The 113163-nt window shown below is 72.4% G+C and carries 102 protein-coding genes, 4 tRNA genes and 1 riboswitch (1 of these 107 only partly in view); of the genes, 67 read left to right on the forward strand and 39 right to left on the reverse strand.

The annotated features are described in order from the left end of the window. The first annotated feature begins 174 nt into the window (after window positions 1-174). The gene (locus ACIQ87_RS21485) at window positions 175-1497 is read left to right on the forward strand and encodes an MFS transporter (RefSeq protein WP_402409046.1); all 1323 of its coding nucleotides are present in this window, start codon (window positions 175-177) and stop codon (window positions 1495-1497) included. Window positions 1498-1606: 109 nt separating this feature from the next. Continuing rightward, on the forward strand, window positions 1607-2293 hold the full coding sequence (locus tag ACIQ87_RS21490; RefSeq protein ID WP_402409049.1) for a hypothetical protein: 687 nt from the start codon (window positions 1607-1609) through the stop codon (window positions 2291-2293). An 84-nt stretch (window positions 2294-2377) separates the two neighbouring features. On the opposite strand, the gene ACIQ87_RS21495 is transcribed toward ACIQ87_RS21490, so the two are convergent. Then, window positions 2378-3802: a CCA tRNA nucleotidyltransferase gene (locus ACIQ87_RS21495; protein WP_402409372.1), complete on the reverse strand. Its 1425-nt coding sequence runs from the start codon at window positions 3800-3802 to the stop codon at window positions 2378-2380. Window positions 3803-4191: 389 nt separating this feature from the next. On the opposite strand from ACIQ87_RS21495, the gene ACIQ87_RS21500 reads away from it, so the two are divergent. From ACIQ87_RS21500 to trxA, 7 genes are all read left to right on the forward strand, one after another. Next, window positions 4192-6738, forward strand: coding sequence for a DUF6049 family protein (locus ACIQ87_RS21500; protein ID WP_402409052.1), 2547 nt, complete (start codon window positions 4192-4194; stop codon window positions 6736-6738). Window positions 6739-6796: 58 nt separating this feature from the next. Next, on the forward strand, window positions 6797-9352 hold the full coding sequence (gene murJ / locus ACIQ87_RS21505) for a murein biosynthesis integral membrane protein MurJ (protein WP_402409054.1): 2556 nt from the start codon (window positions 6797-6799) through the stop codon (window positions 9350-9352). 305 nt (window positions 9353-9657) lie between these two features. Then, on the forward strand, window positions 9658-11634 hold the full coding sequence (locus ACIQ87_RS21510) for a protein kinase family protein (RefSeq protein ID WP_402409057.1): 1977 nt from the start codon (window positions 9658-9660) through the stop codon (window positions 11632-11634). A gap of 42 nt (window positions 11635-11676) precedes the next feature. After that, window positions 11677-12387, forward strand: coding sequence for an RNA polymerase sigma factor SigM (gene sigM / locus ACIQ87_RS21515; protein ID WP_402409060.1), 711 nt, complete (start codon window positions 11677-11679; stop codon window positions 12385-12387). Beyond that, window positions 12384-13373, forward strand: coding sequence for a hypothetical protein (locus ACIQ87_RS21520; RefSeq protein WP_402409063.1), 990 nt, complete (start codon window positions 12384-12386; stop codon window positions 13371-13373). The genes sigM and ACIQ87_RS21520 overlap by 4 nt, the downstream gene beginning before the upstream one ends. Window positions 13374-13546: 173 nt before the next feature. Continuing rightward, the gene (trxB, locus tag ACIQ87_RS21525; RefSeq protein WP_402409065.1) at window positions 13547-14512 is read left to right on the forward strand and encodes a thioredoxin-disulfide reductase; all 966 of its coding nucleotides are present in this window, start codon (window positions 13547-13549) and stop codon (window positions 14510-14512) included. 129 nt (window positions 14513-14641) lie between these two features. Then, window positions 14642-14968: a thioredoxin gene (gene trxA, locus ACIQ87_RS21530; RefSeq protein ID WP_392868671.1), complete on the forward strand. Its 327-nt coding sequence runs from the start codon at window positions 14642-14644 to the stop codon at window positions 14966-14968. Between the two features lie 88 nt (window positions 14969-15056). Here trxA and ACIQ87_RS21535 read toward each other — a convergent pair whose 3' ends face one another. The 9 genes from ACIQ87_RS21535 to rpmH all read right to left on the reverse strand — a co-directional run bounded on the left by ACIQ87_RS21535 (window position 15057) and on the right by rpmH (window position 21743). Then, the gene (locus ACIQ87_RS21535; protein ID WP_402409069.1) at window positions 15057-15674 is read right to left on the reverse strand and encodes a GNAT family N-acetyltransferase; all 618 of its coding nucleotides are present in this window, start codon (window positions 15672-15674) and stop codon (window positions 15057-15059) included. 132 nt (window positions 15675-15806) lie between these two features. After that, a complete protein-coding gene (locus ACIQ87_RS21540) occupies window positions 15807-16826 on the reverse strand; it encodes a ParB/RepB/Spo0J family partition protein (RefSeq protein WP_402409072.1) in 1020 nt (339 codons plus the stop codon). Continuing rightward, window positions 16823-17767, reverse strand: a complete 945-nt coding sequence (locus ACIQ87_RS21545; protein WP_402409375.1) for a ParA family protein — start codon at window positions 17765-17767, stop codon at window positions 16823-16825. The genes ACIQ87_RS21540 and ACIQ87_RS21545 overlap by 4 nt, the downstream gene beginning before the upstream one ends. Before the next feature lie 274 nt (window positions 17768-18041). Beyond that, window positions 18042-18860: a 16S rRNA (guanine(527)-N(7))-methyltransferase RsmG gene (rsmG, locus tag ACIQ87_RS21550; RefSeq protein ID WP_402409075.1), complete on the reverse strand. Its 819-nt coding sequence runs from the start codon at window positions 18858-18860 to the stop codon at window positions 18042-18044. Between the two features lie 160 nt (window positions 18861-19020). Then, a complete protein-coding gene (locus tag ACIQ87_RS21555; protein ID WP_402409076.1) occupies window positions 19021-19551 on the reverse strand; it encodes a protein jag in 531 nt (176 codons plus the stop codon). A gap of 82 nt (window positions 19552-19633) precedes the next feature. Beyond that, a complete protein-coding gene (gene yidC, locus ACIQ87_RS21560) occupies window positions 19634-20794 on the reverse strand; it encodes a membrane protein insertase YidC (RefSeq protein ID WP_402409079.1) in 1161 nt (386 codons plus the stop codon). Further along, window positions 20791-21162 (reverse strand): membrane protein insertion efficiency factor YidD, encoded by a 372-nt coding sequence (gene yidD / locus ACIQ87_RS21565; protein ID WP_402409082.1) that lies wholly within the window; start codon window positions 21160-21162, stop codon window positions 20791-20793. The genes yidC and yidD overlap by 4 nt, the downstream gene beginning before the upstream one ends. Continuing rightward, window positions 21159-21587, reverse strand: coding sequence for a ribonuclease P protein component (gene rnpA / locus ACIQ87_RS21570; protein ID WP_402409085.1), 429 nt, complete (start codon window positions 21585-21587; stop codon window positions 21159-21161). Before rnpA ends, yidD begins: the two co-directional genes overlap by 4 nt. A gap of 18 nt (window positions 21588-21605) precedes the next feature. Next, window positions 21606-21743, reverse strand: coding sequence for a 50S ribosomal protein L34 (gene rpmH / locus ACIQ87_RS21575; protein ID WP_030059672.1), 138 nt, complete (start codon window positions 21741-21743; stop codon window positions 21606-21608). A gap of 354 nt (window positions 21744-22097) precedes the next feature. On the opposite strand from rpmH, the gene dnaA reads away from it, so the two are divergent. From dnaA to ACIQ87_RS21640, 13 genes are all read left to right on the forward strand, one after another. Further along, window positions 22098-23936, forward strand: coding sequence for a chromosomal replication initiator protein DnaA (gene dnaA / locus ACIQ87_RS21580; protein ID WP_402409088.1), 1839 nt, complete (start codon window positions 22098-22100; stop codon window positions 23934-23936). A 944-nt stretch (window positions 23937-24880) separates the two neighbouring features. Then, entirely contained in the window at window positions 24881-26011 is a 1131-nt protein-coding gene (gene dnaN / locus ACIQ87_RS21585) for a DNA polymerase III subunit beta (protein WP_402409091.1), read from the forward strand. A 171-nt stretch (window positions 26012-26182) separates the two neighbouring features. Beyond that, window positions 26183-27058, forward strand: a complete 876-nt coding sequence (gnd, locus tag ACIQ87_RS21590; protein WP_392868689.1) for a phosphogluconate dehydrogenase (NAD(+)-dependent, decarboxylating) — start codon at window positions 26183-26185, stop codon at window positions 27056-27058. A gap of 41 nt (window positions 27059-27099) precedes the next feature. Further along, a complete protein-coding gene (gene recF, locus ACIQ87_RS21595; RefSeq protein ID WP_402409095.1) occupies window positions 27100-28233 on the forward strand; it encodes a DNA replication/repair protein RecF in 1134 nt (377 codons plus the stop codon). A 280-nt stretch (window positions 28234-28513) separates the two neighbouring features. Further along, window positions 28514-28978: a DUF721 domain-containing protein gene (locus tag ACIQ87_RS21600; RefSeq protein WP_402409377.1), complete on the forward strand. Its 465-nt coding sequence runs from the start codon at window positions 28514-28516 to the stop codon at window positions 28976-28978. Window positions 28979-29246: 268 nt separating this feature from the next. Then, entirely contained in the window at window positions 29247-31262 is a 2016-nt protein-coding gene (gene gyrB / locus ACIQ87_RS21605; RefSeq protein ID WP_402409097.1) for a DNA topoisomerase (ATP-hydrolyzing) subunit B, read from the forward strand. A gap of 131 nt (window positions 31263-31393) precedes the next feature. After that, on the forward strand, window positions 31394-33931 hold the full coding sequence (gene gyrA / locus ACIQ87_RS21610) for a DNA gyrase subunit A (protein ID WP_402409380.1): 2538 nt from the start codon (window positions 31394-31396) through the stop codon (window positions 33929-33931). A gap of 150 nt (window positions 33932-34081) precedes the next feature. Next, window positions 34082-34843 (forward strand): DUF3566 domain-containing protein, encoded by a 762-nt coding sequence (locus ACIQ87_RS21615; RefSeq protein ID WP_402409099.1) that lies wholly within the window; start codon window positions 34082-34084, stop codon window positions 34841-34843. Window positions 34844-35102: 259 nt separating this feature from the next. Further along, window positions 35103-36497, forward strand: coding sequence for a class I SAM-dependent methyltransferase (locus ACIQ87_RS21620; RefSeq protein ID WP_402409103.1), 1395 nt, complete (start codon window positions 35103-35105; stop codon window positions 36495-36497). Between the two features lie 16 nt (window positions 36498-36513). Continuing rightward, window positions 36514-36590, forward strand: a tRNA-Ile gene (locus tag ACIQ87_RS21625). Window positions 36591-36700: 110 nt separating this feature from the next. Continuing rightward, a tRNA-Ile gene (locus tag ACIQ87_RS21630) sits at window positions 36701-36774 on the forward strand. 396 nt (window positions 36775-37170) lie between these two features. After that, window positions 37171-37299, forward strand: a complete 129-nt coding sequence (locus tag ACIQ87_RS21635; RefSeq protein WP_014137031.1) for a DLW-39 family protein — start codon at window positions 37171-37173, stop codon at window positions 37297-37299. 184 nt (window positions 37300-37483) lie between these two features. Then, window positions 37484-37556 (forward strand) — tRNA-Ala (locus ACIQ87_RS21640). 95 nt (window positions 37557-37651) lie between these two features. Here ACIQ87_RS21640 and ACIQ87_RS21645 read toward each other — a convergent pair. Next, window positions 37652-38389: a DUF5324 family protein gene (locus tag ACIQ87_RS21645; RefSeq protein ID WP_402409105.1), complete on the reverse strand. Its 738-nt coding sequence runs from the start codon at window positions 38387-38389 to the stop codon at window positions 37652-37654. Window positions 38390-38652: 263 nt separating this feature from the next. Between ACIQ87_RS21645 and ACIQ87_RS21650 the strand changes: the two genes are divergently transcribed. Then, complete coding sequence (locus ACIQ87_RS21650; protein ID WP_402409108.1) at window positions 38653-39546, forward strand: rhomboid family intramembrane serine protease; 894 nt, start codon at window positions 38653-38655, stop codon at window positions 39544-39546. Between the two features lie 337 nt (window positions 39547-39883). Here ACIQ87_RS21650 and crgA read toward each other — a convergent pair whose 3' ends face one another. Then, complete coding sequence (gene crgA, locus ACIQ87_RS21655; RefSeq protein WP_049656797.1) at window positions 39884-40132, reverse strand: cell division protein CrgA; 249 nt, start codon at window positions 40130-40132, stop codon at window positions 39884-39886. Window positions 40133-40300: 168 nt separating this feature from the next. On the opposite strand from crgA, the gene ACIQ87_RS21660 reads away from it, so the two are divergent. The 5 genes from ACIQ87_RS21660 (at window position 40301) to ACIQ87_RS21680 (ending at window position 43972) form a co-directional block, all read left to right on the forward strand. After that, window positions 40301-41065: a DUF881 domain-containing protein gene (locus ACIQ87_RS21660; protein WP_392868700.1), complete on the forward strand. Its 765-nt coding sequence runs from the start codon at window positions 40301-40303 to the stop codon at window positions 41063-41065. A 69-nt stretch (window positions 41066-41134) separates the two neighbouring features. After that, entirely contained in the window at window positions 41135-41314 is a 180-nt protein-coding gene (locus ACIQ87_RS21665; RefSeq protein WP_402409113.1) for a hypothetical protein, read from the forward strand. A gap of 54 nt (window positions 41315-41368) precedes the next feature. Further along, window positions 41369-42034, forward strand: coding sequence for an aminodeoxychorismate/anthranilate synthase component II (locus ACIQ87_RS21670; protein WP_392868703.1), 666 nt, complete (start codon window positions 41369-41371; stop codon window positions 42032-42034). Between the two features lie 5 nt (window positions 42035-42039). Further along, window positions 42040-43077 carry a class E sortase gene (locus ACIQ87_RS21675; protein WP_402409116.1) on the forward strand — a complete coding sequence of 346 codons (1038 nt, stop codon included), beginning with the start codon at window positions 42040-42042 and terminating at the stop codon, window positions 43075-43077. A gap of 37 nt (window positions 43078-43114) precedes the next feature. After that, a complete protein-coding gene (locus tag ACIQ87_RS21680; protein ID WP_402409117.1) occupies window positions 43115-43972 on the forward strand; it encodes a class E sortase in 858 nt (285 codons plus the stop codon). A 143-nt stretch (window positions 43973-44115) separates the two neighbouring features. Here ACIQ87_RS21680 and pknB read toward each other — a convergent pair whose 3' ends face one another. The 6 genes from pknB to ACIQ87_RS21710 all read right to left on the reverse strand — a co-directional run bounded on the left by pknB (window position 44116) and on the right by ACIQ87_RS21710 (window position 52610). Beyond that, window positions 44116-46233 (reverse strand): Stk1 family PASTA domain-containing Ser/Thr kinase, encoded by a 2118-nt coding sequence (gene pknB / locus ACIQ87_RS21685; RefSeq protein ID WP_402409120.1) that lies wholly within the window; start codon window positions 46231-46233, stop codon window positions 44116-44118. 260 nt (window positions 46234-46493) lie between these two features. Beyond that, window positions 46494-47951, reverse strand: coding sequence for a peptidoglycan D,D-transpeptidase FtsI family protein (locus ACIQ87_RS21690; protein WP_402409123.1), 1458 nt, complete (start codon window positions 47949-47951; stop codon window positions 46494-46496). Continuing rightward, window positions 47948-49324: an FtsW/RodA/SpoVE family cell cycle protein gene (locus tag ACIQ87_RS21695; RefSeq protein WP_402409383.1), complete on the reverse strand. Its 1377-nt coding sequence runs from the start codon at window positions 49322-49324 to the stop codon at window positions 47948-47950. Before ACIQ87_RS21695 ends, ACIQ87_RS21690 begins: the two co-directional genes overlap by 4 nt. A 160-nt stretch (window positions 49325-49484) precedes the next feature. Next, window positions 49485-51104, reverse strand: coding sequence for a PP2C family protein-serine/threonine phosphatase (locus ACIQ87_RS21700; RefSeq protein ID WP_402409126.1), 1620 nt, complete (start codon window positions 51102-51104; stop codon window positions 49485-49487). A gap of 53 nt (window positions 51105-51157) precedes the next feature. After that, on the reverse strand, window positions 51158-51703 hold the full coding sequence (locus tag ACIQ87_RS21705) for an FHA domain-containing protein (protein ID WP_402409129.1): 546 nt from the start codon (window positions 51701-51703) through the stop codon (window positions 51158-51160). 46 nt (window positions 51704-51749) lie between these two features. Then, a complete protein-coding gene (locus ACIQ87_RS21710) occupies window positions 51750-52610 on the reverse strand; it encodes an FhaA domain-containing protein (protein ID WP_402409132.1) in 861 nt (286 codons plus the stop codon). Window positions 52611-53032: 422 nt separating this feature from the next. Here ACIQ87_RS21710 and ACIQ87_RS21715 point away from each other — a divergent pair. Next, window positions 53033-53116, forward strand: a tRNA-Leu gene (locus ACIQ87_RS21715). A gap of 95 nt (window positions 53117-53211) precedes the next feature. On the opposite strand, the gene ACIQ87_RS21720 is transcribed toward ACIQ87_RS21715, so the two are convergent. Together ACIQ87_RS21720 and ACIQ87_RS21725 are read right to left on the reverse strand one after the other, a co-directional pair. Then, window positions 53212-54357 carry a sensor histidine kinase gene (locus tag ACIQ87_RS21720; RefSeq protein ID WP_402409135.1) on the reverse strand — a complete coding sequence of 382 codons (1146 nt, stop codon included), beginning with the start codon at window positions 54355-54357 and terminating at the stop codon, window positions 53212-53214. Further along, entirely contained in the window at window positions 54354-55007 is a 654-nt protein-coding gene (locus ACIQ87_RS21725) for a response regulator (RefSeq protein WP_402409384.1), read from the reverse strand. The genes ACIQ87_RS21720 and ACIQ87_RS21725 overlap by 4 nt, the downstream gene beginning before the upstream one ends. Before the next feature lie 338 nt (window positions 55008-55345). Here ACIQ87_RS21725 and ACIQ87_RS21730 point away from each other — a divergent pair, with 338 nt between their 5' ends. Together ACIQ87_RS21730 and ACIQ87_RS21735 are read left to right on the forward strand one after the other, a co-directional pair. After that, on the forward strand, window positions 55346-57175 hold the full coding sequence (locus tag ACIQ87_RS21730; RefSeq protein WP_402409137.1) for a phosphatidylglycerol lysyltransferase domain-containing protein: 1830 nt from the start codon (window positions 55346-55348) through the stop codon (window positions 57173-57175). Window positions 57176-57431: 256 nt separating this feature from the next. Next, window positions 57432-58145: a hypothetical protein gene (locus tag ACIQ87_RS21735; protein WP_402409140.1), complete on the forward strand. Its 714-nt coding sequence runs from the start codon at window positions 57432-57434 to the stop codon at window positions 58143-58145. Between the two features lie 57 nt (window positions 58146-58202). Here ACIQ87_RS21735 and ACIQ87_RS21740 read toward each other — a convergent pair whose 3' ends face one another. After that, window positions 58203-61013, reverse strand: coding sequence for a SpoIIE family protein phosphatase (locus ACIQ87_RS21740; protein ID WP_402409142.1), 2811 nt, complete (start codon window positions 61011-61013; stop codon window positions 58203-58205). 214 nt (window positions 61014-61227) lie between these two features. Between ACIQ87_RS21740 and ACIQ87_RS21745 the strand changes: the two genes are divergently transcribed. The 6 genes from ACIQ87_RS21745 to ACIQ87_RS21770 all read left to right on the forward strand — a co-directional run bounded on the left by ACIQ87_RS21745 (window position 61228) and on the right by ACIQ87_RS21770 (window position 68308). Continuing rightward, window positions 61228-62448, forward strand: a complete 1221-nt coding sequence (locus ACIQ87_RS21745; protein ID WP_402409145.1) for a rhodanese-like domain-containing protein — start codon at window positions 61228-61230, stop codon at window positions 62446-62448. Between the two features lie 106 nt (window positions 62449-62554). Then, window positions 62555-63217 carry a DUF5819 family protein gene (locus ACIQ87_RS21750; protein WP_402409148.1) on the forward strand — a complete coding sequence of 221 codons (663 nt, stop codon included), beginning with the start codon at window positions 62555-62557 and terminating at the stop codon, window positions 63215-63217. Continuing rightward, window positions 63214-64449: an HTTM domain-containing protein gene (locus ACIQ87_RS21755; protein WP_402409151.1), complete on the forward strand. Its 1236-nt coding sequence runs from the start codon at window positions 63214-63216 to the stop codon at window positions 64447-64449. Before ACIQ87_RS21750 ends, ACIQ87_RS21755 begins: the two co-directional genes overlap by 4 nt. Window positions 64450-64458: 9 nt before the next feature. Then, window positions 64459-66630 (forward strand): FUSC family protein, encoded by a 2172-nt coding sequence (locus tag ACIQ87_RS21760; RefSeq protein ID WP_402409154.1) that lies wholly within the window; start codon window positions 64459-64461, stop codon window positions 66628-66630. A 290-nt stretch (window positions 66631-66920) separates the two neighbouring features. Continuing rightward, the gene (locus ACIQ87_RS21765) at window positions 66921-67556 is read left to right on the forward strand and encodes a TetR family transcriptional regulator (RefSeq protein WP_402409157.1); all 636 of its coding nucleotides are present in this window, start codon (window positions 66921-66923) and stop codon (window positions 67554-67556) included. 5 nt (window positions 67557-67561) lie between these two features. Beyond that, complete coding sequence (locus tag ACIQ87_RS21770; RefSeq protein WP_402409159.1) at window positions 67562-68308, forward strand: TrmH family RNA methyltransferase; 747 nt, start codon at window positions 67562-67564, stop codon at window positions 68306-68308. Window positions 68309-68348: 40 nt separating this feature from the next. Here the strand turns inward: ACIQ87_RS21770 and ACIQ87_RS21775 are convergent, their stop codons facing one another. From ACIQ87_RS21775 to ACIQ87_RS21800, 6 genes are all read right to left on the reverse strand, one after another. Then, complete coding sequence (locus ACIQ87_RS21775; RefSeq protein ID WP_402409162.1) at window positions 68349-69665, reverse strand: peptidoglycan-binding protein; 1317 nt, start codon at window positions 69663-69665, stop codon at window positions 68349-68351. A 286-nt stretch (window positions 69666-69951) separates the two neighbouring features. Further along, complete coding sequence (locus tag ACIQ87_RS21780; RefSeq protein ID WP_392922768.1) at window positions 69952-70959, reverse strand: XRE family transcriptional regulator; 1008 nt, start codon at window positions 70957-70959, stop codon at window positions 69952-69954. Window positions 70960-71258: 299 nt separating this feature from the next. Next, a complete protein-coding gene (locus ACIQ87_RS21785; protein WP_402409166.1) occupies window positions 71259-73415 on the reverse strand; it encodes a protease pro-enzyme activation domain-containing protein in 2157 nt (718 codons plus the stop codon). Window positions 73416-73668: 253 nt separating this feature from the next. Continuing rightward, the gene (locus ACIQ87_RS21790) at window positions 73669-75159 is read right to left on the reverse strand and encodes an FAD-dependent monooxygenase (protein WP_402409168.1); all 1491 of its coding nucleotides are present in this window, start codon (window positions 75157-75159) and stop codon (window positions 73669-73671) included. Window positions 75160-75303: 144 nt separating this feature from the next. Further along, the gene (gene paaN, locus ACIQ87_RS21795) at window positions 75304-77004 is read right to left on the reverse strand and encodes a phenylacetic acid degradation protein PaaN (RefSeq protein ID WP_402409170.1); all 1701 of its coding nucleotides are present in this window, start codon (window positions 77002-77004) and stop codon (window positions 75304-75306) included. 161 nt (window positions 77005-77165) lie between these two features. Further along, the gene (locus tag ACIQ87_RS21800) at window positions 77166-78434 is read right to left on the reverse strand and encodes a hypothetical protein (protein WP_402409172.1); all 1269 of its coding nucleotides are present in this window, start codon (window positions 78432-78434) and stop codon (window positions 77166-77168) included. A 139-nt stretch (window positions 78435-78573) separates the two neighbouring features. On the opposite strand from ACIQ87_RS21800, the gene ACIQ87_RS21805 reads away from it, so the two are divergent. Then, window positions 78574-79158 (forward strand): TetR/AcrR family transcriptional regulator, encoded by a 585-nt coding sequence (locus ACIQ87_RS21805; protein WP_392881414.1) that lies wholly within the window; start codon window positions 78574-78576, stop codon window positions 79156-79158. Between the two features lie 28 nt (window positions 79159-79186). Here the strand turns inward: ACIQ87_RS21805 and ACIQ87_RS21810 are convergent, their stop codons facing one another. Next, window positions 79187-79648, reverse strand: a complete 462-nt coding sequence (locus ACIQ87_RS21810; RefSeq protein ID WP_402409175.1) for an Lrp/AsnC family transcriptional regulator — start codon at window positions 79646-79648, stop codon at window positions 79187-79189. Window positions 79649-79797: 149 nt separating this feature from the next. On the opposite strand from ACIQ87_RS21810, the gene pdhA reads away from it, so the two are divergent. The 4 genes from pdhA (at window position 79798) to ACIQ87_RS21830 (ending at window position 85157) form a co-directional block, all read left to right on the forward strand. Further along, complete coding sequence (gene pdhA, locus ACIQ87_RS21815; protein WP_402409178.1) at window positions 79798-80940, forward strand: pyruvate dehydrogenase (acetyl-transferring) E1 component subunit alpha; 1143 nt, start codon at window positions 79798-79800, stop codon at window positions 80938-80940. A 77-nt stretch (window positions 80941-81017) separates the two neighbouring features. After that, on the forward strand, window positions 81018-81986 hold the full coding sequence (locus ACIQ87_RS21820; RefSeq protein ID WP_392881923.1) for an alpha-ketoacid dehydrogenase subunit beta: 969 nt from the start codon (window positions 81018-81020) through the stop codon (window positions 81984-81986). After that, entirely contained in the window at window positions 81986-83320 is a 1335-nt protein-coding gene (locus ACIQ87_RS21825; RefSeq protein ID WP_402409386.1) for a dihydrolipoamide acetyltransferase family protein, read from the forward strand. Before ACIQ87_RS21820 ends, ACIQ87_RS21825 begins: the two co-directional genes overlap by 1 nt. A gap of 232 nt (window positions 83321-83552) precedes the next feature. Beyond that, on the forward strand, window positions 83553-85157 hold the full coding sequence (locus ACIQ87_RS21830; RefSeq protein WP_402409181.1) for a globin domain-containing protein: 1605 nt from the start codon (window positions 83553-83555) through the stop codon (window positions 85155-85157). Here ACIQ87_RS21830 and ACIQ87_RS21835 read toward each other — a convergent pair whose 3' ends face one another. Beyond that, the gene (locus tag ACIQ87_RS21835; protein WP_402409183.1) at window positions 85158-85700 is read right to left on the reverse strand and encodes an NUDIX domain-containing protein; all 543 of its coding nucleotides are present in this window, start codon (window positions 85698-85700) and stop codon (window positions 85158-85160) included. It lies immediately after the preceding gene. A 241-nt stretch (window positions 85701-85941) separates the two neighbouring features. On the opposite strand from ACIQ87_RS21835, the gene ACIQ87_RS21840 reads away from it, so the two are divergent. Together ACIQ87_RS21840 and ACIQ87_RS21845 are read left to right on the forward strand one after the other, a co-directional pair. After that, a complete protein-coding gene (locus tag ACIQ87_RS21840) occupies window positions 85942-86751 on the forward strand; it encodes an IclR family transcriptional regulator (RefSeq protein WP_402409186.1) in 810 nt (269 codons plus the stop codon). A gap of 197 nt (window positions 86752-86948) precedes the next feature. After that, window positions 86949-87374 (forward strand): SsgA family sporulation/cell division regulator, encoded by a 426-nt coding sequence (locus tag ACIQ87_RS21845; RefSeq protein ID WP_392881428.1) that lies wholly within the window; start codon window positions 86949-86951, stop codon window positions 87372-87374. 129 nt (window positions 87375-87503) lie between these two features. Here ACIQ87_RS21845 and ACIQ87_RS21850 read toward each other — a convergent pair whose 3' ends face one another. Further along, complete coding sequence (locus ACIQ87_RS21850) at window positions 87504-87884, reverse strand: phage holin family protein (RefSeq protein WP_402409189.1); 381 nt, start codon at window positions 87882-87884, stop codon at window positions 87504-87506. Window positions 87885-88004: 120 nt separating this feature from the next. Between ACIQ87_RS21850 and ACIQ87_RS21855 the strand changes: the two genes are divergently transcribed. The 6 genes from ACIQ87_RS21855 to ACIQ87_RS21880 all read left to right on the forward strand — a co-directional run bounded on the left by ACIQ87_RS21855 (window position 88005) and on the right by ACIQ87_RS21880 (window position 92799). Further along, window positions 88005-88322 carry a cupin domain-containing protein gene (locus ACIQ87_RS21855; protein ID WP_224279738.1) on the forward strand — a complete coding sequence of 106 codons (318 nt, stop codon included), beginning with the start codon at window positions 88005-88007 and terminating at the stop codon, window positions 88320-88322. A gap of 44 nt (window positions 88323-88366) precedes the next feature. Further along, entirely contained in the window at window positions 88367-89038 is a 672-nt protein-coding gene (tenA, locus tag ACIQ87_RS21860; protein ID WP_402409191.1) for a thiaminase II, read from the forward strand. A 224-nt stretch (window positions 89039-89262) separates the two neighbouring features. Continuing rightward, window positions 89263-89463, forward strand: a complete 201-nt coding sequence (locus tag ACIQ87_RS21865) for a DUF5326 family protein (protein WP_049653234.1) — start codon at window positions 89263-89265, stop codon at window positions 89461-89463. Window positions 89464-89649: 186 nt separating this feature from the next. Beyond that, window positions 89650-89784, forward strand: a riboswitch (TPP riboswitch). Then, window positions 89779-91593 carry a phosphomethylpyrimidine synthase ThiC gene (thiC, locus tag ACIQ87_RS21870; protein WP_402409194.1) on the forward strand — a complete coding sequence of 605 codons (1815 nt, stop codon included), beginning with the start codon at window positions 89779-89781 and terminating at the stop codon, window positions 91591-91593. It overlaps the preceding riboswitch by 6 nt. Before the next feature lie 200 nt (window positions 91594-91793). After that, window positions 91794-92222 carry a hypothetical protein gene (locus tag ACIQ87_RS21875; protein WP_402409195.1) on the forward strand — a complete coding sequence of 143 codons (429 nt, stop codon included), beginning with the start codon at window positions 91794-91796 and terminating at the stop codon, window positions 92220-92222. A 139-nt stretch (window positions 92223-92361) separates the two neighbouring features. Next, window positions 92362-92799, forward strand: a complete 438-nt coding sequence (locus ACIQ87_RS21880) for an SRPBCC domain-containing protein (protein ID WP_402409198.1) — start codon at window positions 92362-92364, stop codon at window positions 92797-92799. Window positions 92800-92896: 97 nt separating this feature from the next. On the opposite strand, the gene ACIQ87_RS21885 is transcribed toward ACIQ87_RS21880, so the two are convergent. Then, window positions 92897-93283: a VOC family protein gene (locus tag ACIQ87_RS21885; protein ID WP_402409201.1), complete on the reverse strand. Its 387-nt coding sequence runs from the start codon at window positions 93281-93283 to the stop codon at window positions 92897-92899. 130 nt (window positions 93284-93413) lie between these two features. Between ACIQ87_RS21885 and ACIQ87_RS21890 the strand changes: the two genes are divergently transcribed. Next, window positions 93414-94343, forward strand: a complete 930-nt coding sequence (locus ACIQ87_RS21890) for a LysR family transcriptional regulator (RefSeq protein ID WP_402409204.1) — start codon at window positions 93414-93416, stop codon at window positions 94341-94343. Window positions 94344-94365: 22 nt separating this feature from the next. Here ACIQ87_RS21890 and ACIQ87_RS21895 read toward each other — a convergent pair whose 3' ends face one another. The 4 genes from ACIQ87_RS21895 to ACIQ87_RS21910 form a co-directional block, all read right to left on the reverse strand. Continuing rightward, entirely contained in the window at window positions 94366-94944 is a 579-nt protein-coding gene (locus ACIQ87_RS21895) for a hypothetical protein (RefSeq protein ID WP_402409206.1), read from the reverse strand. Between the two features lie 169 nt (window positions 94945-95113). Continuing rightward, window positions 95114-96004, reverse strand: coding sequence for a hypothetical protein (locus ACIQ87_RS21900; RefSeq protein ID WP_402409208.1), 891 nt, complete (start codon window positions 96002-96004; stop codon window positions 95114-95116). A 319-nt stretch (window positions 96005-96323) separates the two neighbouring features. Beyond that, window positions 96324-97706 carry a metallophosphoesterase gene (locus ACIQ87_RS21905; protein WP_402409211.1) on the reverse strand — a complete coding sequence of 461 codons (1383 nt, stop codon included), beginning with the start codon at window positions 97704-97706 and terminating at the stop codon, window positions 96324-96326. A 172-nt stretch (window positions 97707-97878) separates the two neighbouring features. Then, window positions 97879-99036, reverse strand: coding sequence for a LacI family DNA-binding transcriptional regulator (locus tag ACIQ87_RS21910; protein ID WP_188296553.1), 1158 nt, complete (start codon window positions 99034-99036; stop codon window positions 97879-97881). 342 nt (window positions 99037-99378) lie between these two features. Between ACIQ87_RS21910 and hisC the strand changes: the two genes are divergently transcribed. From hisC to ACIQ87_RS21935, 5 genes are all read left to right on the forward strand, one after another. Then, window positions 99379-100458 carry a histidinol-phosphate transaminase gene (hisC, locus tag ACIQ87_RS21915; protein WP_402409214.1) on the forward strand — a complete coding sequence of 360 codons (1080 nt, stop codon included), beginning with the start codon at window positions 99379-99381 and terminating at the stop codon, window positions 100456-100458. Window positions 100459-100763: 305 nt separating this feature from the next. After that, the gene (locus tag ACIQ87_RS21920) at window positions 100764-102158 is read left to right on the forward strand and encodes an efflux RND transporter periplasmic adaptor subunit (protein ID WP_402409217.1); all 1395 of its coding nucleotides are present in this window, start codon (window positions 100764-100766) and stop codon (window positions 102156-102158) included. Window positions 102159-102167: 9 nt separating this feature from the next. Beyond that, window positions 102168-102989 carry an ABC transporter ATP-binding protein gene (locus ACIQ87_RS21925; RefSeq protein WP_402409220.1) on the forward strand — a complete coding sequence of 274 codons (822 nt, stop codon included), beginning with the start codon at window positions 102168-102170 and terminating at the stop codon, window positions 102987-102989. Further along, window positions 102986-104197 (forward strand): ABC transporter permease, encoded by a 1212-nt coding sequence (locus tag ACIQ87_RS21930; RefSeq protein ID WP_402409222.1) that lies wholly within the window; start codon window positions 102986-102988, stop codon window positions 104195-104197. The genes ACIQ87_RS21925 and ACIQ87_RS21930 overlap by 4 nt, the downstream gene beginning before the upstream one ends. 10 nt (window positions 104198-104207) lie before the next feature. Continuing rightward, entirely contained in the window at window positions 104208-104876 is a 669-nt protein-coding gene (locus ACIQ87_RS21935; RefSeq protein ID WP_402409225.1) for a DUF5666 domain-containing protein, read from the forward strand. A gap of 84 nt (window positions 104877-104960) precedes the next feature. On the opposite strand, the gene ACIQ87_RS21940 is transcribed toward ACIQ87_RS21935, so the two are convergent. Both ACIQ87_RS21940 and ACIQ87_RS21945 read right to left on the reverse strand, forming a co-directional pair. Beyond that, window positions 104961-105212: a hypothetical protein gene (locus ACIQ87_RS21940; RefSeq protein WP_402409227.1), complete on the reverse strand. Its 252-nt coding sequence runs from the start codon at window positions 105210-105212 to the stop codon at window positions 104961-104963. Further along, on the reverse strand, window positions 105209-105571 hold the full coding sequence (locus tag ACIQ87_RS21945) for an ATP-binding protein (protein WP_402409229.1): 363 nt from the start codon (window positions 105569-105571) through the stop codon (window positions 105209-105211). Before ACIQ87_RS21945 ends, ACIQ87_RS21940 begins: the two co-directional genes overlap by 4 nt. Before the next feature lie 271 nt (window positions 105572-105842). Between ACIQ87_RS21945 and ACIQ87_RS21950 the strand changes: the two genes are divergently transcribed. Both ACIQ87_RS21950 and ACIQ87_RS21955 read left to right on the forward strand, forming a co-directional pair. Next, the gene (locus ACIQ87_RS21950; RefSeq protein WP_402409231.1) at window positions 105843-106670 is read left to right on the forward strand and encodes a helix-turn-helix domain-containing protein; all 828 of its coding nucleotides are present in this window, start codon (window positions 105843-105845) and stop codon (window positions 106668-106670) included. Continuing rightward, a complete protein-coding gene (locus tag ACIQ87_RS21955; protein WP_402409233.1) occupies window positions 106663-106866 on the forward strand; it encodes a DUF397 domain-containing protein in 204 nt (67 codons plus the stop codon). Before ACIQ87_RS21950 ends, ACIQ87_RS21955 begins: the two co-directional genes overlap by 8 nt. Window positions 106867-106970: 104 nt before the next feature. On the opposite strand, the gene ACIQ87_RS21960 is transcribed toward ACIQ87_RS21955, so the two are convergent. After that, window positions 106971-107609: a nucleotidyltransferase domain-containing protein gene (locus ACIQ87_RS21960; protein ID WP_402409236.1), complete on the reverse strand. Its 639-nt coding sequence runs from the start codon at window positions 107607-107609 to the stop codon at window positions 106971-106973. A gap of 261 nt (window positions 107610-107870) precedes the next feature. On the opposite strand from ACIQ87_RS21960, the gene ACIQ87_RS21965 reads away from it, so the two are divergent. Together ACIQ87_RS21965 and ACIQ87_RS21970 are read left to right on the forward strand one after the other, a co-directional pair. Beyond that, entirely contained in the window at window positions 107871-108350 is a 480-nt protein-coding gene (locus ACIQ87_RS21965; RefSeq protein WP_402409239.1) for a ricin-type beta-trefoil lectin domain protein, read from the forward strand. Window positions 108351-108430: 80 nt separating this feature from the next. Next, a complete protein-coding gene (locus tag ACIQ87_RS21970; RefSeq protein ID WP_402409242.1) occupies window positions 108431-108634 on the forward strand; it encodes an EF-hand domain-containing protein in 204 nt (67 codons plus the stop codon). A 69-nt stretch (window positions 108635-108703) separates the two neighbouring features. Here the strand turns inward: ACIQ87_RS21970 and ACIQ87_RS21975 are convergent, their stop codons facing one another. Beyond that, window positions 108704-109276: a YceI family protein gene (locus ACIQ87_RS21975; protein ID WP_402409245.1), complete on the reverse strand. Its 573-nt coding sequence runs from the start codon at window positions 109274-109276 to the stop codon at window positions 108704-108706. A gap of 140 nt (window positions 109277-109416) precedes the next feature. Here ACIQ87_RS21975 and ACIQ87_RS21980 point away from each other — a divergent pair, with 140 nt between their 5' ends. The 7 genes from ACIQ87_RS21980 to ACIQ87_RS22010 form a co-directional block, all read left to right on the forward strand. Next, on the forward strand, window positions 109417-109770 hold the full coding sequence (locus ACIQ87_RS21980; protein WP_402409248.1) for a UBP-type zinc finger domain-containing protein: 354 nt from the start codon (window positions 109417-109419) through the stop codon (window positions 109768-109770). A 250-nt stretch (window positions 109771-110020) separates the two neighbouring features. Continuing rightward, the gene (locus ACIQ87_RS21985; RefSeq protein ID WP_402409250.1) at window positions 110021-110212 is read left to right on the forward strand and encodes a hypothetical protein; all 192 of its coding nucleotides are present in this window, start codon (window positions 110021-110023) and stop codon (window positions 110210-110212) included. Then, window positions 110196-110708, forward strand: a complete 513-nt coding sequence (locus ACIQ87_RS21990; protein WP_402409253.1) for a DUF6879 family protein — start codon at window positions 110196-110198, stop codon at window positions 110706-110708. Before ACIQ87_RS21985 ends, ACIQ87_RS21990 begins: the two co-directional genes overlap by 17 nt. Next, a complete protein-coding gene (locus tag ACIQ87_RS21995) occupies window positions 110705-111592 on the forward strand; it encodes a helix-turn-helix domain-containing protein (protein ID WP_402409256.1) in 888 nt (295 codons plus the stop codon). Before ACIQ87_RS21990 ends, ACIQ87_RS21995 begins: the two co-directional genes overlap by 4 nt. 101 nt (window positions 111593-111693) lie before the next feature. Further along, window positions 111694-112032 (forward strand): hypothetical protein, encoded by a 339-nt coding sequence (locus ACIQ87_RS22000; RefSeq protein WP_402409258.1) that lies wholly within the window; start codon window positions 111694-111696, stop codon window positions 112030-112032. Window position 112033: 1 nt separating this feature from the next. Further along, window positions 112034-113011, forward strand: coding sequence for an ATP-grasp ribosomal peptide maturase (gene tgmB / locus ACIQ87_RS22005; RefSeq protein ID WP_402409261.1), 978 nt, complete (start codon window positions 112034-112036; stop codon window positions 113009-113011). Then, on the forward strand, window positions 113008-113163 hold the 5' end (the start) of the coding sequence (locus ACIQ87_RS22010; protein WP_402409263.1) for a methyltransferase domain-containing protein. Its footprint extends 948 nt past the window's final position; only the first 156 of its 1104 coding nucleotides appear in the window; the start codon lies at window positions 113008-113010; the stop codon falls past the right edge of the window. The genes tgmB and ACIQ87_RS22010 overlap by 4 nt, the downstream gene beginning before the upstream one ends.

The following is a 113163-nucleotide window of genomic DNA, read 5'->3' on the forward strand; positions in this document are numbered from 1 at the left end:
GACGCTCGGCTGGGAAACCCCAGCCGAGCGTCTGGCTAAACTCATCGCGGCCTGATCAAACCGACCACGTGTTGCGACGACCGGTAGAAACCGCCTCCGGACCGTGGGCCCTTCACGTTCCCGCAGCCAATGTTTCACGTGAAACGGCGACCGGTTCCGTGGCACCCTGGGCGGGTGGCGATCACCGAGAACGGCAGCACCCACCGGTCCGCGCACCGGGCCACGCTCCTCGACCTGTTGAAGGGCCGCGACTTCCGGCGGCTGCTGACCGCCCGGGTGCTCTCGCAGCTCTCGGACGGCGTCTTCCAGGTCTCGCTCGCCGCGTACGTGGTCTTCTCCCCCGAGAAGCAGTCCTCCCCCGCCGACATCGCCTCGGTGCTGGCCGTGATGCTGCTGCCGTTCTCGGTGATCGGCCCGTTCGCCGGTGTGCTGCTGGACCGCTGGCGCCGCCGCCAGGTGCTCTACTTCGGCAACCTGGCCCGCTTCGGGCTGGGCCTGGGCACCGGCGCGCTGCTGCTGGCCGAGGCGCCGACCTGGCTGTTCTTCGCCTCGGCCCTGCTGGTCACCGCGCTCAACCGGTTCATCCTGGCCGGGCTGTCGGCCGCCCTGCCCCGGGTGGTGGAGCAGGACCAGCTGGTCACCGCCAACGCCCTCTCCCCCACCCTCGGGACGGTCGCGGCCGCCTCGGGCGGGGGCATCGGCTTCCTGCTGCACCAGTTGATGGCCCCCGGGCCGAAGGCCGACGCCGCACTGGTCTCGGTGGCCGCGCTGCTCTACCTGTCGGCCGCGCTGGCCGCCCGGCGGATGGACCGCGACCTGCTCGGACCGGACCGGCACGAGGACCGCCCCGGGCTCGGCCAGGCACTGGTCCGGGCCGCCGTCGAACTCGGCGCCGCGGTGCGCCACCTGGTCCGGGACTGCCGGCCCGCCGTGCACGCGCTGGCCGCCGTCACCGCGGCCCGGTTCTGCTACGGCGTGCTGATCGTGGTCGTGGTGATGCTCGCCCGCTACACCTTCAACGACCCGACCGACAGCGCGGCCGGGTTGGTCACCCTCGGCCAGGCGGTCGGCCTGTCCGCCGCCGGGTTCTTCGTCGCCGCGCTGGTCAGCCCCTGGTGCACCCGCCGGCTGGGCCTGGCCGGGTGGATGACGGCCTGTCTGGTCGCCCCGGTGGTCTTCGTCCCGGCGCTGGGCCTGAGCTTCACGCTGGTGCCCTGTCTGATCGCGGCCCTGCTGCTCGGGGTGGTCACCCAGGGCACCAAGATCTGCGCCGACACGATGGTGCAGGAGTCGGTCGAGGACGAGTACCGCGGCCGGGTCTTCGCCATCTACGACGTGCTGTTCAACGTCGCCTTCGTGGCCGCCGCCCTGGTCACGGCGCTGGTGCTGCCGCTGTCCGGCCGATCGGTCGGGGTGGTGATCGGGGTCGCCGGGGTATACGCACTGACGGCGGTCCTCTACCTGCGCTCCGCCCGCCGGCGCCCGCTCCCCCGCTGACCAGGCTTTCCTGGGAACCCTCGGGGGTTCGCGGCCGACGGCGTCCCACCGACTCGCTAAGGTATCGGACCTGTCGGATCGACAGAACTCTGTCTCGGGGGACGAACTGATGAGCACACCACCCAATCCGTACGGACCGGCCCCGGTGGGACCGCCCGCGGCACCGCCGTACGGGGCACCCGTTCCCCCGCCGGCCGCGCCGTACGGACCGCCGCCGGCCTACGGGCAGCCCACGCCGCCGGCCCCGCCCGGCTACGGCCCGCCGCCGGCCTACGGACAGCCGCCGCACGGCCAACAGCCCTACGGACAGCCGCCGTACGGACAGCCGCCGTACGGACAGCCGGGCACCAACCCGTACGGGCAGCAGCCGGGCCCCAACCCGTACGGCCACCCGCAGCCCGCCCCCGCGATGCCGCCCGCGGCGCCCGCACCGGCCGCCAAGCGTGGCATCCGCTCCAAGCTGCGGGTCGTCGGGGTGGTCGGCGGCTGTATCGCGCTGGCGGTGGGCTACTTCGTGGCCGGACCGAGCGTCAGCAGCGCCAAGCCCGGCGACTGCGTGCGGGCGAGCGGCTCGCGCGACGTCGAGATCGTCAAGTGCACTGACAGCAAAGCGAATTACCGTGTCCTGGCGAAGTTCGAAGGCACCACGGACGTGACCCGCTGCAAGCAGACGCCGCAGACCACGAGCGCGGTCTCGGGCAAGAGCGGCCGCCGCTGGAACAAGAAGCGGTACGTGCTCTGCCTCGGCCCGCTGGCGCCCGCCACCACCGGCGTCCCGCCGGTGAAGAAGTCCTGAAGCGACGCAAGCGGCCCCGCACGGACACAGGGGTGGTCCCGGCGCTCGGCCGGGGCCACCCCTGTGTCGTGTCGGGCTCCTGACTCAGCCCTGCTGCTCGGCCCACCAGGCCCGCAGCGCCGAGACCGCCTCCTCGTGCTCCATCGGGCCGTGCTCCAGCCGGAGTTCGAGCATGTGCTTGTACGCCTTGCCGACCTGCGGGCCGGGCGCCAGTCCGAGCAGCTCCATGATCTGGTTGCCGTCCAGCGCCGGGCGGATGGCGTCCAGCTCCTCCCGCGCCTTCAGCTCGCCGATCCGGGTCTCCAGACCGTCGTAGGTGCGGGAGAGCGCGGCCGCCTTCTTCCTGTTGCGGGTGGTGCAGTCGGAGCGGGTCAGCTTGTGCAGGCGCTCCAGCAGCGGCCCGGCGTCGGTGACGTAGCGGCGCACCGCGGAGTCGGTCCACTCGCCGCCGCCGTAGCCGTGGAAGCGCAGGTGCAGCTCGACCAGGCGCGAGACGTCCTCGGTGAGCTCCTTGGAGTACTTGAGATCGCGCATCCGCTTGCGGGTCATCTTGGCGCCGACCACCTCGTGGTGGTGGAAGGAGACCCGGCCGTCCAGCTCGAAGCGGCGGGTGCGCGGCTTGCCGATGTCGTGCAGCAGCGCGGCCAGCCGCAGGGTGAGGTCCGGACCGTCCTGCTCCAGGTCGATGGCCTGCTCCAGGACGGTCAGCGAGTGCTCGTAGACGTCCTTGTGCCGGTGGTGCTCGTCGCGCTCCAGCCGCAGCGCGGGCAGCTCGGGCAGCACGTACTCGGCCAGGCCGGTGTCGACCAGCAGCCGCAGGCCCTTCACCGGGTGCTTGGCCAGCAGCAGCTTGTTCAGCTCGGCCTGGATCCGCTCGGCGGAGACGATGGTGAGCCGCTCGGCCATCGCGGTCATCGCGGCGACCACCTCGGGCGCCGGGTCGAAGTCCAGCTGGGCCGCGAAGCGGGCGGCCCGCATCATCCGCAGCGGGTCGTCGGAGAAGGACTCCTCGGGGGTGGCGGGGGTGCGCAGCACCCGGGCCTCAAGGTCCTCCAGGCCGTGGTGCGGGTCGACGAAGCCGCGGCCGGGCAGGTCGACGGCCATCGCGTTGACCGTGAAGTCCCGGCGGACCAGGTCCTCCTCGATGGTGTCGCCGTAGCTGACCTCGGGCTTGCGCGAGGTGCGGTCGTACGCCTCGGAGCGGTAGGTGGTGATCTCGATCAGGAAGGAACCCTCGGGGGTGTCCTTGCGGGCGCCGACCGTGCCGAAGGCGATGCCGACGTCCCAGACCGCGTCCGCCCAGCCCTTGACCAGCTTGAGCACCTGCTGCGGGCGGGCGTCGGTGGTGAAGTCCAGGTCGTTGCCGAGCCGGCCGAGCAGCGCGTCCCGGACGGAGCCGCCGACCAGCGCCAGCCGGTGACCGGCCGCCTCGAACCGGCGGGCGATCTCGTCGGCGACCGGCGACACCCGCAGCAGCTCTTGGAGGCCGAGGGTCTGGGCCTCGCTCAGGCCTGGTACGACCTGGACGGCGGTGCTGGAACGGTCGGTGCGCGCGGTGGGCTCATTGGCAGTGGACACGGCTCACAAGGGTACGTGGCCGGACAGGTCAACCGCCCGCGCGTTCTGGGCGTCTCACCCCACAGCCCGCAACACTGCACCACGGGCTGCATCGTTACCATGCCGGTGGACGAGTCTCGGGCACCGGACAGGGGATGCGGTGTCGCGCGCCGCGACCACCGCGGAACCTACCCGCGGCAACGGTGCGGCGACGGCGTCGGGCGAAGGGTTCCAGGCGTCGGGCGAAGAGTTCCAAGAGGGTCAGGCGAAGACCGTCGGGCGGACCGCGCCGGACGGACAGCATCAGCAGCGAACGATCGAGAACGGCGAGGGCGAAGCGAGTGAGTGAGCCGGCACGGCACTCGGGCCTGGGGGCGCACCGACAGCCTGGACGGGCAGAACGCCCGGCCGAGGGGCGTCATCCGGCCTGGCGGGCACGCCGTGCGGGCCTGCGCCTGGCCGCGGCCTGCGCGGCCGTCCTGACCCTCTTCACGGCCGCCCCGGCCGGTGCGCTGCCGACCGGCGGCAACGTCCGGCCGGCCGGCGACTCCACCGCCACGGCCGAGTACCCGGTGGTGGTGACCATCGACACGCTGAACCCGCAGGTGGCCGTCCCGAACGGCACCGTGACGATCAGCGGCCACGTCACCAACGCCGGCAAGTCGGCGGTCAAGGGCGCCCACGCGGCCGTCCGCAAGCCGAACACCGGCAGGCCGCTGGACCGGCGCAGCGACCTGGCCAACGTGGCCGACCGCTCCACGCCGGACAGCAGGGACGGCGTCGAGCTGGACAGCCCGCAGTACGCCCTGCCGGAGCTGGGCCCGGGGCAGAGCCAGCCGTACACCCTGAGCGTCGCGGTGGGCGACCTCGGGCTCTCCGCGAGCGGCGCGTACGAGCTCGCGGTGGACGCGTGGGGCGGCACGGCCGACAACCCGCGCGACCGCGCCCTGGGCATCGCCCGGACGTTCCTGCCGTACAACGCGGGCGCCGAGGCGCAGCCGACGAAGGTCGCCACGATCTGGCCGCTGGTGCACGCGCCGGTGGTGGCCGCCCAGACCAGCACCGACGGCAACGACCAGACCATCGCGGTGCTGCGCGACGACAGCCTGTCCGCCGAGTTCGCCCCGGGCGGCCGGCTGTACGAGCTGGTCGACACCGGTGCCAAGCTGAACGGCCTGACCTGGGTGATCGACCCGGACCTGCTGGACGCCGCGCTCGCGATGACCAGGCCCTACCGGGTGCAGAAGCCGGGCACCGAGGCGTCGGGCAAGTCGGCCAAGGACGACAACACCGTCCAGCTGCAGCCCTCGGCCGCCGCCGTCGCCTGGCTGGACAAGCTGCGGGCCGCCGCGGCCAAGCCGGGCAGCCAGGTGGTCTCGCTGCCGTACGCCGACCCGGACCTCGCCTCGATCGCCCACAACGGCTCCGACCTGGCCGGGATGACCACCGCGCTGAGCAAGGCGGCCACGGCCGGCCGGCTGACCGTCGAGGGCCGGCTCTCGGTGGACACCCGCTCGGACGTCGCCTGGCCGTACCAGGGCTACCTCGACCAGCAGATCGCCGCCCTCGCCCAGCAGGCGGGCAGCGGGACGGTGCTGGTCAACGGCGGGAGCATGCCGGAGGCTGACTCGCTCAACTACACCCCGAGCGCGGCCCGCCCGATCGGCAACGGGCAGAACGCCGTGGTCGCCGACGAGACCGTCTCCGCGCTCTTCGACCGGGACCTGAGCAGCCCGCAGGCGCAGACCGAGTCCACCCAGCGCTTCCTCGCCGAGACCTTCGCGATCACCCACGAGCAGCCGCAGAACCAGCGCGGGCTGCTGGTCATGCCCCCGCGCGAGCTGAGCGCCACCGGCGCCAAGGCGCTGGCGAGCGCCCTCCAGACGGCGGACGGCAAGTGGATCTCCTCGGTCAAGCTGGACGCGGTGGCCCAGGCCGCGGCCGACCCGAAGGCCAACACCGCCGTCCCCGCGCCCACCGACTACCCGACCCAGGCCCGTGCCTCGGAGCTGCCGGCCGACGACCTGAGCAGCACCGACGGGATCCAGCACGACCTGGACACCCTGATGCGGGTGCTCACCCTGCCGCAGCGGGTGCGCGGCCCGTTCAGCGCCGCGATGGTCCGCTCGCTGTCCACCGAGTGGCGCAGCCAGCCGGCGGCCGGGAGCACCTACCGCACCGGCGTCACGAAGTACCTGAAGGAGCTGACCGGCGCCGTCCAGGTGCCGAAGAAGAACGTGGTCACCCTGTCCGGTGACACCGGTCTGCTCCAGGTCAGCGTCCGCAACGACCTGACCCAGACGGTCACCAACCTGAAGCTGGTGCTCACCTCGGCCCAGCCGAACAGGCTGCGGGTGAGCAAGGAGGAGGAGCTGGTCCTCCCGGCCTCGCAGAGCGTGACCCTCCGCTTCAACGCCGAGGCGCACAACAACGGGTCGGTCGCGATGACCGCCCAGCTGTGGACCACCGGCCCCGACTCCCGGCCGTACGGCGAGCCGCAGCAGTTCCGGGTGGAGGTCACCTCGGTGACCAACGGGGTGCTGTACATCTTCGCGGGTGCCGGCGTCCTGCTGCTGCTGGCCGCCCTGCGCTTCATGCGCCAGCGCAAGCGGCGCGGCGGGCAGCCGCACGAGGACGGCGACCAGCCGGTCGGGGACGGCCCGGCGACGGACGGCGGCGACGCGGAGCAGGACGAGCCGCGGGACGCGGAGCAGGACCCGACGGAGGCCTCCTCGAAGGACGGGCCGACGGATCCCGCCGGGCCCCCGGCACCGGACGGGACCGACGGCCCGGACGACGCCCGTGGTGACGGTCCAGCGCAGACACCGCGCGGCAGCAGCCCGGATGGCCGGGATCGGGCCGCCAGTGATGAGAAGGTTGGTCCTTGATACCGCCGAACCCCCGCACCGCCGGGCCGGCCTCCCCCCACGACAGCGAAGAGGTGACATGACCGGGCGCAGCGAGGAGCGGCCGCCGGGCCGCGGTGAGAGCCGGCCGGGCGCCGAGTCGCCGTCCGGCGACTGGTACGTGGCCGACACCTACGCCCAGGACCCGTACGCGGCGGACGCGTACGGGCACCCGCAGGACGGCCAGGACCCGTACGGTCTGCGGGCCGGTCGGCCCGCCGCGCCCCAGCCGCCGGCCGCCGCGTACGACGTGCCGCCGCAGCTGCCGCCGCAGGGCGGCGGCTACCCGACGCCGGTGCCGCCGCCCCCTTACCAGGCCCAGGACCAGTTCTCGGCCCCGGTGCCGCCGGTGCAGCCCGGCTGGGACACCCCGGTCCAGGCCGCCTGGCCGCAGGAGCCCGCCCCGGCGCAGGCCGCCGGCGGCCACTGGGGCGGCACCGAGCAGCCCCGGCCGCAGTGGGAGCCGGGCCCGGCGCACTCCGCCTGGGACACCGAGACCACCGAGTACGTCGGGGTGGACGCGCTGTTCGGCGGCCGCCCGGCGCAGGCCGCGGCCCAGCCGCCGGTCCCCCAGCCCGCTCCGGCCCCCCAGCCGGTCCAGCCGACCGCGCCCGCGGCCGGCCCCGCGCCGTACCCCCCGGCGGCCGGCTCCGCGCCCTACCCCCCGGCGGCCGGCTCCGCGCCCTACCCCCCGGCGACGGGCTCCGCGCCCTACCCCCCGGCGACTGGCTACCAGGGACCGCCGCCGCACGGCGGCGCCCCGGGCGGACAGCAGCACTTCGTGCCGCCGATCGAGTTCGACCCGCCGCTCTCCGAGGAGGAGGCCACCATGCAGGTGGCCGCCGTCGCGGTGCCCCCGGCGGTCGAGCCGCTCGCGGACGTCGTCGCCGAGGAGCAGGCCGCCCGGCAGGCGCCCGCGCCCGCCGCCGAGCCCGCCAAGGCGGCCGGCGGCGGCAAGGTCTCCAGCCTGCTGAACTCCAGCGCGATCATGGCGGCCGGAACGCTGGTCTCCCGCGGCACCGGCTTCGTCCGGACCATGGTGATCACCGCGGCCATCGGCGTCGGCGTGATGGGTGACTCGTACAACGCCGCGAACACCCTGCCGACCCTGCTGTACATCCTGATCGGCGGCGGCGCGCTGAACGCGGTCTTCGTGCCGCAGCTGGTGCGCAGCATGAAGAACGACGAGGACGGCGGCACGGCGTACGCCAGCCGGCTGCTCACCCTGGTGATGGTCGGGCTCGGCGGCGTGGTCTTCCTGGCCGTACTCGGGGCACCCGTGCTGGTGCAGATGATCGCCCACTCCACGATGGCGACCCCGGAGAGCGCCGAGACCACGGTGGCGATGGCCCGGTACTGCCTGCCGACCATCTTCTTCATGGGCATCCACGTGGTGATGGGGCAGATCCTCAACGCCCGCGGCCGCTTCGGCGCGATGATGTGGACCCCGGTCCTGAACAACATCGTGGTGATCTTCACCTTCTCCGCCTACATCTGGGTCTACGGCGGGTTCGGCACCACCCACGTCACCCCGGAGGGCATCTCCCCCGAGGGCGTGCGGCTGCTCGGCCTCGGCACCCTGATCGGTCTGGCCGTCCAGTCGCTGGCGATGATCCCGTACCTGCGGGCCGCCGAGTTCCGCTTCCGGCCACGCTTCGACTGGCGCGGCCACGGCCTGGGCAAGGCCGCCCGGCTGGCCAAGTGGACGTTCTTCTTCGTGCTCGCCAACCAGGCCGGCTACCTGGTGATCACCCAGCTGTCCACCAAGGCGGGCGCCGCAGCGGCGGCGGCCGGCCACAACGGTGTCGGTCTGGCGGCGTTCTCCAACGCGCTGCTGATCTGGCAGCTCCCGCAGGCCGTGATCACCGTGTCGATCATGAGCGCGGTGCTCCCCCGGCTCTCCCGGGCGGCGGCCGACGAGGACGCCGGAGCCGTGCGAGACGACATCTCCTACGGTCTGCGCACCACCGCGGTGGCGGTCGTCCCCGCTGCCTTCCTGTTCCTGTCCCTCGGCCCGGTGATCGGGCGGGCGATCTACGCGGTCGGCGGCAACGACACCGTCCTGAACGACGCCACCAACGTCGGCCTGATGCTCTCCGCGTTCGCGCTGGGCCTGATCCCCTACTCCGCCCAGTACGTGATGCTGCGCGGCTTCTACGCCTACGAGGACACCCGCACCCCGTTCTCCAACACCGTCTGGGTGGCGGCCTGCCAGGCCGGCTTCGCGCTGCTGTGCTGGCTGGTGCTGCCCGCCGAGTGGACGGTGACCGGCCTCGCCTTCGGCTACGGCCTGGCGTACGCCATCGGAGTGGCGGTCGCGATGCCGAAGCTGAAGAAGCGGATCGGCGGGCTGGACACCAAGCGGATCGGCCGCACGTACAGCCGGCTGGCCGCAGCCGGCGTCCCGGCCGCCCTGGTCGGCCTCGGCGCCAGCCTGGGCGTCCAGCAGGTGCTCGGCGGCTGGGCGGGCAGCGTCGCGGCCCTGGTCGTGGCCGGCGGCCTCCAGCTGGCGGTCTTCGTGCTCATCGCGAAGCGCCTGCGGATCGAGGAACTGAACTCCATGCTGGGCATGGTCCGCGGCCGGATGGGCCGCTAACCGTCCGACCACCGGCCGGACGAGCGGGCGCCCTGACCGGGCGTCAACGGGAGCGGCAAACGCTCCTCCGCTCGTCCGGCCGAGTGCTGCGGCACCCGTTGGTCAGGGTCCGTACGACCGCCGGATGGCGACCCGGTGTCGGATCTGCACCACATCTCTCCACCCGCGTGCAACCGCGCGGACGTCTCAGCGGTCGTACCCGGTGGAGAAGAGTGGGCACAATTGTCCTGGAGCACAGGGCCGCCGACCCTCGGGCTCCAGCGACTCTCTCAGGCAGGGGCGACACAAGGGGAGGCAGGACCACGGTGGCTGATGGCACCAAGGCCGTCGTCGACACGTCAGCAGCTGACGCGGCGACGGACGAGGCCGCGCTCGCCGCGGCGATCGACGAGCTCGCGGGCTCGGAGGACGCCGGCGAGGGCGCCTCCGCGGACGCCCGCCGCAAGGGCGCCACCACCGCTGCCGCCGCCGCGCGCACCGAGCCGGACGAGGCCGTGGACGGGGCCGCGGACGACGCACCGGAGGCCGGACCGGAGGCCGCCTCGGGCGAGGAGACCTCGGAGATCACCGCTCCGCTCTCGGTCCAGGAGCTGCGCGCCGAACTGGCCGCCGGCTCCCCCCGGAAGAAGCCCGCACCCGAACCCGCCCGCCCCGCGCGCCGCCCCACCGACCCGCAGCCCACGGTCGACCCGCGCGACACCGCCACCCTCCCGCGCACCCTCCCCGCCCCGCAGCGCCGCAGCGGCGACATGATCGGCCACCGGTACCGGCTGGAGGAGTGCATCTCCCAGACCGAGACCTTCAGCAGCTGGCGCGCCGTCGACGAGAAGCTGCGCCGGGCCGTCGGCGTCCACCTGATGGCCTCCGGCCACCAGCGGGCCCGCAAGGTGCTCGCCGCGGCCAAGTCCGCCGCACTGCTCGGCGACCCGCGCTTCGTCCAGGTGCTGGACGCCGTCCACGAGGGCGAGCTGGTCTACGTCGTGCGGGAGTGGCTGCCGCACTCCTCCGACCTGGCCAAGCTGCTCGCGGACGGACCGATGGAGCCGCACGAGGCGTACCAGATGGTCCGCCAGGTCGCCGACGCCGTCGCGGCCGCCCACCGGCGCGGGCAGGCCCACCTGCGGCTCACCCCGCGCTGCGTGCTGCGCACCGACAGCGGCCAGTACCGGATCAACGGCATCGCGGTGGACGCCGCGCTGCGCGGGCTGCCCGAGGAGGGGGCCGAGGACGCCCAGCGGGCCGACACCCGTGCGATCGGCGCGCTGCTGTTCGCCGCGCTCACCCACCGCTGGCCGTACCCGGAGGACCGCTACGACCTCCAGGGCCTGCCCAAGGGCCTCCAGAACGCCGCGCCGGACCAGGTCCGCGCCGGGGTCCACAAGGGCCTGTCCGAGCTCGCCGCGCGGGCGCTGTTCGACCAGCCGCCGCACCACGCCCGGCCGATCACCACGCCGGAGGAGCTGGTCCGGGCGATCGCCCAGATGCCCCGGATCCGCCAGCCCGAGCCGGAGCTGCCCGCCTTCCCCACCCCGCCCCGGCACAACACCCACGCGCTGCCCACCGCGCCCAACCCGACCCGGGTCGCCGACACCACCGTCGCCCCGCTGCCGGCCTCCTCCCGCCCGGTCTCCTCCCGGCGCACCCGGCGGCGGCTGCGCCGGGTGATCAAGGCCACCGCCTGGACGGTCGCGCTGGGCGCGATCGGCGTCGCCTCCTGGCAGTTCGTCGACAACCTGCGCCACACCGGGGGGCCCTCCGCGTCCCCGGCCCCTTCGGTCAGCAGCACCGCGCCGAGCCCGCAGGCCAGCACCCACAACCCGGTGCAGCTCACCGTCAAGGGCGCGCAGTCGTACACCCAGCCGGGCGACGGGACCGAGGGGAGCGACAACCCCGCGAAGGCCGTGGACGGCGACCCGAACACCGCCTGGAAGACCCAGTGGTACAACGACCAGTTCGGCCCCAAGGCCCCCGCCCTCAAGTCGGGCACCGGCCTGTTGATCGACCTCGGCTCGCCGCAGGCGGTCTCCTCGGTGAGCGTCCAGTTCGACGGCGAGCACACGGCGGAACTGCGGGTGCCCACGGCGGCGGCCGCCGCCAACCCGATGTCGGCCAGGCTCGACGGCTTCACGGTCATCGGCAACAAGAAGAGCGGGGCCAACGCCCAGTACACCCTCGACGCCCCGGTCACCACGCGCTACCTCTTGCTCTGGCTGACCGCTCTGCCGAAGGATGGCGCCGGAACGTTCACCGGCCAGGTCGCCGAGGTCAAGGTCTTCGGCTGACCGCGGTTCGGTGGATCCGGCACGAGGGCAGGGGGTCGAGGGGTGACGGTGGCGGACGACGACGCGGCACTGCTCGCCCGGCACGTCGCCGGCGACCCGGCGGCCTTCGGCCTCCTGGTGGACCGTCACCGGGACCGGCTCTGGGCGGTCGCCCTGCGCACCCTGGGTGACCGCGAGGAGGCCGCCGACGCCCTCCAGGACGCCCTGGTCTCCGCCTTCCGCGCCGCCGCCGGCTTCCAAGGCCGCTCGGCGGTCACCACCTGGCTGCACCGGATCGTGGTCAACGCCTGCCTGGACCGCGCCCGGCGCAGCGCCACCCGCCGCACCACCCCGCTCGACGAGGACCCGCAGCGGCTGGACACCCTGGTCGGTGCCGCCGAGCCGGCCGACTCCCCGGTCGTCCGGGCCGAGCTGCACCGCGAGCTGACCGCGGCGCTCGCCGAGCTGCCCGCCGAACAGCGGGCCGCGCTGGTACTGGTCGACATGCAGGGCTACCCGGTGGCCGAGGCCGCCGAGCTGCTGGGCGTCCCGGTGGGCACCGTGAAGAGCCGCTGCGCGCGCGGCCGGGCCCGGCTCCTCCCCCTCGTCCGGCACCTGCGCGAGCCGGATGTTTCACGTGAAACAGCGCCCGCCCCCGGCTCGGCCCCGCCGCGCCGGGACACCTCGGGGAACCCGAAGCGCACCGGAGCCGTCACAGGGACGGGCCCGGGCACCGGCCGGACGGTCCTGGAAGGAGACGCGAGCACCCGATGAACGCCCACCCCTCCTTCCCCGACCCCGCCGACGGCCACCCCCCGGTCGAGCAGCTGGCCGACCACGCCGAGGGGCTGATCGACTCCCCGGACACCGCCGCGGCGCTGCGGCGGCACCTGGACGGCTGCGCCGAGTGCCGGGAGACCGTCGACGCGCTCGCCGAGGTCCAGGCCCTGCTGGGCGACGTCGAAACCCCGCCGATGCCGGCCGACGTCGCCGCCCGGCTGGACGCGGCGCTGGCCGGGGCCGCCGCGGAAGCGGCCGCCGGGAGCGGACCCGAAGCCGGTGAGCGGCCACAGGAGGCCCCAGCGGTCGACCGCCGGACCGTCACCCCGGCCCGGCCCCCGCACGCCGCCACGGCGCCCGTCACGCCCTCCTCCGCCGCTTCCCGGCCCACGGCGAGGCCCGGGGAGCGCCCCTCCGGACGGCCCGGACCGGCCACCGGCCCCGGTCGCGCCCGCCCCCGTCGGCGGCGCTTCGCCCTGCTGCTCGGCACGGCCGCCGCCCTGGCCGCCCTCGGGCTCGGCGGGGCTCTGCTGCTGCACCCCGGCGACCGGTCAGAACCGGTGACTGCCACCGCGGGCGGCGCCCCGAGCGCCACCGTCGACGGCCACGGCACCCCGCACCTGACGGGCGCCGGCACCGACTACCGCGAGGAAGAACTCGCCGCCCAGGTCCAGCAGCTGCTCGCCCGTTCGGAGAGCCTCCCGGGGCTACGGGCCACCGGGCCCGCCAAGTCCGAGGCCCCCCTGCCCGCCGAAGGCGCCCGCCCGGAGCCCGACTCGCCCACCGCCTCCCCCACCGCCCCGGGCTGCCCGGCCCCCACCGGCGGCACCCCGCTGGCCACCGACCGGGGCAGCCACCACGGCGCCCCGGTCGACGTCCTGGTCTACCCGCTGCCCGGCCGGCCCGGCTTCGTCGACGTCTACCTGCGCTCCCCCGACTGCGGTCCGGTCGTCCTCCACCAGGCCGTTCCCAGCCGCTGACCGGCGGTTCCCATGCGATCCACGCCGACGGCACCACGCCGCTTCCGGACCCCGGGCGCCTGGTACTGATCCGCCTGGGAATGCGAGACACTGGTCAGTCGTTGTCCCGGGCGGCGGAGCAGGACCGCCCTCCCCGCAGCAAACGCGGGTCGCGATGCGAACCAGGAGAAGCAGTGAGCGACGTCCGTAACGTGATCATCATCGGTTCCGGCCCGGCCGGGTACACGGCTGCGCTCTACACGGCCCGTGCCTCCCTCAAGCCGCTGGTCTTCGAGGGAGCCGTCACCGCCGGTGGCGCGCTCATGAACACCACCGAGGTCGAGAACTTCCCGGGCTTCCGGGACGGCATCATGGGCCCCGAGCTGATGGACAACATGCGGGCCCAGGCCGAGCGCTTCGGCGCCGAGCTGATCCCCGACGACATCGTCGCGGTCGACCTCACCGGTGACATCAAGACCGTCACCGACTCCGAGGGCAACGTCCACAAGGCGCGCGCCGTGATCGTCACCACCGGCTCCCAGCACCGCAAGCTCGGCCTGCCGAACGAGGACAAGCTCTCCGGCCGCGGCGTCTCCTGGTGCGCCACCTGCGACGGCTTCTTCTTCCGCGACCAGGACATCGCGGTGGTCGGCGGCGGCGACACCGCCCTGGAGGAGGCGACCTTCCTCTCCCGCTTCGCCAAGAGCGTCACGATCATCCACCGCCGGGACACCCTGCGCGCCTCCAAGGCGATGCAGGAGCGCGCCTTCGCCGACCCGAAGATCCGCTTCGAGTGGGACAGCGCGGTCGAGGCCATCCACGGCGACCCGAAGCTGAGCGGCGTCACCCTGCGCGACACCACCACCGGCGAGACCCGCGAGCTGGCCGTCACCGGTCTGTTCATCGCGATCGGCCACGACCCGCGCACCGAGCTCTTCAAGGGCCAGCTGGACCTGGACGCCGAGGGCTACCTCAAGGTCGAGGCCCCCTCCACCCGGACCAACATCCCGGGCGTGTTCGGCGCCGGCGACGTCGTGGACCACACCTACCGCCAGGCCATCACGGCCGCCGGCACCGGCTGCTCCTCCGCCCTGGACGCCGAGCGCTACCTGGCCGCGCTGGACGACCTGGAGTCCAAGGCCGCCGCCGTCGCGGTCTGAGCCCTCCCCGATCCACCCCGCGGGGGTGTTCCACGTGAAACACCCCCGCCCCGGCCGGGCAGAAACAGAACGGGCCCATCCGTTGTTCTCCCGGCAGCAGCCCCCTCCGTCCTAACCCGAGGAGTTCCCGTGGCCGGCGCCACCACCACCGTCACCGATGCGACGTTCGAGAACGACGTCCTGAAGAGCGAGAAGCCCGTACTGGTCGACTTCTGGGCCACCTGGTGCGGCCCGTGCCGCCAGGTCGCCCCGGTCCTGGACGACATCGCGGCCGAGCACGGCGACAAGCTGACCATCGCCAAGCTCGACGTGGACGCCAACCAGGCGACCGCCGCCAAGTACGGCGTCATCTCGATCCCGACCCTGATCGTCTACAAGGACGGCGAGCCGGTGAAGTCCATCACCGGTGCCCGTCCGAAGGCCGCGCTGCTGCGCGAGCTGGCCGAGTTCATCTAGGACTTCCGGTCGACGACCGCACGGCGGCGGGGCTCCCCTCGGTGGGGAGCCCCGCCGCCGTCGTTCTGTCGGGACCCGCCGGACGGGTTCAGAACGGCCGCAGCGCCGGTTCCTTGCGCCCGCCGCCGAGCAGCCGCTCCAGCGCCCCCTCCACGTCCCCCCGCCAGGAGAGCGTCGTCCGCGCCTCCAGCCGCAGCCGCGGGTAGCGCGGGTGCGGGCGGACGGTCTTGAAGCCGACCGCGAGCAGGTGGTCGGCCGGCAGCACGCAGCTGGTCGGCACCCGCCCGGACGCGCCGAAGGCCTCGATCGCCCGCGCCCCACGCCCGATGAGGTCCTTGGCCACGGTCTGCACCAGCACCCGGCCGAGCCCCTGGCGCTGGTAGCCCGGCAGCACCCGGCTGACCATCAGCTGAACGGCGTCCGGCGAGACCGGACTGGTCGGGAAGGACTGCGAGCGGGGGACGTAGGCGGGAGGTGCGTACAGCACGAACCCGGCCGGCTGGTCGTCCACGTAGACGATCCGGCCGCAGGAGCCCCACTCCAGCAGCACCGTGGAGATCCACCCCTCCTTCTCCAGCTCCGGCTTGCCCGCCTCCACCGCCTCCCTCGCGCTGACCGGGTCCAGCTCCCAGAACACGCAGGAGCGGCAGCCGGTCGGCAGGTCCCCGAGGTTGTCCAGCGTCAGCGGAGCGATCCGCCGTCCCATGGCCCCACCTCCTCCTCCCTCTCACGGTCGAGCATTCCCCCACGAACGCCGATGGGTGCATGTTTCACGTGAAACAGCGCTCACGTGGAACACGCACCCATCGGGTCGTTGCCCTCGGCCGGCCGGTCCGGCTCAGCCCTGCGACAGCCGCAGACCGTCCTCACCGGGGGCCATGCTGTCCAGGATCCGGTTCAGGTCCTCCACCGAGCCGAACTCCAGCACCACCTTGCCCTTGCCCAGCTTGCCGCCGCGCTGCGACACCTCGACCTTGACCCGGGTGTCGAAGCGGTCCGACAGCCGGCTCGCCAGGTCGTTGAACGCCGGGGAGTTCAGCTTGCCCGCCTTCGGCGCCTGGCGCTTCGGCTTCTGCTCCAGCTTCATCACCTTGACGATCTCCTCGATGTTGCGCACCGTGAGACCCTCCGCGATGATCCGCTTGGCCAGCCGCTCCTGCTCGTCGGCGTCCGGCACACCGAGCAGCGCCCGGGCGTGTCCGGCCATCAGCGTTCCGGCCACCAGCCGGCGCTGGACGGACGGCGTGAGCTTCATCAGCCGCAGGGTGTTGGTGACGTGCTCGCGCGAGCGGCCGATCCGGTCGGCCAGCTCCTCGTGGGTGCAGGAGAAGTCCCGCAGCAGCTGGTCGTAGGCGGCCGCCTCCTCCAGCGGGTTCAGCTCGGCCCGGTGCAGGTTCTCCAGGAGGGCGTCCAGCAGCAGCTTGTCGTCCTCGGTGGCCCGGACGATCGCCGGGATCCGCTCCAGCCCGGCCTCCCGGGAGGCGCGCCAGCGGCGCTCGCCCATGATCAGCTCGAAGCCGTCGGCACCGACCTGGCGCACCACGATCGGCTGGAGCAGCCCGACCTCCTTGATGGAGGTGACCAGCTCGGCCAGCTTGTCCTCGTCGAAGACCTCACGCGGCTGGCGGGGGTTGGGGGTGATCGCGTCCAGCGGCAGCTCGGCGAAGTAGGCACCGGCCGGCTGCACCTGCTCGGCCTGCTTCTCCGCGGCCACCCGGGCCGCCACCGTGCCGCGGACGCCCGGCAGCGGCCGCACCGGGGCCGGTGCGGGTGCGGCCGCCGCCCCGCCGTCCACCGGCGCGGCGGGGCGGATCAACGCCTCCAGCCCTCGACCCAGACCAACCTTGCGAGCACTCACTGATGACCCTCCGTCGTGCCGTGCTGTGCCACCGGGGCTCCGTGCCTCGGCTGGCCGTCCCGCTGCTGACCCACCAGCGAACCGCCCCGGCCCACCGCACGCAGCGCGAGCTCGCGGGCGGCCTCCAGGTAGGAGAGCGCCCCGGTCGAGCCCGGATCGTAGGTGAGCACCGTCTGCCCGTAGCTGGGCGCCTCCGAGATGCGCACCGAGCGCGGGATCGCCGTGCTCAGCACCTCTTGCGGGAAGTGGGTCCGGACCTCCTCGGCGACCTGGGCGGCCAGCCTGGTCCGGGCGTCGTACATGGTGAGCAGGATGGTCGACACGTGCAGTGCGGGGTTGAGGTGTGCGCGCACCAGCTCGACGTTGCGCAGCAGCTGGCCGAGGCCCTCCAACGCGTAGTACTCGCACTGGATCGGGATCATCACCTCCAAGCCGGCGACCAGGGCGTTGACCGTCAGCAGGCCCAGCGAGGGCGGACAGTCGATCAGGATGTAGTCGAGCGGCTGCTCGTAGGCGGCGATGGCGCGCTGGAGCCGGCTCTCCCGGGCCACCAGGGAGACCAGCTCGATCTCGGCGCCGGCCAGGTCGATGGTGGCGGGGACGCAGAACAGCCCCTCGACGTCGCGCACCGGCTGCACCACGTCGGCCAGCGGCTTGCCCTCCACCAGCACGTCGTAGACGGACGGCACCTCGGCGTGGTGGTCGATGCCGAGCGCCGTGGAGGCGTTGCCCTGCGGGTCGAGGTCGACGACCAGGACGCGCAGGCCGTGCATGGCGAGCGAGGCGGCCATGTTCACGGTAGTGGTGGTCTTGCCCACCCCACCCTTCTGGTTGGCGACCACGATCACCCGGGTGGCGGCGGGCCGGGGCAGTCCCGCACCCGCTCGGCCGATCGCCTGAACCGCAGCCTGGGCAGCCCGTGCGATGGGCGTGTCATCGATCTGGTCGACGGTCTCCGAGTCCTGCATGGGGGTCAGTGTTTCACGTGAAACCGGAGCGGCAACAGTCGCCGCCCGGTCACGGCGGAGGATGCCCGAGAGCAAGGAGCGACGTTTCACGTGAAACACCATGCCCGCTATGCCGGAATTCTGACGTTGCGACACTCCGGTGTTCCGGCGTCGTCCGGACCGTCACCTGAACGACGACGGGCGGACGCTCCTCCCGTCCAGGAGGCCCGTCCGCCCGTCGTCGTCACGTGTCCGGAGTCACCCCGGATCAGCGGCTGCGGCGCCGCCCGCCCCGGCCGCGCTCGCCGTTGCGGACGCTCGCGTTGCGACCCGCCCGGGCCGCCTTGGCGCGCCGGGTGGCCGCCTTGACCCCGCCGGGGCTCTCCCCCGCCTTCACCTGGATCACCCGGGTGGAGGTCTCCAGGGTGCCCTCGCCGACCGCGATGACGCTCGACTCCACCGCGCCCAGCTTGGCCAGCCCGGCCCGCGAGTCGGCCAGCTCCTGCTCGGCACTGTCACCCTTGAGCGCCAGCATCTGCCCGTGCGGACGCAGCAGCGGCATGCCCCAGCCGGCCAGCCGGTCCAGCGGCGCCACCGCCCGGGCGGTCACCACGTCCACCGCGAGCTTGCCGACCATCTCCTCGGCGCGGCCGCGCAGCACCGTGACGTTGTCCAGCCCCAGCTCCCGGACGACCTCCTCCAGGAAGGTGGTCCGGCGCAGCAGTGGCTCCAGCAGCGTCACCGAGACGTCCGGACGGGCCAGCGCCACCGGGATGCCCGGCAGACCGGCCCCCGAGCCGACGTCGCACAGCGTGATGCCGGAGGGCAGCAGCTCGGCCAGCACCGCGCAGTTCAGCACGTGGCGGTCCCAGAGCCGGGGCACCTCACGGGGCCCGATCAGCCCGCGCTGCACACCCGCCGTGGCCAGCAGCTCGGTGTAGCGGACTGCGGCGTCGTAGCGCTCCCCGAAGACCTCCCGAGCGACGGCCGGCGCCTCGGACAGTTGCTCCACCTCGGTGGCCCGCCCCTCAGCGGCCGGGTCCACGTCCGCCCCCGGCCGGCCGGCGGCCGCGTTCTCCGTGTCCATCTCGACCTCTCCGATCCCCGGATCCACCGACCCGCTCAACGCACTGTTTCACGTGAAACATCCCAGAAGGGACAACGACCCCGCCCGCACGAGGCGGACGGGGTCGCGTCCGGTGAAGCTCTCCGGCCGCCGTGGCGGTCGGGTCGTCGACCTGTCGGCCTCAGACCGGCAGCACGACCACGCACCGCTGCGGCTCTTCGCCCTCGGACTCGCTGCGCAGACCCGCCGCGGCGACCGCGTCGTGGACGACCTTGCGCTCGAAGGGCGTCATCGGCCGCAGCTTGACCTGCTCGCCGGTGCTCTTGGCCTGCTCGGCGGCCTTGGCACCGAGCGCCGCCAGCTCCTCGCGCTTGCGGGCCCGGAAGCCGGCAATGTCCAGCATGAGGCGGCTGCGCTCGCCGGTCTCCCGGTGGACAGCCAACCGGGTCAGCTCCTGGAGCGCCTCCAGCACCTCGCCGTCCTGGCCGACCAGGCGCTGCAGCGCGCGGTCGTTGCCGTCACTGACGATCGAGACCAGGGCACGGTCGCCCTCGACGTCCATGTCGATGTCACCGTCGAGGTCCGCGATGTCGAGCAGACCCTCCAGGTAGTCCGCCGCGATGTCGCCCTCCTGCTCCAGGCGGGAGATGAGGCTCTCGTCGGCGCTGGCGGCGGCCTCGGTCTCGACGGCGGAGGTGGTGCCTTCCGTCACTGATGGACTCCTTCGGAGATGGGCCCGTCTGTCGGGCCGGGGACGAAGCTCTTCGCGGCTGTCACAACGGGCTCGGGACCGGTCAGGACTTCTTCTTCGGCCGCTGGCCGCCACCGCGCTTCGGCTGCTGCCGGGTTCCCTGCTTGGTGCCGGCGGGCTTGGCCGCGGCCTGCTTGGCGGCCGCTGTCTTGCCCTCGGACTCGGCGGGGGCGGAGTCGGCCGGCTCCTCGGCCGGGGTGTCCTTGTCCGGCTCGACGGCCGGCTGTCCGGCACCGCCCTGCTGGCGCTGGGACTTGCTCTGCCGACGGGGCTGCTGGCGGCGCACCTGAGCCGCCTCCTCGACCACCGCGGCGGCGGCGCTGGCCGCCTCGCTGACGGCCGCCTTGGACGGGGGCAGCATGCCCCAGAGCGCGCCCTTGATCTCCGTACCGTCCGGACGCAGTCGGCCGGCCTTCTTCAGGCGCTCCTGGCGCTCCTGGAAGGCCTGGCTGCCCGGGGTCGGGTTGTTGTGGATGACGATCAGCTGCTGGCCCATCGACCAGACGTTGGTGGTCAGCCAGTAGACCAGGACACCGACGGGGAAGTTGATGCCCATCACGGCGAACATGATCGGGAAGACGTACATCAGCATCTTCTGCTGCTGCATGAACGGCGTCTTCACCGTGAGGTCGACGTTCTTCGTCATCAGCTGGCGCTGGGTGATGAACTGCGACAGCGACATCAGGATGATCATCACGGCGGTGACGATCTTGACGCTGGTCTCGGGGCTGCCCACGAAGGTCGCGGAGAGCGGGGCACCGAAGATGTGCGCCTTGCCGGCGCTCACCAGCAGGTCACCGTGGATGACGCCGATGTCCTGGCCCTTGGCGACCTTGGCGAGCACACCGTAGAGGGCGGTGAAGAACGGCGCCTGGACGATGATGGGAAGGCAGCTGGAGAACGGGTTGGTACCCGCCTCCTTGTACAGCTTCATCATCTCTTCGGACTGGCGCTGCCGGTCGTTCTTGTAGCGCTCCTGGATGGCCTTCATCTTCGGCTGGATCGCCTGCATGGCCCGGGTCGCCTTGATCTGCTTCACGAAGAGCGGGATCAGGCAGATCCGGATGACGACCACCATCGAGGCGATGGCGAGACCCCAGGCCCAGCCACCGTCCGGATTGAAGATGTGGCTGTACAGCGAGTGGAACTGGACGATGATCCAGGACACCGCTGTGTACAGGGGATTCAGGAAGGAGAAGGTCACCGGTCAGGCTCCTTGGACAGGTGGATTGGCCGCACGGGGCCAATGGTCGCCGGGCCCTCGGGGTCCGGACCGGCGGGGGTGGCGGTCACCGGGTCTCCGGTGGCGGACCGGCTGTTCAACCAGTCTCGCAACCGCCGGTGCCACACCGGATGCTTGCGCGGCGGGACGTGATCGACCCCGCCGGGCGTCCACGGATTGCAGCGCAGGATTCGCCACGCGGTCAGCCCGCCGCCCTTGACCGCCCCGTGCACCTTCACGGCCTCGTAGCCGTAGTGCGAGCAGGAGGGGTAATAGCGGCAGACCGGACCGAGCAGTGGGCTGATGGTCCACTGGTAGACCCTGATCAGACCCATCAGCAGGTACTTCATCGACCTGCTCCCGTCGGCGCCGTGGCGGCGGGCTCCGCCCTCAGCAACCGCTTCAGTGCCGCGTCCAGGTCACGTTCGAGGTCCTGGTACGAGGCGGTCGCGGCCTGGGGCAGCGCACGCACCACTATCAGGCTACCGGCGGGCAGCCTGAAGAGACGATCACGAACGAGGTGGCGCAACCGGCGCTTGACCAGGTTGCGGACGACCGCCGGGCCGACGGCCTTGCTCACGACGAAACCCGCACGCGCCGAAGGAGTCCCCTCGGCGACGTGCGGGCGGAAGTCGCTGGTCCGGTCGGTCTGCCCCTGCGGGTCACCCTCTCTGCTGAGATGGACGACCAGAAGGGGCCGGCCGGCCCGACGACCGCGTTTCACCGCGGTCGCGAAGTCCTGGCGCCGCCGCAGCCGATTCTCGGAGGGCAGCACAACAGACTCTGGCGCGGATCAGGCGGACAGGCTGGCGCGGCCCTTGCCACGGCGGGCGGCCAGGATGGCGCGGCCGGCGCGGGTACGCATACGCAGCCGGAAGCCGTGGGTCTTCGCGCGACGACGGTTGTTCGGCTGGAAGGTGCGCTTGCTCACTCGGGGGCTCCTGAGGTGAATCGTAGGATGACGGGGAGTCGCTTGGCCGTCACCGTGCGTCCGCGTGATCTCCCCTGATTCGGAAATCCGGCCCATCGCCCCAGTTCGGCTGGGGTCTGAGGCAATCCACGGCGCCCGTGCTGCGCGCCTTATGGAGCGGGTGGACCCGCGGACATGCGGCAGCGGCCATCGACAACTCGACCTGGTTACGGTACGCGGGACGGGGCACGAGGGTCAAACCCGGCCGCTCCCGGCCCGTCTTACCCACAGCCTGTGGACAACGACTTGATCCCGCCCTGTTCGCTGACTACCGTTGCAGAACTTGTCTGGTTTGTTCTTGGAAAGCGTGCACCAGTGGCTGATGTCAACAGCGACCTCGTCCCGGTCTGGGCCAGGGTCGTCGAGCGGCTGGTCAGCGACCCCGATGTCGCGGAGATGGACAAGCAGTGGGTGCAGCGCACCCAGCCGATGTGGATGATGCACGACACCGCCCTGCTGGCGACCCCGAACGAGCGGGCCAAGCAGGTGCTGGAGGGCCGGCTGCTGCCGCAGCTGACCGAGGCCCTCAGCCGCGAGCTCAGCCGCCCGGTCCGGATCGCCGTGATGGTCGACGCCAACGCGGTGCCCACCACCCCCGCGCCCGCCCCCCAGGCCCCCGCCGAGCCCTACCCCGGCCCGGCCGAGGAGGACGACTCCGACTACGGCGGCCAGGGCTACCAGCAGCCGTACGAGCACGGCCGGCCCTACGAGCAGGCGCAGCCGTACGAGCAGGACTACGAGCGCCCCCGCTACGACACCGGCGGCTACGAGCAGCGCCAGGCCCCGTACGGCGGCCCCGGCGGCGGACCGGGCTGGCAGGGCTACCAGGAGCAGCCGCCCGCCTACCGCGACCCGGAGGAGCACACGCCCCGGCCGGCGCCGCGGCCCGTCCCCGGCCCGCCCGCGACCACCCAGGGCGACCTCTTCGGCGGCGCCTACGGCCCCGGCCCGAACGAGCAGCCGCGCACCGGCGCGGGCCGCCGGGCCGGCGGCTCCCGCCCCGCCGGCGGACGCCCGGCGGAGAAGTCCGCCCCGGAGCGCTCCGCCGAGCGCCCCGGCGTACCCGGAGTGCCGGCCCCGCCCGGTGCTCCCCCGGCCGGCGGCTCCCGCAAGGACGAGCCGGCCGCCCGGCTGAACCCCAAGTACCTGTTCGACACCTTCGTCATCGGCGCCAGCAACCGCTTCGCGCACGCGGCGGCGGTGGCCGTCGCCGAGGCCCCGGCCAAGGCGTACAACCCGCTCTTCATCTACGGCGAGTCCGGGCTGGGCAAGACCCACCTGCTGCACGCCATCGGGCACTACTCGCGCAGTCTCTTCCCGGGCACCCGGGTGCGCTACGTGTCCTCGGAGGAGTTCACCAACGAGTTCATCAACTCGATCCGGGACGGCAAGGCGGACACCTTCCGCCGCCGCTACCGGGACATGGACATCCTGCTCGTGGACGACGTCCAGTTCCTCGCGAGCAAGGAGTCCACGCAGGAGGAGTTCTTCCACACCTTCAACACCCTGCACAACGCGAACAAGCAGATCGTCCTCTCCTCGGACCGGCCGCCCAAGCTGCTGACCACGCTGGAGGACCGGCTGCGCAACCGCTTCGAGTGGGGTCTGATCACCGACGTCACCCCGCCGGAGCTGGAGACCCGGATCGCGATCCTGCGCAAGAAGGCGATCCAGGAACAACTCAACGCTCCCGCCGACGTGTTGGAGTTCATCGCGTCCCGGATCACCCGGAACATCCGGGAGCTCGAGGGCGCCCTGATCCGGGTGACGGCCTTCGCCAACCTCAACCGGGCCCCGGTGGACCTGGAGTTGGCCGGGATCGTCCTCAAGGACCTGATCCCGGGCGGGGACGAGGACGCAGGACCGGAGATCACCGCGCAGGTCATCATGCAGCAGACGGCCGCGTACTTCGGCCTGAGCGTGGACGACCTCTGCGGATCCTCGCGCAGCCGGGTGCTGGTGACAGCCCGGCAGATCGCGATGTACCTCTGCCGCGAGCTCACCGACCTCTCGCTGCCGAAGATCGGCGCGCAGTTCGGCGGCCGCGACCACACCACGGTGATGCACGCGGACCGCAAGATCCGCTCACTGATGGCCGAGCGGCGCTCGATCTACAACCAGGTCACCGAACTCACCAACCGCATCAAGAGCTAGCCGGCGCGGCACAGCGCCGCCACGGGACGGCCCCAGGGCGTCAGGAGCGAATCCTGACGCCCTTTTCGCGCGTCCACAGGTGTGCGCCGCGCTCCGACCGGGCAGGGATGCGGTCGACGGACGATCCGCCAGTCCACAGCCCGCGCCGAACAACTGACCGGTGATTCGAAAACCGAGGGCGCGCAAGGCCGTTGTCCACAGGACCGGCCCCTTCTCCACCGTCCACAGGGTGGAGGGTGCGGAGTTATCCAGAATTCGTCCACAGGCCCGTCACCGCTACGCTCTTCCGCGCAGGTCAGGTGCCTGTGGACTTGTGCACAACAGTTATCCACAGGATGTGGACAGTTGACCGCCCGCCAGTGGGCCGTCCGGGTTATCCACCGGTTGTCCCCAGGCTCGGGTCGGTTATCCCCAGGTTGTCCACAGCGGCGTCCACAGTTCGACAACCGTGGACTGGCGTTCATACCCTGGTGTGAAAGGCGTCACGAAAAGTTGACCGGCGCCCGTGGATAACCGGGCCCGGATCTGGGGACAGCCCTGGGGATAACCTGTGGATACCGAGCGTGGCCTGTGGGTAACGCTCGGCTGTCCACAGCGCGGCCTGCCCGTCCACAGCCGCCGTCCACAGTCACTGTGGACAAAATTCGGGCTCTGACCTGCGGAAACGGGGTTATCCACGGTTTCCACAGGCCCTACTACTACCACTACACATTTAGACCCCGGACTTGCTTTCAAAGTGGGTGGGCCCCGAATCTGTGGACAACCGGCCTCCGACAACCGTTCGGGAAGCTTCCGCCCGTCTGCCCCGTCTGTCGGCGGAGTACGTCAGACTGTCCTTGCGACTGGAAGCGGAGTGACCGAGCTCGGTGGACAGCCGAACCGACGATCAAGATCAGACGAACCAGAGTGCGAGCGGGAGCGCTCGATCCAGGAGGCGGTTACCGGTGAAGTTCCGGGTGGAGCGTGACGTCCTCGCGGAGGCGGTGGCCTGGGCTGCCCGCAGCCTCCCGGCACGGCCGCCGGTGCCGGTGCTGGCCGGCCTGCTGCTGACCGCGCAGGAGGGCAGCCTGGCGCTGTCCGGCTTCGACTACGAGGTGTCGGCCCGGGTCGAGCTGGAGGCGGACGTCGAGGAGACCGGCACCGTCCTGGTCTCCGGCCGGCTGCTGAACGACATCTCCCGCAACCTCCCCAACCGCCCGGTGGAGATCTCCACCGACGGCCAGCGGGTCAGCGTGGTCTGCGGCAGCTCCCGCTTCACCCTCCCCACCCTCCCGGTGGACGAGTACCCCTCGCTCCCCCAGATGCCGACCGCCACCGGCACCGTCTCCGGTGACGTCTTCGCCTCCGCCGTCAGCCAGGCCGCGGTCGCCGCCGGCCGGGACGACACCCTCCCGGTGCTCACCGGTGTCCGGGTCGAGATCGAGGGCGACCGGATCACCCTGGCCGCCACCGACCGCTACCGCTTCGCCGTCCGCGAGCTGCTGTGGAAGCCCGAGCAGTCGGACATCTCCGCCGTCGCGCTGGTCCCGGCCAAGACGCTCCAGGACATCGCCAAGTCCCTGGGCAGCGGCGACAACGTCTCCATCGCGCTCTCCTCGGGCGGCGCGGGCGAGGGCCTGATCGGTTTCGAGGGCGCCGGCCGCCGGACCACCACCCGGCTGCTGGAGGGCGAGTTCCCCAAGTTCCGCAGCCTGTTCCCGACCGAGTTCAACGCGGTCGCCGCGATCCAGACCCAGCCCTTCCTGGAGGCGCTCAAGCGCGTCTCGCTGGTGGCCGAGCGCAACACCCCGGTCCGCCTGAACTTCGAGGAGGGCGTGCTGACGCTGGAGGCCGGCTCGGGCGACGACGCCCAGGCCACCGAGCGGATCGAGGCCTCCCTGGAGGGCGACGCCATCTCGATCGCCTTCAACCCGGGCTACCTGGAGGAGGGCCTCAAGGCCATCGACTCCCCCTTCGCCCAGCTCAGCTTCACCACCCCGACCAAGCCCGCCCTGCTCAGCGGCAAGGTCTCGGTGGACGCCGAGGAGGACAAGGCCTACCAGTACCTGATCATGCCGGTCCGCCTCTCCGGCTGATCCCGCCGCGTCCGACCGTCCACAGGCTGTGCACACCCGCTGTGCACAGCCTGTGGACGTCTCCCCCGCCCGGCCCGACCGCAGACGGCCGGGTCCGCTCCAGCGCGTAGGCTCAAGGAGTGCGGCAACGGCGCCGCCGGCAGGCACGTCACCACAGGTAAGGACTTGGTCATGGAGCTCGGCCTCATCGGTCTCGGCAAGATGGGCGGCAACATGCGCGAGCGGATCCGCCGCGCCGGCCACACCGTCATCGGTTACGACCGCAACCCGGACATCTCCGACGTCGAGAGCCTCCAGGAGCTCGTCACCAAGCTCCAGGGCCCGCGCGTGGTCTGGGTGATGGTCCCGGCGGGCGCCGCCACCCAGGCGACCGTCGACGAGCTCGCCGAGCTGCTCTCCCCCGGCGACGTGGTGGTCGACGGCGGCAACTCCCGCTGGACCGACGACGTCAAGCACGCCGAGGCGCTGGCCGCCAAGGGCATCGGCTTCGTGGACTGCGGCGTCTCCGGCGGCGTCTGGGGCCTGGAGAACGGCTACGCGCTGATGTACGGCGGCGACGCCGAGCACGTCGCCAAGGTCCAGCCGGTCTTCGACGCCCTGAAGCCCGAGGGCGACTTCGGCTCGGTGCACGCGGGCGCGGTGGGCGCCGGCCACTTCGCCAAGATGGTCCACAACGGCATCGAGTACGCGATGATGCAGGCCTTCGCCGAGGGCTGGGAGCTGCTGGAGGCCGCCCCCGAGGTCACCGACGTGCGCGAGATCTTCCGCAGCTGGCAGGAGGGCACGGTCATCCGCTCCTGGCTGCTGGACCTGGCCGTCCGCGCCCTGGACGAGGACGAGCACCTCGACAAGCTGCGCGGCTGGGCCGCCGACTCCGGCGAGGGCCGTTGGACCGTCGAGGCCGCGATCGACCACGCCGTGCCGCTGCCGGCGATCACCGCCTCGCTGTTCGCCCGCTTCGCCTCCCGCCAGGAGGACTCGCCGCAGATGAAGATGATCGCCGCGCTGCGCAACCAGTTCGGCGGTCACGCGGTCGAGTCCAAGTAACCAGCAGGTCCTCCCCAAGAAGGCGGGCGCAGTCCACAGCCATGCACGTCGCGCATCTGTCGCTCGCCGACTTCCGGTCGTACGCCCGGGCCGAGGTTCCCCTCGACCCGGGCGTGACCGCCTTCGTCGGGCCCAACGGCCAGGGCAAGACCAACCTGGTCGAGGCGATCGGCTACGTCGCCACCCTGGGCAGCCACCGGGTCGCCACCGACGCCCCGCTGATCCGGCTGGGCGCCGAACGCGCGGTGGTCCGCACCTCGGTGGTGGACCGCGGCCGCTCCACCCTGATCGAGCTGGAGCTCACCCCGGGCAAGGCCAACCGGGCCCGGATCAACCGCTCCGACAACGTCCGCCCGCGCGACGTGCTGGGCCTGCTGCGCACCGTGCTGTTCGCCCCCGAGGACCTCAGCCTGGTCAAGGGCGACCCGGGTGAGCGGCGGCGCTTCCTGGACGAGCTGCTGACCGCCCGGGCCCCCCGGCTGGCCGGGGTCCGGCAGGACTACGAACGGGTGCTCAAGCAGCGCAACGCCCTGCTGAAGACCGCCGCGATGGCCCGCCGGGCCGGTGGCGGCAAGGGCGCCGACCTGTCCACCCTGGAGGTCTGGGACGGCCATCTGGCCCGTGCCGGAGCCGAGTTGACGGCCTTCCGGATCCAGCTGGTGGCCGCCCTGCAGCCGCTGGTGGCGGCCGCGTACGGGCAGCTGGCCCCCGGCGGCGGCGAGACCTCCCTGGAGTACCGCAGCTCCTTCGAGGGCGAGCTGCCGACCAGCCGCGAGCAGGCCGAGGAGCAGCTGCTGGACGCGCTGCGGGCGGTCCGCAAGCAGGAGGTCGAGCGCGGGGTGACCCTGGTCGGCCCGCACCGCGACGAACTGGTGCTCAAGCTCGGCCCGCTGCCCGCCAAGGGCTACGCCAGCCACGGCGAGTCCTGGTCCTTCGCGCTGGCCTTGCGGCTGGCCTCGTACGAGCTGCTGCGCGCCGACGGCGGCGAGCCGGTGCTGATCCTGGACGACGTGTTCGCCGAGCTGGACGCCGCCCGCCGGGACCGGCTGGCCGAGCTGGTGGCCGACGGCGAGCAGGTGCTGGTGACCGCGGCGGTCGCCGAGGACGTGCCCAAGGCGCTGGCCGGCGCCCGGTTCGCGGTCTCCGACGGCGCGGTGCGCCGGATCGACGCCTGACCGCGCCCCCTCCGGCACCACACCCGCACCACCGGATCCGCACCACCACACCACCGTCACCGCACCTCGGTGCCCCCCGGCCCCGGCCCGCCGGGCCCGGCCGCTCCCGTAGGCTGGACGGCTCGACGGCGCGCGACCGCGACCGTTGTCCACAGGCTGGGGAAAGGAGATCGCCGTGAGCGAGCCGGCGGAGCGCTCCCCCGGGCCCGGTGCCCCCAAGCCCGGTGCCGCCGAGTCCGGCGCCCCCGCGCCGACCGGCGCCGACCTCGCCCGCTCGGCGCTGCGGGCGGCCCGCGCCCAGGCCCGCCAGCGCGGCGACCAGGTCCGGGAGAAGCGCGAGGCGAAGCGCCACGGCCTGCGCAGCGGCGCCCGCTCGGACGGCCGCGACCCGGTCCCGCTCGGCGCGGCACTCAACCGGCTGCTGACCGAGCGCGGCTGGGAGTCCTCGGCCGCCGTCGGCGGGGTGATGGGCCGCTGGCCGCAGATCGTGGGCCCGGACATTGCCGCGCACTGCCACCCCTCCTCCTACGACGAGGCCGCCGCGGTGCTCACCGTGCAGTGCGACTCCACCGCCTGGGCCACCCAACTACGCTGGCTGGCACGGCAGTTGGTGGCCCGCCTGAACCACGAGCTGGGGCACGGGACGGTCAAGACCATCAAGGTGCTCGGCCCGGCGGCGCCCGTCCGCGGTTACGGCCGGCTGCGCGCGCCGGGGAGCAAGGGGCCGGGCGACACCTGGGGCTGACCGGGAAGTCGGACGCCCGCCGGGGTCCCGGAACGGATGGCGATCTTCCGGAACCCCTGACAGCCCTTCCAGGCGCCCTGGGCCCCCCGGTCGAGTATCGGGACATGTGCAGAGGGGATTCAGGGCGGCATATCTGCCCTCAAGGGCTGCCAAACGCCCATCTCTGTCAGTCGTACCGGTAGACTGAGAGCCAAACACTGTTGCTAGTGGCAACCGAGTCGAAACGCTGTGGTCGCACGCCCGCCCGCACGGGGTGGGCATGCGGCCCGTGCTGTGCCAGAGAGGGCGCTTCGTGGCCGATTCCGGCAACCCCAGCCAGACCCCAGACCAGTCCGACCAGTCTTCCTACACCGGTAGCAACATCCAGGTGCTGGAAGGCCTCGACGCCGTCCGCAAGCGCCCCGGCATGTACATCGGTTCGACGGGCGAGCGCGGCCTGCACCACCTGGTGCAGGAGGTCGTGGACAACTCCGTCGACGAGGCGATGGCCGGGTACGCCGACACCATCGACGTCACGATCATGGCCGACGGCGCGATCCGCGTCGTCGACAACGGTCGCGGCATCCCCGTGGACATCGTCCCCGGCCAGGACAAGCCCGCCGTCGAGGTCGTGCTCACCGTCCTGCACGCGGGCGGCAAGTTCGGCGGTGGCGGCTACGCCGTCTCCGGCGGTCTGCACGGTGTCGGCGTCTCGGTGGTGAACGCGCTGTCCACCCGGCTCTCCGTGGAGATCCACAAGGACGGCAACATCTGGACCCAGGACTACAAGATGGGCGCGCCGACCGCCGCCCTGGTCAAGGGCGCGGAGACCGACCGGACCGGCACCACGGTGACCTTCTGGGCCGACGGCGACATCTTCGAGACCACCGTCTACTCCTTCGAGACGCTCTCCCGGCGCTTCCAGGAGATGGCCTTCCTCAACAAGGGCCTGTCCATCTCGCTGACCGACGAGCGCCCCGAGCACGTGGACGAGGAGGGCAAGCCGCTCTCCGTCACGTACAAGTACGACGGCGGCATCGCCGACTTCGTCGCCCACCTCAACTCCCGCAAGGGCGAGGTCATCCACCCCTCGGTGATCGACTTCGAGGCGGAGGACAAGGACAAGGCGATCTCGGTGGAGGTCGCGATGCAGTGGAACTCCTCCTACACCGAGGGGGTCTACAGCTTCGCCAACACCATCCACACCCACGGCGGCGGCACCCACGAGGAGGGCTTCCGCGCCGCGCTGACCGGCCTGGTCAACCGCTACGCGCGGGACAAGAAGCTGCTCCGGGAGAAGGACGACAACCTCTCCGGCGAGGACATCCGCGAGGGTCTGACCGCGATCATCTCGGTCAAGCTCGGCGAGCCGCAGTTCGAGGGCCAGACCAAGGACAAGCTCGGCAACACCGAGGCCAAGACCTTCGTCCAGAAGGTCGTCCACGAGCAGCTCAACGACTGGCTGGACCGCAACCCCAACGAGGCCGCGGACATCATCCGCAAGTCCATCCAGGCCGCCACCGCGCGCGTCGCCGCCCGCAAGGCCCGCGACCTCACCCGCCGCAAGGGCCTGCTGGAGTCCGCCTCGCTGCCGGGCAAGCTCTCCGACTGCCAGTCCAAGGACCCGTCCGAGTGCGAGATCTTCATCGTCGAGGGTGACTCCGCGGGCGGCTCGGCCAAGCAGGGCCGCGACCCGCGCACCCAGGCCATCCTGCCGATCCGCGGCAAGATCCTGAACGTCGAGAAGGCCCGGATCGACAAGGTCCTCCAGAACACCGAGGTCCAGGCCCTCATCTCGGCCTTCGGCTGCGGCATCCAGGAGGACTACGACGAGTCCAAGCTGCGGTACCACAAGATCGTCCTGATGGCCGACGCCGACGTCGACGGACAGCACATCCGCACCCTGCTGCTCACCCTGCTGTTCCGCTTCATGCGGCCGCTGGTCGAGTCCGGGTACGTCTACCTCGCCATGCCCCCGCTGTACAAGATCAAGTGGGGCAAGGACGACTTCGAGTACGCCTACTCCGACCGCGAGCGCGACGCCGTGGTCGCCGCCGGGGTGGAGGCCGGGCGCCGGCTGCCCAAGGACGACGCGATCCAGCGCTTCAAGGGTCTCGGCGAGATGAACGCCGAGGAGCTCCGGATCACCACCATGGACGCCGAGCACCGCCTGCTGCTCCAGGTCACCCTGGAGGACGCTGCCCGTGCCGACGAGCTGTTCTCCGTGCTGATGGGCGAGGACGTCGAGGCCCGCCGCTCCTTCATCCAGCGCAACGCCAAGGACGTCCGCTTCCTGGACGTGTGACGCCTGCACCCCAGGCCCCGCACGTTCCAGTCCGCGTGAAAGGAAACTGACCACCAGTGGTCGACGACAACCGTCCCGAAGGCGACCAGCCCGAGACCCCCGACACCGCCGAGGCCACCGCCCAGGCGACGATGCGGATCGAGCCGGTCGAGCTCGAGACCGAGATGCAGCGCTCGTACCTCGACTACGCGATGAGCGTGATCGTCAGCCGTGCGCTGCCCGAGGTCCGCGACGGCCTCAAGCCGGTGCACCGCCGCGTGCTCTACGCGATGTACGACGGCGGGTACCGCCCCGAGAAGGGCTACTACAAGTGCGCCCGCGTCGTCGGCGACGTGATGGGCAACTACCACCCGCACGGTGACACCTCGATCTACGACACCGTGGTCCGCCTGGCCCAGCCGTGGTCGCTGCGGATGCCGCTGGTGGACGGCAACGGCAACTTCGGCTCCCCGGGCAACGACCCGGCCGCGGCCATGCGCTACACCGAGTGCAAGCTGATGCCGCTGGCCATGGAGATGATGCGCGACATCGACGAGGAGACCGTCGACTTCGCGCCCAACTACGACGGCCGCTCGCAGGAGCCGACCGTCCTGCCCGCGCGCATCCCCAACCTGCTGGTCAACGGTGCCACCGGCATCGCGGTCGGCATGGCCACCAACATCCCGCCGCACAACCTCCGCGAGGTCGCCTCCGGCGCGCTCTGGTACCTGGAGAACCCGGAGGCCTCCGCCGAGGAGCTGCTGGACGCCCTGGTCGAGCGGATCAAGGGCCCGGACTTCCCGACCGGTGCGCTGATCGTCGGCCGCCGCGGGATCGACGACTACTACCGCACCGGCCGCGGCTCGGTCACCATGCGCGCCGTGGTCGAGGTCGAGGAGATCCAGGGCCGCCAGTGCCTGGTGATCACCGAGCTGCCCTACCAGGTCAACCCGGACAACCTCGCGCTGAAGATCGCCGACCTGGTGAAGGACGGCAAGATCGCCGGCATCGCCGACGTCCGCGACGAGTCCTCGTCGCGTACCGGCACCCGCCTGGTGGTCGTGCTCAAGCGCGACGCCGTGGCCAAGGTCGTGCTGAACAACCTGTACAAGCACACCGAGCTGCAGACCAACTTCGGCGCCAACATGCTGGCCCTGGTCGACGGCGTGCCGCGCACCCTGTCGCTGGACGCCTTCATCCGGCACTGGGTCAACCACCAGGTCGAGGTCATCGTCCGGCGCACCACCTTCCGCCTGCGCAAGGCCGAGGAGCGCGCCCACATCCTGCGCGCCCTGCTCAAGGCCCTGGACCTGATCGACGAGGTCATCGCGCTGATCCGGGCCTCGGCCAGCGCCGACGCCGCCCGCACCGGCCTGATGGGCCTGCTCGACATCGACGAGCTCCAGGCCAACGCGATCCTGGAGATGCAGCTGCGTCGCCTGGCCGCGCTGGAGAGCCAGCGGATCATGGACGAGCACGACGAGCTCCAGCGCAAGATCGACGAGTACAACGCGATCCTGGCCTCGCCGACCCGCCAGCGGGAGATCATCTCCGAGGAGCTCGCCGCGATCGTCGAGAAGTACGGCGACGAGCGGCGCTCCACCCTCATCCCCTCCGACGGCGACCTCTCCATCGAGGACCTCATCGCCGAGGAGGACATCGTCGTCACCATCACCCGTGGCGGCTACGTCAAGCGGACCCGCTCCGACCTCTACCGCTCGCAGAAGCGCGGCGGCAAGGGCGTGCGCGGTGCCCAGCTGAAGCAGGACGACATCGTCGACCACTTCTTCGTGACGACGACCCACAACTGGATCCTGTTCTTCACCAACAAGGGCCGGGTCTACCGGGCCAAGGGCTACGAGCTGCCGGACGCCGGGCGCGACGCCCGCGGCCAGCACGTCGCCAACCTGCTGGCCTTCCAGCCGGAGGAGCACATCGCCCAGGTGATGGCCGTCCGCACCTACGAGGACAAGCCGTACCTGGTCCTCGCCACCCGGGCCGGCCTGGTGAAGAAGTCCCCGCTCAAGGACTACGACTCCCCGCGCTCCGGCGGCCTGATCGCGATCAACCTGCGCCAGGACGAGGAGGGCCGGGACGACGAGCTGATCGGCGCCGAGCTGGTCTCCGCCGAGGACGACCTGCTGCTGGTCTCCAAGAAGGCCCAGTCGATCCGCTTCACCGCGACCGACGACGCCCTGCGCCCCACCGGCCGCGCCACCTCCGGCGTCAAGGGCATGGCCTTCCGCGAGGACGACGAGCTGCTCTCGATGAACGTCGTCCGACCGGGCACCTACGTCTTCACCGCCACCGACGGCGGGTACGCCAAGCGCACCGGTGTGGACGAGTACCGTGTCCAGGGACGTGGCGGCTACGGCACCAAGGCGGCGAAGATCGTCGAGGGCCGGGGCTCGCTGGTCGGCGCGCTCGTGGTCGACGAATCCGACGAGATCATGGCGATCACCCTCTCGGGCGGGGTGATCCGCACGAGGGTTTCCGAGGTTCGTGAAACCGGACGTGACACCATGGGCGTCCAACTGATCAACCTCGGAAAGCGCGACGCGGTCGTGGGCATGGCCCGCAACGCGGAGGCCGAGGACGAGGAGACGGCGGAGGACGAGGTGGCGGGTACCGAGTCCACCGACACGGCCGAGGGTGCGGAGACGGCGGTCGGCGGAGACGTCGAGGCCTGATCCGAACCGCAGACCGGTGCCGCCGCGTCCGAATGGATGGACGCGGCGGCACCGGACGCCGACCAGTTCCGGGCAATCCCGCCGGGCGCTGGATGACGAGTGACAGGCAGGGCGGCGCCGCCGTCCTGGTGGGAAGTGCGGGAGGACCAGGTGAGTGGAGCCACGGGTGCTGCGGGAGGAACCTCCGGCGGCCGTCCGGGCGCGCAGGGCGGGGGTTCGTACGGTGTGCCGCAGCCGCCGAACGAGCACCCGGCCGCGTCCACCTCGCTGATGCCACCGGTCGGCGGAGCGGGCCAGAGCGGTGCGACCTACGGCGGGCAGACGCCGGCGTCGTCGAGTGGCCCGGCCTCCGGGTCGGGCGGCTTCTCGCAGCCGACCACGTACGCCAAGGGGCAGCCGACCCCGCCCCGGGGCACCCGGACCGGGGGCAACACCCCGGCCGGCGGAACCCCGGTGGGCGGCGCCGCCGCCGGCGGAGCGGCGCGTCGGCCCGCCCCCGCCGCCGCCCCCGCCGCCGCGGTGGGCGGCCAGGGTCTCGGCCGGACCCGCAAGGCCCGGCTGCGGGTGACCAAGGTCGACCCGTGGTCCGTGATGAAGGTCAGCTTCCTGCTGTCGCTGGCCGTCGGCATCATCCTCATCGTGGCCTCGGCCGTGCTGTGGATGACGCTGGACTCGCTCGGCGTCTTCGACTCGCTGACCAAGACCCTCAAGGACGTCACCGGCTCGGACAGCAACGGCGGCCTCAACCTGATGGACTACGTCGGCTTCGGCAAGGTGATGACCTTCACCACGCTGATCTCCGTGGTCGACGTCGTCCTGCTGACCGCCCTGTCCACGCTCTCCGCGTTCATCTACAACGCGGCGGCCGGCTTCACCGGCGGTGTCGAGCTCACCCTGGCCGAAGAGGACTGATCCTGGCCGGAACCTGACGTTCGCTCAGTTTTCCGTCCGAGGACGGAATGTACGGGCCCCATCGGCTGTTGCCGCCGGTGGGGTCCGTCGGCATTTCGGGTGACAGCCGGCCGCCCGCGGCGCGCCGCCCGGAAACCGGGCGGCCGCGGTGGGATTAGCTGCTGCCACCCGTCCCACGCCTGGGAGTGCCGCAGGCCGCCCCCGGTCCGCACGACCGGGTCAGCTGAGGTTCCGAAGGACGACTGGACGGAGGCGCGCGGTGGCGAAGCTCGCAGGTCAACTGGTCGAGGCCCTGGAAGGGCTGTTGGGGGTCCCGGTACCACTGCGGGTCCAGGTGTGGGACGGCAGCGTCGCGGGGCCGCCGGGCGCGCCCACCGTGGTCCTGCGCAACCGCCGGGCGCTGCGCCGGCTGATCTGGCAGCCGGACGAGCTGGGGCTGGCCCGCGCCTACGTCGCGGGGGACCTCGAACTCGCCCCCGGCACCGACCTGTACGAGACGCTCTCCGCCGTCGCCCGCTTCGCCGAGCGTCCGGAGATCCGCACCCTGGTCCTCGGACCGCGCGACGTGCTCGGCGCCCGGGGCCGCCGGGTGCTCGTCGCCGCGCTGCGGGCCGGGGCGGTCGGCCCGGAGCCCGAGCCGCCCCGCGAGGAGGTCCGCAAGGCCGAGGGGCGGCTGCACAGCCGCAGCCGGGACCGCGCGGCCATCAGTCACCACTACGACGTCGGCAACGACTTCTACCGGCTCGTGCTGGGCTCCTCGATGGTCTACTCGTGCGCCTACTGGACGCCCGAGGCGAAGAGCCTGGAGGCCGCCCAGGAGGCCAAGCTCGACCTGATCTGCCGCAAGCTCGGCCTGCGCCCCGGGATGCGCCTGCTGGACGTCGGCTGCGGCTGGGGCTCGCTGCTGCTGCACGCGGCGAAGCACTACGGGGTCACCGCGGTCGGGGTCTCCATCTCCCGGGAGCAGGTCGCGCTGGCCCGCGCCCGGGTCGAGGAGGCCGGGCTGTCCGACCGGGTCGAGGTCCGGCTCCAGGACTACCGGGAGATCGCCGACGGGCCCTTCGACGCGATCTCCAGCGTCGGGATGGCCGAACACGTCGGCTCCGAGCAGTACCGGGTCTACGCCGAGGGCCTGTACCGGCTGCTGGTGCCCGGCGGCCGGCTGCTCAACCACCAGATCGCCCGCCGCCCCGACCTCCCCGGTGAGCCGCACCGCACCAGTCCCTTCATCAACCGCTACGTCTTCCCCGACGGCGAGCTCTCCCCCGTCGGTTCCACCGTGGCCCGGCTGGAGGAGGCCGGCTTCGAGGTCCGGGACGTCGAGTCGCTGCGCGAGCACTACGCGCTGACCCTGCGCGAGTGGGTGGCCAACCTGGAGGCGCACTGGACGGAGGCGGTCGGGCTGGTCGGCCGCGGCCGGGCCCGGGTCTGGCGGCTCTACATGGCGGCCTCCGCGCTCGCCTTCGAGCAGAACCGGATCGGGATCAACCAGGTGCTCGCCGTCCGCAGCACCGAGGAGGGCTCGGCGGGCCTGCCGCCGACCCGCGAGGAGTGGCTGCTGCGCCCCTCCTCCGGCGTGCCGCAGCTGGTCGCGGGGGGTGCCGCCGCAGCCCCGGCCGACCCGGATTTGGGAGATCGGCCGTCGGTCCGCTAATCTTTCAGTGCGGCAAGGGCCTATAGCTCAGACGGTTAGAGCGCTTCCCTGATAAGGAAGAGGCCACAGGTTCAAGTCCTGTTAGGCCCACCACCGCGAAGGGCCCGGAGTGATCCACTCCGGGCCCTTCGATCTTCCCGGTCTCCCCGAGAACGGGCGGATCAACGGGTCGGCCGGAATCCGGTACGATCTCTGTTCGGCGAGGGCCTATAGCTCAGACGGTTAGAGCGCTTCCCTGATAAGGAAGAGGCCACAGGTTCAAGTCCTGTTAGGCCCACCTCCCCGAAGGGCCCGGAGTGATCCACTCCGGGCCCTTCGGCGTTTTCCGGCGCGGGCCGGGGTGGCTCCGGCGAACGGCACGGCCGTGGCGGTGGCACCGGGGAGCCCCGTGGACCCGGCGGCGGGAGGGACCTGACCTGGGGCGCCGGGCCGCTCCGGGGCCGGTCGGACCGCCCGGCAGGAGGTGCGGCGTCAATCCTGGGACCGGACCGCCGGGTTGGCCGTGCCGGTGGCTGGTCACGATTGGGACACCGGTGTGTATCATCGGCCGCAAGGGCAGTCTGGCACCCGGCCGCCCGTTTCGCGCTCGAAACACAACTGGACTCGTCGGCCCGGTCAGTCCGGCCGGATCCGGCTCTTGAGTCCACCAACGCAAGAAGGACGAGGTCCCGCGGTGAAGAAGCTTCTCCTGGTCGCCCTGGTCGCCCTCGGCGGCTTCTTTGTCTACCGTCAGGTCCAGGCGGACCGCGCCGAGCAGGACCTGTGGACCGAGGCCACCGACCCGGTCCCGGCCGGTCGCTGAACAACCGGCGATCTGACGATCGACGAATTCCGGAGGCGCCCCTCAGCGCCTCCCGGGCCGGCCGGCCCGGTCGAAGAACCGGACCGGCCGACCCCAGGGAACGGCACGGTTCCCGGGGGACGGCGCTGGGAATCGCGCCGGAACCCGGTACGCTAGTGCCCGCTGGCACGCGCAGTGCCGTCGAGGGGCATTAGCTCAGTTGGTAGAGCGCTGCCTTTGCAAGGCAGATGTCAGGAGTTCGAATCTCCTATGCTCCACAGTTCACAGCGGTAGCCGATCGGCCGTCGACCAGGATCCTGGTCGACGGCCGATCGGCGTTTCCGGTCTTTCCCGTCCGCTCGGCCCCGTCCGCTCAGCGCGGCCCGGGGCCGTCCTCGGCGGAGGGGTCGTCGTTCCCGGCGGCCGGGGCCCCGTCCGTCGGTTCGGAGGTGGCCTCCGGGCCGGAGCCGTTCACCGGGGCGGAGGTGGCGTGCGCGCCGGCCGGTCGGGGTTCCTGCGTGGCCGGGGGCTCGACCAGCCACTCCGGGTTGCTGTGCCGGCGCCACCACTGCCAGGCGACGACGCCGCCGCCGATCGCCAGCAGGCCGGCCACGGCGAGGCCCGCGGCCAGGCGGTTGCAGTGCTCCTTCCTGGCGTTCCGGGCGGCCAGCTCGCTGATCTCGGCCGCGCTGACGTTGCCGTGGAGGGCGGTCAGCGCGGCGGCGCCGCGGGCCTGGGCCTCCTGGGCGACCGGGACGACCGTGGCACGGGCCTCCTCGACCGCCTGGGCGACCCTGGGGACGACGGTGGCGCGGGTCTGGTCCGCCGCCCGGGCGGCGGACAGGCGGGCCGCCAGGGCGGCCTCCTGGGCCCGGTGGAGGGCCTTCAGGGCGTTCTGCTGGGCCTCCGGCGGGAGGCTGGCGAAGGCGTGGCGGAACTGCGGGGCGAGGTGCCTGTCGTACTGGCCGCGGAGGTTGTGGGCGGCCAGTGCGGCCTTCGGACCGAAGGCGTCCAAGGCGGGGCCGAGGCGCTGCTTGGCGCCGTCCGCGAACTGTGCGGCGGTGTCCCGGGTCCTGGTGGCCGTCTCTCGGGCCGAATCCGAAAAGCTCACGAGTCTCTCCTCCTGGGTGGCGTCCTATATGCACATATCCACCTAAATGCTGATCATGCATCCTGATTTGTCCGAAGGCATGTCGGGTGGGCCGTACGCGGGGCCCTGCAGGACGGGCCGGGGCCCGGTCGGGCGTGTCGGTGGGCCGTACGCGGGGCCCGTGGGGCGGCCCGGAGAGGGAGGCGGGGGAGTCCGGCCCGGGAACGGCGGTGCGGCAGTAGGCTGGCGGCTTTGAGGTCGTGTACGGGAAGGGGACCCCGCTGATGCTCCCGGACGAGCCGCGGCCGACGGCCGATCGGTCCCCGGAGGCCGGACCGCCCGGCTGCTACCGGCACCCGCAGACCCCCACCGGGGTCTCCTGCACCCGCTGCGAGCGGCCGATCTGCCCGCACTGCATGGTGGCCGCCTCGGTGGGCTTCCAGTGCCCGGAGTGCGTCGGCAACGGCCACGCCGGGGCGCGGCGGGCGACCACCCGGTTCGGCGGGGCCCTGGCCGCCGACGGCGGGCTGGTCACCCGGGTGCTGATCGGGATCAACGTCGTGGTCTGGGTGCTGGCGGCCTACGTGCTCACCCCGCGGCTCGGTCAGGTCTGGTTGCTGTTCAGCGCGGGGGCGGACATCCTCGGCGGTCCGGCCGGTGTCGCCGACGGCCCGCACCAGTGGTACCGGCTGCTGACCGCCACCTTCCTGCACGTGGAGTGGTGGCACGTCGGGATGAACATGCTGGTGCTGTTCTGGCTCGGCCCGGCACTGGAGCAGGCGCTCGGCCGACTGCGCTTCCTGGCCCTCTACCTGGTCTCCGGCCTGGGCGGCAGCAGCTTCGCGTTCCTGGTGGCCGGCCACGAGATGAGGTCGCTGGGCGCCTCCGGGGCGGTCTTCGGGCTGATCGGCGCCACGATCGTGATGCAGCTGCGGGACAAGGGCCCGCTCGGCCCGGCGATGGCGTTCCTGGTCTTCAACCTGATCGTCACCTTCTCCCGCCCGGGCATCGACTGGCGGGCGCACATCGGCGGCCTGCTGCTCGGCTCGCTGACCGCGGCCGGCCTGATGTACGCCCCGCGCGAGCGCCGCGGCCTGGTCCAGGCCCTGACGGTGGTGGGCGCGGTGGCGGTCGAGGCGGGGATGCTGCTGGCCGGGATGGCCCTGTACGGGGCGTGACCCTTCGAGCGTTTGTCCACAGCGGGTGCGGGGTTGTGCACAGGCTGTGCGGCCATCCTGCTGCGGACTGCTGTTCTACGCGTGTCCTGCTGTGCGGTTCTCCCGTTTCCGAGGGGTTGTGCGCAACGGTGTGCGGCTCCGCCCGGGAAAGTTATCCACAGGCTGGGGAGACTTTTCCCCAGTGTGGATAACCATGTGGATAAGCATGACAGTCCGATGGTGGGGATAACCGACCGGATTGCCACCCGGCTCCGGGCACGCCTGACCGCCGTCCCGGGACGAGCGATCCGGAACGGCGGGGAACGGCTCGGGACCGAGCCTCAGGACGGTCGGGCCGTCACTTCCACTGGGTGGAGACGCCGAACCCGGCGGCGATGAAGCCGAAGCCCACCAGGATGTTCCAGTTGCGCCAGCTCTCGACCGGGTAGGTGCCGCTGGTCACGTAGTAGGTGACGATCCACACCAGGCCGATCAGGAACAGTGCCAGCATCAGCGGCGCGACCCAACCGCGGCCCGAACTGATCTTCACCGCGGCCGTGGTCGGCGGGGTGTAGTCGGACTTCTTGCGGAGTCGAGACTTCGGCACGAGGAGCTCTCCTGTCGATGCGCTGTGAGACCGCGCGGGGTGCAACGGGGGGGAATCGGCCGGGTCGGCTGCGGCGAACGGCCCGGGGACCGCTCCGCCGCATGCCACCGGCGTCCGTTAGCGTAGTGGCTCGGCGGGTGTTGAGGAGATAAGGGTACGGTGACTAATTTGTCGATTCCCCCTGAGCCGGCCCGTACCCGCCGCTCCGGCACCCGAATTGTCGGCCGTGCCCTGACCTGCGCCGTCTTCGCGCTCGCCGGCCTGCTCTTCTACATCAGCGCGCAGACCGCCCGGGGCACCGACCTGCGGACCGACAACTCGCTGCTCAGCCTCGGCGACGTGATCCGCCAGCGCAGCGGGCAGAACCAGCAGGCGCAGTCCCAGCTCGCCGACCTCCAGGCCCGCGCCCAGCAGCTCACCGAGCGGCAGGGCCACGACCCCGCCGACGCGGCGCAGCTGGACGGCCTGCGCGCCGGCGCCGCCCTGGAGCCGCTCCAGGGCGGCGGCCTGACCGTCACCCTCAACGACGCCCCGCCGAACGCCACCGCGCGCATCCCCGGGGTGCCCGAGCCCGGCGTCAACGACCTGGTCATCCACCAGCAGGACATCCAGGCCGTGGTCAACGCGCTGTGGCGGGGCGGCGCCGAGGGCGTCCAGGTGATGGACCAGCGGCTGATCTCCACCAGCGCCGTCCGCTGCGTCGGCAACACGCTGCTGCTCCAGGGCCGGGTCTACTCCCCGCCGTACGTGGTCAAGGCGGTCGGGAAGACCGACGCCCTGCGTTCGGCCGTCGACGCCGACCCGACGATCCGCAACTACCTCCAGTACGTCCAGGCGTACGGGCTGGGCTGGAAGGTCCAGGAGAGCGGCGAGCTGACCCTGCCCGGCTACTCCGGCACCACGGAGCTGCGGTCGGCGGGCGGACAGCAGTAGCGGACCGGCCCCGCGGCCGTGCACGGCGGGTCTACTCTTTAACCCAGTCCGCTGCGTCGAGGGAGCACCATGTACGGCTGGATCTGGCGTCACCTTCCGGGAAACACCCTGGTCCGAGCCGTCGTCTCGCTGCTCCTCGTCCTGGGGACCGTCTACCTCCTCTTCACCTACGTCTTCCCGTGGGCGGAACCGCTGCTCCCCTTCGGTGACGTCACGGTGGACGGCGGCGACGGCGCCGCGACCGGCTGAGCCGGCGGGCCCGGCACCCCTTCCAGCACCGCACCCCACGGAGACCACGCGCGCATGACGACCCGGCCGACCACTCCGCCCCGCATCCTGGTGGTGGACAACTACGACAGCTTCGTCTTCAACCTGGTCCAGTACCTGTACCAGCTCGGTGCCACCTGCGAGGTGGTGCGCAACGACGAGGTGACCGTCGAGCACGCCGTCCGCCGCTCCGGCGAGGAGGGCTTCGACGGCGTCCTGCTCTCCCCCGGGCCCGGTGCCCCCGAGGAGGCCGGGGTCTGCATCGAGATGGTCCACCACTGCGCGCGGATCGGGCTGCCGGTGTTCGGCGTCTGCCTGGGCCTCCAGTCGATCGCGGCGGCGTACGGCGCGGTGGTCGACCGGGCGCCCGAGCTGCTGCACGGCAAGACCTCGCCGGTCGAGCACGAGGACGGCGGCGTGTTCGAGGGCCTGCCCTCGCCGCTGACCGCGACCCGCTACCACTCGCTCGCGGTCGAACCGGCCACCGTGCCGGCCGAGCTGGTGGTCACCGCGCGCACCGACAGCGGCGTGATCATGGGCCTGAGGCACCGTGAACTGCCGGTCGAGGGCGTGCAGTTCCACCCCGAGTCGGTGCTCACCGAGGGCGGCCACCGGATGCTCGCCAACTGGCTCGCGGAGTGTGGCTTCCCGCAGGCGGTCGACCGGTCGGCCGGGCTCGCCCCGGTGATCGGCCGGGGCTGACCGGCGTGACCGCGCTGCGTCCGGAGGGACGTTTCCAGCCGGAGGCGGACCCGTACGGCACCGTGCAGCAGTACCCGGTGCAGACCGCGCCCGAGGACGCCTGGGGCGTGTACGAGCAGGCCCAGGAGCCCCTCGTGGACGGGCCCGAGTACCCCTGGCTGCCCGACCAGACCCTCCAGCTGCGGCTGCCCGCGGACCTCGGCGCACCGGCCGCCGAACCGGTCCCCACCGGCGGTCGGGCCGAGCGCCGCCGTGCCGCCCAGGGCGGCCGCACCTCGCTTCGCTCCGGCAGCGGCCGGCGCCGGGCGGGCGGCCGTGCCGCCGGGCGGGCGCGCCCCAGGGAGTCCGTGCTGGTGGTGGCCGCCCGGGGCGTCGGCGAGCTGTGCATCACGCTCGGCCTGGTGATGCTGCTCTTCGTCGCCTACCAGCTCTGGTGGACCAACGTGCAGGCCGACGAGGCCGCCGACGGGGCCCGCAGCCAGCTGGAACAGCAGTTCGACGCGGCGCCCGCCGCGCCCGCCCAGCCGGGGCAGCCGGCCCCGGACCCGAACAAGCCCGAGGTGTTCGAGCCCGGCAAGGGCTTCGCCATCATCTACCTGCCCAAGCTGGGGCTGAAGTTCCCGATCGCCGAGGGCACCTCCAAGTCGGCGGTGCTCGACAAGGGCCTGGTCGGCCACTACGCCAACACCGGCATGCCGGGCGACAAGACGGGCAACTTCGCGCTGGCCGCCCACCGCAACACCCACGGCGAGCCGTTCCGGTACATCAACCAGCTCGGCAAGGGCGACAAGATCGTGGTGGAGACCTCCGCCGGCTACTACACCTACGAGGTCACCGGGGGCATCCCGGAGACGTCCCCCAACAACGTGAGCGTGATCAAGCCGGTGCCGAACGGCGCCGGGTACGCCGGTCCCGGCCGCTACATCACGCTGACGACCTGTACCCCGGAGTTCACCTCCAAGTTCCGTCTCATCGTCTTTGGCAAGATGATCGACGAACGGCCGCGTGCCCAGGGCAAGCCGGCCGCCATCACGGGCGGGTAGCCGCCCGGCCGCCCGGCCCGGAGGGGGAACACCGCAGATGCAGGACGAGACCGAGCTGTCGGCTGAACCGGCGCAGGAGGCCTTTCCCCCGCCCGAGCCGCGGGCCGGGCGGGGACGGAGCCGGGCGCTGGTCGCGCTCGGGGTCTTCGGCGAGCTGCTGATCACCCTGGGCCTGGTGCTCGGCCTGTTCGTGGCCTACTCGCTGTGGTGGACCAACGTGCAGGCGGACCGCGCGGCCTCGGCGGCCGCCGACCGGCTGCGCAGCGACTGGGCCGCCGGACCGGCCGCCGGCCCCTCGGCCGCGCCCGGTGCCACCCCGGCCCCCGGTGCTACCCCGGCCCCCGCCGTGCCCGGCGCGTCCGCCGCCCCGGGCGCCCCCGGCGCCGCGCCGAGGCAGTTCGGGGTCGGGGACGACGTCGGCTTCCTGCACGTCCCGGCGATGGGCAGGGACTTCCAGGTGCTGATCCGGATGGGCACCTCCACCGAGGTCCTGGACGAGGGCGTGGCGGGCGTCTACGAGCAGCCGTACAAGGCCGCGATGCCGTGGGACGAGCAGGGCAACTTCGCGCTGGCCGCCCACCGGGACGGCCACGGTGCCAAGTTCCACGACCTGGACGCCGTCCACAAGGGCGACGCGGTCGTGGTCGAGACCCGGGACAAGTGGTACGTCTACAAGGTCGACAACACCCTGCCGGAGACGACCAAGTACGACACCGGCATCGTGGCGCCCGTCCCGCCCCGCTCTGGCTACGCCGGCCCCGGCCGCTACATCACCCTGACCACCTGCACCCCGGTGTACACCTCGCGCTACCGGATGGCCGTCTGGGGGAGCCTGGCGCGGGTGGACGACATGGACGCCAAGCGCACCCCGCCGCCGGAGCTGCGGCACTCCTGAGGCCCTTCACGGGCCTTCTGGGGACCGGGGACGGGAAACGCCCGAGGGCCCGCCGCGACGAACTGCGGCGGGCCCTCGGGCGTGCCGGGGAGTCACCCGGGCTCCGGCCCCCGGTTCAGCCGAACCAGGGGAATATCGGAGGCCTAGTGGTCCCCTTTGGGGGGTGTGGTGGTGGGGTCTCCCCCTTTGGGCGGCTCGGCCGCCTTGATGTACAGCTGGATCTGGGTGTTCGGGTCGACCGGGGTGCCGGCCGGCGGGTTGCTCGCCTGCACCGTCGCGTTCGGGTCCGGCTGGCCGTTGACCACCGTGTAGGTCAGACCGAGCGCCTTCAGCTGGTTCGCGGCGTCGCTCAGCTTGACGTTCGCCAGCGGCGGGACCTGCGGCTTGTCCTGGGCCTTGAAGATGGTCAGCGAGATCTTGGAGTTGGCCGGGGCCTTGGTGTTCGCCTGGACCGACTGCGCGGCGACGGTGTTGACCTTGGAGGGGTCGGGGGTCGGCGAGGTCTTCGAGGCGTCCACCTGGAAGCCGAGGCCCTGGAGGGTCGCCGTGGCGTCCTCCTTCTGCGAGCCGACCACGTTCGGGACGTTCACCTTGGTCTTGCCCTGCGACACGGTCAGCTTGATCGGGGTGCTCGGGTCGACGGCCGCGCTGGCCGCCGGGTCCTGGGCGGTGACGGTGTCCTGCGCGGCGGTGTCGTCGTCCTTGTACTCGGTGGTGACGTTGGTGAAGCCCGCGTCGGCGAGCGCCTTGATGGCCTGGTCCTTGGGCTTGCCGACCACCGCGGGCACCGGCGCCTTGGCCGGGCCGGAGGAGATCTGCACCGTGATGGTGGCGGTCTCGACGACCTGCCCGCCCGGCTGCGGGTTCTGGGTGCAGACCTGGTCCTTCTTGATGTTGGCGTCCGGGCAGGCGACCTTCTCGCCCTCGGTCACCACCAGCTTGGGACCGACGCCGGCGGCGGCCGCCTTGGCCTCGGCCAGCGTCTTGCCGACCAGGTTCGGCGCGGTGACCTTCGCGGCCTCCTTGTCGCCCTTGTCGGCGAACATCGCCTGGGCGACGAAGAAGGTGCCGACCAGGACCAGCACGGCGGCGACCGCCAGCACGATCCAGGAGGTGTTGCTCTTCTTCTGCGGTTCCTCGCCCCGGCGGCCGCCGCGGCCGTAGCCGTCGTCGTAGCCGTCGCCCGCGCCGCCCGGGGCGCCGGCGTAGGTCTGGCCGTAGCCGTCGTCCTGGTAGCCGCCCTGCTGCCCGTAGCCGGGCTGCCCGGAGGCCTGCGGCAGGACGGTGGTCGGGCCGCCGGGCTGCTGCGGCATCACGTTGGTCTGGCCGTACGGGTCGTGCTGCTGCGGGTAGCCGTTCTGGTCGTAGCCGTAGCCGGCCGGACCCATGCCGTACCCGGCCTGCTGGGCGGCGGCCACGGGCAGGCCGTCGAGGAAGCGCTCGATGTCGTCGCGCATCTCGTCGGCGGTCTGGTAGCGGTAGTCGCGGTCCTTGGCGAGCGCCTTCAGCACGATCGCGTCGACCTCGGGGCGCACCTCGGGGTCGAAGACGGACGGCGGCTGCGGCTCCTCCCGGACGTGCTGGTAGGCCACCGCGACCGGCGAGTCGCCGACGAACGGCGGGCGGACGGTCAGCAGCTCGTAGAGCAGGCAGCCGGTGGAGTAGAGGTCGGAGCGGGCGTCGACCTGCTCGCCCTTGGCCTGTTCGGGGGAGAGGTACTGGGCGGTGCCGATGACGGCCGAGGTCTGCGTCATGGTCATCCCGGCGTCGCCCATCGCACGGGCGATGCCGAAGTCCATGACCTTGACGTTGCCCTGCCGGGTCAGCATCACGTTGGCCGGCTTGATGTCGCGGTGCACGATGCCGGCCCGGTGCGAGTACTCGAGGGCCTGGAGGATGCCGATGGTCATCTCCAGCGCGCGCTCGGGCAGCAGCCGGCGGCCGGAGTGCAGCAGCTCGCGCAGCGTCGACCCCTCGACGTACTCCATCACGATGTACGGGATGGAGATGCCGTCGATGTAGTCCTCGCCGGTGTCGTACACGGCGACGATCGCGGGGTGGTTCAGGGACGCCGCCGACTGTGCCTCGCGGCGGAAGCGGGCCTGGAACGACGGATCCCGGGCCATGTCGGCCCGGAGCGTCTTCACTGCGACGGAGCGGCCGAGTCGGGTGTCATGGGCGAGGTAGACCTCGGCCATGCCGCCGCGTCCGAGGACGCCGCCGAGCTCGTACCTGCCGCCGAGGCGACGAGGCTCTTCCATAGATCCGACCCTCTCCCTCACCCGCCGGTGAGGTTGTGACGTAGGTGTCCCCGCACGCTCTGGGTGACGCCGCGCCGTGCGCGACCGGTTCTCCGGCCGGGCCGTGCGGTGCCTCGCGGGCGGCAACGGGCACACCCGCTGCTGGCGGATACGCTACCGGTCGTACCGCATCGGACCGGAGTCAGCCGTCGGCCGATATCAGACCGGTATCCGGACGGGGCTGCCGATCGTGACTTTTCCCTCACCCCGGATCCGTGCTCCTACTTGCCGAGTGCGGCCTGCATCACCGCCTTGGCGATCGGGGCCGCGAGCCGGCCACCGCTGATGCCATCGCGGTTCTGGGAGCCGTCCTCGACCACCACCGCGACCGCGACCGACTGGCCGTCCGGGGTCTTGGCCCAGGAGGTGAACCAGGCGAACGGCAGCCCGGCGTTGTCCTCGCCGTGCTGCGCGGTGCCGGTCTTGCCGCCGACCTGGAGGCCGGGGATCTTGGCGTTGCTGCCGGTGCCGTTCTCGACCACCGAGACCATCAGGTCCTGCATCTTCTGCGCGGTGGCCGGGCTCATCGGCTGGGAGAACTGCTTCTCGGTGTGCTTGGAGATGGTGGTCAGGGTGGCCGAGCGCTCCTGGTCGACCAGGTACGGCTGCATCAGGCTGCCGTTGTTGGCGATCGCGGCGGAGACCATGGCCATCTGCAGCGGGGTGGCGCGGGTGTCGTGCTGGCCGATCGAGTCCTGGGCGGTGCCGTCCGGGCTCGGGCTGTCCGGGAAGACGCTCTTCTCGGAGCGGATCGGGGTGTCGATCGTGCTGTTGAAGCCGAACTTCTCGGCCTGCGCCCGCATCCGCTCCTTGCCCAGGTCCGCGCCCATCTTGGCGAAGACCGTGTTGCAGGACTGGTCCATCCCGGACTTGATGGTGGCGTTCTCGCAGCGCTCGTTCGGGCTCTCGTTCTTCAGCTGGGTGTTCGTGCCGGGCAGGATGTACGGCTCGGGCGTCTCCGTCGCGTCGTCGATGCCCTGGTAGCGGCCGTTCTCGAACGCGGCGGTGGCGGTGACCAGCTTGAAGGTCGAGCCGGGCGGATAGGTCTCCTTCAGCGCCCGGTTGAGCATCGGCTTGTTCGGGTCCGCGTTGAGGTCCGTCCAGGCCTTGGTGTCGGCGGCCTCGCCGCCGGCGAAGGTGCCCGGGTCGTAGGACGGGGTGGAGACCAGCGCCAGGATCGCGCCGGTCTTCGGGTCGACGGCGACCACCGCGCCCTTCTTGTTGCCCATGGCTTCGAAGGCGGCCTTCTGGACCTTGGCGTTGATGGTGGTGACGACGTCGCCGCCGCGCTTCTGCTCGCCGGTCAGCATGTCCAGGGTGTTGCGGAAGAACAGCCGGTCGTCGGTGCCGGAGAGGATGCCGTCCTCCAGGTTCTCCAGCTGGTTGGAGCCGTAGGCCTGGGAGGAGTAGCCGGTCACCGGGGCGTACATCGGACCGTCGACCCAGGAGCGCTTGTACTTGTAGCGCAGGCCGTTGACGAAGTCCGACTTCGTGACCGGCTGGCCGCTGACGATGATGTTGCCGCGCGGGTGGGCGTACCGGTCGTACAGCTGGCGCTTGTTGTTCTTGTTGGTGGCCCAGGCCTCGCCCTGGACGCCCTGCACCCAGTTGGTGCGCACCATCAGGGCCAGGATCAGCACGAGGCAGAAGATCGAGACCCGGCGGATCGGCTTGTTCATCGGGCGGGTCCTCCCTGGCCCTCGGGGGCCGGGGCCGGTTCGGCCCCGGGGCGGCGGGCGCTGTCGCTGATCTTCAGCAGGATCGCGACGAGCGCCCAGTTGGCGACCACGGACGAACCGCCCTGGGCGAGGAACGGCATGGTCATACCGGTGAGCGGGATCAGCCCGGTGACACCGCCGGCCACGACGAACACCTGGATCGCCATCGCCGAGGAGAGGCCGACGGCGAACAGCTTGCCGAACGGGTCGCGGGCGGCGAGCGCGGTGCGCAGACCGCGCTGGACCAGCAGCGCGTACAGCAGGAAGATCGCCATCAGGCCGGTCAGCCCGAGCTCCTCGCCGAAGGAGCCCAGGATGAAGTCGCTCTTGGCGGCGAAGGCGATCAGCCAGGAGCGGCCCTGGCCCAGGCCGGAGCCGGTGACCCCGCCGGAGCCGAGCGCCATCAGCGACTGGCCGATCTGCTCGGTGGAGCCCTTCGGCGGGTTCGGCCCGAAGGCGGCCATCGGGTCGAGCCAGGCGTCGATGCGGACCTTGACGTGGCTGGCGGTCGAGGCGACCGCGACCGCGCCGCCGACCGACATCAGCAGGCCGAACAGGATCCAGCTGGTCCGCTCGGTGGCGACGTAGAGCATCACCACGAACAGGCCGAAGAACAGGAAGGACGTGCCCAGGTCGTTCTCGAAGATCAGGATCAGCAGGCTGAGCAGCCAGATCACGATGATCGGGCCGAGGTCGCGGCCGCGCGGCAGGTACAGGCCCATGAACCGGCGGCTGGCCAGCGCCAGGGCGTCCCGCTTGACCATCAGGTAGCCGGCGAAGAACACGGTCAGGACGATCTTGGCGAACTCGCCGGGCTGGATGGAGAAGCTGCCCATCCGGATCCAGATCTTCGCGCCGAAGTCCTCCGCCCTGGCCGGGAAGAAGGCCGGCGCGGCGAGCAGGACGAGGGCCACCACCATCGAGATGTAGGTGTAGCGCTGGAGCACCCGGTGGTCCTTCAGCAGCACCATCACCCCGATGAAGCCGGCGATCCCGAGGGCCGACCACATCAGCTGGTTCTCGGCCGCCGGGTAGTTGCCCCTGAGCAGCTTGCCCGCCTTGTCCAGCCGCCAGATCATCACCACCCCGAGCCCGTTGAGCAGGGTGGCGATCGGCAGCATCAGCGGGTCCGCGTACGGCGCGAAGCGGCGCACCAGCAGGTGTGCGACCACCGCCAGGGCGCCCATGCCGAACCCGTAGCCGAGCATGCCGGCGGGCAGCTTGCCGTCCATCGCGAGGCCGACGTTGGCGTACGCGAGGACCGGCAGCAGCACCGCGAAGACCAGCATGGCCAGCTCGGTGTTGCGCCGGTTGGGCGCCTCCTGCAGGGAGATCGTGGTGTTGCCGCGCCGGCGGGGGACGGCGCGTTCGGCCGTCGCCCGGCGCCGGCCGGCCCGGGTGGACTCTTCGCTCAGGTCGTAGCTGCTCACGTGGTGACCGCTCCCTGACGGCCGGCAAGACCGCTCGGGGCGGTCCTATGTCGGATCACGGACGTCACTGCTTCGGGCAGGAGTTGGCCCGGCTGAGTTCCTCTTCGCTCAGCGGGGCCTGGTCGCCCTGCGCGGCGCCGGCCGGAGGGGTTGCGTTCGGTGCCGGGGTGGGCGCCACCGGGGCGGTCGGCGCCGGGGTGGTCGAGGGCGACGTGGTCGGAGCCGCGGCCGGGCCGCGGTTCTTCTCGGTCGGGGTGGGCGTGGCGGCCAGGTACACCGCCTGCGTCGCCTGGGTGGCCGGCGGCGTGGCCGGGGTGTTCGCCCGTGCGGCGGCCCGCTGGCAGAGCTGGACCCAGCCGTCGAGCTCGTTGACCGTCGACTGGGCGTCCTTCATGCTGCCGACCGAGATGGTCTTCTTCACGTGGGCCTGCTGGTCCTCGGGCAGCCACTTCAGCTGGATCTTGCTGTACGAGGAGTGCACCGAGGACAGGCTCAGACCGGCCAGGTTCTGGTTGATGCCCTGGTAGATCGCGACGTGGTCCTCCTGGGTGCCCACGTAGTACTGGTCCTGGGTCCACTGGTAGCCGAACCAGCCGGCGCCGCCGAGCAGGCCGAGCGCGACCAGGGCGGCCAGCGAGATCGTCAGGCCCTTGCGCTTGCGCTTCCTGGGCCGCCTCCCGTCGAAGTCCTCGGTGCCGTACACCGAGGGCTCGCCGGAGCCGTAGCCGTACTCTCCCTCGTACCCCTCGGCGGGGCCGAAGCCGCCCTGCGCGCCGTAGCCCTCCTCGTAGCCCTCGGCCGGGCCGAAGGCGCCCTGCGGGCCGCGGCCGAGGCCGGCGGCGCGGCCGGCCGGGGTGTCCGCGATCGAGCGGTCGGCGGCGGCCGAGGACGGCGGGGCGTCGGCGACCGCGCCGACCACCACCGGGACGTCGTTGAACTGGCCGCTCATGGTGTCCGTGGCACCGACGTCGATGACGTCCGCCACGATGCAGGTGATGTTGTCCGGACCGCCGCCGCGCAGGGCGAGCTGGATCAGCTCCTGCACGGTCTGCTCGGGCGCGTAGTAGCTGCCGAGGGTGTCCTGGAGGGTCTGGTGGCTGACCGGGCCGGAGAGGCCGTCGGAGCAGATCAGATAGCGGTCGCCGGCCCGGACCTCGCGGATCGACAGGTCGGGCTCGACCTGGCCGCGGCCGTCCAGGGCGCGCATCAGCAGGGAGCGCTGCGGGTGGGTCTCGGCCTCCTCGGGCGTGATCCGGCCCTCGTCGACCAGGCGCTGCACCCAGGTGTGGTCCTGGGTGATCTGCACCAGGGCGCCGTCGCGCAGCAGGTAGGCGCGGGAGTCGCCGACGTGCACCAGGCCCATCCGCTGGCCCGTCCACAGCATGGCGGTCAGGGTGCAGCCCATGCCCTCCAGCTGCGGGTCCTCCTCGACCATCTGCCGGAGCCGGTCGTTGGCGCCCTGGACGGCGTCGCCCAGCAGGGTCAGCAGGTCCGCGCCCGGCACGTCCTCGTCCAGCCGGACGATCGAGCCGAGCACCTCGGAGGAAGCGACCTCGCCGGCCGCGGCGCCGCCCATGCCGTCGGCCACGGCCAGCAGCCGCGGCCCGGCGTAGCCGGAGTCCTCGTTCCCCTCCCGGATCAGTCCCTTGTGGGAGCCGGCGGCGAAGCGCAGCACCAGGGTCATGCGACCTGTGCCCCCCTCTGGGTCATGGACGGGATGCTGTCCCTCATGCGCTACTACTTCCGCAGTTCGATGACGGTCCTGCCGATACGGATCGGCATGCCCGGCTGGAGCGGGGTGGGCGCGGTCAGGCGCTGCCGGTCCAGATAGGTGCCGTTGGTGGAGCCTAGATCCTCGACCGTCCACTGCCCAGTCTGATCCGGATAGATCCTGGCATGCCGGGAGGACGCGTAGTCGTCGTCCAGCACGATGGTGGAGTCGTGCGCGCGGCCGAGCGTGATGGTCTGGCCCTGCAGCGCCACCGTGGTGCCGGCCAGCGAGCCCTGGACCACGACGAGCTGGGTCGGGCCGCCTCGGCGGCGGCCTCCGCCGCCCTGGGTCTGGCTCGCCGCCGGACCGGCCTGCGTCGGCGCCGCGGCCCGCGCGGCGGTCGCGGTGGCGGCGGCGCCACCGGTCGCGGCACCCGCGCCGCGACGGGAGGACCGCGGGTTCACCTTGGTGCCGAACAGGTCGCTGCGGATCACCTGGATCGCGACGATGACGAACAGCCACAGCACGGCCAGGAAGCCCAGCCGCATGACCGTGAGGGTCAGTTCTGACATGACCGTCCCGCCAGTCGGTGAGCGAGGCGCGCGAACAATTCGGACACTACCCTTCGACCTGCCGGTAGACGATGGTGGTGGAGCCCACGACGATTCGCGAGCCGTCGCGGAGCGTAGCGCGCTGGGTGTGCTGTCCGTCCACCACGATGCCGTTGGTGGACCCCAGGTCGAGCACCATCGAAGGGGTGCCGGGGCGGATCTCGGCGTGCTTGCGGGAGACCCCGGGGTCGTCGATCCGCACGTCCGCCTCGGTCGACCGGCCGAGCACGCAGGCCGAGCCGGTGATCTGGTGCCGGGAGCCGTTGACCTCGATCCAGCGGCGCACCGCGGTGCCGCCGTGGCCGGCGCCCGGGAAGGCGCGGACGTTGCCGCCCGCGGGCGGACCCGGGGGCATCGAGGGGGGCGCGGCCGGCGGCGGGGGCGCGTTGTACTGGCCGGCGCCGGGCTGCTGCCACGGTGCGCCGGGGGCCGGAGCGGCCGGCGGGCGGTCGTACCCGGGCTGCGGCGGCGCGTACTGCTGCTGCGGGGGCTCCTCGGCGGCGAGGGTGCGGCTGCGCACCCGGTACAGCCCGGTGTCCAGGTCGTCGGCCTTCTCCAGGTTCACCTGGAGCGGGCCCATGAAGGTGTACCGCTGGGCCTCCGCGTACTCGCGGACCATGCCGGCCAGCTCGGTGCCGAGCTGGCCGGAGTAGGGGCTCAGCCGCTCGTGGTCGTGCGGGCTCAGCTCGACGATGAAGTCGTTCGGCACGACGGTGCGGTCGCGGTTCCAGATGCTCGCGTTGTTGTCGCACTCGCGCTGCAGCGCTCCGGCGATCTCCACGGGCTGGACCTCGGACTTGAACACCTTGGCGAAGGTGCCGTTGACGAGACCCTCGAGCCGCTGCTCGAACTTCTTCAGCACTCCCATGGGGCACCCCCTTCCAGGGTTCGTTCGCCTGCCTGCCGGCCGGATCCCGCCCGGGACCCGGTCGCGCCTCCTACTTGCGGTACTTCCGTACTGATCGTATCCACGCCGGGCCCTTCCGTACGGTTCCCGGACCGTGTGGTGCCCGGGGGTGGGCTCGGACACACAGGGTGACGCATTTCGGGTACGGCACGCCAGACGTCCCCGTGGGAGCACTCTTCCGACAGTCGTGCGGGTGTTCGTCGGGCATCGGTTCGGATGCCGTAGGCCTCTCCGGACAACGGATTCGGAGCAGCCCCCCAGGTCGTGCTAATGTTTTCCATGTCGGAAGGGCCGCCCGGAAGGGAGGCCGGTCCAAGGAAGCGCGAAGTACCGATGGTACCGAGCGGTTCGGAAGATCGGTCGGCAACGAAGACGACACCCATGCGCGGGTGGCGGAATAGGCAGACGCGCTGGATTCAGGTTCCAGTGCCCGAAAGGGCGTGGGGGTTCAACTCCCCCCTCGCGCACAGCGAAGCCCCGCAGATCTACGGATCTGCGGGGCTTTCTCGTTCTCGGCCGCAAGGCCCGGGCCCGGCCGCGCCGGCTTCGGGGGCGGGCCGGATCAGCCGTGGCCGGCCGGGAGTTCGGCGCGCACCTCGAAGCCGCCGTCCGCGGTCGGCCCGGCGGTGAGGGTGCCGCCCAGCAGCTGGGCGCGCTCGCGCAGGCCGACCAGGCCGTGGCCGCCGCCCGGCAGGGTCTCGGCCGGGTGCACCGGCGGGGCCTCGTTGCGGACCTCGACCCGCAGCCGGCGGCCCTTCGCCCAGACCCGCACGTGCACCGCCGCCTCCGGGGCGTACTTGGTGATGTTGGTGAGCGCCTCCTGGACGGTGCGGTAGGCGGCCCGCTCCACCGCCTCCGGCCACGGGCGGTCGCCGGGGACCAGCTCGGAGTCGGCGGCCAGGCCGCTCTCCTCGATCAGCCGGGGCAGGTCGGCCAGCCGGGGCTGCGGGGCGAGCGGGGCGTCCGGCAGTCCGCCGGTGCCGCGCAGCACCCCGACCATCTGGCGCAGCTCGTCCAGGGTCCGTACCGACAGTTCGCGGATGGTCCTGGCGGTGGTCACGGCGGCCGGGTCGGGGCTGCTCACCTGGAGCGCGCCGGCCTGGATGCTGATCAGGCTGACCTGGTGCGAGACCACGTCGTGCATCTCCCGGGCCAGCCGGCCGCGCTCGCTGATCAGCACCCGCTCGGCCAGCAGCCGGCTCTCCCGCTCCTGGCCGCGGGTCAGCTCGTCCAGGCGGGCGGCCAGCTCCCGCCGGGTGCGGGCGAGCAGGCCGGTGGCGGCCGGACCGGCCGCCAGCATCACGGCCTGGATGGCGTCCAGCGCGGTGGCCCGGCTGAGGTCGATCAGGTTCGCGGGCAGCGGCCAGTGGAAGAACTCGACCAGGGCGAACAGGATGCCGCAGGGGATCACGATCCGGGGGCGGGGGCGTTCGGCGGCCACCGAGTAGACGGCCGTTATCGGGGCCAGCCAGATCTCGTCCACCCAGCTGCCCGGCATGGTGAGCAGCAGCACCGTCACCGGGAAGCGGCGGCGGAGGAACAGCGCGACGGCGGCCAGTGTGGACAGCGCCACCTGCCACCAGGCGGCCTCCCGGGCCACCAGCGCGGCGTCCAGCAGGGAGTACAGGACGGGCAGCAGCAGCATCAGCCAGGGCGCGGTGCACCAGGCCGGCAGGCGTCTGGACGGCAGTTGGTCGGCGGCCGTCATGCCCCGTCGCCGGGCTTGGGCCGGACCAGGCCGGCCCGGTGGGCCAGCACGGCGGCCTGGACCCGGTTGGCGGCGCCGAGCTTGCCGAGGATCGCGCTGATGTGGTCCTTGACCGTGCCGGTGCCGAGGAAGAGCCGGTCGGCGATCTCGGCGTTGGACAGGCCCTCGCCGAGCAGCGAGAGCACGTCGAGTTCCCGGCCGGTGAGGGTGCGGGCGAGCGCGGTGGCCTCGGCGTCCGGGCCGCCGCCGTCCACGTAGCCGCCGATCACGGTGCGGGTGACGGTCGGGGAGAGGATGTTGCCGCCGGCCGCGAGCACCCGGACGGCGTGCACCAGCTGGTCGGGGGCGGTGTCCTTGAGCAGGAAGCCGGTCGCGCCGGCCCGCAGCGCGGTGCCGATGTACTCGTCGGTGTCGAAGGTGGTGAGCATCGCCACGGCCGGCGGGTCGGGCAGGGCGCGCAGCCGGCGCAGCACCGAGATGCCGTCGAGGTCGGGCATCCGGATGTCGAGCAGCACCACGTGCGGGCGCAGCCGTTGGACGTGTTCCTCGGCCTGTCCGCCGGAGCAGTCGCCGACCACCTCCAGGTCGGCGGCGGAGCCGACGATCAGGCCCAGGCCGGAACGGACCAGGATCTCGTCGTCGACGATCAGCACGCGGGTGGTGGTGATGGTGCCTCCTCGGTTCGGGCGGCCGGGTCGGGAGCGGTCCGCGTGGGTCGTTTCGAGAGTAGGGGCTACGCAGGCGGGGTGCCGAACGTCCGGGGGGTGTGCACCCCCGCCGTTCGGCGGGGGTGGGAATCCGCTACCCGGTTCACGCAATTCTCAGCTTCGGTGGTGAACCATGGAGTTGGCTGACTCTTTTCCGGCCGCTTCTCCAATCGGGCGGTCGGCCGGGGGAGGTCGCCGGTCAGTCCGTCGGGCCCGAGCGGGCGCCCGGCGCCGGGCCGTTCGCGGATGCGCCCCACCATCTGATCGTTTGGAATTGAGCTGTGTCGTCCACTGTGAAGTCGGAGCCGTCCGCCACGTCCCAGGAACCCCGTACCGGGGGCGTGCTCGACCGCTGGCGTCCGAGGGCCGCCGCGGCATCCGTCTGGTACCTACGGCTGATCGCGCTGCTGAACGTGGCGACGGTGCTGCTGGTGCCCTTCCGCGACCAGGTCTACGAGCACAACGAGGGTGAGTACTTCACCCCGTACCTGATGACCGCCGGCCTGGCCAGCGCGGTGCTGTCGGTGTTCCTCGCGATCGCGATGCGGCGGCGCAAGCGTGCCGCGTGGATCTTCAACACGGCGCTCGGCGGGATGTTCGCGCTGCTGTACCTGGCGGCCATGCTGGTGCCGTCCGAGCGCTTCGACACCCACCCGCTCAACTACATCTCCACCGTCCTGACCTGCCTGTTCGTGCTGGCGCTGCTGGTCGGGCGCAGGGAGTTCACCTCCAAGGGCGACAGCTCCAACCCGAAGACGGCGGCGGCCACCTTCGTCGGCGGGCTGGCGTTCGGCGGCGGCGTGGGCGCGCTGCTGGTCTGGCTGACCAACGAGCTCTCCGGCGCCGGCTTCTGGGACCTGTTCCGGTACTCGGTCGGCCGGATGATCACGATCACCCCGTCCGAGCACCTGCGCTCGGTGATCGCCGCACCGACCTGGGTGAACGCCGCGATCAACGCGATGGGCGCGGTGCTCTTCCTGCTGGTGCTGTACGTGGCCTTCCGCAGCCCGCGCGGCAAGGAGCTGCTCACCGCCGAGGACGAGGCCAGGCTGCGCGGCCTGCTGGACAAGCAGGGCGAGCGGGACTCGCTCGGCTACTTCGCGCTGCGCCGGGACAAGGCGGTGATCTTCTCCCCCAGCGGCAAGGCGGCCGTCACCTACCGGGTGATCGGCGGCGTCTCGCTCGCCTCGGGCGACCCGATCGGCGACCCGGAGGCCTGGCCGGGCGCGATCGACGCCTGGCTGTCCGAGGCCCGCGAGCACGCCTGGGCGCCGGCCGTGATGGGCGCCTCCGAGGAGGCCGGGGTGATCTACGCCCGGCACGGGCTGGACGCGCTGGAGCTGGGCGACGAGGCGATCGTCGAGCTGGACGAGTTCTCGCTGGACGGCCGCGCGATGCGGGTAGTCCGGCAGGCCTACAACCGGGTCAAGCGGGCCGGGTACACGGTGCGGATCCGCCGCCACGAGTCCATTTCCGACGCGGAGATGGCCGAGCTGGTGGCGAAGGCCGACGAGTGGCGCGACGGGGCGACCGAGCGCGGCTTCTCGATGGCGCTCGGCCGGCTCGGGGACCCGGGCGACGGCCGCTGCGTGATGCTGGAGTGCCACGACGGGGACGGCGAGCTCAAGGCGCTGCTGAGCTTCGTGCCGTGGGGCCCGGACGGGCTCTCGCTGGACCTGATGCGCCGGGCCCGGGACACCGAGAACGGCCTGATGGAGTTCATGGTCATCGAGCTGCTGCAGCGGGCCGACGAGGTCGGGCTGAAGCGGGTGTCGTTGAACTTCGCGATGTTCCGCTCCGTTTTCGAGCGCGGTTCCCGCCTCGGTGCCGGTCCGGTGCTGCGGCTGTGGCGTTCGACCCTGGGATTCTTCTCGCGCTGGTGGCAGATCGAGTCGCTGTACCGCGCCAATGCCAAGTACCGGCCGATCTGGGAACCGCGTTACCTGCTCTTCGAGAAGAGCAGCGAAATTCCCCGGATCGGCATCGCGAGCGCGCGCGCCGAGGGATTCATCGTCGCGCCGAGCCTGCCCGCCCTGTTCCGCCGCCGGCACTCCCGGGCCGCCGTGGTGGCGCCCCGGGTCCCGGTGGCGGCCCGGGACGGGAAGGGGTAGCCCTCCGTCGGGGGGCGGAGGGGACCGGTCGGTCGAAATGGGGGGCCGATGGGGGGAGTGCCTCCCCCCAGAGGATGACGCGGCTCCCCATCCATGCCGATGTGGCTTTGTAAGCGGGCTTCTAATGTTGGAGTAGTCGAGAGTTCGGGGATTCGGAGAAACGGTTGTGATTCACAGGACCCACGCGGGGGGCGTGCGAAAGGGGCCGCTGGCAATCGTCAGATCGGCCGCTGTCGCCGAGTGGGGGACGTTGTTCGTGACGGTCCGGGACGCGGTGGTGCGAAGGAAGTTCGCCGCCGCCCCGCTGGCCACGGTGGCGACGTTTCTGATCCTGCTGTTCAGCATCGTCCAGCACCTGCCGGGCGGCGAGCGTTTCGTCAACAACATCGGGGTGGTGCGGGCGGCGCTGCCGCTGGAGGTCTCGCTGCTGCGGACCCCGCTCTCCCTGTACGTGCCGGCGCTGGACCTTCCGGTCTGGGGGGCGCTGGCCCAGGTGTTCGTGGTCTTCGCGATCGCCGAGATCGTGCTCGGCCGGCGGATGACGCTGGTGGTCGCCTACACCTGCACCGTGGCGGGAACGCTGTTCGCCCGGGTCGGCGTGGCGATCGGCCCGCACCACCTGTTCGGCTTCCCGAAGTGGGTCGCCTACGTGCGGGACACCGGGCCCTCGGCCGCGGTGGTGGCACTGGCGATCTGCGTCGCGTTCCGCAGCCGGGCCTGGAGCACCGCCGGCCTGGTGGTCGTGGTGATGATCGGGGAGGCCGTCGTGCTGCCCAACCTGGCGGGGCTGGAGCACGTGGTCGCGGTGATCACCGCGCTGCTGATCGCCGTCTCGGTCGAGGTCTTCGGGGACTTCTGGCCGAGGGTGCTGGCCGGGGTCGGCGCCGCCACCTCGGTGGCCGCGGCCGCCTCCCGGGAGGTCGCGGTGGAGGCCCGGCGGCGCCGCTCGGCGGGGGCCGTCATTCCCTGACGGGCGTCGACCGCGCTTCGCCGGCCGCGTACGGGAGCCGTACGCGGCCGTTCGGCGCTAGGCGTGCGGGAGCGGGAGTTCGAACCAGACGACCTTGCCCACCGCCTTGCGGGCGGTGCCCCAGCGTTCGGCGAGCTTGGTGACCAGGGTGAGGCCGCGGCCGGTCTCGCCGAGCTGCTCGGCCGGTTCCAGCGAGGGCAGGTTGTGGTTGTCGTCGCTGACCTCGACCAGCAGCTTGTCCACCCGGATCAGCTGGAGCTTCACGGTGTCCCGGGCGACCCGCACGGCGTTCGTCACCAGCTCGCTGACCAGCAGCTCGGTGGTGTCGCTGAGCGCCTCCAGGTGCCAGCCAGCCAGCTGTTCGCGGACCAGTGAGCGGGCCCGGCCGACCTCGCGGTGGTCCACGGTGAGGTCCCAGGTGGCCACCTCGGACGGGGCGACCCCGTCGAAGCGGGCCACCAGCAGGGCGACGTCGTCCTTGCGGTCGTCCGAGTGCAGCCGTCGCAGCACCTCGTCGCAGGCCTGCTCGGGGCTCTGCTGCGGGTCGATCAGGTTGCCGCAGAGCGCGGCCAGGCCGGCTCCTATGTCCCCGCCCCTGACCTCGACCAGGCCGTCGGTGCAGAGCACCAGCATCGAGCCGTCCGAGACGTCGATGGTCTTGGCGACGAACGGCACCCCGCCGACGCCGATCGGCGCGCCGGCCGGGATCTCCAGCAGCTCGCCGGTGCCGTCAGGGTGTACCAGGACGGGTGGGACGTGGCCCGCGCTGGCCAGTTCGCAGGTCCGGTTGATCGGGTCGTAGACCGCGTACAGGCAGGTCGCGAGGTGGTCGTCGCCGAGCTTGTGGGCCAGGTTGTCCAGGTGGCGCAGCAGCTGGCCGGGCGGGAGGTCCAGGGCGGCGAGGGTCTGCATGGCGGTGCGGAAGCGACCCATCGCGGCCGCCGAGTGCAGGCCGTGGCCCATCACGTCGCCGACCACCAGGGCGACCCGGCTGCCGGGCAGCTGGATCGCGTCGAACCAGTCGCCGCCGACCTCGGCCTTCGGGTCGCCGGGCAGGTAGCGGTGGGCGATCTGCACGCCGGGGATCTGCGGCGGGCGGGTCGGGATCATCGAGCGCTGCAGGGTGGTGGCGACCCGGGCCTCGGCGCGGTGCAGCCGGGCGTTGTCCAGTGACAGCGCGGCGCGGACGGCCAGTTCCTTGAGGGTCGCGGCGTCGCTCTCGTCGAAGGGGGCGCGGTCCGGCAGCCGGAGCAGCTTGAGGATGCCCAGCACGGTGCCGCGGGCGGAGAGCGGGACGACCAGCATCGATCGGCCGGTCACCACCGGCGCCAGCCGGGCGCCGCCGAGCGCGATCGCGTAGTCGACCGCGACGTCCGGGCTGACCACCGGGACCAGCACCGGCTGGTTCAGCTGCAGGGCCATCCCGGGCGGGGTGCGGCGGGGCATGCTGACCAGCGAGCCCTCGGAGAGCACGTGGTCCCAGGCGCCGCCGGTCTCGTTGTAGACCAGGGCGACCCGGCGCAGCATGGTGTCGTCGTCCGGGCGGGCGGCCGGCAGTTCGGAGTCCGAGATCAGCCCGTCCACCAGGTCCACGCAGGCGAAGTCGGCGACCCGGGGGACCAGCACCTGGCACAGCTCGTGGGCGGTGAAGCCGAGGTCCAGGGTGGTGCCGACCTTGCCGCCGACCTCGTTCAGCAGGGCCAGCTGCTCGCCGGCCTGCCCGTTGGTGAGGAAGGGGCCGAGCCGGCCGCCGGGCGGGCCCTCGCCGGTGGCGGGGGCGGGGACCGGGACGGTGGCGGGCGGGTGGCCGTCGGTGACGGACGGCTCGACGGCGGTGTGCTCGATGGCGACGGCTCCTGCGGTGGGCGGGGACACCTCCCGGCCGGTGGCGGGAGGAGGGACGGTCGGGCCGCCGCCCGCCGCGCCGGCGACGGCGGCGGGCACCGGCCGGACGGCGGACTGGGCGGCGGGGCGCTCGGTGGCCTCGCGCTGGACGGGCAGCGGGCCGCCCGGCCGGCGGCCGGGGGCGCCCTGCTCGGGCTGCGGCGGCGGGCCGACCCGGGCGGCGCGCTGCTGCGGCGTCGGGTAGCGGCGACCGAGACCGGAGGCCGCGTGCGCCGTACCGGTCTGCGCGTCGGCGGGCAGCACCGGCAGCACGGTGGCCGGGTCCAGCCGCAGGGCGGGCAGCCCGCCCCGCTCCAGCGCGGCCAGCAGCGCCGTGCGGTGGGCGGTGGGCAGCAGCCGGGCCAGGGGCTCGGGCACCGGCCGGCCCGCCGGGGTGAGGGCCGCGGTCAGGGTGTGGAAGCCGCCCCGGGCACCGGGGGCGGCGGCGAAGGGGAGCAGCCGCTCGCCGAGCGCGAGCCGCGGCCCGGTGGAGCGCAGCGGGCGGGCGTCGGCGGCCAGCGCCAGCAGTCCGCCGACCGGGCCGGGCAGCGGGTAGGCCCACCAGAGCACGTCGCGCTGGTGCTCCTCGCGGTCGGTGACGGTCAGCCGGCCGGTCCAGGGGCGGCCGTCGGCGGTCCGCTCGGCGAGGGTGTCGAAGGTGTCGCAGTGGCGGCGTACGGAGCAGCGTTCGCGCACCCGGGACTCCAGGGCGGGCAGCAGACCGGAGGCCGGGCGGTCGTGGGCGACGTCGGCACGGTGTCCGAACAGCTCCTCGGCGGCCCTCCCCCACTGCGTGATCCGGCCGGACCGGTCGACCAGGACGGGGGCCAGCCTGACCAGGGCGGCCACACCCGTCGGGTGGTCGCCCGGCGCGGTTCCGTCGCCCGCCGGCCGCTGTGTGGAGTTGGACTCGGCCACCATGGATTCGCTCTGCTCCCGCCTGGCCGCCGCGCCCGGGGCGGCCGTCTCTCCGGAGGAAGGCACGCTGTGCGGATACCAGCGAAGCACGGACCGGGCCGGGCTCGACACCGAAACGGGGAGATTCCTCAGGATCGGTTGCGTGTCGTGTGCCGCGCGCCGGTCCGCACCCCCGGTTCATCCGGACGAGGCCCGCGAACACGGCGGTAGGGTGGCAGGCCGGACCGCCCGTACGAGTGGTCCGCAGGACGCAGCCGCCCGGACGAGACAGAGGCGAGAAGTGAGCGCGCAGAGCCCCGCCCGCTGGACGGACCCGGAGCAGCAGGCACTCGAGGAGCGGGTCGCCGCCGCCGAGCTGGCCTGGCTCAGCATGGACGTGGACGTGCAGACGCTGCGGGTCGAGATCGACAACTTCGCGTTGATCCACCACCAGTTGCTCGGCCCGCTCTACGCCCGGCTGGACGAGCTGGACGCGCTGGTCGCCGAGGCCGTGGCGGCCCGCACCGGCCGGCCGGAGGACCTGCGCCGGGCCGCCGAGGCACGCCGGCAGGTCGAGGAACTGCCCGACCTGGACGCGCTGTTCGACTCGGTGCGGGAGCAGTCGGGCCAGGAGGGCGAGGCGGCCCCGCCGCCGCCCGCCGCGCCCGAGCGGGTGCGGCCCGGCAAGGAGGCCCAGCGGATCTACCGCGAGCTGGTCCGCCGCGCCCACCCCGACCTGACCACCGACCCGGACGAGCAGCAGCGCCGGGCCGCCTTCCTGGCCCGGGTCAACGAGGCCTACGCGTACGGGGACGCGACCGCGCTGGGCGCCCTGGCCGCCGAGTGGTCCACCGCGCCGGAGGCCGCGCCCGCCGTCGACGCCCCCGACCGCGCGGACTGGCTGCGGCGCCGACTGGACTGGCTGACCGCCAAGATCGCCGAGACCGCCGCCGAGCAGGTCCGGCTGGAGCAGACCCCGATGGGCGAACTGCTCGCCCTCGCCCCGCAGGACCCGGACCGGCTGCTGGAGCAGCTCGCCGAGGAGCTGCTGGCCAAGGCCGCCGAACGGCAGGCCGAGCTGGAACGGCTGCTCGGCGGCCCGGCCGCGGCGAACGGCCCGGCCTCCGGCGGCCACGGCGCGGCGCCGGTGGGCGACAATGGCACGCACCCCGATGAATCCCAGGAGAGCCACACGATGTTCCCGCAGATCCCCTCCTCCGACGCCGCCGCCGTTCCCGCCGACGCCGCCCTGCTGGACGTGCGCGAGCAGGACGAGTGGGACGCCGGCCACGTGGACGGCGCGCTGCACATTCCGATCGGCGAGGTGATCGCCCGCCTCGGCGAGCTGCCGGACGAGAAGCTGTACGTGCTCTGCCGGGTCGGCGGCCGCTCCGCGCAGGTCGTCCAGTACCTGGTGCAGCAGGGCCGGGACGCGGTGAACGTGGACGGCGGGATGTACGCCTGGCAGGGCGCGGGCCGTCCCATGGTGAGCAGCACCGGCCAGGAGGCCTTCGTCCTCTGACGGCTTCCTGACGGCCCGACACCCGCCGCCCGCGCCGTGCGGCAGGATGGGCGCGCGAGCGCGCCGGCACCGGGCCGGCGGCGCCCGCCGACCGGGCGGGGAGGCCATGACCGAGACGACGGACCGGCCGGCTGCCGGGAGGGCCTGGTCCAGGCCCGCGCAGCTGGTCCTCGGCTTCGCCGGGGCGGTGCTGGCCGGCGGCACCGGGCTGTTCCTCGCCGCGGTGTTCCTGCACGTCGCGCCCGCCAACTCGGTGTCCCGGCAGTACCGGGACGAGGTCGACGGCGTGGTGTACCCGGAGTTCGAGCAGAACTGGAAGCTGTTCGCGCCCAACCCCCTCCAGCAGAACGTGGGCGTGGACGCCCGGGTCCGCACCGTCGGGCCCGGCGGGGCCACCCGTACCGGGGACTGGATCGGGCTGACCGCGCAGGACGTCGCCGCGATACGGGGCAACCCGGCGCCCAGCCACGTCGAGCAGAACCTGCTGCGCCGGGCCTGGGACTTCTACGACGGCACCCACAACGCGCAGGACGAGACCCCGGCCTCCCCGCGCGGCAGGCTCGCCGAGCAGTACCTCAAGCGGATCGCCCTGCAGCGGATCGGCCGGGAGACGGACGGCGGGCGGATCGTGGAGATCCAGTTCCGGTCGACCGCGGCCACCGTCCCGCCGCCGTCCTGGAGCGGCGAGCCCGCGCCGCCGGCGCCCCGGGTGCGGGAGCTGCCGTGGTGGCCGGTGTCGGACCAGGACTACCGGGGGCTGCTCGGATGAACGAGACGACGGTGCGGGCCGACGGGGCGGACGGGGCCGTGGCGTCCGGCGGGGCGGTGCCGTCCGCCGGTGTGCCGCGGCAGGCCGGGGCGGTGCCGGAGGCACGCGGGCCGCGGGCGCCGCTGGGGCGGGCGATGGCGGCCTTCACCGGGCGGCCGCTCGGCCGGCACCAGGCCGCGGTGGTGCGGATCGGCTTCGGGCTGGTCTGGCTGGCCTACCTGCTGCGCGAGTGGCCCCACCGCCGGGTGCTGTACGGCGACCGCTCCCCCTGGTCGATGGAGCTGGCCGAGCGGCTGCTGACCGACAACGGGGCGTTCACCGTGCTGCCCTGGTTCGGCGGGCGGCTCTGGTTCGAGCTGGTCTACCACCTGGCGGTGCTGGCGGCGCTGGCCGTGCTGCTGGGTTGGCGGACCAGGGTGAGCACGGTGCTGTTCCTGGTCACCGTGCTGTCCCTGCAGAACCGGGACGTCTTCCTCGGCGACGGCGGCGACAACGTCGTCCACCTGATGGCGGTCTACCTGGTCTTCACCCGCTGCGCCGAGGTCTGGTCGCTGGACGCCCGAAGGCCCGGGCCCGGGAGGACCGGGGTGGTGCTCTGGGCGCTGCTCGGGGCCGCCCTGGCGGCCGGTCAGTTCGGCGGCTTCGCGGGCGACAGCCTGACCTGGACCGACCGGGCCTTCCCGTACCTCGGCTGGTCGCCGCTGTTCTGGGGGCTCTGGGCGGTGGCCGGGCTGTGGTGGACGCTCGGCCGGCTGCGGCCGGACGCCGAACCGCGGGCGGTGCTCGACGCGCTGGCGAACATGGTGCACAACTGCGCGATGCTGGTGATCGCCGTCGAGGTGGTGCTGATCTACGCCACGGCCGGCTGGTACAAGGTGCAGGGCTCGCGCTGGCAGGACGGCACCGCGCTGTACTACCCGCTGCACCTGGACTACTTCACCCCCTGGCCGGGGCTGTCCACGCTGGTCGGCTCGGCGCTGCTGCCGGTCTTCCTGATCTCGTACGGCACCGTGATCCTCCAGGTGGCGTTCCCGTTCACGCTGGTCAACCGGCGGGTCAAGAACGTCCTGCTGGCCGTCATGATGCTGGAGCACGTGGGGATCGCGGTGGTGCTCGGGCTGCCGGTCTTCTCGCTCGCGATGATCGCGGCGGACGCGGTGTTCCTGCCGACCGGCGCACTGCTGTGGGCGGCGGCGCGGCTGAGGCGGATCCGGCGGAGGTCTCCCGCCTAGGATGTCGCTATGTCCTGGTTCGCCGCACTTCGTGACACCGCGCGGACCGGGCTCACCCTGGACCGGGCGCTGACCGACCCCAAGCGGGCGCTGCGCGGGGCGGTCGCGGTGGCGCTGGTGCTCTTCCCGACCCTCGCGCTCGGCGGGGTCGCGCTCGCCACCTCGGCCGCGATGGGCGCGTTCATCGCGGGATCGGCCACCTTCCAGCGCAGCTTCCGGCCCCGGGCCAGCCTCGCCGTCGCGGCCGGGGCCGGACTCGGCGTCAGCACCTTCCTCGGCTACCTGGCCGCCGGCGTTCCCGGGCTGTTCCCGGTGCTGCTCGCGGTGTGGGCCTTCGGCGCCGGGATGGCCTGGGCGATCGGGCCCACCGCCGGGGTGGTCGCCACCAACACCGTCTCGGTGATGCTGATCGTCGTACAGCTCCCGGTCAGCGTGGGCACCGCGCTCGGCCACGGGCTGGTCGCCGCCCTCGGCGGGGTCGTCCAGGCCACCGTCATCACCGTCTGGCCGATCGGCAGCTGGACCGCCCAGCGTGAGGCCCTCGCCGACACCTACGCCGAACTCGCCGACTACGCGAGGAGGTTGCGGCAGGACCCGACCGCGCACGTGGACCCGGAGCCGTTCATGACGGCCCGCCACGCGGCCGCCCTCACCCCCTGGCAGGACCGCCACCGGCCGCCCGAGCTGCGCGGCCTGCGCGGCATCGCCGAGCGCATCCGGCCCACCCTCGCCGCACTCGCCGACCCCAAGGTGGGCGCCCCCGAGGAGGGGCCGGGGCGGGACCGGGCCCGGGAGGTGCTGGCGGCCGCCGCCGAGGTCATGGACGCCCTCGCCCGGGCGATCCGCACCGGCGACCCGGTCCGGCTGCCCCGCTCCGCGCCCTCGCTCACCCTGGTCGGCTCGGACGAGGGGCCGCGGCTCCAGGGGGCGGCCCGGCGCTCCGCCCGGCGGCTCGGCGGGCTGCTGCGCAAGGCCGCGGACACCCTGGACCGCAACGACGAGGACACCATCACCACCCCCGTGGTCGGGGCCGGGGGAGCGCTGCACAAGCCCACCATCGCCCGGATGCTGCCGGTCGCGGCGCGGGCCGTACGGCGGCAGCTGCGGCCGCGCTCGGCGATCTTCCAGCACGCCGTCCGGCTCGCCGGGGTCGTCACCGTCGCCTACCTGCTGGCCAGGCTCGTCGGGTTCCACCACGGGTACTGGGCGCCGATGACCGCCGCGATGGTGATGCGGCCGGACTTCGCGCAGACCTACAGCCGGGGCGTCGCCCGGCTGGCCGGGACGGTGGTCGGGGTCGCGGTCTCGACGCTGGTGGTGCAGCTCACCCACCCCGGGGAGTGGGTGCTGGCCGCGCTGGCGGTGGTCTGCATCGGCGGGTCGTACCTGGCGTTCCGGACCGGGTACGCGCTCACCACCGTCGGCATCTCCACGTACGTGGTGTTCCTGCTCGGGCTGCAGGAGGGCAACCCGCTGGTGACGGCGGTCGAACGGGTCGGGCTCACGCTGCTCGGCGGATCGATCGCGCTCGTCACGTACGCGCTGTTCCCGACCTGGCAGACCGCCCGGCTGGGCGAACGGCTCGCCGAGTGGCTGGCGGCGGCCGGACGGTACGCGGGGGCGGTGATCGCCTGCTACGAGAAGCCGGCGGCGCCGCGCGGGCGGGTGGTGCGGAGCGCGCTGCTGGACTCGCGGGAGGCGCGCGCGGAGCTGTACCAGGCGATGCAGCGGGCCGACGCCGAGCCGGGGCGGCACGAGTCCGGACTGGAAGGGGTGAGCCGGCGCCAGATCGAACGGGCCCGGGCGGCGGTGGGGGCCCTCGGGCGGGCGGCGGTGCTGCTGGAGGCCCACCTGCCGGCGGGGGACGCGGAGCCCGTCCCGGGGACGGCGGCGTACGCGGAGGAGCTGCGGCTGGCGACGGCGCTCGCGGCGGCGGCGATGCTGACGGGGCAGCCGGTGGAGTTCCGGGCGGTGCGGGATGCGCAGGTGTGGCTGGAGGAGGGGTTGGCGGGGGCTCCGGCGGGGGTGCAGCGGGATGTGGTGAGGGCGGGGACTCGGTTGGTGGGGCAGGCGCTTCGGGATCTGGAGCGGGCTCTGCGGGGGTCGGCGGGAGAGGGTGGCTCTCGGGAGGGTGGGGGGCCGGGGGCGGCTCCGGGGGTGGGTGCTCCGGGGGCTGGATGATTTTCAGACTGCCAACCCTGGCGGTGGGGCGTTGAGACCGTGGGCAGTCTGAAAATCACCCGCCACGCCCCTCTCCGCACCCACCCCCTCCGCCGCCCCCTCCCGCAGCGCGTCCCTCTCGCTGGGGTGGGAGGGGTGGGTGGGGCGTTTCCCCCGTTGGGTGGGTGGGCGGGGTCAGGCGGCGTGGGCGGCCTCCAGTCAGTTGGTGAACTCATTAGGCGGAGAGTTATTCTCCGGTTATGGTGGCGCTAGCATAGGGGGAGAGATTTTCTCCGGTTAGGGAGTTGTGGATGAGGGCAGACGCGGAGCGCAGCCGGCGCAGGATCCTGGACGCCGCCTGCGAGGTGTTCCTGGAACGGGGCCCGGACGCCCCGCTGGACGCGGTGGTGCGGCGGGCGGGAGTCGGCCCCGGCACGCTCTACCGGCGGTTCCCGGACCGGGAGGCGCTGGTCCGCGCGCTGGTCACCGACCTGCTGACCCGGCTCGCCGGGGCCGCGGAGGAGGCGGGGCGGGTCGAGCCGGATCCGTACCTGGCGTTGCGGCGCTTCGTGCACGCCGCCGCCGATCTGCGGATGGGGGCGGCGATCGTGGTGCTGCTGGAGCACCTGGTGGTGGACGAGGAGCTGGTGGCGGTCCGTCGGGGTGCCGTGGTGGCCGTCGAGGAACTGCTGCGCGCGGCGCGGGAGGCCGGGCGGCTGCGGGCCGACGTCGGGATGGGGGACCTGGTGCTGCTCTGCGTCCGGGTGTCGCGTCCCTTGCCGGGCGCCCTGGCGGCGTTGGAGGCGGACGGTTCGTTGGTCCACCGGCACCTGGACCTCGCCCTGGACGGGCTGGCCCGCGGTGCGGGCGGGCCGTTGGGGCGGCCGCTCGGGTTCGAGGACGTGATCGCCGCGGCGGGGCGGCCCGGGGAGCAGGTGGGAGAGTGAACGGCATGGACGAGCTGGTGCGCGGGTGGCGGGCGGCCGAGCGGGAGCCGGGGGCGGTGCTGCTGGACGGGTTCCACGCGCTGAAGCACGCGCTGCGGTTCGGCGGCGAGGTGCGGTGGGTGCTGACCGCCGACCGGGGGGCCCTGGCGGCGCTGGCGGGTGAGTTGGCGCCGGATGTCGCCCCGGCGTTGGAGGGGCTCGTGGTGGAGGTGCCGGAGCCGGTGCTGCGGGGGCTGGTGCCGCGGTTGCATCCGACGGGGGTGGCGGCGCTGGCGGTGCGGCCCGGTGCGGAGGCGAACCGGGCGGTGCTCGGGCGGAGGCCGCGGAAGGCGCCGGTGGTGTTGTTGGAGAACCCGCGCAACCTGGGGAACGTCGGGGCGGTGATCCGGCTGGCGGCCGGGTTCGGCGCCACCGGGGTGGTGACCACGGGGGACCTGGACCCGTGGCATCCGAACGTGCTGCGCGGGAGCGCGGGGCTGCACTTCGCGACCGCGGTCGAGCGGTTGAGCCTGCCGGAGCTGCCGGACGGGCCGTTGTTCGTGCTGGATCCGGAGGGCGAGGACATCCGGGACCTGCCCTTCCCGGACGACGCGCTGCTGGCCTTCGGTACGGAGCGGCACGGTGTGTCGGACGAACTCAAGGCGCGCGCCGACCAGTTGGTGGCGGTGCCGATGCAGCCGGGGGTGTCCAGCTTCAACCTGGCGACCAGTGTCGCGATGGGCCTCTTCCACTGGATGTCGGGGAAGCGCTGAGGCGCGGCGCCCGGGTGGGCACCGCGCCTCGGCGGGGGCGTCAGGAGAAGAGCCGGCGCCAGGTGTCGGGGCCCGGGTAGCCGTCGGCCTCGCCGCCGCGCCAGCCCTGGGCCTGCTGGAAGGCCTGGACGGCGCGGCGGTCGCTCTCCGTCCAGCGCGGGCCGGGACCGACGCTGTACGAGCCGCCGAAGCCCTTGCGGACGAGCTGTTCGCCGAGGCGCCGGACGTGGTCGTTGTTCTGGCCGGGGCCGAAGTACTGGGCGCCCGGGAAGCCCTCGGTGGTGGGCGGCGGCGGGGGCGGCAGCGGGGTGCCGCCGTTGATGTCGCGGCCCTTGCCGTTGACCAGGTAGTCCCAGGTGTCCTTGCCGGGGATGCCGTCGGCCTCGCCGCCGCGCCAGCCCTGGGCCTGCTGGAAGGCCTGGACGGCCCGGCGGTCGCTGTCCGTCCAGCGCGGGCCGGGGCCCGTGGAGTAGAACGCGGCACCGCCGCGCCGCACCAGCATCTGGCCGAGCCTGGTGACGTACGCGTTGTCGGCGCCGGGGCCGAACCTGTCCGCTCCGGGGAAGGCGGCGGAGGAGGTGCCGCCGCCGTCGTTGCCGCCGGCGGACAGGCCGGTGTAGCGGTACGGGACGTACGCGCCGGAGTTGTTCCAGTACGCGTACGGGGTGGAGCGCTTCTTGGTGGAGGGCCCGGTCTGCTCGTAGGCGACGTACTTGGTGCGGGAGGAGTCGGTCCAGCCGCCGAAGATCGTCACGTGCGAGCCGGCCTGGGGGTTGGCCGGGTTGTTGTAGAGGAGGATGTCGCCGGGCTGGAGGTCGTTCTTGCCGATCCGCTGGGCGAAGTCGGGCAGCGTCCAGGTGGTCTGGCTGCTGTTCAGGCCCCAGGCCATCGAGACGAAGCCGGAGCAGTCCTGGCGGTAGCCGTCCGACCAGTAGCGGCTCATGCTGTACGGCACGCCCTGGTCGACCCAGCTCTGGGCGCGCTGGATGATCTGGGCCCGGGTGAGCGGCGTCGCGACGCCGCGCGGGGCGGCGAGGGAGCGGGCCCCGGGGGTCTGGCCGTAGAGGCCGCTGACCTCGCCCTGGGGGTTCGGCGACCGGGTGGAGCTGCTGTCGCCCGGCGTGGGGGCGGGTGCCGCGGTGGCGGCGGCCGTCCCGCCGCCGATCGCGGTGCCCACGGCGGCCATCAGCACGGCGGCCCGGCGGCGGACGCTGCGGGCGGCGGCGTGTCCGCCCTCGTGGACCGGTGCGGCGTGCAGCCGGGCGCGTCGGCGGCCGTTGCAGCCCCCGCATATGCAGTCCTCCGCCGGTTCGACGTCGTCGAACTCCATGAGCGGGGACAGGTCGGTCAGGGTCATGCTCCGCCTCTTTCCTGCGGTTCTTCCGGGCACCGCCTGACGGCGGGACAGGAGTGGCCTTCCCTGGCCGATTCCGCGTGTTACCGGGACCAAAATCCCAAAGCGGGCGGGATGCGTCACGGTGGGTTGAGCCGAACGGGTGATACCGGTGCGACTTCCGGGCGTGGCGGGGCGGTCGGGGCGGCTGAGGGGCGGTCAGCGGGCGATGGCCGGTGAGTGCGTCGGGTCCACCGGCAGCGGCCCCGTCGGACCCTGACGGTCCGACGGGACTTCGGCGCGGGAAGGGCTACGCCCACTCCCAGCGGATGCCGATGTGGCCCGGCTGCTGGTCCGGGGCCAGGACGTGGGCGCTCGCCGAGGCGCCGATCCAGAGCTGCTCGCGGCGGTGGTCGACGTCGGCGCCCGGCTCGCGGTCGTAGCGCTCGCAGTGCGCCGGGACGGCGGCCGGGTCGAAGTGCACCTGGAGCACGTACTCGCGCACCGGGGTGGCGAAGCGGCGGCTGTACTCCGTCGTCGGGCCGCCGGGCGGGATCTCCACCTCGTACTCGAAGACCGTGCTGTCGCCGAGGCCGAGCGGGCGGTCCAGCATCAGCTCGGCGACGATCAGCCCGGCCTCGGGGCGGCGGCGCACCCGGCCCAGCCGGCCGTGCCGCACCGAGGTGATCTCCGGGCAGCCGGCCGCCTCCTCGTCGGCCATGTGCACCACCAGGCAGCGGCCGACGCCGCCGACCGTGGCGCGCACCACCTGGCGCATCCGGAGCAGGTTGCCGCGCCGCTCGGCGTCCACGTAGTAGGAGTCGTGGATGCTCAGCCGCTCCAGCTCGCCGGCCGGCGGGGCGTTCAGCTCGGCGAAGATGTCGGCGATCTGCTGCTCGCCGGGCCAGACGTCCTCCAGCCCGAGGTGGCAGGTGTTGGCCGCGGCGGCCCAGCGGCCGCGCGGGCGCGGCGGCCCGAGCAGCGAGGAGAGCGCGCTGTGCGGCAGGCCGAGCAGCTCCTCCAGCAGGTGGACGGCGCGCAGCGAGCTGGCCCGTTCGGGCTGGCTGCGGCCGCGCCGCCAGTAGCTGAGGGTCGTGACGCTGACCCGGACGCCGCGCCCGGCGAGGGCGGCGCGGATGCGGTCCAGGCTGAGGCCGCTGGCCTCGATGGCCAGGTGCAGGGTGTCCGCGAAGCCGCCGACCGGGGTGAGCCGGCCGGGCGCCGGGACGGGGACGGCGGCGGGGGGTGGTCCGGGACGCTCCGTATGCGATCCGACCAGCCGCAGCCGCGCGGCGTCCTGAGGTTGCTGTGCGGCCATGCGGTGACCCTCCCCACCAGGTGAGTTCGGCGGGACCGGGCCGGCGCCGGGGCGCGCCGCCAGCGGCTTCACCGAGCTTTGGGGAACCCTATGCACGGTCGAGAGGCTACGTCATCAGTCGTGCGTATGACAGTGGTCACGGCAGGTGGACCGAAGGGTTAGCGATCTTGAAACAGTCCGGAAACACGGGCCGCCGCCCCGGGCCCGCGCACCCCTGCGGCGGGCCGGGACGGACACCGCCGGGGCGGGCCCTGACGGCGCCGCCCCGGCGGGGGTTCGGTGGTGCTACCCGCTGGTGATCAGTTGACGTTCAGCGCGACGTCGTCGATCACGAAGCTGGTCTGCAGCGAGGAGTCCTCGGTGCCGGTGAACTTGACGGTCACGGTCTGGCCGGCGAAGGAGGTCAGGTCCAGGGTGCGCTGGACGTAACCGGCGGCGGCGTTCGCGTTGGAGTAGGTCGCCAGCGTGGTGCTGTTGGCCTGGACGGTCAGCTTGTCGTACGCGGTGGTGCCGGTCTCCGCGGTGTCGATGTGCAGCCAGAAGGTCAGCTTGGCGGAGGTGCAGCCGGCCGGGATCGAGACGGTCTGCGACAGGGTGTCGGTGTGGGCCGAGCCGTAGCCGTTCAGCCAGGCCTTCCAGCTGCCCGAGTGGGCGGCCTGGGAGGAGCTGTTGTCGACGACGCCGCTGGAGGTGGCCCACGGGGAGGCGGTGCCGGTCTCGAAGCCGCCGTTGGTGATCAGCTGGGCGGCGGTGCAGCCGCCGGACGGCGGGGTGGTGCCGCCGCCGAGCAGCGCGGTGGTCAGCGCGTCGGCGACCGGGGAGCCCCAGCCGGTGACCTGGTCGTAGCCGGCCTTCGCGGAGAAGTCCTGGTTGGCGCCGGTGGTCACGTCGTGGAAGGTGCTGCCGTAGCCGCTGCTGTTCGCGACCGAGTACAGCCGCGGGCTCGCCTCGCCGAGGACCGGCTGCCCGACGGCCTTGGCCTTCTGGTTGAACTGGGCCGCGTAGCCGGACCAGAGCGGCGCGGCGGCGCTGGTACCGCCGTAGACCTGCCAGGCGCCGGCCGTGTAGATCGCGAAGCCGCTGGCCGGGTCGGCGTTGGAGGAGACGTCCGGGACGGTGCGCATGGTGCCGCTGACGCCGGTGCCGGTCTGCCAGCTCGGCTTGGCGAACACGGTGGAGACGCCGCCGCCGGCGGTGCTCCAGGCGCTCTCCGAGGAGTAGGTGTTGCCGCTGGAGACCTTGAGGTTGGTGCCGCCGACGCCGGTCTGGTGCGGGCTGGAGGCCGGGAAGTCGACCGCCTTGACGGAGGAGCCGCTGGTGGAGCGGGTGCAGTCGCGGGAGCCGTCGTCGCCGGAGGCGGAGAAGATCGAGATGCCCTGGGCGGCGGCCTGCTTGAAGGCGTTGTCGACCGCCGTCATCGAGGAGGCGGTGGTGTCCGGCTCGCAGGAGCCCCAGGAGATCGAGATCACCGAGACCCTGTTGTCGGCCACGATCTTGTTGGCCATGTCGATCTCGCCCTGGTCGCTGTTGGGCGCCTCGTAGACCAGCTGGGTGGCCTTGGGCGCCGCGCCGCGGACGATCTCGCTGTCCAGCTCGACCTCGCCCTGGCCCTGGCCGGGGGCGGAGTCGTAGTTGGCGCCGTCCACCGAGACGGTGGAGACGGCCGGGCCGGACAGGCCGTACTGGGAGTCGTAGGTGGTCAGGTTCGAGGACTGGTAGCCGTCGAACTCCCACAGCGCGACCGTGGTGCCGGTGCCGTCCGCGCCGGTCTTGTTGAGGTTGTACGCACCGGTGTACTGGGCCGGGGCCATGCCGCTCGGGGTGGCGCTCGCGGTGTTCGGGGTGACGGCCTTCGGCGTGGCCAGGCGGTTCTTGCGCACCGCGTGGTTGTCCAGGCCGCTGACGCCCTGGACCACGGCGGCGAGGTCGGAGGGGATCGAGGCGGCGGCGTCGTTGGCGAAGAAGGCGCGCTGGAGCTGCGGGTCCAGGTACGAGCTCTCGTGGGTGCCGAAGGCCTGGGAGACCTGGACGGCGGTGCCGTGGGCGTTGACGACCTGGCGGTTGGCGCTCACCTCGGTGACGGTCAGGCCCTGCTGGGCCAGGTACGTCCTGACCTGGTCGACGGCGGCCTGGGTCGGGCCGAACCGCGCGGTGAACTGCTCCGGCGTCAGGTAGTGGCCGTACTCCGGGGTGCCCGGGGTGGCGACGGCGGTGAGGAAGCGGTCCAGGGCGTCGGCGTCGCGCAGCTTCAGGCTGACGGACACCGCGATCTGCTGCGCTGCCGGGACGTCACCCTTCTTCTCCGAGTGGGCAACCGCCGGGTTCACGGTGTTCGGCAGGGCGACGCGCGGGGTGGCGTTGGGAGTGGCGGCCTGCGCGGTGGAGACACCGAGCGAGACGGCGGTCAGCGGCAGCACGGCTATCGCCGCGGCGAGGGCAAGGGAGCGGGGGCGCAACGGATCCTCCTCTGGCCGGCTGTGGGGGCCGGCAAGGGGCCAGGCGTTCAGGGGCTCGAGAACGCTGTCTCGAACATGACAGAACCCGTGTGCGAAGTGGTTCATGGTCGAGCAATTCGTTGCTAAAAAACAGTCAACTGTGGAGGGCGGGAAACCCGGCGGTTCCATACAGTGAATGACGGTGATTCCGGAGCCGGGGCGGGGGCCCTCGGCGGGCGGGCGCGCGGTGGACCGGGCGCCCGCCCCGGGGACGTCAGGCCGGGGTGCCGAGCCAGTCGGTGAGGGCGGCGCGCAGTTCGCCCTGGCCCGGGTCGACGGCGGCCCAGGCGACGTAGCCGTCCGGGCGGATCAGCAGGACGGTGTCGCGCAGCTTGCCGTGCGGGTCGGCGGGGGCGGCGGAGACCATCCGGTCGGCCCAGGGTTCGGCGGCGGCCAGCTCGTCATTGCTGACCAGGACGAACTTCCCGGCGCGCAGCGCCTCGTAGAGCCGCTCGGGGCCGGCCGGGGCGCCCTCGGCGGGCTTGCTCAGCGCGGTCAGCCGCAGGTCAGGGACGCGCTTGCCGACCTGCGGGTGGCTGTCCTTGGGTGCGGGGTAGGAGATGCCGATGCCGGAGACCAGCCTGGCGCCGCGCTCGGTGACCGGGTCGAGGTGGCTGCCCAGCGCGGTGAGCGCCCCGCGCAGGGCGCGGGTGGGGGCGGACTCGGCGAGCGCCAGCCGGATCAGCGCGCCGGAGGTGCGCAGCACCGTCCTGCCGACCGGGTGCCGCTCGGTCTGGTAGGTGTCCAGCAGGGCGTCGGTGGCGTGGCCCCGGACCGCCGCGGCGAGCTTCCAGGAGAGGTTGGCGGCGTCCTGGAGGCCGGTGTTCATGCCCTGGCCGCCGGCCGGGGAGTGGCAGTGCGCGGCGTCGCCGGCCAGGAAGACCCGGCCGGAGCGGTAGTTGGGGGCCTGCCGCTCGTCGCTGTGGAAGGTGGAGCTCCAGCGCACCTCGTGCAGGCCGAAGTCCTCGCCGAGGATGGCCCGGCTGAGGGCGGTGAGCTGCTCGGCCGAGGGGGTGGTGCCGTCGGGGTACCGCTCCTCGCGGTCCCAGGCGATGATCCGGAACCAGCCGTCGCCGAACGGGGCGATGAAGGCGAAGCCGGCCTGGTTGGCGCCGACGGTGATCGCCTGGGCGGGCTCGTGGTCCAGCCGGACGTCGGCCAGCACCACCGAGTCGACCACCGACTCCCCGGGGAACGGGATGCCCAGCAGGTCGCGGACGGTGGAGTGGACGCCGTCGGTGGCGACCGCGTAGGCGGCGCGGTGGCTCTGTCCGTCGCGGGTCTCCAGGGTCACGCCCTCGGCGTCCTGGTGCAGCCCGGTGACCTCCGTGCCGTGCAGCACGGTGGCGCCGGCCTGCTCCGCGCGTTCCAGCAACAGCCGTTCGACGTTGTACTGAGGGGTGATCAGGACGAACGGGAAGCGGGTGGGCAGCGAACCGAGGTCGATCCCGAAGCGGTCGAACATCCGCAGCTCGGAGAGCGGCCGGCCGGTGGCGATCAGCTCCTCCGCCAGGCCCCGGGCGTCCAGCAGCTCCAGGCTGCGGGCGTGCACGGCGAAGGCCCGGGTGAGGTCGGACTCGGCGGCCCGCTTCTCCAGCACGGTGACGCCGACTCCGGCGGCGGCGAGATCGCCGGCCAGCAGCAGTCCGGTCGGTCCGGCGCCGACGATCAGGACGTCGGTTTCGCTCGTCGGCTTCACGGCCATGTATCAGCTCCCGTTGTTCGGAGGGCGGTCGTACGCCGTTCCCGGCGTTCTCCCAGCCTCCATCATCGCGGGCGCCGTCGGAGCCGTGAACCGCCGGGCCCCGGCGGTGGGTGACCGCCGGGGCCCGGAGGCACTGCCACGGGCTCAGGAGTGTCGGCGGATCTCCACCGTGCGGAACCGGTTGGCGACGAACGCGCCGTCGCAGTAGGCCGAGTTGGCGGCCGGGTTGGCGCCGGTGCCGTGCAGGTCGGAGAAGGCGGCGGTCTGGTTGGGGTAGACCCCGCCGGTCAGGTTGAGCGAGAGCGAGACGCCGGAGTCCAGGGCGGCCTCGACCAGCAGCGCCTCCACCTCGGGCGAGGTGGTGTAGCCGGAGGCCGTCATGGCGCCCTTCTCGCGGACCGTGGTGCGCATCAACTCGACTGCGGCGGGGGTGGATTCGACGGCGACGGCGAAGGAGACCGGGCCGAAGCACTCGCTGCGGAAGAGCGCGCGGTCGTCCGGCTTGTCGGCGTCCAGCCTGACCAGCGCGGGGGTGCGGACGGTCGCGCCGGGGAAGTCCGGCGAGGTCACCGCGCGCGGGGCGAGGGCGAGTTCGCCGTACTCGCCGCCGGCCGCGGCGGCCGAGCGCTGGAGCACCCCGGGGTTGACCACGGCGCCGAGGATCGACGCGGCGCGGGTGTCGTCGGAGAGCAGGCCCTCGATGGCGGCGGCCAGGTCGCCGACCACCTGGTCGTAGGACTTGTCGCCCTGGTCGGTGGTGATCCCGCCGCGCGGGATCAGCACGTTCTGCGGGGTGGTGCACATCTGGCCGCTGTAGAGGGACAGCGCGAAGGCGAGGTTGCCCAGCATGCCCTTGTAGTCGTCGGTGGAGTCGATCACCACCGTGTTGACGCCGGCCTTCTCGGTGTACACCTGCGCCTGCCTGGCGTGCTCCTCGAGCCAGTCGCCGAAGGCGGTGGAGCCGGTGTAGTCGATCAGCTTGATCTCGGGGCGGACCGCGAGGGTCGCGGCGACGGTGCCGCCCTCGTGCTCGGCGGCCAGGCAGACCAGGTTGGGGTCGAAGCCGGCCTCGGCGAGCACCTCGCGGGCGATCCGTACGGTCAGCGCGAGCGGCAGCACGGCCCGCGGGTGCGGCTTGACCAGCACCGGGTTGCCGGTGGCCAGCGAGGCGAACAGGCCCGGGTAGCCGTTCCAGGTGGGGAAGGTGTTGCAGCCGATCAGCAGCGCGAGGCCGCGCGGGACGACGGTGAAGTCCTTGGTCATCACCAGCGGGTCGCGCTTGCCCTGCGGCTTGGTCCAGCCGGCCTGCCGGGGCAGCCGGGTCTGCTCGGCGTACGCGTAGGCGACGGCCTCCAGTCCGCGGTCCTGGGCGTGCGGGCCGCCGGCCTGGAAGGCCATGCCGTAGGCCTGGCCGGTGGTGTGCATGACGGCCTGGGCGAACTCGTGGGAGCGGGCGTTGATCCGGTGCAGGATCTCCAGGCTGACGGCGGCGCGTTCCAGCGGGGTGGCGGCGGCCCAGCCGGGGCGGGCGGCGGTGAGCGCGGCGATCAGCGCGTCCGGGCCGGCGTGCGGGTAGGTGATGCCGAGCTCGACGCCGTACGGGGAGGCCTCGCCGCCGACCTGGTCGCCGTCGGTGGGGTGGCCGTCGAGGGCGAAGGGCTTGCCGAGCAGGGCGTCGAAGGCGGCCTTGCCGTCCGCCGGGCCGCTCTCGCCGTACGCCTTCGGGAACTCGGGGTAGGGCGACCAGTAGTCGCGCTTGGCGGCGGCGGCGAGCGCGGCGTCCAGGGTGGCCTGGTGGCGCTCGACCAGCTCGCTGACGAGGGGGTGGGTGACCGCTGCGGACATCTTGTGCGCTCCTGGGAGGGCCTCGAAAAGCAGGACGGGACACGTCACAGGGTAACCGAACGATCGGTCGGCTCAAGAGGGTGCAGCGGGGGGAATCCGGGGAGACGCGACGGGGGCGCGTCCGGGTCGGACGCGCCCCCGTGGGCTCGGACGGCCCGGGGTTACGGCACGCCCAGCTCGAAGATCACGTACCCGGCGTACCAGCCGGAGGCGATGGCGCCGGTGCCCAGGACGGTGGCCAGCACCGGCAGGCTCAGCTTGCGCAACCCCACCGCCAGCGCGATGAACAGCGGGAACGCGGGCAGTAGGTAGCGGGAGACGTTGCCGAAGATGCCGAGGCTGCCGAGCACCGAGACGATCGTCGCCACCGTGTAGGCGGTCAGCACCAGCGGCGGGCGCAGCCGGACCAGCAGCACGATCAGCATCGGCAGGCTGAGCACGATCAGGGTGGCGAACAGGTCCGGCAGCGGGAAGGCGAAGGGGTAGTCGTTCCGGCCCAGCAGGACCCCGCGGATCGCGTGCCAGGTGCCCTGGCCCCAGTCGAAGTAGTGCAGCCAGGCGTCGTGCTGGAGCCGGAAGTAGCCGCCCCACTCGCCCGTCCGCCAGCCCACCCAGCCGACGTAGCCGAGCAGGCCGAGCGGGGCCAGCAGCATCGCGGCCAGCGGGCGCAGGACGCCGCTCTCCCGGCGGTACAGCTCGACCAGCGCGGCCAGGCCGACGGCGCCTATCAGCGCCGCCGAGGTCGGCCGGTTGAGCCCGGCGACCAGGGTGATCACCCCGGCCGCGATCCACTGCTTGGTCATCGCGCAGTAGCAGGCCCAGGCGGCCAGCGCGACGAAGAGGGAGTCCGAGTAGACGGCCCACTCCGCGCCGGAACCCGGGGCGATCGCCCAGATGCCGGCCGCGATCACGCCCGAGCGCACGTCGCCGGTCACCTTCTCCACCACGGCGTAGATGCCGGCCGCGGCGAACAGCGAGGCCACCACCGAGACCAGCATCCCGGCGCCGTACAGGCCGAGGCCGGTGACGTCCGAGGTCAGCCGCATCAGGCCCGGGTAGAGCGGGAAGAAGGCGGCCGAGTTCTGCTCGACGCTGAAGCCGACCGGGCCGTTCGGGATCGGGACGAGCGCCGGGTGGTAGCCGTACTGGGCCACCTGCTGGTACCACCAGCCGTCCCAGCTGGCCACCACGTCCCAGGGGTTGGCGCCGCCTCCGAACCGGGCCGGCTTCTTGGCGTACTCCCCGGCGAAGGAGAGCAGCTTCATGAAGACGGTGAAGCCCACCAGCTTCAGCACGGCGTAGCACCACACGGCCGGTCCGAACCGGATCACCAGGGCGCGGCCGCGCTCCTGCCAGGTGCGTGAGGTCCCCTCGGGATCCTCGCTGCGCTGCTCTGGCACGTCGGAGGCGACTGCCGGTATTGCGTTCATCAGCCGTGGACCCCAGTGCTCTGGACGTGGACGGATCGTCCGGAGATTCTAGGGCCTGCCCCCGTCCGGCACCCCTGGTTGGTACGGACCAGTCGGACCCGATCGCGTACCGCCGCGTACGGCCGGGGATACTCGGAGGATGGCCGATCACACCACGCGCACCGCCTACACCGTGGAGTCACTGCTCGCGGTGACCGTCGACGTCTTCAACGAGCGCGGCTACGACGGCACCTCCATGGAGGACCTGTCCCGGGCGGCCGGGATCTCCAAGTCCTCCATCTACCACCACGTGCGCGGCAAGGAGGAGTTGCTGCGGCTGGCGGTCGGGCGGGCGCTGGACGGGCTGTTCGCGATCCTGGCCGAGCCGGCCGCGGTCGAGGGCCCGGCGGTGGAGCGGCTGGAGCACGTGGTGCGGCGCACCGCCGAGGTGCTGCTGGACGAGCTGCCGTACGTGACGCTGCTGCTGCGGGTGCGCGGCAACACGGCCACCGAGCAGTGGGCGCTGGAGCGCCGGCGGGACTTCGACCACCAGGTCGCCGAGCTGCTGCGGGCGGCGGTCGCGGACGGCGCGCTGCGCGCGGACGTGGAGCCCCGGCTGGCCACCCGGCTGCTGTTCGGGATGATCAACTCGATCGTGGAGTGGTACCGGCCGGGGCTCAAGGCCGCCGACGGGGTCGCGGACGCGGTCGTCCACCTGGCCTTCGACGGGCTGCGGGCGCGCTGAGCGGAAGGGGCCTGAAGACAGGCCCTGGTTAGAGCGGCGGCACCTGGTCCGTCTCCTCGAAGACCAGCATCGTCCGGGTGCCGAGCACCTGGGGGATGGACTGGATGCTGCCCAGCACCAGCTCCCGCAGGGCCTGGTTGTCGGCGGTGTGCACCAGCAGCAGGACGTCGAAGTCCCCGCCGACCAGCGCGATGTGCGCCACCCCGGGCAGCGCCAGCAGCTGCTCGCGCACCGTCCGCCAGGAGTTCTGGACGATTTTCAGGGTGACGTACGCGGACGCTGCCTGACCCGCCCGTTCGTGGTCCACCCTGGCAGTGAAGCCGCGGATGACACCGTCCTCGACCATCCTTGAGATCCGGGCGTACGCGTTGGCCCGGGACACGTGCACCCGCTCGGCCACCGAGCGGATGGAGGCGCGACCGTCCTGCTGCAGCAGCCGCAGGATCGACCGGTCGACCCGGTCGAGTCTGGACATCTGTTCAGCCGACATGACCCCCCACCCCCACCGATTGGACGCACTGCCACCAGTCGACCGCCGAACGGGCCGAATGTCCACCACCTTGTCACGCTTCTGGTCAAGATGAACAGACGACCGAACAATCGGTAGGGAGCCCCCGCCACCCCTGGAGGTGCCCCGAGATGACCGTTCTCGACCACAGACACCACACGGGCGTGCCCGGTTGGATGCCCGGGGCCACCGCCCCGCGCACCGATCCGGCCCCCCTCCTCCCGGACCCCTCCCCGGTCCGGACGTTCGGCACCCCCGCGCTGGAGAAGTGCGATCCGGCCCTGCTGCGCGAGCTGTACCGCCGCCTGGTCGTCGGCCGCCGGTACAACCAGCAGGCCACCACCCTGACCAAGCAGGGCAGGCTCGCCGTGTACCCGGCGTCCACCGGCCAGGAGGCCTGCCAGGTCGCCGCCGCGCTGGTGCTCGACGAGCACGACTGGCTCTTCCCCAGCTACCGCGACACCCTCGCGGTGGTCTCCCGGGGCGTCGACCCGCTGGAGGCGCTGACCCTGCTGCGCGGCAGCGCCCACACCGGCTACGACCCGCGGGCCAGCCGCACCGCCCCGCTCTGCACCCCGCTCGCCACCCAGGCCCCGCACGCCGTCGGGCTGGCGCACGCCGCCCGGCTGCGCGGCGAGCCGGTGGTCGCGCTGGCGATGCTCGGCGACGGCGGCACCAGCGAGGGCGACTTCCACGAGGCACTCAACTTCGCGGCCGTGCTGCGCGCCCCGGTGGTCTTCCTGGTGCAGAACAACGGCTACGCGATCTCCGTCCCGCTCAGCGCCCAGTCCGCCGCGCCGAGCCTGGCCCACAAGGCCGTCGGCTACGGCATGCCGGGCCGGCTGGTGGACGGCAACGACGCGCCCGCCGTGCACTCGGTGCTGACCGAGGCGGTCGAGCGGGCCCGGGCCGGCGAGGGCCCGACCCTGGTCGAGGCGCTGACCTACCGGATCGACGCCCACACCAACGCCGACGACGCCACCCGCTACCGCACCGAGCCCGAGGTCGCCGCCTGGCGCGAGCACGACCCGATCCTGCTGATGGAGCGGGCGCTGCGCGGACTCGGGGTGCTGGACGACGGACTGGTGCGGGCCGCTGCCGAGGAGGCGGAGGCGCTGGCCGCCCGGATGCGGGCCGAGTTCCACGCCGACCCGGACCTCGACCCGATGTCGCTGTTCGCCCACGTCTTCGCCGAGCCGACCCCGCAACTGCGGGAGCAGGCCGCCCAGTTGGCCGCCGAGTTGGCCGCCGAGGCGGAGGTGGCGGACCAGTGAGCACGTCCCACCCGTCGCCCACCCCCGCCCTTGGCCGAGCCGCTGCGCCGCACCCCTCTGGTGCTCGCACCGCCTCCATGGCGCAGGCACTCAACTCCGCGCTGCGGGACGCGATGCGCGAGGACCCGTCGGTGCACGTGCTCGGCGAGGACGTCGGCGCGCTCGGCGGTGTCTTCCGGATCACCGACGGGCTGACCGCCGAGTTCGGCCCGGAGCGCTGCCTGGACACCCCGCTGGCCGAGGCGGGCATCCTCGGCACCGCGATCGGCATGGCGATGTACGGGCTGCGCCCGGTGGTCGAGATGCAGTTCGACGCCTTCGCCTACCCGGCGCTGGAGCAGCTGTTCTCGCACGTCGCCAAGATGCGCAACCGCACGGCGGGCCGGCTGCCGCTGCCGATCACCGTCCGGATCCCGTACGGCGGCGGCATCGGCGGCGTCGAGCACCACAGCGACGCCTCCGAGGCGTACTACACCAGCACCCCCGGCCTGCACGTGGTCACCCCGGGGACGGTGGCCGACGCGTACGGGCTGCTGCGCGCCTCGATCGCCTCCGACGACCCGGTGGTCTTCCTGGAGCCCAAGCGGCTCTACTGGGGCAAGGCCGACTTCGACCCGGCGGCGCCGGTCGAGCCGATCGGCCGGGCGGTGCTGCGGCGCACCGGCACCTCCGCCGTGCTGATCACCTACGGTCCCTCGCTGCCGGTCTGCCTGCAGGCGGCTGAGGCGGCGCGGGCCGAGGGCTGGGACCTCGCGGTGCTGGACCTGCGCACCCTGGTGCCGTTCGACGACGAGACGGTCTGCCGGGTGGTGCGCTCGCTCGGCCGGGCCGTGGTGGTGCACGAGGCGAGCGGCTTCGGCGGCACCGGCGCGGAGATCGCGGCCCGGGTCACCGAGCGCTGCTTCCACCACCTGGCCGCGCCCGTGCTGCGGGTCACCGGCTTCGACGTCCCGTACCCGCCGCCGATGTTGGAGCACCATCACCTGCCCGGGGTGGACCGGATCCTGGACGCGGTCGCCCGGCTCCAGTGGGAGGACCGAGGATGATGCCCGTCGTGCGGGAGTTCCGGCTGCCCGACCTCGGTGAGGGACTCACCGGGGCGGAGGTGGTGCGCTGGATGGTCGAGGTCGGCGAGGTGATCGCGGTCGACCAGCCGGTGGTGGAGGTGGAGACCGCCAAGGCCGTGGTGGAGGTGCCCTGCCCGTACGGAGGGGTGGTCACCGCGCGGTACGGCGAGGAGGGCGAGGAGATCGCCGTCGGTGCTCCGCTGGTGACGGTCGCGGTGGCCGCGGCGGAGGGGGGCGCCGGGCAGGCCCCGGTCGAGCCGGGCGTCGTGACCGCCGAGGTGGAACGGCCGCTGGTCGGGTTCGGGGTCGCCGAGCCGGGCCGGGGCGGGCGGCGCCGCCGGGTCGGGGGGCCGGCTTCGGCTGCGGAGACGGTCTCGGCCTCGGAGCCGGCTTCGGCGGTGGCCGGTGCGGTCGGCGGTGCCGTGGCCGTGCAGGCTCCGACGGTGCGGGCTCCGGCGGTGGTGCCGGTGATCTCGCCGCTGGTGCGGCGGCTGGCCCGGGAGCAGGGGGTCGACCTGGCCTCGCTCACCGGGAGCGGGCCGGACGGGCTGATCATGCGCGCGGACGTCGAACGGGCGGTCGCGGCCAAGGTGGCGGCTCCGGCGCCCGCCGGGCCCGCCGCGCGGGACGGTGTCGTCCCGCTGCGCGGGCTGCGCAAGGCGGTGGCCGAGAAGTTGAGCCGCAGCCACCGGGAGATCCCGGCGGCGACCTGCTGGGTGGATGCGGACGCCACCGAACTCATGGCCCTGCGACGGCAGTTGAACGCGACGCCGGGGCCGAAGGTGAGCGTGTTGGCGCTGCTGGCGCGGATCTGCACGGTCGCGCTGGCCCGCTTCCCCGAGCTCAACTCCTCGGTGACCGAGGACGGTTCGGGAATCGTCCGGCATACGGCGGTGCACCTGGGCTTCGCCGCGCAGGGCGAGCGCGGGCTGGTCGTCCCGGTGGTGCGGGACGCGCAGAGCCGCAGCACCGAGCAACTCGGCGAGGAGCTGGGCCGGTTGACCGAGGCGGCGCGCAGCGGTGCGCTCACCCCGGCCGAACTGACCGGTGGCACCTTCACGTTGAACAACTACGGCGTGTTCGGCGTGGACGGCTCCACCCCGATCCTCAACCACCCGGAGGCGGCGATGCTCGGGGTCGGTCGGATCGTCGCCAAACCCTGGGTCCACCAGGGGGAGTTGGCGGTGCGCGAGGTGACCCAGCTGTCCTTCACCTTCGATCACCGGGTCTGCGACGGCGGGACGGCCGGCGGCTTCCTGCGGTTCGTCGCGGACTGCGTGGAGCAGCCGGGGATGCTGCTGCGGCAGCTCTGAGCCGGCGCGTCGACCGCGAGGCCATGGTCGCCCTGGGTGTACGGAGAGGCACCCAGGGCGACCGCGGCCGGGGAGAGTAGCGCGTTCCGGGCCCGGCTGTCAGGGCTTCGCGTGATTCGTCGGACCGGCGGTCCGGCCGTGCCACGCTGCCCTGGCGCCAACAGGGACAAGCCAGGTGGTGGCGCAGCCGGCCGGAGGCGAAACGATTCACTTGGGTACTCGAAACGTAGCGGTGAAGTCCCGCGGGACAGTCCTGGTCCGCACCGGGCACGGCTCGGCGGGGGTCGCCTCCGTCCCGGGGCTGTCGACGGCCGCAGCCGAGGCGGACGCGCCGACGGCGGTGCTGCCTCCGGTAGTGCTGCCGCCGGTGGCGTCGGGGCCCCCGGTGCCGCCGCTGCCTCCGGTGTCGCTGCTGGAGCCCGTCCGTCCGGTGATCCCGGCCCGGCCGACCCGGCCGCCGACCGTCCCCGTCCACTCGCCCGTCCCCGGATTCGCGCCCCCGCCCGCGCCCGTTCCCTACCCCGACCAGGCCTTCCGCTCGCCGTTCGCCGACACGCCCGGCCGCAACTGGGCCGGCCCGGGCGACCGGTGGAGCGAGGCCTGGGGCGTGCGGCCCCCGGTCGGGCAGCTCCCGACGACTCCCCCGTCGGCCGCGCTGCCGTCCGCCCGGCCCGGTCGGGCCGCCGAGCAGGCGCCGCTCACCGCCCGGGACGTCGAGCTGGTCCGGGCCGGCGTCGCCGCTCTGCAGCCGGTCGCGGACCGGGCCACCGCGCACTTCTACGCGCTGCTCTTCCTGCGCCGCCCCGAGCTCCGCGCGCTCTTCCCCGCCGCCATGGACGTCCACCGCGACCGGCTGTTCCGCGCCCTGCTGGCGGTCGCGCGCGAGCTGGACCGGCCGGCGGCCCTGCGCGCCACGCTGGCCGAACTCGGCCGCGGCCACCGTCGGTACGGCCCGCCGGCCGGCCACTACGCCGCGGTGGAGGAGTGCCTGCTGCGGACGCTGGCCCGGTACGCGGCCGGCTGTTGGGACGCCGAGGCCGAGTCGGCCTGGCTCCGCGCCTGCCGGATGATCTCCTCGGTCATGATCGAGGCCGCCGAGGAGGACGCCCGCACCTCGCCGCCCTGGTGGCAGGGCGAGATCGTCCGGCACGATCGCCGGACCCGGGACATCGCGGCGATCACCGTCCGCCCGGACCAGGCGTACCCGTTCCGGGCCGGGCAGTACGCCGCCCTGGAGACGCCCTGGTGGCCGCGGGTCTGGCGGCACTACTCCTTCGCCGGGGCGCCCCGCCGGGACGGGCTGCTCACCTTCCACGTCAAGGCCGTCCAGGCGGGCTGGGTGAGCAACGCGCTGGTCCACCGGGCGGTGCCGGGGGACGTGTTGCGGCTGGGCCCGGCGGCCGGCTCGATGACGGTCGACCACGCCGCCGGCCCCGACCTGCTCTGCCTGGGCGGCGGTACCGGCATCGCGCCGATCCGCGCCCTGGTCGAGGAAGCCGTCGCGCACGGTGCGTCCGGCCGCCGGGTCGAGGTGTTCTACGGGGCCCGCCGGGCCGAGGAGCTGTACGAGCTGGACGGGCTGCGCGAACTGGCCTCGCGGCACCGGTGGCTGACGGTCCGTCCGGTGCTGTCCGGTGCCGCCCTCGGTCCGACCGGGGGTCTGCTGACCGGCGAACTGCCCGAGGTGGTGGGCCGTTTCGGCCCGTGGAGCGGCAGCGAGGCGCTGCTCAGCGGGCCGCCCGCGATGGTGCGCCGGGGCGTGGGCGTGCTGTTGCGCGCCGGGGTGCCGGCCGGGCGGATCCGGCACGACCCGGTCGGCGAGCCGGCCGTCGGCTGATCACCCGAGGTCGGGGGCGAGGAGCGCGCGGATGCCCTCGATGTTGGCCGCCAGGTATGCCCGCAGCCGGGGTGGGACCACGTTGACCGAGGTGACCCCCTCGCGCGTGAACGGCAGCCGGACCACCTCGTACTCGCCGTTGGGGTCGGTCACCTCCGGCCCGTGCCGCCGGCTGAGGTCCATCGAGGCGAGCCGGCAGACGAAGAAGTGCTGCACCTTGACCCCGTGCGGGTGCAGCAGGGTGCCGTCGTCATGGTGCGTGTGGCTGATGGTGTCGACGAAGGCGGGCACCACGTCCACGACCTTGCCGCCGAGTTCCTCGTCCACCTCGCGGTGCAGCGCCTCGACCACCGTGCGGTCCTCGCGCTCGACCCCGCCGCCGGGGGTGATCCAGTACGGGTGCGGCGCGCCCGGTCTGACCCGCCGGATCAGCACGATCGAGGCCGGGCCGTACGGATCGTCCGGGTCCAGTTCCAGCAGGATCGCCCGCGCGGTGCGCTTCACGACCGGGCGCGGTGGCGGAGTGTGCTTCTCGGGGCCCATGACCACCTCCGGGGCTGGCGCGTTGTGCGGGAGTCTCCCGCGCCGGGGAGCGGGCGAAACCAGGGGAACGGGTCGAAACGCACCGGGATCGGGTCGAAACGCCGATCCGGGCAGGTGCATCCGTTCGGGGGTCCGCTGTGCTGCAATGAGCAGCTATCGGGCAAATGGAAGGTTTCGTTCCGCGTGCCCGCTCTAGGCACGGACCTGCACGAGGGACTCGGGCTGCTGGGGGTTGGGTGACATGGATCGGATCGCACAACCGTTCGAGATCACGCGGGAGACCGGGCCGGCCGTGTCGGGGCGGCCGGCGGTGGAGCGCGGACCCACCCTGATCGGCTCCGTCCAGCGAGCGCTGCGGCTGCTGGAGGCCGTCGGGGACTTCCGGCAGGGCGCGACCGCCAAACAGCTGGCCCGCGCCGCCGAGCTGCCCCTCGGCACCGCCTACCACCTGCTGCGCACCCTGGCCCACGAGGGCTACCTGCGGCGTTCCGAGGGACGCTTCTTCCACGGCGACGCGCTCGACGGCATCGCCGGCCCCCGCGTCCGGTCCGGCGATCCCGACCTCCGGGCCCGTATGCAGTGCTTGCGGGACGAACTCGGCGCCGCCGTCTACTTCGCGCTCTACCGGGACGGCGAGGTCCGGGTGGTGGACGTGGCCGAGGACCCGAACCGCCCCGCCGTCGAGCCCTGGGCCGACTTCCGGGCCACCGCCCATGCCCACGCCATCGGCCAGTGCCTCCTCGGCCAGCTGCCCGAGGAGGCGCGCCGTGACCACCTCGCCCGTCACCCGCCGGCCGGACTCACCCCGTCCACCCTCACGGGCGAGAGCGCCGTGCTGCGCCGGCTCGCCTCGCTGCGGCCGACCATGCCGGTGCTGGAGCGGCAGGAGTACGCGCTCGGCACGGTCTGCGCGGCGGTCCCGATCACCATAGGCCCGGTGGTCGCCACCATGGCCCTGTCGTTGCCGGTCGAGCAGGCCGACCGATTGGGGCCGGCGGCCCGTCAACTTCGGTGCGGGGTGGGGGCGATGAGCCCGGCGTTCATCTTCTGACGCCACTTGGTCTGGACCATCTGCGGCTCGTTCACCATTTGAAAAAGCACACCTTGTCCACTACATCCCCAAACGTGGACGATGATGATCGAACGTGGATTGGTTGCATAAACCGTCACAAAAACCGTCGAAAGAATGTCCGGCCGCCATCGGACCAGCAGACCGACGGCGCGGGCAGAACGAGAGGTACTGGCGCCATGCAGCACAGCACAGTCCAGGGTCACCTGGTGATGAACCTCGTGGTCTCGCACGAGCTCTCCTTCCGTCTCCCGGTGGACCTGGCGTACGAGGCGGACGACCCGTACGCCGTCCGGCTCACCTTCCACCTGCCCGGCGACGCCCCGGTCACCTGGTACTTCGCGAGGGAGCTGCTGCTCGACGGGATCAGCGGACCGGCCGGCGAGGGCGACGTGCACGTCCGCCCGGTCGGCGAGGAGCTCTCGGAGGTCTCCATCGTGCTGCGCTCCCCCGACGGCGACGCCCTGCTGCGGGCCTCGTCCGCGCCGCTGATCGCCTTCCTGGCGCGGACCGACCGACTGGTGCCGATGGGGCAGGAATTCTCCGGGCGGGACATCGACGCCCAGCTCGCTGACCTGCTCAGGGGGCGTGAGAACGCGGGTTGAACGCCCCGGAGGCAGGCCCGGCCGACACGGCAGGCCCGGCCGGCGCGGCGGACGCAGGAACGGCGAAGGGGCCCGCACCCGGTGGAACACCCGGGTGCGGGCCCCTTCCTGTCGCCTTCGCGACACCGGTCAGTCGTCGTCCAGGGCCAGGTGCAGACCCCACGCGACCAGGCTGATGATCAGTGAACCCACCAGCGCCGCACCGAAGTTGACCACGTGGAAGTCCAGGCTCAGCTTCCCGGAGGCCCAGGAGGTGAGCATCAGCATCAGGGCGTTGATCACGAAGGTGATCAGGCCCAGCGTGAGGATGAACAGCGGGAACGAGAACAGCTTGACCACCGGCTTGATCAGCCAGTTCACCACGCCGAAGACGACGGCGACGCCGAGCACCGTCAGCGTCTTGTGCTGCCAGTCGGCGTCCCCCTGGGCGAGTCGGATGCCGCTGACGATCCAGGCGGCGACCCAGATGGCCGCCGCGTTGATCAGTGTCTTGATGACGAAACCCTTCATGCCGCCCAAGCCTGACAGGAAGCACGGTCCCGGCGGAACCACCGGACGGCGGGGTGGTGTTGAATGCCCCTGGTCCGCGAGGTGGACGGACGGCTCCGAGGACGAGGGAGGACGGCGGCGGTGAAGCTCTTCCGGCTGGACGAACTGGACGCCGAGCGGGCGGCCAACGACGGTGCCTACCTGCGGTTCCTGCGCGAACCCCGGATGTCCGCCGGGCTGTACGCGCTCGCCCCCGGCGACACCGACACCCAGACCGCGCACGACCAGGACGAGATCTACCAGGTGATCAGCGGCCGGGCCGAGCTGACCGTCGGCGCCGAGACCGCGACGGTCGGGCGCGGCACCGTGGTGTACGTGCCGGCCGGCACCCCGCACCGGTTCCACCACATCACCGAGGAACTGCGCGTCCTGGTGGTCTTCTCCCCGCCCGAGGACTGAGAACCCCGGCGGGTACCGAGAACCCCGGCGGTTAGGGTCGCGTCATGAGCACCAAGACGCTGACCGAAGAACTCTGGGCGGCCATCGAGCCGGTGTACGCCGAGATCCTCGCCCACCCCTTCCTGGCCGGGCTCACCGACGGCACCCTGCCGCGCGAGGCCTTCCGCCACTTCGTCGTCCAGGACTCGCACTATCTGCGCGACTACGCCCGCGCCCTCGCCGTCTGCGCCGCCAAGGCACCCGGCGAGGAGGACGTCCGGGCCTTCGCCGACGACGCGGTCGGCGCGCTGGCCGCCGAGCAGGGCATGCACGCCGAGTTCCTCACCGCCTTCGGCGGCAGCGCCGAGCAGGCCGCCGCCGAGCCGGTGCTGCCCACCACCCGGGCGTACACCAGCTACCTGCTGGCGACCGTCTACGGCGGCTCCTTCGCCGAGGCGGTCGGCGCGGTGCTGCCCTGCTACTGGATCTACGCCCGGGTCGGCGGGACGCTGCTCGCCCAGGGCTCGCCCGACCCGCTGTACGCCAAGTGGATCGCCACCTACGGTGACGAGGCCTTCCAGGCGGTGGTCCGCCGGGTGCTGGCGCTCACCGACCGGCTGGGCGAGGAGCTGTCCGCGGCCGAACGCCGCAAGGTGGTCGAGCACTTCGTGACCACCTCGCGCTACGAGTGGATGTTCTGGGACGCTGCCTGGCGCGGTGAGCGCTGGCCGGTCTGAGCCGTACGGGAGCCCCGTCGGCCCGGCCGTCCGGGGTGGTCCGGGCCGGGGCCGGGCGGGTTCTCGGGGGTCACCCGGGGGTTCGGGCTCGGGGTGATCTCGGGGTTCTCTCCGGGCCGTTGGGCCTCGTTCCGGCACTCGCGCCACCGTACGATCGAAGTACCGAAAGCAAGCGGGATGCGGCACCGGACGGCGGCCGACCCGAGGGGAGAAGAGGAACCGACATGGCTGAGCTCTGGAAGTCGCTGCCCTCCTGGGTGCGCAACATCGTCATCCCGGTGCTGGTCCTGGTGCTGGCCTGGAACATCGTCGCCTTCGTGTTCGGCGTCGTCGGCGCACTGCTCTCGATCGTGATCAAGCTGCTGGTGGTGGTCGGCATCGCGGCCGCCGTGGTGGTCCTGGTGAAGAAGGCGGCCAAGAGCTGACCTTTCGCCCCGTACCGCCGCCCTGAGGCCCGGCCCCCGCGAGACGGGGAAGCCGGGCCTCGGCCGTTCCCTCCCCCCGTCTCGCGGGGGGCCGATCCCCCGGGGACGCCGGCCGGCCCGGCCGTGGTGCTCTGGACCTGCGGCGATCGGCTCGCTACGGTGTTGGGCGTCGTGTGCAGGCAACACCGCCTGCGACGCGGGAGCTCGGAGCACCGGGCTGAGAGGACGCTGACCGGGACGTCGACGGACGGACCGACGGCTGCGTCGACCGCAGGAACCTGACCGGGTAATGCCGGCGTAGGGAGTAGAGGTCAGATGACCACGTTCGAAGCACAGCCGCAGTCTGCCCAGGGCGCCCCCAGCAGCGAGCGCACCGGCTACCCGACTCCGGCCTGGCGCAAGGCGTACCGCGAGGGATCGCGCCCCGACCTGCGCGTCCCGTACCGCGAGGTGCAGCTCACCAACGGCAGGTCCGTCCCGCTGTACGACACCTCCGGTCCGTACACCGACCCGTCCTACGAGCCCGACGTGCGGCGCGGCCTGCCCGCGCTGCGGGACGCCTGGATCCGCCAGCGCGGCGACGTCGAGGAGTACGACGGCCGCGAGCCGCGTCCCGAGGACGACGGGATCAAGCACACCTCGCCGCGCGGCGGGAACCTGCGCAACCTGGACGCCGTCTTCCCCGGCCGTCCGCGCCGCCCGCTGCGCGCCCGCGGTGGCACCGCCGTCACCCAACTCGCCTACGCCAAGCGGGGCGTGGTGACGCCGGAGATGGAGTTCGTGGCGCTGCGCGAGGGCCTGGCGCCCGAGTTCGTGCGCGCCGAGGTGGCCCGCGGCCGGGCCGTCATCCCGGTCAACGTGAACCACCCGGAGGTGGAGCCGGCGATCATCGGCACCAACTTCCTGGTGAAGATCAACGCCAACATCGGCAACTCGGCCGTCACCTCCTCGATCGAGGAGGAGGTGGAGAAGATGACCTGGGCCACCCGCTGGGGCGCCGACACCGTCATGGACCTCTCCACCGGCCGCAACATCCACACCACCCGCGAGTGGATCCTGCGCAACTCGCCGGTGCCGATCGGCACCGTGCCGCTCTACCAGGCCCTGGAGAAGGTGGACGGCAGGGCCGAGGAGCTGAGCTGGGAGGTGTACCGGGACACCATCGTCGAGCAGTGCGAGCAGGGCGTCGACTACATGACCGTCCACGCCGGTGTGCTGCTGCGCTACGTCCCGCTCACCGCCCGCCGCAAGACCGGCATCGTCTCCCGCGGCGGCTCGATCATGGCGGCCTGGTGCCTGGCCCACCACCAGGAGAACTTCCTCTACACCAACTTCGAGGAGCTCTGCGACATCCTCGCCTCCTACGACGTCACCTTCTCCCTCGGTGACGGCCTGCGGCCGGGCTCGATCGCGGACGCCAACGACGAGGCGCAGTTCGCCGAGCTGCAGACCCTCGGCGAACTCGGCCGGATCGCCCGCGAGCGGGACGTCCAGGTGATGATCGAGGGCCCGGGCCACGTCCCGATGAACAAGATCAGGGAGAACATGGATCTCCAGAAGGAGATCTGCGACGAGGCGCCGTTCTACACCCTCGGCCCCCTCACCACGGACGTCGCGCCCGGCTACGACCACATCACCTCGGGCATCGGCGCCGCGATGATCGCCTGGTGGGGCACCGCGATGCTCTGCTACGTGACCCCCAAGGAGCACCTGGGCCTGCCCAACCGCGACGACGTCAAGACCGGCGTGATCACCTACAAGATCGCCGCCCACGCCGCCGACCTCGCCAAGGGCCACCCCGGAGCCCAGGCCTGGGACGACGCCCTCTCCGACGCCCGCTTCGAGTTCCGCTGGGAGGACCAGTTCAACCTGGCCCTCGACCCGGAGACCGCCCGCGACTTCCACGACGAGACCCTCCCCGCCGAGCCGGCCAAGACCGCCCACTTCTGCTCGATGTGCGGCCCGAAGTTCTGCTCGATGAAGATCTCCCAGAAGATCCGCGACGAGCACGGCGCCGGATCCACCGCCGTGAACACCGAGTTCGACGCCGAGGCCCTGGTCGGCATGGCCGAGAAGTCGGCCGAGTTCGCCGCCCAGGGCAACCGGGTCTACCTCCCGCTGGCCGACTGACACACCCACACCCGAGCGCCGTCCCGATCGGATCGGGACGGCGCTCGGTCGTCGGCCGACGCCTCGGCCCATTGCCGATTCTTTGCATCTCGCTTGGGTCACGCGCGGGTTGGTATCGCCGTGATTGTCGGAAACGCGCAGGTCGGGCGCCGATAGGGTGCGGCGCACATACCCCCACGTCACGCATGTCAGAGGAATCCATGACCACCCCGCAGAGTCCCCAGGCCCCGTCGTCCCCCGAGGCGGTTGCCGCGACTCCGTCCTCGTACGCCGAGGCCGCGCAGGCGCCGGCGCCCGCGCCCGCGCCCAAGAAGAGCAAGCGCAAGAAGCTGCTCTCCGTGCTCGGCACGCTCGTGGTGATCGTCATCGTGGCGATCGTCAAGGTCGCCGTCCTCGACGCGGCCGACGGGCCGGTGCGCGCCAAGGTCGGCGACTGCGTGCAGGTCACCGGGAGCGATAACCACCCGAAGGTCGACACGGTCGGCTGCGGTGACAGCAAGGCCACGCACACGGTGTCGAAGGTCGTCGACAACACCTTCGACGTGAACGCCTGCGGCGGCGACTTCGACGCGCTCGCCCAGCAGATGGACAGCGAGAAGTTCGTGCTCTGCCTGACCCCGAAGAAGTGACCTGACGCCGAGGAGCCTGCCCGGGGGCGACCCCGGGCGGAGGTCGTCGGAAAGAAGTTCGGCGGGGAGCGATGAGTTCTCGGCGCCGGCCCGGTCTACCCCTGTGCAAGCGATCACCCGACCCACAGGAGACACCGAGATGACCGAGAACCTGGGCGAGCTGACCATCACCCGCGAGCTGCCCGGCACCCCGGCGGACGCGTTCGAGGCGTACTTCGAGCCGGAGCGGTTCGTCTGCTTCTGGGGCCCGGTCGGTACCCACGTGCCGCTGGAGAGCGTGACCGTCGAGGCCGAGGTGGGCGGTCGCTACGACAGCACCATGGTGGTCGACGAGACCGGCGAGCAGTACCCGGTGAAGGCGGAGATCGCCGAGTTCCGGGCCGGCGAGTCCTTCACGATGGTGGAGGAGGGCTCGGGCATGCGCTCCACGCTCACCTTCACCGAGCTCGGCGAGGGCCGCACCCGGGTGGTGCTGCACCAGACCGGGGTGCCGGAGATGTTCCGCGGCCCGGAGGCCGAGGCCGGGCTCAACTCCAGCTTCGACCGGCTGGTCGAGCACCTCGCCGGCCGGAACTGACCGGCCGGTCGAGCACGTCGCCGGTCGGTTCCGACCGGCGGGCAGGGCGTTTCGGTGCCGTCCCGGTCCACCCCCGTGGGTCCGGGACGGCGCCCGTTCAGGCGCCGGCGTCCTGGGGGTACCAGCGGAGCTCGACCGTGTTGCCGTCCGGGTCCCGGACGTAGACGGAGGTGGCGGTGCCGCGGGCGCCGAAGCGGGGGACCGGGCCTTCGAGGACGTCGAAGGTGCCCGCGTCGATGACCTGCTGCCAGTCGAGGGGCTCGACGGTGAGGCAGATGTGGTCGACGTTGGACGCGTGCCGGGGGCCGTGGACCAGGTCGATGATGGTCTCGGCGGTGATCCGGACGGAGGGGAACGACACCTGTCCGGCCCGCCACTCGTCGACCCGCACGGGGGCCAGGCCGAGGAGGCCGGAGTAGAAGGCCAGCGAACGCTCGACGTCGGCGACGTTGAGGACGAGGTGGTCGAAGGCTACGACGCGCATGGGTGACCGGCTCCGCTCGGGTGCGACTGCTGGGGACGGGTTCCACGATCCTCCGGGCCGCATGCGTGATCAATGCCGGATCGCCGTACGATCGTTGAGCCGGATTCAACGATCGAGGGGCGGGGCGGGGATGCTGGAACGGCTGGAGGTCGAGGTCTTCCTCGCGCTCGCCGAGGAGCTGCACTTCGGCCGGACGGCCGAGCGGCTGCACCTGACCACCGGGCGGGTCAGCCAGGTGGTGCGGAAGCTGGAGCGCCGGATCGGCGGAAAGCTGTTCGACCGCACCAGCCGTTCGGTCCGACTCACCGCGGTGGGGCGGCAGTTGGCCGACGACCTGGTTCCGGTGGTGGCGGCGATGGAGGCGGCGCTGCGCCGGGCGGAGGACGCCGGCCGGGGTGTCACCGGGGAGCTCCGCGTGGCGTTCCTCGGCGAGTGGACGGCGCCGGTGCTGCTCAAGGCGGTCGCGCTGTTCGGCGAGCGGCACCCGGAGTGCCGGGTGGACGTGCGCGAGGTGCAGCTCGCCAACTCCCGTTCGAGTCTGGAGGACGGCTCGGTCGACGTCCTGATCGCCTCCTACCCGTTCGACGGCATGGCCCGCGGCCCGGTGCTGCTGACCGAGCGGCGGGTCCTCGCGGTGGCCGCCGGGCATCCGCTGGCCGCGGAGCGGTCGGTCTCGCTCGAGGTGCTCGGCGACCACCTGGTGGTGCAGTACCCGGCCGTCACCTCGGCGGCCTTCAAGCGCGACCGCACGCCCGAGCGCACCCCGTCCGGCCGTCCGGTGCCCAAGGGGCCGTCCGGCGCGACCTTCTCCGAGCTGCTCAGCCTGGTCGCGATGGGCCGCGGCGTCCTCCCGGTCGGCGAGCACTCCCGCCGCTACTACCCGCGCCCGGACGTCGCGTACGTGCCGATCCACGACGCGCCGCCGATCGAGCGCGGCCCGGTCTGGCTGGAGAGCAATACCACCGCCCGGGTCCGCGCCTTCGTCCGGGCGGCGGCGGACGTGGTCTCGGAGGCGACCGCTGAGGCGGCGCCACTGTGCGTGGTGGCGGCGAAGGACTGACGGGAGGCTCCGGGGAAGCGGCTCAACTCGCCCTGCGCCGACGGTAGTAGTGCACGGTGAGCACGGCGAGCAGCGGGCCCCAGGCGGCCAGCGGCAGGTAGCCGACCCAGAACGCGACGGTCTGCCAGCCGTGGGTGATCAGCCCCGAGGCCCGGTCGCCCCGGAGGGTCAGGCCGAACGCGAACATCGCCATCGAGTACGGGAAGACCATCAGCACCGCCGAGCCCAGCCCGGCCGGGAGAACGGCGGCGAGCACCGGGACCGGCCGGCCGCCGAGGACGGGGATCCAGCGCGGCCACACCTCGCCCCAGCGGGCGACCAGGCCGAAGCAGAGGAGGGCCAGCGCCTCGCTGACCACGCTGAGCGCGAGGATGTACGCCCAGCCGCCGTCGAAGGAGGTCGGGTCCTGCTCCGGGGGCGTCGGGCCGGGTTCGAACAGTGGCAGTCCGAGGATGAAGCCGCCGATCCGCCAGAGGCAGGAGGGCAGGACGGCCAGGGTGATCGCGTACCCGGTCCGGACCGCCCAGCGGGGCACGCCCGGGGCGGGTGTGCCGTGCAGTCGTGCCCCGATCGTCCGTGCGCCGATCGTCCCTGCGTTCATGGTTCCGCCTCCCGCCCCGGGCGGACGCCGTCCGTCCGCCACCGGCTTCGACGTTCCCGCGATCCGCGGGCGGGGGCGTCCTCACCCGGGCTGAACCCGCTCCCCCGGGCGAGGGACCCGGCCTCCACCGCGGGGCGAGGTCGGCCCCCGGGAGAGGCGGCCACGGGCCTCAGCCGACCTCGTCCGGCCCGGTGAAGTCGGGCGGCGTGTACCCGGGCCCGGTGAAGTCGGGCGGGGTGAAGGCGGCCGGGCGGGGCGTACGGCCGTGGGGGTCGGTCAGCCCTTCGGGGCCGGGGCTGGTGAACCCGGGGGAGGTGTAGCCGGGCCCGCTGAAGTCGGGGCTGCTGAAGTCCGGCCCGCTGAAGTCGGGGCTGTTGGAGTCGGGCCCGGTGCCCGCCGCACTCCGGGTCGCCGAGCCGGGCACCGGCGGCAGCGCGTCGAGCAGGTACGGGACGAGTCCGCGCTCGCGCAGCGTGGTGCGCCACTCGCGGTGGGCGTCGCCGAGTTCGGCGGCGAGCCCCGGGTCGGTGCCGGCCGGGGCGGTCGCGGCGCCCTCGCGCAGGGCGGTGAGCAGCAGCCCGACGATGCCGATGGCCATCGCGGCGACGCCGGCGGCGAGCGCCACCCAGCCGGCCGTGACCAGGGAGTGGGCGAGCGCGAGGTTCGGGCTGGTGGCGCGCAGCAGGTAGCCGATCAGCAGCAGGAACAGGGCGGCGGCCCAGGCCAGGATCGGGGTGAGCACGGTGAGGGCGGGGAACAGTCCGGCGCCGCCCCCGGAGCGCAGTTGGCTGAGCAGCCCGGGCGCCGTGCTCTCGCTGCCGGGCGGCGGTGGGGGCGCGCTGTGCAGGGTCGCGCGCAGCCGGGTGTAGTGGGTGTACTCGGTGGCGGCCGCGGCGTTGATCCGGTCGGCGTCGCGCAGGGCGCTGATGCGCAGCTGGTCGGTGGTGAGCGCGCCGGGCGCGCGCAGGGCGGTGAGGACGGTGCGGTCGCGCAGGGCTTCCGTGAGGAGGCGCTCGTACTCCGCGCGGTCCTCGGCGAGCAGTGGCGGGGGGTTGGACATGGGGACCCCGTTCGTGCGGACCCCGTTCGCCGCGCCCTGGGGGCGCGCGGCCCTCAGGGCGCCGGAACGGGCGCGGAGGCGGGCCGCCGGACGGGCGGCCGGGTGTGGTGTGCCTCATGGTAGGGGCGGGCCCGCCCGGGCTGACAGTCGGTTTCCGGAATTTCGCGCCCCGGGACGCGCGCGTGCGACGGTCCGAGCGCCGGGAACAACTGTTCTGCGGCGATGGTCGGTTGACGATCGGCCTGTTGACGATCGGTCGGCGAACGATCGGTAGGCGGACGTGCCCGGTTCGGTGGCCGCCCGGCCCCCGCGCCGCCGCTCAGCCGATCGGCAGCCGGGCGACCAGCAGCCGCCCTTCCATGGTGACGCCGCCGTCCATCGCCACCGCGAGGTCGTCCGCGTACACGTACGGCCCGGGGATGTGCGGCGGCTGGCCGTCGTCGTTGTGCACCGCGCCGGTGAGGTACGGGATCGGGCTGTGCCCGTGCACGATCCGGGTGCCGCCGTAGGTGTCCAGCAGTTCGTGGACGGCCATCGGCCCGGCGTCGCCGCGGAAGGCGAAGCGCTTGGTGAAGCGGCGGAAGCAGTCCCACCAGTCGTCCACGCTGCCGTCGGCGAGCAGGCCGTGCACGGCGTCGTTGACGTCGGGGATGGACTCGCCGTACTCCAGGTACGCGGTGGTGTCGGAGTGCAGCAGCAGGTGGCCGTCCTCCAGCGCGATCGCGGGCAGCCGGGAGAGCCAGCTGATGTGGTGCGCCTCCAACCGGTCCAGGTCGTTCTGCTGGCCGCCGTTGAGCCGCCAGGCGGCGAGGAAGGAGGCGGTGCCGGCGGTGGACTGGACGGGCTCGTCGCCGTACTTGGCGGCGCCCAGGAAGAGCAGCTCGTGGTTGCCCATCAGGGCGCGGCAGTAGCCGCCGGCCGCGGCGGCCTCGGCGGCGAGCTGCATGACCAGGTCGATGACGCCGATGCCGTCGGGGCCGCGGTCGGTGAAGTCGCCGAGGAACCAGATCCGGGCGCGGCCGGCGGACCAGTGGCCGTCGTCGTCGATCAGGCCCTGGTGGCGCAGTTCGGCGCGCAGCTCCTCCAGGTAGCCGTGCACGTCGCCGACGACGTAGACCGGGCCGGGCGGCTCGCCGGGGCCGGGGGCCGGGTACGGGTAGGTCGGCGCGGCGGGGTCGGGCAGCGGGGGGCCGAGCTCGATGGTCGGCGGGTCGTCGCGGCCGGCGAGCTGGAGCGCCGGGGAGGGCTGGTCGGGCAGGGTGGGCTCGTAGCCGCCCTGCTCCCGGCCCTCGTACCCGCCCTGGCCCTGACTCTCGTAGCCGCCCTGCTCCCGGCTGTCGTATCCGGCCTGCTCCCGGCTGTCGTACCCGCCCTGCTCCTGGCCTTCGTACCCGCCCGTCTCCTGCCCCTCGTACCCGCTGCCCGGGTGCGAGAAGGCCGGGCTGTGGTCCATGCCGATCCCCTGGGCGTGCACGGTGTGTCCCTGGCCGTCGGCGGGCCAGTGCTGCTCCAGGTAGCGGGCTCCGCCGTAGCCGCTGTAGGTCTCCCCGTCGTAGCCCTCCCCCTCGTAGGGGGCGGCCTGGTAGCCGGGGGCGGTGTCGGGTTCGTAATAGGTGCCGTACGGCAGCACGTCGAGGTCCGGCTGGTGGCGGGGGCCCGGGTGGGGGTGCTCGGGCCCGGGGAAGCGGTCCTCGGGTGTCATTCGCCCATCATAGGAAGACCACTCTCCCGGCGTCGTCACCTGGTGGGTATCCAATCCTCCGGAGCGTCAGCCGGGCGGACCCGCAGGGTCCGTTTTGTCCCGGCTCGGTACGGTCTCGTGAGCTCCGGCCGGGTACCGTGCTCCGGCTTCGGGGCTGCTGCGGCGCGGTGGTCTAAACCTCGCCCGGGGGGCGGGGCGGGCTGACGGTGGTGCGCGGACTCCGGCGCTGGGAGGACGCGCGGACGATCAGCTCGGTCGGCATCAGGGTGCCCGGCGGCGGCCCGGTGCCGGCGGTGCGGAACCGCGGTGGGAAGAGCCTGGCGATGTCGACGCCCGTCCCGGAGTCCACGCCCTCGATCGCGTCGATGAGCAGGTTGACCACGGTGGTGCCGATCTTGCGCGGCTTGAGCGAGAGCGTGGTGATCGGCGGCTCGGTGGTCGCGTAGACGTCGCTCTCGCTGCAGCAGACCAGTAGGAGGTCGTCCGGCACCCGCAGGCCGTAGCGGCGGGCGGCGGCCAGCAGGTCGGTGCCGTTGGGGTCGAACAGTCCGTAGACCGCGTCCGGCCGGTCGGGTCGGGCGAGCAGCCGGTCGGCGGCGACGGCGCCGGCGGCCGGGTCGTGCGCCGGGTAGGTCTCGTACACCGGCTCCTGCCCGACCTTGGCGCACCAGCCGAGGTAGGCCTCGGTGGACAGCCGGGTGTAGGTGTCGGTGCTGGTGCCGGTGAGCAGGCCGATCCGGCGGGCGCCGGCCTCGGAGAGGTGGTCGAGGATGCCGAGCACGGCGGCCTCGTGGTCGTTGTCGACCCAGGCGGTGACCGGGCAGTTGCCGGGCTTGCCGTCGCTGACCACCGGGACGCCGGACCGGTACAGCTCGCTCACCAGGGGGTCCTGGTCGGGCGGGTCGATCACCACGGTGCCGTCCAGGGCGATGTTGCCCCAGACGTCGTGGCGGGAGGAGGCGGGCAGCACCACCAGCGCGTAACCGCGGCCCAGGGCGGCGCTGGTGGCGGCCCTGGCCATCTCGGCGAAGTACGCGAACTCGGTGAAGGTGAACGGCTCCTCACCGTAGGTCGTGACGGTCAGCCCGATCAGGCCGGACCGGCCGGTGCGCAGGGTGCGGGCGGCCGCGGAGGGGCGGTAGCCGAGGCGCTCGGCGACCTCGCGCACCCGGCTGCGGGTCTCGTCGGGCAGGCGGCCCTTTCCGTTCAGCGCGTCGGAGACAGTGGTGATCGACACTCCGGCGGCTGCTGCCACATCCCGGATGCCGGCCCGCTCCAGACGCCGCGAAGTGGTGGGACGCCGACCGCTCTGGTTGGCTGCTGCTGTCATGGCGGACCGATCGTATGGCTCCTGACAAGGGTCTGTGACCGGCGCATCGGGAGCCCTCGGAGATACGTTTCTCCATGAGTGAGCCGGGGTGCGCCCCTTCGATACCCGGCTGGAACCGGTCCTCTTACCTCTGACATGTGCCAAAGGAACGCGCAGAATGGCTGATCTGCGCCTGTAACCCGACCGGGCATCTCACTCCTACGGGTGAGGGGCGATCGGTATCGTGCAAGACACCCGACCGGGGTGGTCCGCGTGCGACACGAGGTCCCGGGCACGGAGGCGAACCCGTCCGTGGCGGGCGAGCGCACCGGAGAGTTCCGCAACTGGAAACGGAGTACGACCGTGAGCAGTGGTACGTCAGCGCAGGGCCCGCGGCTGCGGCCGACCCTCGACGGCATCCCCACCTACAAGCCCGGCAAGCCGGCCGGCGCCGACGCCTTCAAGCTGTCCTCGAACGAGAACCCCTACGAGCCGCTGCCCGGCGTGCTGGAGACGGCCGTCCAGGCCGCCGGTTCGTTCAACCGCTACCCCGACATGGGCGTCACCGAGCTGACCTCGGTGCTCGCCGAGCGCTTCGGCGTGCCCGCCGAGCACATCGCCACCGGCACCGGCTCGGTCGGCATCGCCCAGTCGCTGGTGCTCGTCACGGCCGGCCCGGGCGACGAGGTGATCTTCGCCTGGCGCTCCTTCGAGGCGTACCCGATCGTCGCCACCGTCTCCGGCGCCACGCCCGTCCCGGTGCCGCTCAAGGCGAACGGCGACCACGACCTGGACGCCATGCTCGCCGCGATCACGCCGAACACCCGGCTGGTCTTCGTCTGCAACCCCAACAACCCCACCGGCAACGTGATCCACCGCGCCGAGCTGGAGAGCTTCCTGGACGCCGTCCCGAGCGACGTCCTGGTCGTGGTGGACGAGGCCTACATCGAGTTCATCCGCGACCCCGAGGTGCCCAACGGCATCGACCTCTACCGGGACCGCCCGAACGTCTGCGTGCTGCGCACCTTCTCCAAGGCGTACGGCCTGGCGGGCCTGCGGGTCGGCTTCGCGATCGCGCACGAGCCGGTGGCCGCCGCGCTGCGCAAGGTCGCCACCCCGTTCGGCGTGAGCCAGCTCGCCCAGAACGCCGCCGTCGCCTCGCTGCGCGCCGAGGAGGCGCTGCTGGAGCGGGTGGAGGCGCTGGTCGCCGAGCGCACCCGGGTGGTGGCCGGGCTGCGCGCCCAGGGCTGGGAGATCCCGGACTCGCAGGCCAACTTCGTCTGGCTCTGGCTCGGCGAGCGCTCGTTCGAGTTCGCCGCCGCGTGCGCCGAGGCCGGCGTGGTCGTGCGGCCGTTCCCGGAGGGCGTGCGGGTGTCGATCGGCGAGGCCGAGGGCAACTCGATCTTCCTGTCGGTGGCGGAGGCCTTCCGCAAGTCGCTCTGACGTTCCTGACGTTCCTGACGTCCTGCTGTTGATCGCAGGGGCGCGCCGGTCCTCCGGCGCGCCCCTGCGGCGTTCCGCCCGGGTGCTCGACAGGCCCCCCCGGCCCTCGACGCCCTTCGAGTCTCCTCCCGGAAGGCTGTGGGTCGCTGGGAGCCCGCTGGGAGTTCGGCCAACGGCGGCCCACGGAGCGGCCAAGGCGCCGACGGAGGACGGGGCATCCGTCCGGAATGCCCGGATCCGGCCGGTCAGTCTTCTCCCAGTCGGTGCCCAGGGCAGCGCAAGAGCTCACCGGGAAGCTGTCCGGCATGAAGGTGCTCCCACGGCGGCGAGGCGCCGTCCTCGTCAACTCCGCGCTCGGCGTGGCCCTGCTGGGCGGGGCCGCCCTGGTGTACGCCACGGTCAGCGGCAGCTCAGGCCCGGCCTCCGCCAAGCCCGCGGCCCGTACCGCGACGGTGTCCAAGGGCACCGTCCTGGCCACCGTGTCCGGAACCGGCACCCTGGTCTCGCCGACCGACGCCGCCCAGGACTTCACCACCGGCGGCCGGCTCACCGGGCTCAAGGTCGCGGTCGGGGACGCCGTGAAGAAGGGGCAGGTGCTCGCCACCGTCGACACCACGGCGGCCCAGCAGCAGGTGGACGCGGCCCAGGCGTCCCTCACCACGGCCCAGGCCAACCTCACCAAGGCCCAGGCGGGTGTCACCACCACGACCACCGAGCCGCTGCCGGGCGCCACCTCCGACGCCTCACCCGGCGCCGGGGCCGGCGGCGGTGGTGGCGGCCGCGGGGCGGGCGCGAGCAGTGCGCCCGCCCCGCAGACCACCACCGTCACCACCACCAAGGTCGACGACGCGGCCGTGGCCCAGGCCCAGCAGCAGGTCACCACCGCCCAGACCAACCTCGCCAACGCCCAGGCGGCGCTGGCCGGGACCACCCTGACCGCCTCGGTGGACGGCACCGTCGCCTCGATCTCCGGCAAGGTCGGCGACACCGTCGGGGCCACCGGCTCCGGCTCGGGCTCCGGGACCTCCTCCTCCGGCAAGTCCACGGGGACGGGCGCGAGTTCGACGGCCGCCCCGAGCGGCTTCATCGTGCTCACCAACCCGACCGGGATGCAGGTCACCGCCAACTTCTCCGAGCTCGACTCGCTCAAGCTGAAGAAGGGCGAGGCGGCCACGGTCACCCTGAACGCCCAGTCCGACACCAAGCTCAACGCGACCGTCCTGTCGGTCAGTTCGCTGCCCAGCAGCAGCGGCTCCGGCGGTGCGGCCGGCTCCGCCGCCGTCCAGTACGCGGCCACGCTCCAGCTCTCCGGCGACACCAGCACGCTGCGAACCGGCCTCAGCGCCACCGTCCAGGTGATCACCGGCGAGGCCGACAACGCGCTCTCGCTGCCCACCTCCGCGCTCTCGGGCACCGGCGCCTCGCGCACCGCGACCCTGGTGCAGCCGGACGGCACCTCCGAGCGGGTCACCGTCACCGTCGGGGTCGAGGGCGACAGCACGGTGCAGGTGCTCTCCGGGCTGAAGGAGGGCGACAAGGTCGAACTCCCCACCACCAGCGGCGGGAACGGCTTCCCGAACGCCTCCTTCCCGGGGGTCGGCGGCAACCGCGGCGGCGGTGGCGGCGGCCAGGTCTTCCCGGGCGGCAGCGGCGGGGCGGGCGGGGCCGGTGGCGGCACCGGCCGCGGCGGCAGGGGCTGAGACCAGGTCATGCGTCACGTCATCGACAAGCGCGTCCCGGCGCACCCCGTCCCGGTGATCCGGCTCCGCCGGCTCACCAAGGCGTACGGGCACGGCGACGCCACCGTGCACGCGCTGCGCGGCCCGTCCGACCCGAGCGGCGGTGAACCGCAGGGCGTCAGCCTGGACATCGAACAGGGCGACTACGTCGCCGTGATGGGCAGCTCCGGCTCCGGCAAGTCCACCCTGATGAACATCCTCGGCTGCCTGGACGTCCCGACCTCCGGCCAGTACCTGCTGGACGGCACCGACGTCGGCCACCTGGACGAACACCAGCTCGCACTGGTGCGCAACCGCAAGATCGGCTTCGTCTTCCAGTCCTTCAACCTGGTGCCCCGCACCACCGCCCTCGCCCAGGTCGAGCTGCCGCTCGCCTACGCGGGCGTCCGTACCGCCGAACGGCGCCGCCGGGCGATGGCCGCGCTCTCCCTGGTCGGGCTCGCCGAGCGGGCCGGCCACAAGCCCAACGAGCTGTCCGGCGGCCAGCAGCAGCGCGTCGCGGTGGCCCGGGCGCTGGTGACGGCGCCCGCGATGCTGCTCGCCGACGAGCCGACCGGCAACCTCGACAGCCGTTCGACGGAGGAGGTGCTGGCCCTGATCGACGGGCTCAACGCCACCGGCCGCACGGTCGTGCTGATCACCCACGAGGACGAGGTCGCGCGGCACGCCAAGCGGGTGCTGCGGCTGGTCGACGGGCAGATCGTGAGCGACCTCCGGCAGGCGCCCGTGGAGGGCCCGCCGCCCTTCCTCGACGAGGCGGGGACGTCGTACGAGGCGGGGGTGTCGGCGTGATCCTCTGGCAGACGCTCCGCTTCGCGGTCGGCGGCCTGGCCGCCAACAAGGTGCGCTCGGCGCTCACCATGCTCGGGGTGCTGATCGGCGTGGCCTCGGTGATCCTGCTGCTGGCCGTCGGCAACGGCTCGTCGGTGGCGGTGAAGGAGTCGATCACCTCGCTCGGCACCAACTCGCTGACGGTCAGCTCCGGTTCGGCGAACGGCGGCTCCCGGGCCACCTCCTCGGTCAAGAAGCTCACGGTCGCCGACGCCAAGGCGCTGGCGAGCGACTCCTCCAGCGAGGCGATCAGGTCCGTCGCCCCGGTGGTCACCACCAGCGCGACGGCGCTCTACGGGAACATCTCGTACAGCCCGGGTTCGGTCGTCGGCACCTACCCGTCGTACTTCGAGACCGCCAACCAGAAGGTCGCGCACGGCGAGTACTTCACCGACGACGACGTCCTCGCCTCGCGCAAGGTCGCGGTGCTCGGCGCGACGACGGCCAAGCAGCTGTTCGACACCGAGGACCCGGTCGGCAAGTCGGTGGTCCTGGGCGGCACGCCGTTCACCGTGGTCGGCGTGCTCCAGGCCAAGGGCGGCAGCGGCTTCACCGACCCGGACGACGTGGTGATCGCCCCGCTCCCGACGGTGCAGAACGCCTTCACCGGCTTCGGCTCCGTCAACCAGATCCTGGTCCAGGCCTCGTCCGCGGACAGCACCACGGCGGCCCAGGCGGAGATCACCCGGGTCCTGCTCGGGACGCACGCGATCGCCGACCCGGCCAAGGCGGACTTCCGGATCACCAGCCAGGCCTCGCTGCTCACGGCGAGGGAGAGCACGACCAGGACCTTCACCGTGCTGCTCGGCGCGGTGGCGGCGATCTCGCTGCTCGTCGGCGGGATCGGGATCACCAACATCATGCTGGTGACGGTCACCGAGCGGACGCGCGAGATCGGCATCCGCAAGGCGCTCGGCGCGCCGCGCGCGGTGATCCTCGGGCAGTTCCTCACCGAGTCGACGCTGCTGTCGGTGATCGGCGCGGGGCTGGGCGTGGCGGCCGGGATCACCGGCTCGCACTTCAGCATCGTCGGCATCAAGCCGGTGGTGATCCCCGAGTCGGTGCTGGGCGCGTTCGCCATCGCCGTCGCCATCGGGCTGTTCTTCGGCAGCTACCCCGCCAACCGGGCCGCCTCGCTGCGGCCGATCGACGCCCTCCGGCACGAGTAGGACTCCATCCATGAGCAGCAAAGAGATCGCCACGGTCGCCATGGCCGAGGCCGGTACACCGGCCGAGCAGGTCGCCCTGCTCGCCACCCCGCCGGACGCGCGGGACGTGAGCGCCGAACTGGCGGCGCCGCCGAGGAGGAAGCTGCCCTGGCTCAGCCTGGTGCTGGCGGGTGGCGTGATCGCCACCGGCGCGTTCGCGGGCGGGGTCTGGTTCCAGCAGGGCCAGGGGTCTTCCTCGGGGGGCGGGAAGTCCTCCGCCTCCCGTCCGGCTGCGGCTTCCGCGGCGGGGGGATACGGGGCGGGCGGCTACGGGCAGAGCGGCTCCGGCCGTAGGGGCCAGGGGCAGGGCGGACAGGGCGGACAGGGCGGACAGGGCCAGGGCCAGGGCGGTTTCGCGCGCGGCACGGTCAAGGCCGTGGACGGCAACACCGTCTACCTGACGGACACCAACGGCAACACCATCAAGGTCACCACCGGCGACGCGACGAAGGTCCAGCTCAACAAGGAGGGCAAGGTCGCCGACCTCCAGCCCGGCCAGAGCGTGACCGTCGTCGGCACCCCCGACGCCAACGGTGGCTACACCGCCAGCCAGCTCGTCGAAGGCGCCGCTGGTGCGGGCGGGTTCGGCGGTGGCGGCTTCGGTGGCGGTGGCGCGCCCAGGAACCCGTCCGGCGGCTGACCCGGAGCCGACGGACGACCGCGAGGCCCTCGCCCCTTCCCCGGGCGAGGGCCTCCGCATGTGCTCAGCGCGGTTCGAGGCGTCTCACCGCTCCCACGCCGCCTCCCGGTCCAGGTCCCGGAGGAGATGGAGGAGGTTGAGGAGGGTGGAGACGGGCGCGTTGCCGAAGTCGACCAGGAGGCGGCCGTCGAGGATGGTCTCGCCGGACGAGGCGGAGCCCCAGAGGAGCCCGTACGGGAGACCGCGCCGGTGGAGTTCGCCGAGGAGGGCGGTGATGTGGGAGGGGGTGAAGTCCCGCATCCGGGGGTCGTCCGGCGCGACCGGCTCGCGGGTCACGCGGCCGAGTCCAGCTCGTACCAGACCGTCTTGCCACGCTTCTGGGGGTCGACGCCCCAGCGGTGGGTGAGCCCGGCGACGAGCTGGAGGCCCCGGCCGGACTCGGCGTGGAGGTTGAGGGACTGCTCGTCGGGGAGGAGGGAGCTCTCGTCCGCGACGCAGACCCGGAGGGTGTGGCCGAGGAGGGAGAAGTAGACGACGGGCGAGGCGGTGTCGGCGTGCCGCCACGCGTTGACGATCAGCTCGTCGAGGGCCAGTTCGGCGGCGATGATGGTCTCGGAGTCCCAGGCGGCGCGGGGCAGGACGTCCCGCAGGGCCTGCCGGGTGAGGGTGATCGAGGGGGTGTTACGGGTGCACACGGGAACCTCCGCGAGGCTGTGGTGTGGGGAGGAGAGGGGAGCCGTGAGCCAGGCCGGGGTGCGGTTGCTCTTCGGCGGGAGGGCGGCAGGCTCCTACTGCCCGGAAATCATGGGATGCTGACGATCCGTCGGATCGACCTGGGAATGACCATAGCGCCGACCGCCATAAATTTGTGGCGATCCGCGAGAAGTTCCCCCGAACGTGGCTACCGCTCTGAGGCAGACTGAACCCATGGCCCTACGATCGAACCCGACTCTCCGTCAGCTGCGGTTGGGTGCCGAACTGCGCAGGATGCGGGAGCAGGCCGGTCTCGGCGGCAGCCAACTCGCCCGCGCGCTTGGCATCAACCCCGCCCATGTGACCCAGATGGAGAGCGGGAAGACCGGCATCAGTGTCGAACGCCTGCGGACGATCGCCGCGTTGTGCATGTGTGTCAACGAGCCTTTGATCGATGCGCTGGCGGACATCGTCACGGACCGCGACAAGGGCGGCTGGTGGGAGGAGTATCGCGGGCGCCTTTCGCGGGACTTCCTTGAGATCGCCGAGATCGAAGGTCACGCGCGAGGGCTCTCGGCCTACACGATGGCCTTCATCCATGGGTTGCTTCAGACGAACGACTACGCCTCGGCCATCTTTGCGCGTTCCTATCCGCGCCTTCCGGGTCACGAGGTCGACTTGAGGACCGCCTTTCGCTTGCGGCGTCAGCACATCGTCCAAGCCGAATCGACCCCGTTCACCGCGTACATCCATGAGGCAGCGTTGCGCATGCAGTTCAGTGGGGCCAGGGCCCAAGTGGAGCAGCTCGGCGCCCTTGTCGAAGCCTCCGAACGACCCAACATCTCGATTCGAGTCGTACTGTTCGACGCCGATACGCTCCCGCTGCCCAACGAGAACTTCACGTATGCCGAAGGACCAGTTCAGGAGCTCGACGCAGTCCAGGCGGACTCGGGTGTAGGCAACCTGCTCTTCGATGCACCAGCCCACACGGCCAGATTTCGCTCACTGCTTGCCCAGATCGGTTCGGCTGCTCTTTCGGATGAGGAATCCCGAGAGTTCATTCGATCCATCAAGAAAGACATGGAAAGTAAATATGCGTAACTCTACCTGGCAGAAGTCAAGTTACTCCGGCTCGAACGCCGACTGTGTCGAGGTTCGCGTGTCTGGCGCCGCGATCGAACTCCGCGAGTCCGACGAGGGCGACGTCATCGTCCGCACGACCACCCCCAGGTTCGCCGCCTTCCTCCAGGGCGCGAAGGCCGGCGACTTCGACCACCTGGCCGCCACCACCGCCTAGCGATCCGCCCTCTGGCCTGTCGCTCCTGCGCGACAGGCCAGAGCGTGAGGCTCACTGGCTCTGGACCCTCATCTACTTCCAGGCCACGACGTCCGAGGTGTCCGCTACCCTGCCAGCTCCGCCAGCCACGGATGCCCTGGGTGGATCTGCTCCAGCCACCCGCCGAGGGCTTCCCGCCTCGTCCGGCTCAGCAGTGGCAGCACGGTGTCGAAGTCCGCCTGGTCCTTGGGCCGTACCGCCTTCGCCTTGAACAGCAGCACCAACTCCGGTGTCAGGTAGGGGATTCCGTCGGCCGTCCGCTCGGTGATCTCCTCATGCGGCAGCCGCAACCGCTCGTCCCGGCGGCAGATCCAGGTCCCGCCGTCGTGCGGTTCGCGGAAGACATCGAGCAGGAACCGGCCGCTGTCCGGGTCCCGCAGCCAGGTCTGGTGGGTGGCCGCCAGGGCCTCCGCACCGGCCGCCGGCCAGACCCGTTCCGAGCCGGCCGCGTCGAACAGGTACTCCGGGAAGCGGTCCCGGATCTCCGGGAACCCCGCCGCGGGCACCGCGATCTCCAGGTCTCCGTGCGGCCGCGACTGCCGCCCCGCGAACAGATCAAGCGCCCAACCCGCCGCGACGCACCAGGTGGTGGCCACCCCGGCCAACCGCTCCGCGACCTGTTCCGGCCGCCACGGGCTCGCCCACCGGGCTGCCAGTTCGTTCGCATCGAGTACGACGCCGCCGGGCGGCAATGAGTCGGTCATCATGCCAACGTACGTTCCGTACCGGTGGAAATCCCGACGGATCAACGGCTTCGGCCTGGCCGGGCCGTGGCGACGAGGTGGTCGCGCGTCCCGTCAGCCCCGGTGCACCGGTTACTCGTTCGGATGAACACGGCGCACGACACCGTTGGTTCGCCCGCGATCGCTGCTATCACTTTCCTTGCGCTCGGGCTCGAGCCGGGAAGAAGCCCTCCCCCGCTGTGCGCGAACCGCACGGCCTCCAGCGAGAACGGAATCCGCCTCATGGCAATCGTGCTCCGCAAGACCCTCGCCGTCGCCACGCTGGCCCTGACGGCCTCGTTCCTGCCGGCCGGCGGGGCCGGGGCCGCCGACACCACCCACCGCGCCCCGCGCACCCCCGGTCTCTACTGCCTGGCCAACGCCTGGGGCACCCCGAACGTCTCCACCAAGCCGTGCGACGCCAACGACAACGGCCAGCACTGGAAGCTCTCGGGCGAGCAGATCTCCCTCGCCAAGGCGCCGGCCTACTGTTTCGCCAACACCTGGAACGCCCCGGACGTCTCCACGAAGGTCTGCAACCCCAACGACCAGGGGCAGTACTGGACGGTCAACGGCCAGCAGATCTCGCTGACCTTCGCCCCGGCCTACTGCCTGGCCAACGCCTGGGGCACCCCGAACATCTCCACGAAGCCGTGCGACGCCAAGGACCCGGGCCAGCACTGGGTGGTCTTCAACGAGCAGATCAGCCTGGCGCTCGCCTGATACCCGCCGGCCCCCTCCCGACCTGCCGTGACGCCGTCACCAACGGTCGGAAACGGAACAACCCCCCTGAAAGGAAGATCATGACCGGCGAAGCCGACAAGAAGGCCGCGTTCGACGAGATCGACACCGACGGCGACGGATTCATCAGCGCCGCCGAGCTCAAGGCCCACGTCCAGCAGGACCCCAAGGTCAGCGACGCCAACGCCTCGGCGCTCTTCAAGTGGGCGGACGACAACAGCGACGGCCAGATCAGCTTCAAGGAGTACGCCGAGTTCGTCCGGTAATCGGCTTCATCCGGCTTCATCGGCCGGGCACCCCGCTGCATCGGGGCGCCCGGCTTTCCGATGGGCCGGTCAGGCGGCTCGGCCGTCGGTGTCCAGGACCGCCTCGACATCGACCTCGACGTCGATCATGTCGCCGACCACCACACCGCCCCGGTCCACCACGTCGTTCCAACTCACCCCGAAGTCCTGCCGGTTGATCCGGGTGGTCGCGGTGAAGCCCGCGCGCCGCCGCGGGCCCAGGTCGCGCCCGTCCTCCCACCACGGGGTGTCCCACTGCCCCAGGTAGGTCACGTCGAAGGTGACCGGGCGGGTCACACCGCGGATGGTGAGCTGCCCCGTGACCTCGAAGCAGCTCGCGCTCACCTGGTGGATCTGCGAGCCCACGAACGTCCAGGTCGGGTGGTGCTCGATGTCGAAGAAGTCGGCGCTGCGCAGGTGCGCGTCCCGCTCGGGCGCGCCCGTGTACACCTGGGTCGCGTCGATGGTCGCCTCGACCCGGGCCTTCTCCGGGGCGTCCGGATCGACCTCCAGGAGGCCCTGGACGTTCTTCAGCTGGCCACGCACATAGGTGACCATCATGTGGCGGGCGCGGAACTCCGCGCCGGTGTGGCTGGGCTCGAAGAACCATTTCGTGGTGGCCATGGCGACTCCGTGAGGTGGTGCCGGTGATTGCCGGTGGTGCCCCGAGCCCCCTCAGCCAGGGTAGGACCACGCCGGACTGGCAGCACCACCACGGCGGGGCCACGCTGGTGGGGACGGACCGCCCAGCCGAGGAGGCAGGCATGACCGGCGACCCGATGCCCGGAATCGACCCCACCGCGGTGCCCAGCGGCGACGGCTGCGCGGAGTGTCTGGCCGACGGCGGCTGGTGGCTCCACCTGCGCCGCTGCGCGGCCTGCGGCCACATCGGCTGCTGCGACTCCTCCCCCGCCCAGCACGCGACCAAGCACGCCCGCCAGGCCGGCCACCCCTTCCTGGTCAGCTTCGAGCCCGGCGAGGACTGGTTCTGGAACCTCGACACCGGCGCCTACTACGAAGGCCCGCCCCTCGCACCCCCGACCGCCCACCCGACCACCCAACCCACCCCGGGCCCCGCCGGCAAGGTCCCCGCCGACTGGCAGTCCCAGCTCCACTGACGCCCCCGTGTCCGCGTTCGGAAGGCACCCGCGGTGCTCTCGATCTCACTGAGCAGGAAAACCCAGCTCGGGGCGGCTCTGCGGGAACATCGCCGGGGAGACTGAACCCGGCGTACAGGCCGACTGGTCGGGAACCGAGGTTGCGGCTCCTCTGCGGTGTTTATGCGGGAACGTGAATGATCCTTGCCCGGCTCCTTGCAGACCTCCTAGGGTCCTGATCACCAATCCGCACAGCAAGTGGAGGGGACGCATGAAGCTCACGCGCATCGCGGGCGGCGACCCGGACTGCCGCAACGACGACTGCCCAACGATCTACACCACCGACCGGGGCACCATCGCCGTCCAGGGGTACACCGTGGAGCGGCAGACCCCTGAGGGGGAGTCGGTGGTGGAGATCCCCGAGGATGTGTTGTGGGAGGCGTTCCGTGCTCTTGGACGGTGACTCCTGGCGCCCGTTTTTCGACTCGTTCGAGCATGAGGCGTTCCGGCTGGAGACCCGGAGTTCCTACGCCATGCCCGACGAGGACGAGGAGTTCCAGGAGTTCCTGGCCACGGGCGAGTTGCACATCCCGGCGGATGACCCGTGGCTCACGCGAGTGCGAAACTACCGTGCGACCGGGCGGTGGATCGGTCGGGTCCACGTCCTGACCAGACCGCTGTCCGACTACCTGCGTTTCGAGCTGGCCGCCTACGCGTACAACGTCGAGGCTGGCGAGGACATCCGGATCCTGGACCTCACCGGACTGGAGAACCCCGGACTTCCGGAGCAGGACTTCTGGATGTTCGACAGCGCGAAAGTGGTCGACATGAGGTACCGCTCCGACGGCACCCAGATCGGGCGGCACCTCCTGGAGGAGCCGGACCTGGAGCAGTACCGGCACTGGCGTGATCTCGCGCTGTCCCTCTCGGTTCCGTTCATGGAGTACAGCGCAGCTTGACCCTCGATCCTGGTAAAGCCGGAGAACAACGTCGAGACCTTGCAGCAGCGCTCAAGGACCTTCGTCGTGCCTCCGGCCTTTCCGGTGAACGTCTGGCGGTTCGGTGCGGGATGAGCCAGAGCAAGATCTCCCGCATCGAAACCGGGAAAACCCTGGCCACGGTCGTCGATGTCCAACAGATCGTCACCGCGCTGGGCATCGACGATGCCTTGGCCGAGGAGTTGCTCGACCTGGCCAGCATGGCCAACGCCGAATACGAGGACGTCCGTGCTTCCGTCCGTCGTGGACTGCATGTTCGGCAGCGCGAACTGGCTGCTCTTGAAAGCAGTGCCAGGCACATTCGCTACTTCTTGCCCGCGATGCCGTCCGGCCTTCTTCAGACGCCGGAGTACATGCGTACGGCGATGAGTCCGCCGATCGACCCGGCCGAAGGCATTGTGTCCCGAACCATCGCCCTGAAGCTCGAACGACAGGCCGTTCTCTACGACGAGAGCAAGCGGTTCGACTTCCTGTTGACTGAATCGGCCGCCCGCTGGAAGCTGTGTGCTCCGGCGGTGATGGCGGTCCAGTTGGACCGGATCGCGTCCGTTTCCCGGCTTCCGAACGTCAACATCGGGATCATTCCGTTGTCCGCCCAGGTCGCTGATGTGCCGTTTCACACCTTCACGGTTTACGAAGAGAAGCTCGTGACCATTGAGCTGTTCACCGGGCGGCTGGTTCTGCGCGACCCCAAGGATGTCGATCACTACCGGCGCCTGTTCGATTTCTTCCACGGGGAGTCGCAGACCGGGGGTAATGCCAGAGTTTTGCTCGAACGATGGTCTGAAGATTTTCGGAGTTCCTCGCAAGATTCGCCGGACAAGCCTATGCGGGAACTTGAATAAGCCTGGATGCGGGAGATCTGAAGGCATAGCGTGAGCTGCACCCGATATCGCGAGTCGTGAGTGACTGGCGATTCGATGAGTGCGACAACACGGAGGTACACGTGTCCACCACCGTCTTGAGCAGGACGCCGGGCGTTCCGGCGTTCGACCGGGTGGAGTCCCGGCTGCCGATGGGTGTGGCCGGGGCGACCCGGCTGCCCGAACTGGACGGCGAGGGCGGGCCGGAGAGCCTGTTCGCCTTCCGCTTCCTCGTCCCGGTCACCGGGGCGGGGGGAATCCTGCCGGCCGACATCGAGTACGACGACGAGACGCAGACCTGCACCTACGAGGGTCTCCCGCCCGGGGTCTACATGACCAGCAACCCTCCCAAGACCTACGGTCCGACGCAGCCGTCCGGCGAGATGGACGCGCCGGACGACCCGGGAAGCAGCAACGACTGACATGCCGACCGCCGATGCCGTCCTCGTGCTGACGGGGACGTTCGATCCCACTGCCGACCTCGTGATCGAGGAGCTGAACCGGCGTGGAACTCCCGTCTTCCGGACGGACACGGCGTGGTTCCCGTCGAGGCTGGCCGTGGCGGCCGGCCTCGACGGGACGGGGGCCGGCTGGGCAGGGACGCTGACCACCGATCGGCGTACGCTCGACCTCTCGGCGGTGCGGTCGGTCTACTACCGCCGACCCACGGCACCGGAGTTCCCGGAAGCGATGCCCGCTGAGGCCCGCAGTGTGGCCGCCGCGGAAGCACGGCGAGGGTTCGGGGGCCTGCTGTCGGCGCTGCCCTGCCGGTGGCTGCCGCCACCGGGCCGAGCGGCCGACGCCGAGTACAAGCCGTTCCAGCTCCGGGTGGCGGCCGAGTCAGGGCTCCGGGTCCCGCGAACGATGATCACCAACCGCCCTGAAGTCGCAAGGGAGTTCGCGAAGAGTATCGGGGCCCCCGTGGTCTACAAGCCCTTCACTCCGATCCGCGGGACCGTCGGCGGCCGGTCGGTCGCCGTGTACGCGAGCGTGCTGCAAGGGGATGAGGTCGAGCATCCGTCGATCTCCACCACGGCACACCTGTTCCAGGAATGGATTCCCAAAGCTCACGAAGTGCGCCTCACGGCCGTGGGAGGACGGCTGTTCGCCGCCGAGATCCACGCGAACTCCGAAGCAGCAGAGGTGGATTGGCGCAGCGACTACGACAGCCTGACGTACCGGGTGTGCGATCCGCCGCCCGAGGTGGCGAAGGCGGTCCTCCGGATGCTCGGCCAGCTGGAACTCCCTTATGGGGCCTTCGACTTCGTCGTGTCCCCCTCGGGGGAGTGGACGTTCCTGGAGGTGAACCCCAACGGGCAGTACGGGTTCGTCGAGCAGGCGACCGGCCTGCCCATCACCGCTGCCATCTGTGACTACTTGGAAGGGGCCGACCCGGCATGACGACCATCCTCCACAGCGAAGACCAACTCCTGCGGGCCCGAGTCGCGTTGGCCTCGGAGGTCGAGCGCGGGAGCGCCGTGCTGTCCTCGCGGGTGGTCGAAGCGTTCCTGAACGTGCCCCGGCATCCGTTCGTGCCGGTGTTCTACCGCGAG

It is taken from the genome of Kitasatospora sp. NPDC096204, assembly GCF_044763205.1.
Lineage (GTDB): Bacteria > Actinomycetota > Actinomycetes > Streptomycetales > Streptomycetaceae > Kitasatospora.

Excerpts from the sequence above, each read along its gene's own strand:
- ACIQ87_RS21910 (WP_188296553.1), bottom strand. The coding sequence starts at position 99,036 with ATGACAGCAGCAGCCAACCAGAGCGGTCGGCGTCCCACCACTTCGCGG.
- ACIQ87_RS21705 (WP_402409129.1), bottom strand. The coding sequence starts at position 51,703 with ATGTCAGAACTGACCCTCACGGTCATGCGGCTGGGCTTCCTGGCCGTG.
- ACIQ87_RS21680 (WP_402409117.1), top strand. The coding sequence starts at position 43,115 with ATGCAGGACGAGACCGAGCTGTCGGCTGAACCGGCGCAGGAGGCCTTT.
- ACIQ87_RS21780 (WP_392922768.1), bottom strand. The coding sequence starts at position 70,959 with ATGGCCGCACAGCAACCTCAGGACGCCGCGCGGCTGCGGCTGGTCGGA.
- ACIQ87_RS21825 (WP_402409386.1), top strand. The coding sequence starts at position 81,986 with ATGCCCGTCGTGCGGGAGTTCCGGCTGCCCGACCTCGGTGAGGGACTC.
- thiC (WP_402409194.1), top strand. The coding sequence starts at position 89,779 with ATGACCACGTTCGAAGCACAGCCGCAGTCTGCCCAGGGCGCCCCCAGC.
- tgmB (WP_402409261.1), top strand. The coding sequence starts at position 112,034 with ATGCCGACCGCCGATGCCGTCCTCGTGCTGACGGGGACGTTCGATCCC.
- ACIQ87_RS21775 (WP_402409162.1), bottom strand. The coding sequence starts at position 69,665 with ATGACCCTGACCGACCTGTCCCCGCTCATGGAGTTCGACGACGTCGAA.
- ACIQ87_RS21665 (WP_402409113.1), top strand. The coding sequence starts at position 41,135 with ATGTACGGCTGGATCTGGCGTCACCTTCCGGGAAACACCCTGGTCCGA.
- ACIQ87_RS21750 (WP_402409148.1), top strand. The coding sequence starts at position 62,555 with ATGACCGAGACGACGGACCGGCCGGCTGCCGGGAGGGCCTGGTCCAGG.
- ACIQ87_RS21970 (WP_402409242.1), top strand. The coding sequence starts at position 108,431 with ATGACCGGCGAAGCCGACAAGAAGGCCGCGTTCGACGAGATCGACACC.
- tenA (WP_402409191.1), top strand. The coding sequence starts at position 88,367 with ATGAGCACCAAGACGCTGACCGAAGAACTCTGGGCGGCCATCGAGCCG.
- ACIQ87_RS21865 (WP_049653234.1), top strand. The coding sequence starts at position 89,263 with ATGGCTGAGCTCTGGAAGTCGCTGCCCTCCTGGGTGCGCAACATCGTC.
- ACIQ87_RS21790 (WP_402409168.1), bottom strand. The coding sequence starts at position 75,159 with ATGGCCGTGAAGCCGACGAGCGAAACCGACGTCCTGATCGTCGGCGCC.
- ACIQ87_RS21955 (WP_402409233.1), top strand. The coding sequence starts at position 106,663 with ATGCGTAACTCTACCTGGCAGAAGTCAAGTTACTCCGGCTCGAACGCC.
- ACIQ87_RS21835 (WP_402409183.1), bottom strand. The coding sequence starts at position 85,700 with ATGGGCCCCGAGAAGCACACTCCGCCACCGCGCCCGGTCGTGAAGCGC.
- ACIQ87_RS21820 (WP_392881923.1), top strand. The coding sequence starts at position 81,018 with ATGGCGCAGGCACTCAACTCCGCGCTGCGGGACGCGATGCGCGAGGAC.
- ACIQ87_RS21975 (WP_402409245.1), bottom strand. The coding sequence starts at position 109,276 with ATGGCCACCACGAAATGGTTCTTCGAGCCCAGCCACACCGGCGCGGAG.
- ACIQ87_RS21650 (WP_402409108.1), top strand. The coding sequence starts at position 38,653 with ATGCTCCCGGACGAGCCGCGGCCGACGGCCGATCGGTCCCCGGAGGCC.
- ACIQ87_RS21805 (WP_392881414.1), top strand. The coding sequence starts at position 78,574 with ATGGCCGATCACACCACGCGCACCGCCTACACCGTGGAGTCACTGCTC.
- ACIQ87_RS21690 (WP_402409123.1), bottom strand. The coding sequence starts at position 47,951 with ATGAACAAGCCGATCCGCCGGGTCTCGATCTTCTGCCTCGTGCTGATC.
- ACIQ87_RS21885 (WP_402409201.1), bottom strand. The coding sequence starts at position 93,283 with ATGCGCGTCGTAGCCTTCGACCACCTCGTCCTCAACGTCGCCGACGTC.
- ACIQ87_RS21770 (WP_402409159.1), top strand. The coding sequence starts at position 67,562 with ATGGACGAGCTGGTGCGCGGGTGGCGGGCGGCCGAGCGGGAGCCGGGG.
- ACIQ87_RS21845 (WP_392881428.1), top strand. The coding sequence starts at position 86,949 with ATGCAGCACAGCACAGTCCAGGGTCACCTGGTGATGAACCTCGTGGTC.
- ACIQ87_RS21765 (WP_402409157.1), top strand. The coding sequence starts at position 66,921 with ATGAGGGCAGACGCGGAGCGCAGCCGGCGCAGGATCCTGGACGCCGCC.
- ACIQ87_RS21920 (WP_402409217.1), top strand. The coding sequence starts at position 100,764 with ATGAAGGTGCTCCCACGGCGGCGAGGCGCCGTCCTCGTCAACTCCGCG.
- ACIQ87_RS21760 (WP_402409154.1), top strand. The coding sequence starts at position 64,459 with ATGTCCTGGTTCGCCGCACTTCGTGACACCGCGCGGACCGGGCTCACC.
- pknB (WP_402409120.1), bottom strand. The coding sequence starts at position 46,233 with ATGGAAGAGCCTCGTCGCCTCGGCGGCAGGTACGAGCTCGGCGGCGTC.
- ACIQ87_RS21720 (WP_402409135.1), bottom strand. The coding sequence starts at position 54,357 with ATGACGGCCGCCGACCAACTGCCGTCCAGACGCCTGCCGGCCTGGTGC.
- gyrA (WP_402409380.1), top strand. The coding sequence starts at position 31,394 with ATGCGGATCGAGCCGGTCGAGCTCGAGACCGAGATGCAGCGCTCGTAC.
- ACIQ87_RS21810 (WP_402409175.1), bottom strand. The coding sequence starts at position 79,648 with ATGTCGGCTGAACAGATGTCCAGACTCGACCGGGTCGACCGGTCGATC.
- ACIQ87_RS21985 (WP_402409250.1), top strand. The coding sequence starts at position 110,021 with ATGAAGCTCACGCGCATCGCGGGCGGCGACCCGGACTGCCGCAACGAC.
- paaN (WP_402409170.1), bottom strand. The coding sequence starts at position 77,004 with ATGTCCGCAGCGGTCACCCACCCCCTCGTCAGCGAGCTGGTCGAGCGC.
- ACIQ87_RS21935 (WP_402409225.1), top strand. The coding sequence starts at position 104,208 with ATGAGCAGCAAAGAGATCGCCACGGTCGCCATGGCCGAGGCCGGTACA.
- ACIQ87_RS21925 (WP_402409220.1), top strand. The coding sequence starts at position 102,168 with ATGCGTCACGTCATCGACAAGCGCGTCCCGGCGCACCCCGTCCCGGTG.
- ACIQ87_RS21890 (WP_402409204.1), top strand. The coding sequence starts at position 93,414 with ATGCTGGAACGGCTGGAGGTCGAGGTCTTCCTCGCGCTCGCCGAGGAG.
- ACIQ87_RS21960 (WP_402409236.1), bottom strand. The coding sequence starts at position 107,609 with ATGACCGACTCATTGCCGCCCGGCGGCGTCGTACTCGATGCGAACGAA.
- rsmG (WP_402409075.1), bottom strand. The coding sequence starts at position 18,860 with ATGGACACGGAGAACGCGGCCGCCGGCCGGCCGGGGGCGGACGTGGAC.
- ACIQ87_RS21520 (WP_402409063.1), top strand. The coding sequence starts at position 12,384 with ATGAACGCCCACCCCTCCTTCCCCGACCCCGCCGACGGCCACCCCCCG.
- ACIQ87_RS21895 (WP_402409206.1), bottom strand. The coding sequence starts at position 94,944 with ATGAACGCAGGGACGATCGGCGCACGGACGATCGGGGCACGACTGCAC.
- ACIQ87_RS21800 (WP_402409172.1), bottom strand. The coding sequence starts at position 78,434 with ATGAACGCAATACCGGCAGTCGCCTCCGACGTGCCAGAGCAGCGCAGC.
- ACIQ87_RS21710 (WP_402409132.1), bottom strand. The coding sequence starts at position 52,610 with ATGGGAGTGCTGAAGAAGTTCGAGCAGCGGCTCGAGGGTCTCGTCAAC.
- ACIQ87_RS21850 (WP_402409189.1), bottom strand. The coding sequence starts at position 87,884 with ATGAAGGGTTTCGTCATCAAGACACTGATCAACGCGGCGGCCATCTGG.
- murJ (WP_402409054.1), top strand. The coding sequence starts at position 6,797 with ATGACCGGGCGCAGCGAGGAGCGGCCGCCGGGCCGCGGTGAGAGCCGG.
- ACIQ87_RS21840 (WP_402409186.1), top strand. The coding sequence starts at position 85,942 with ATGGATCGGATCGCACAACCGTTCGAGATCACGCGGGAGACCGGGCCG.
- pdhA (WP_402409178.1), top strand. The coding sequence starts at position 79,798 with ATGACCGTTCTCGACCACAGACACCACACGGGCGTGCCCGGTTGGATG.
- yidD (WP_402409082.1), bottom strand. The coding sequence starts at position 21,162 with ATGAAGTACCTGCTGATGGGTCTGATCAGGGTCTACCAGTGGACCATC.
- ACIQ87_RS21670 (WP_392868703.1), top strand. The coding sequence starts at position 41,369 with ATGACGACCCGGCCGACCACTCCGCCCCGCATCCTGGTGGTGGACAAC.
- ACIQ87_RS21875 (WP_402409195.1), top strand. The coding sequence starts at position 91,794 with ATGACCACCCCGCAGAGTCCCCAGGCCCCGTCGTCCCCCGAGGCGGTT.
- recF (WP_402409095.1), top strand. The coding sequence starts at position 27,100 with ATGCACGTCGCGCATCTGTCGCTCGCCGACTTCCGGTCGTACGCCCGG.
- gnd (WP_392868689.1), top strand. The coding sequence starts at position 26,183 with ATGGAGCTCGGCCTCATCGGTCTCGGCAAGATGGGCGGCAACATGCGC.
- ACIQ87_RS21700 (WP_402409126.1), bottom strand. The coding sequence starts at position 51,104 with ATGACCCTGGTGCTGCGCTTCGCCGCCGGCTCCCACAAGGGACTGATC.
- ACIQ87_RS21490 (WP_402409049.1), top strand. The coding sequence starts at position 1,607 with ATGAGCACACCACCCAATCCGTACGGACCGGCCCCGGTGGGACCGCCC.
- ACIQ87_RS21755 (WP_402409151.1), top strand. The coding sequence starts at position 63,214 with ATGAACGAGACGACGGTGCGGGCCGACGGGGCGGACGGGGCCGTGGCG.
- ACIQ87_RS21905 (WP_402409211.1), bottom strand. The coding sequence starts at position 97,706 with ATGACACCCGAGGACCGCTTCCCCGGGCCCGAGCACCCCCACCCGGGC.
- ACIQ87_RS21980 (WP_402409248.1), top strand. The coding sequence starts at position 109,417 with ATGACCGGCGACCCGATGCCCGGAATCGACCCCACCGCGGTGCCCAGC.
- ACIQ87_RS21880 (WP_402409198.1), top strand. The coding sequence starts at position 92,362 with ATGACCGAGAACCTGGGCGAGCTGACCATCACCCGCGAGCTGCCCGGC.
- ACIQ87_RS21965 (WP_402409239.1), top strand. The coding sequence starts at position 107,871 with ATGGCAATCGTGCTCCGCAAGACCCTCGCCGTCGCCACGCTGGCCCTG.
- ACIQ87_RS21900 (WP_402409208.1), bottom strand. The coding sequence starts at position 96,004 with ATGTCCAACCCCCCGCCACTGCTCGCCGAGGACCGCGCGGAGTACGAG.
- ACIQ87_RS21535 (WP_402409069.1), bottom strand. The coding sequence starts at position 15,674 with ATGGGACGGCGGATCGCTCCGCTGACGCTGGACAACCTCGGGGACCTG.